Genomic DNA, 115,343 nt, shown 5'->3' on the forward strand with positions numbered 1-115,343 from the left:
GACCAAGAAATCATAGATGAGTTTTTGAGCACTTACTTGCCAAAAAAAGAGTAGGAATACTACTTGTTATTTTTACCTAACCAATCATCCCAAGATATCCAACCTTTGTTTTTATAATGTCGACAGGGCTTAAAAGGTATATTATCGGGTTTATATCCTGATTTACAATACTGTAGCCATTGAGTTTTAGTTTGCAAACCCAAAGCTCTAACGAATTTACGAGCTTCTTCAAATGATAAATATACCTTCAAAAATGAAGCTACAGTATATGTTCCGAGCCAGTCCCCCCAGTTAACCCAACCTTTATTGCGATAAACATGATCTGGTTTTCTTGGTATATTAGGCGGCACTTGATTAGATTTACAAAACAATCTCCATTCTTGAATTGATTTCAATTTTAAACTTTGAGCAAAGTCTCGAGCTTCTTCAAATGACAAATAAATAATGTTAAAATTAGCTTCTCTGAATGTACCGAGCCAATCTCCCCAAGATATCCACCCTTTATTTTTATAACTATCTTGAGGTTGAGCTGGTATATCATGTGGCTTTAATCCGGATTTACAATAATCTTTCCATTCTTGAACCGTTCTCAGTTTAAGAGAACGTACATAATCTCTAGCATCTTCAAATTTTTGCATTTTTCTTAGCTGATCTGCTATTCTACCAGTACCTAACCAATCACCAGAAGATACCCAGCCTACGCCTTTGTAAGTTCTAGATGGTTTCGCAGGGATATTATTAGGTTTTTTACCACTTTTACAATATAATAACCATTCTTTATGGCTTTTTAAATTTAATGCATGAACTATCTTTCTAGCTTCATTAAAAGGTAAATATTCCATATAAATAGTTGCAATAGAATTAGTACCAAGCCAGTCGCCAGTAGATATCCATCCTACATTTTTATATGCTAAATTCGGATTTTTAGGAATGTTATTAGGCATCAAATCCGTATTAGTAAATCTTTTCCATTCATGCCATGAATTTAATTTCAATCTTCTCGCAAACTCTCGTGCTTGTTCAAAAGGAAGCCATGGGGTTCTTACCCTACTTATGATTTGGTCAAAGAGTGTTTCTTTTAATTTATCTTCATAACCTTCAATAGTTATAAGGTTTTGGATATTTAATATAGGTGATATATTGCTAATTAATCTTTCGCCTTTCCCCACCTTGATTTTTGTTATTTCGTCAAATATACGTTCGTCATGCGAAGCAAGCGCTCTGATTATACTGATTAAGTTTGAAAACTGGTTAGACTCAAGAATATCCTCTAAATTATCTTCCTTTTTATGAAAAATAGGAACTACAATATAACCTATCTTTTTATCTTTATGGTTACTTCGTCTCAGTGCTCTACCTGTTGCCTGAACTATATCTATTCTCGAGTTTTTAGGATCACAAAAATACACAATATCAATAGCAGGCACATCTATACCTTCAGTTAAGCACCTTGCATTTGTTATAATTGAGCGATCGTGACTTATAAACTCCTTAAGTAAAATATTACGCTCATTCGTACTCATTGAGCCGTTTATGTGGTATGAGTGTATACTATTATCCATATTTTGATGTCTTGTTACAAAACTTTTGGCTTTTTTTACAGATGAGTGGAATGTTATCGCATGATTTGCGTTATACTTATCCATAAATTTCTTTAATGCATAATTATTGGCAATTTCATCAATCGTATCATCTTCTGTTGTAAAATACCTTTTTTGTATGGCGTCAGATATTTCTTCATCATCTACCCCAATTGCCACAATTTGGTAATCGACCAGTATGTTCTTATCGATAGCTTCCTTAAAGCTCATGCGGTAAAACTCTTTTCCGAATATATCAAGATTACTCATATCGTATAAATAGTTTACAGCATCTGGAGACTTTTCTTTTAAACTAGCGCCCAAAACCCTTGGGGTTGCTGTCATATAAAGACGTTTACTTACTTTTATATTATCATCTGAATGTATCAAGGTATGTTTGGATAACTTACTACCTGATGTTTTGTGTGCTTCATCGCATATTGCTAAATCAAAGTTAAAGTCTAACAATTTGGCGGCTATACATATAGCTTCCAGGCTTTGATATGTAGAGTATATAATAAGGTGACTTTGATTTTTATTTAAGAAGCTTTCAATTTCTTTGGAATCAGTAGTAACTTTACCGCCGATTTCATATATATTCGTGATTAAGGTATCGCTTGATTTATCAATATCTTTCTCGGAGCATACACATAAATATGGTATGTATTCATTTTGATTAGAAGAATATTCATGCTTAACCTGTCTTAGTAAAGCAAGGGATGGCACAAGTACTATTGTTCTTTTTGCACTTAACCTTTCTTTTATCCATAATGATATGAGAGTTTTACCAGTACCGCACGGAAGTATTAACTGACCTCTGTTTGCCGATTCAAACTCACTTGCTACTTTATCAATAATCTCAAGCTGATAATCCCTTGGCTTTTTGACCTCTTGCTGTACCTTCTGACCTTTTAATAATAAACTCATATTATCAAAAGTATGCTCTGATATGTCTAGTAAATCACTAAGCCCAATAAACCTAAGCTTATTTGCTTTCTTACTCAGTGAATGGCTATCAATACCAGATACATTTGAAAAGATAATAAACTTGTCGGCTTTATCACCATCTGCAAATAAATTGGCAAGTTTATCTCTTGTCCATGATATTTTTGAGTCTTGATCTGCTCTAAACTTACACTGAACAACGGTAAGCTCCCCAAGAGAATCTTCTAATATTAAATCTATGCCATGGTCTTTTTTACCTAAGCTTAGTTTAGTTATTATATGCGTGGGAACTTCATTAAAAAGCCATACGCTTTTGTATTCATTTTTGTAGCTTGGGGAAGTTAGAAAATATAGTTTAGCAAACTGTTCAAATAACTTACCTTTATCTTGGTTGTTTTTGTTAAACCATAAGTAAGTATCATTCCAAGATTTAACGTTTTGAATTATGGGGTAAAAATCTCCACCCAGGGTATTATCTGGCATTTTAAGCAACTCCTTGAATTTTAAGAATAAACTATAGAAATCACCATATTGCAAAATATGGCGATCGGGGAGTTCGAAAAACCGCTACTACACGGCCGCGACCTTTTTAGTCGTGAGACCTGGACATAAGGTCGCCTCCCCGACCATAATTCAAGGAAGCGACATCTTTGACGGCAGATGACCACCGGTAGTAGATATAAGGGTTTTCGAAGCCCTAGGATAGCTTACCTATCCATTAAGCGAAAGATAGTCTATGTGTTTTTAATACTCAAGAAGAAATTGGTGACTTTAACATTTACGAAGCAAAATTTATCTCATTTTACTAAAGTTTGGTTAACAAGGTATTAATGACATGCGAATACGTTAATAAATCGTTGGTAAAAAATATTTTCTATATAAATCAATAACTTAATAGCATTTTTTCACTAAGTAGCAAATTAATAATGCAATTATGAGTTGACTGTAATTTTAAACTCATTTATCAATCATAATCTAAACAAAATCATAATAGGATAAATTTAATTTACATTTAATTAAAAAAGGTAAGAAAAATGTCAAGAGACTCATCACTGAACAATAATACAGCTTCACAAACCTCTGAAATAATAAGACGTTGGGCCCCACAAATTGAAGCAGAAATAAATAATAATAACCAACCAGTAAACCAGGGACAAGTTCCAACTAATAATAATTTACAAGCTATACAAAATGCCCAAAGAAACGCTTCACTTGAATTAGATAGAATTAACAGATTATACGAAATGAACAATAAAATTAAAAAACTTCCTCATTTAATACATTTAATTTTAAAACAAAACGTTACAGATTTAGAGATAAAAGAATATGTACAAAGCAATGACTTGATAGAATTTCTACAAAAACCATTTATAAGTTTAAAGATTATTGCAGAAATAATGTATAAAAATAATCCAATTCTAAAGCAAAAATATGAAGAATTTATAAAGAGATCTAACGAGGAAGCGCATAATGATGACTCATTAAGTGCTTCAGATTTACGCTATTTTCATGAACATACTACAATAAATCTGTATTTTGCTTTACTGTTTCTTAAGAACTGTATTTTGCTTTACTGTTTCTTAAGAAAAGTAATATTGCCAATAGCGTATATAATGAACTTTTGCCAAATCAAAATAAAAGTAGCTTAATTTTTGCTGCTAACTTATCTTATCAAAAATATCTATATGATAAATTTTTTAAACCTAATAAGATAGAATTGTTACAAGAAGTAACAGCTGAAATAAAACCTGTTACTTTTAGTAACACAATTTTTTCTCAGCCCTTTGAAGATAATCTTTTGATTGGTGTTTTAAGTGATATTAGCAATATAGTGGAATATAGAGGGGTTTCTGAATCTTTAGAGGCTCAAGGTTACAAACTAGAAAAACTAAAAGAATTACATGATGGTGCTAATAAGACGCATGTAAAGAGAGTGTCTGCTTTACCAGGTTTATTATATCTTGCATTAAGAAATCATAGTCTGCCAGAAATTAAAGAATATATTATTGAAAATAAATTAGAAAAATTTTTACAAATTCCTTTTGTAAATTTACATATGTTAATTGATATGGCATCAGATTTATATGCAAAACCTGATATTAAGAAAAAATTCCAAGAGTTTATCAACCTTTCCAATGCAAATTTATTGAGTAAAGATCAAATTATCACCAACAGTGATAATAAAATACATTATTTTCATAAATATACCTCTGTAAATTTATATATTGCTTTATCTATTTTAAATAAAGAACAACTAGCACATAATTTATATAGCGAATTATTGCCTCAAAAAGATAACAATAATGGTACAATAAGTTTTTCATGTAATTTAGTATACCAAAAATATTTGTATGAAAATTTTCTAATTAAGGAAACAGGCTTTTTTGGCCTTAGACATCATAGTCAAGTAAAGTTTAACGGATCAGAACTGGCATATCCATGTAATGAGCTGCTTATAGTATGTGCATTTGAAAAATTTAAAACTATGAATCTAGAAAAAATCAATTTTATTGAGGCAAGCGGATATAATATTGAAAAATTAAACAGCCTAGTTGTTGAGGATTTTTTTATTAAAATACAGGATCATAGTCTTATTTCAAAAATGATAGAATTATTTGAATTTTCAAAAGATGAAAAAGCAAAAATTACTCAGCTACTACTTAAAGCCTTGAACTTACAATATGATACATTTTGGAAAGAAATTTTAGAAAGGAATAATTTAATTCATGATATTTTATCTCAAAGACTTATAAATGCTAATGATGATGAGCAAAAATATAAGAAGTTAAAGGATAAATATGCAGATAAATTTTATAATTTACCGAAAGAAACAAGTAAGGTCAAATTAGAGATAGGTCAGGATGTATGGTGTGAATTTAAAGCCGGTATGAGTAGTATTCACTCTACAGAATCAATTAAGGAGTTAAAGGCAGTTAAAAATGCAGGGTCATACATTAATGAAGTTAAGTTCAAACTAATATTTACTTCTGATTCAGTTGAATTATATAATATTGCATTAAACTATCATCTTTCTTTGAGAAATTGTAGAGTTATACTTAAAACATTATATCAAATTAATCAAATTTTGCCATCGCCTAACCTAAAGGAAATGATGAGAGCTGTTTATAATCATGTGGATAGATTAAACACTGAAAGAAAGCAAGTCATTGGTCATTTTTCTAAAATGAAAGCTCATAAATTTATTGAAGATATTAAATATAATAAATTGAAACAAGCTAAGAAAACTTCAAAATCTCAAATTGAAAAAACCTGTGCATCTTTACACAATTTAAGTAACTTTCTTGTTAAAGATAATGCTGCAAAAATTATAAGTGCATTCAATCGAAAAGCCAAAAATGATGTTGAGGCGGAAGAATTTTTACCTATTACATTTGATAAAGATATGCTTGAGAACGTTTATGCTGCCGATAATACATGTATCAATGGAACTCAAAATTCCAGTCCAATTAATGCTCAGGAAACTAATTATAATTCAGGTACAAATAACAATAACAAATCAACCGATAATAAAGCAGATAATAACTCTGATAATTTAGCCTCATCTAAAAAGTTTTCAAATAAATTTAAACAATTTTTAATTTTTGAGTTATTAAGCTCTAACTATTCAAATATTAACGAATTCAAGATAAGCGTAGAACATTTGGATTTCTTAAATTATATAGAGAGAAACGGACAAATTCAACGTTATAATTATGATATTAAATCTAGGCAGATAGCGTTAGATTCCACTGAAATTACAGATAAATTGAACAAAAGTCAAATTATGCAAATTGGCTACGTAGATCAAGCTCTAAATCCTCTCAATACTGTGGGCTTTCATAATACTATTATACGTTTAGAAGAAGTGAAAAGCATTATAAAAGTTATTAAGGATTTTTCTATTAAAGCAGAAGGTAGTGCTAGTACTGCCTATACCCAGGGATGGATATGGAATGAAGAAAATATTAAGTATTCGGATGTCGTTAACGTAGCCAAAGGACTAAATAATCATTATTCAAACGTTGCAGAAAAACTATGGAATAAACATGAATTGTATAGTTATGTAGTTCGTTGCGATGAAAATGGCGATAAAATAGATGAAAAAGAAAAAGCTAAAGCTAAATATTCAATTAATCTTGTTGCCATAGCTGCTATTTTCCATAACTATACATTTTTAAATGATTATAGAAGAAAATGTGACTTTAGTAATAGTGCGTATGTACAGTTTGATCAACCTTTAAATGATCTTGAAATGAATATCATGCATTATGCAGCATATTGTGGAAATTTAGACTTAATTAAATCTGTAATTACACCTACTAATATTAATTCAAAAGATATATTTGGTTGGACTCCAATATTTTATGTTTTAGCAAGCGCAAGATCTTCTCAGGAAAAATTAGAAATTTTAAAATATTTGCTTAATGAGAAAAAGTTTAAAATTGCATTTCCTGCAAATAACGAACAGAATGCTGAGCTAAAAAATCCTGAAGGTTTACCATTAAAAGCTAATGTTGACGTTTTTGATATTTTTGGTATATGCCCCCTTGCCATAGCTTCTGCAACTTTAGAGCATAATCAAGCTAGTTCTGAAATTTATGATTTAATTAATAATGCTGTTGAAAATCAACAGGCGTATATGCTCAAACACAAAATTGAAGCTTTTGATACGCTGAGAAATATTGGAACTAATTTACACGCAAATCATTCTGATGTATCAGCAGAAAAAACGAATTTGGGCAAAACAAAGGCATTATTTAAAAATTTTGGTGTATATACTGCCAGAATAGCAGTCTTTACAGCGAGACAAGTTACTAAAACTGCAGCTTATGTTACTGAGAGTGTTACAGATCAATTTACTAGTAATGTTCAGGCAGATCTTTCACATTTTTTAAAAAGCTACGACCATATTTATACTATGTATCATGATAAAGACGCAAAAGAGGTAGACAAATTAAACGCTCTAAAAAATTTAAAAAATAATATGGAAAAGATTCAGAATGCAACACCTTCTGAATTAAGAAAAAGTCGTAAATTTGGTTATATATCTCAAAATTATGCTATAGGTTTTAGACCAATTGCAATAGCTACGAGTATGGGTAATATTGATATTATTAAAAAGCTTGTTTCTGATATAGTAGAAAAAGATGCAAATGGTACAATTATTCAGACAAATCGCAATAAAGGAACGGATCTGTATAATATATTAAAAAGAAATATACATTCGAGTTCTTCTGCTGGTAATGTCTTCGGCGATATGATTTCTCCTCTATATATATCATTTTATAAAAACTTTGTGCAGAGTGTCTTATTTAAGCATAAGGTTCAAATTATGGAGAGTCTTGAAAATGAAAAGAAAAAAGTTGAAGACGACAATATTTTGACTCCGCTACAAAAAACTAATAAGAAAGGCAAGATAGATGTTATAATCGGATTTTTAATGAATATTGCTGAGCAAAATATTTATTCTGAAATCAATACCCACATTTTAAATAGAATTTCAGAAACAAATATGACGCTATCTGACAGAATGTCCTTAATGAATGACATTAACTTAGGTGGTACATCAGCAAGTTCAGCTATTGAAAATGGTGAATTTGGTTGCTCTCTGCTTATGATGGCTTTGTTAAGTGGTAATTTAAACGGGTATACTAATCAGCATAAAAACTTTATCAAAAAATTGCTGGATAATGGCGCAAATATGTTTACACTCTGCCATTTGCCAGAGATTATGGAAGTTTATCTACAGATTATTTATCCTGAAATATATGCAAATTTATTGGAATATAATAAATTTTATAAAGAACTTAATAGAACTAAAGATAATGAAAGAATTAAGATATCTCCATTTATGTTTGCTTCACTATGTCCAAATGCTCAGGTAATTGATATATTGTTAAACCATTTGAAATCTACTCAAGTTAGAGAAAATGATCAGTTTATAGGTCATTGTGTTAGAGATATAAGTATAGGTAGAGGCGATTTTAATAAAATGTTCTTGCCTAAGTTAATTGCTAATACTCAAAGAAGCACGTATCCAAATCTTACTACAGAGCTTCCTCTTCCTATGGAAAATCATAAAGACTGGTTATTTACTCCTAACAATTTGGATATATCAATGAACATAAACCATATGTCATTGATAGCATTATTACAGCCTGAAAATGCTAAAAAAGTTATGTATTCGTTCAGAGAGTTAGTATTTAGCTATATTAATGATCTAAAGGTTAATATTCAATCACGAGATCCTAGAAACAATAAAAATGAGCAGAAGAGAAATAAAGAGGCTCGAAGACATATATTGAAAGCTTTCTTAGTTGATCCAGCTATTATTGCACGTGACTTTGAAACTTTAAAATTTGTATCTTCAAAATATATAGCTAATGGTTTTGTACTTAATTTGAGCAAAATATGCCAAAGAGCCAATGAAATTAAAGGTCTTGCAAGAAATTATGACGGTTTTAAAGGTGAGTTCATTAACAGTGTAATTGTTCCTAATAAGGAAATTATGAATTGTTTTTATTTGAGTTCTGTTGATGCTATCGATGATGAAAAATTACATGAACTCAAAATTAGTTTTGGAAGAGGTGATACTGTAGAACCCACAACTACAATGTTAAACTCTATAAAATATCTAGCTCTAATAGAACCCAATGAACTTGAAGTAAAGGCACTTGAAAATCTTTTAAGAATTAATTCTCAACAATGTATTAATTTACTTGTAGTTCACAGTCAATTTATAGATATTAGTCTTTACGAAAAAATGGCTGAAAGACTTTTAGAAATTGTTTCTAATATTAATCAGCCGGGTGTAAACGATTTTAAAAATATTTTATATATTTTAATGGGCAACATAGAAAGAATTGATGAACAAATCCGAGAAGGAATTATAACTTATAGTGAAATTCATAGTGATATTTTAGACTGTAAAAACGTTATGGATACTAAAGTATACAAAGCATGGTATGAATATATATATTCTAACTTCATCCCTAATACTGCTCAAGAAGCATTAATAATAAATATTAAGGATGAGGAAATATTAGTAACGATTAAAGATAAGCTTGTTGCCAAACATGTTAATCCGCTTCAATACTTGCTTTTAAGAAATAAAGCAGTAAAGGTTAAAAACCTTTTAAGTCAGTTGCAGGTGGATAACCCAGAAAATCAGGCTTCAATTGATAATCAAAGATTAGTTATTAAGGCATTAGCTGAAAGTCAAACAGATGAGCATTATAGTTACAATCCACTTTATATTGCAGCTAGAATAGCTGATGCTGATTTATTTAACTTACTAAGTAAAGATATACCTACTAGTAATTATATGTATCATGAAAATTTATATACAACTATTAAAAGAATAGATGCAAATATGGATATTAAGGAAGACGTTAAAAAACAGTGGACTATTATTCGTAATAAGATGATAGATGCAGTTGTTGAACATAACCAAGATGGCCAAATTAGCACAATCGATAGTAAGATAAAGCGTTTATATAAATATTTATGTAGTCATGCTTCAGTTCATGAAAATACTAATGAAAGAATAAAAAGCTTAGTAAATGCAATACTAATGGTAATATACCAAGGTAATTTTAGCAAAGATGATATTAAGAATATTGTAATGTTTAATATTAGAGATTTTGAATTCTCATTAAATGGCAATAAACGAAGCGATATTAATACAGATGTACTAACTTTATTAAATCAAATGCCTAAGATAGACATACTTTGTGATGGTAGATATATATTCCATGGAGATATTCAGGAAATTAAGCTTATCGATCTTATGATGTTAGTTTGTGACAGTAATATAATTAGACAATATCTTGGTCTAATAAGGCATAACAATACACAAATATTAGATTCAGAAATATTTTCAGGTTATAGTAGTTTAATTAAATTTTTAAGAGACTATGCAACAAAAAGCAATCTTTGTCAAATACCTGAGCATATGCACGAGCTTGATATTAAAATAATAGGAGACGATTTTTCTGAACACAATATTTCATATAGTAAACTTATGATGCTTATTTCGGATCCTACTTTACATAACTTTGATGATAATAAATATTATGCTTTTCATTTAATAAAAGATTTGGCAAAGCGTTTTTCAACTCTTGCTGCTGATAAATTGGCTCCTAATCAAGAAGGCGAAGAACTAGATACTAACGGATTTGTAGGTTTTTGTATGGGTACACATTCATCTTTATCATCGCTTTATAAGAAACCTAAATTTTCTCAATCTAATTTATATAATGCTTCTATTAATAAAAGTTTGCAAAATTATTTCTGCAATGATGTAATGCCGTATATTACTATATTATGGAAAAGTTTTATAAGTAACTATAATGCGAAGTTTAACACTTCTTACTCTGTTGAACTTCCTGAAAAAATTCATGAACAGCTTAAAATGATAAATAGCGAAATGGATAAAGTCAGTAAGAAATATCCATTAGATAAGCTTAAAAATGGTTTTAGATCTCAGGAAGATGGTAAAAATAATAATAATATAAATAAAGGTAAAAAATAATGATGTGGTATGTGTGGATGGTAGTTAAGGTATGTGGTGCGGTAATATGTGCATATTTTGCGTATAAGATATTAGCTGCTGCATATCGCAAGGCGTCACCACGCATCAAGAGATTATTTAACCGAATTAAGCAAAAACTAAAGGGGGATGATAGATCCCCCATCAAACCCAAATATAAAGAAGTAGAGGAAGAAATGAGAGACGTAACAGTAAACCCGGATGAGTTTTACGTATCAACACCTGCAGCTGTTAAAAGTAAGGTAAAGCTCAAGGACAAGAACGAAATATCAGATGAAGAGTTTGCAAGGCAATTAAATGAAAAATATGAAAATGCCCGAATTGATTTTGAAAATACTAAAAGAGAATATGAGGCAATTAATCAAGAACACTTACGCTTAAATGAAAGGCTCAGAAGCAGGATAGCAGAGTTATTGCCACTATACAGGTTAGATGTAGGACAAAGAGAGTGCAAATACTTTGGACAAAAAGAAGAGTATGGACTTGAGGGCGGCATAAGAGGCGTAATGATGAAAAAGGCTGTTGCAAATTTGATCAACCACAATTTATACTATTTAGACCTGAAGAGAGAAGTAAAATTATATTTAAAGGAAGTGCAGATTGCTTTAAGATCTGAAAACATCGAGATTACTAAAGAGCAGCTTAAAGCAATTAAAGATAAGGTATACGCAGCTAAAAATCAGCATTCAATTACCAAAGGCTTTTGGTTTGTGGATATGATGGCAGAGGAAGTTAAAAAAATCCCTGAATGCAGCCAGCATGAAGCAAAAATTGCTCAAATTACAAAATATTACATGCATAATCCATCTGAAGAAGTATTTGAGGGCAGATTAATTGATACTATGGCATTAATCATGTGTGCACCAAGCAAAAGAAAATTATCTCTGTATGATAAGTATGGATTTATACGAATTTTTAATAACTTCAATACTTATGATCCTAAGTATTTCAGGTTATTTGTTGAATGGAGTGCGTTGATGAGTTATCAGCTAGACGAATTTAGGAAGATAGCTGCGGATGCTGAAGCTAGAGGTGAAGAACCTGACTTTGGACCTACGGTAACCAGCTTTCCAGAAGGCGTAACAATTGACTACACCAAAACTTTAGGAGATTTTTATAAAGGTAATCCAATTATTGTAGGTATGCCAGATGTAGATAATTATGATCCAAACGATATTGGTTACCAGTATGCGAAATATAATTTGTTCGCCTTAATGGATATATACGGTAAAGATTTTATTGAGGATACAATTAAACGAAAAATAAGGAATTATGGAGAAAATCTTGATATAGATACTAATCAATATTATTACTACGAAAGACAGGTATTTACCCTTGATGAGTTAAACCCACGGACTCGGATGACAGATCAGTGGAAGTATGAACAGGCTATTGAGCTTGCAGACACTGAGAATATGGCAGATGAGATTAGAGGTCATGAGAAGTTTTTGATTGGCGTGACCACAATATATTACCCAATGCAGAAAAACCGTTTAGAGACTGCGCAGTATATACCTTCCTGGAAAATGCTTAACGACCCTTCAGCAAACGTTCCTTCAAAGTTCCAGTATAAGCTTACCAAGCCTATGAGAGAGTTTTATAAAAAGCTTCCTTTAGATCCTATACGCCGTATGAAAGTGTTAAAGCACGCTGCAATTAAATGGGCAGCTGAGGAATCATTCCCGATACTAATTCAAAAAGGCACGGATTACATCAAAGATATAACCATACTCAATACGGTGTTTGACTGTATGGTACATACAATTAAACTTGCTAAACAAAATAACGCATCTGAAGAAGTACTTCAGGAAATGAGAGATTTATACGCAGAATCTGTACGTGAGTCATTTAGGGTAAGGTTTTTAGTATCATCCACAGTATGTAATATGTACCTAGAGAGACTGGTCGAGATTCCAGGAATCACACCTGATCTTACGCATTTATTATTCGATATAAGCCTTGAGACTAAAGAAGCAGATATGCCATATCCAATCAGTTCTTTAGGGCAGATTGTTGGAACAAATCCGCATGGTATTAAACTGATCTATGACTTTATAACCCAGAGGGGTCATTTTACTGAAGCGCAGATCAACAAGTTTAAAAACAGTAAGTTTTTAGACAAAGCTACCTTCCAGCTTGATAGGTTTGCAGATCTTGGAAGTATTTTTTATAGTCAGGATTTCTTTGGTGTCAATATAGGGCTGCTTGATCCTGACAAAGATACTGACGCAATTTTTGAATATACTCCAAACGGTTATGGTGAAGGTTTAGATATTATCCTGAATAATAAGTTTTTCCCAACGCCTAATATGGATAAAAAACTTTTAAATACTACAATAGGATGGCAGGTATCGTACTTAAAAGATAATTTCCGCATAGGTATGAATGAGGATGTACTAAGGCGAAGTCCATTATATTCACTTACTGAAAGAGATAACTCCTATTTCAACAGTATGGTTTATGGTGGCTTTGCTGCATATTCAAGGCTTAACCTTATGGTATGTTCAGCGATTGCAACTGGTAAACACGAACTGGTTAATAAGCTACTTACGTACGCTGAAGACAAAGATAAGGTAATGGGTCATTTATTCAACCTTGATGCAGTGCTGCTCAGGATTATCCGCCACAAAGACTATTCTATGTATTATAAGTTTATAGGTCATATTCTTACCAATGCTGAAAAAGGCAGATCTACTGTTACTTCTAGCTATATTATGGCAACCATCAGAGAAGGCTTAAACCATGCGATACATTTTGATAATGCAGAAGCAGTGTCGTTTATCCTAAAGTTCATGCATCAGGACAGAGTTAAAAACCTTGCCCTTCAAAGTCTTGTTGCTCATTGTTTTGCAAATACAGTGAGTGAAGGTGGAGAAGTTAGTTTTGCAAGGTTTATAGAGCTTGTCGCAGATGATATAATAAAACGCAACAAGCCTAAAGCTTTATATATGTTACTTGCGGAATATCCTGAATACCACATTAACATTTTACCAAAGCTTAGAGGCAGAATAAGCCCTGAGAACGTGGATCTTCTTAATGCTGTTGCTAAAGCTGAGTCATTATTTGGTTTAAATCAAAAGCAAAGACTTGAGCTACTCCTTAAAGAGCAGTACAAGGATGAAGCAAAAATGCTATTACTATCAAGCAGACTTAATAACGCTGAAGTATTTGACAATTGCTACAGAGTGTTCATGAGCGCTTTAAAAGGCTTTATAGCTGACAGAACAATAGTTGAGACAGCAACTGTGGCTTTACTTAACCGTATGGAAAGTCTGGATCTTACTAAAAATGATGACAAAGTACAGTATAAATATATTGTATCGCTTATCCTTAATTTAAAAGGCACATTCCAGCATATGCCTCTTGCTGTAACAAGTATAAATGCATTACTTGAAACAATGGATAAGAAAATGAAGTCTATGTTTACACGAGAGAAAGTACAGGAAGAAAAGAATGTAGTTACTCAGGCAGCTTCTGCTATATATTCATTTTACGCTACTTTCGCGAAAATTCAGCCTAAAGCAGAGCCTTATGAGGTGCTACTTTCTAAAAACATCACTGATCTTGTGTTAAATGAAGTTGAAGAGTTTGATCTAACCCTATCATTTAACCCACCATCCCAACCCTCCCTCAGAGAAAGAGAGGAACTAAGACGCAACGCCTTGACACATGAAATGGCAGAGGATGTAAATAATCAAATTGCCGCTGTAAATGAACCTTCTAATCTGGAAGTCAGTACACAACAAGTAAATATTCAAAGCCAAACCTCTCTTAGAGAAACCGAAGAGCTAAGACCCTTAACACGTGAAATGGCTCAAAACGTAAACTAACCATTTGTAAGGATCTATTTCATTAAAATAATAATGGAATAGATCCTATTGTGCTGATCTGGGGGCATAATTGGGGGCATCTGCAATACATCTCAAAACAAAACATCATATACTTCAAGGCTACATCAATACAATATGGACGCCTTTCTCGCCAGATTTTTCCTCCCTTTTCAATAAATCCCTGATTTTTATACAAATTCAATTCTAAGATTATTTTTTGCTGCTTTTTATTCAAAAATTTATACATAAATTTAATTAACCTGTATATAATCCACCAAAAATTAGGATTCGTCCTTTTTATTTCTTCAACTTTATAGAGAAAAATAATGATGTGGTATGTGTGGATGGGAGTTAAGGTATGTGGTGCGGTGGTGTGTGCGTATTTTGCGTATAAGATATTGGCGGCTGCATATCGTAAATTATCACCACGCATTAAAAGATTATTTAACCGCATTAAGCAAAAACTAAAGGGGGATGACAGATCCCCCATCAAAGCAAAATATAAAGAAGTAGAGGAAGAAATGAAAGACGTAACAGTAAATCCGGATGAATTTTACGTATCAACACCAGCAGCAAGTATAAACAAGATAAAACTTAGCGAACCTATTACAATTAGAATAGAAGACGTAATTGCAGAAGGTAAACGTAACTACAATCACATGATAACTAATGTTTTACCAAGCTTAAGAATAAGACAAGCTAAATATTATGAATATTATTTACAAAGATTAGCTGCAATTAAACAACAATATAGATTAGATGTGGGAGATGAAAAACCTTTAGCTAATCAAGGTTTTTTTCTTAAAAAAAATAAATTAAAAGCCCCTGTCACAATGGACCCTGGTCTCCCCTTAAGAAAAGGATATGGACTTGAGCCTGGTATAGATAATTTTTCTGAAGGCAGTGCTGTTAGTTCATTATATTCGCACAACTTATACTTTTTAGACCTTAACAGAGAAATACATTATTACACAAAATGTGTAACAAAGTTTTTCTATACACATTTTGGTAAACATATTGGTCAAACTATAATAGACAAAATAAAACAAAAAGCATTTGATGCTGCTGATGCCAATAAAGATACCAAAGGCTTTTGGTTCATAGATATTATGTATAATGAACTGACAAAATATGTAGGCGAGGTAGAGGGCAGAAAAGAAAAGTTTAAACTTTTTACCGAAATGTTTAAATACTTACAGATTATTAATGATGAGCAAAATACATCTTTAATGAAAAATTTTATTCCTGTTGAAAAACTTCGTCATTTAAGAACCATAGACATTATGGCATTAGTTCTAAGCTCACCTGATAAAGCTATGGCTATGGCAGATGAATATGATGGCTTTAATGATATTTTTGAAGAACATACTAAATATGATGAGGCGTTTTTCAAAACTTATTACGAATGGTGCGTAGTAATGAATTATAAGGTTGAAAGGCGCAATAAGATTATAGAAGAAGCAAGAACCAGAAACGAAGAACCGAACTTAGAAAGCACTATAACAGAACTTCCTGCTGATTATGTATATCCATATGAGTATGAACCAGGTAAATTTGCCCAGATTAATCCTCGTGATCCAGTTATGCTAGGAAGCATTTCATATAGCAAAGTATATTTACTTGCAGAAATATTTGATACCAATTTTGAAGATATACTATTAGCAAGCTTTAAAAACAATTCATGTCGCATAGAAGATCATAACAAATGCAATGGATATTTTTTAGATAAAATGACACCGCGTGAACTGCAAAGAACTCATTTATACCGCTTGGGTGAAATGGCTATTGGTAATTACCGCTATCAAGACAAATTAAACAACTGTAAATTTGACGAAGTGGCAAAATATGAAATGCAGTTTGTAGTAGATGAAAGTCAGCTTCACAGAATTTGCATGAATTTTGCTATACTTGACGACATATATAAACATGGGCGTTATGGTGGGGCTGCTACTGGAAGAATCGACTGGAACATTAAGGTAGGATTTTTAGAGAGCTCTTTATATGCACCAACTCTAAACACAGTACATGAAGGCGATGAGGTTCTGCCAAACAGATATCAATATGAGCTTGAAAAAGGATATATTGGCTTTTTCAAAATCCTCCCAAGACAAAATCTTGTTAGCCGCATAGAGATCCTTAAAGAAGTTGCAATCAACTGGACAAAAAATGAGTGGACAGACGAAAGACCTCACAGAGGTACCATGTACATGAAAGACATAACCTTTCTTACAACCGTATTCGACTGCGCAGTACATGCAATAAGACTTGCAAAACAGCAAGGTTATTCTGAAGAAGATCTCAATAAAATGAGAGAATTCTACAAAGAGATGTTATTTAAGTCATTTAAACCAAGATTCGCCTCTTCTTCTACAGTATGTAATATGTACTTAGAAAGACTCATTAAAAAAGACGGTATCAATGAAGATCTCACTAATGTTGTTTTCGACGTAGAGTTTAATGCTGCAGAAAAAGATTTAAAGCATAACATACAAATGCTTTCAAGGGTAATGTCACTTAACCCACATGGTGTGAAGTTAATATATGACTTTGTTACCCAGCGCGGACATTTTACAGAAAAAGAAATTTCTAAAATTAAAAGGAGCAAGCTATTTAGGACTATAGAGGTAGACTCATTATTCGATTATGAGCCTGATATAGTGATACCTGACATATTTGGGGTTAACCTTGCAAGACTTGAGGCTGAAAAAGAAAACTCACCTGCATTTAAATATACTCCAAGTGGGTATGCTGAAAGCCTTCACATATTATTTAATGAAAAGTTCTTACCAAGTTTGCATCTTGATAAGGAAAAATTAAATGAGATTATCGGCTATGGTGTGTCATATAGTAAAGATGCTGTATTTAGGGGCGCATCAAATGAAACATTAGACCGAATAGGCTTTACTGGAATTACCAATATGACAGGATCCTATTTTAATTCTGCTCAGCTTGGAAGGTTCGGAAAATATTCATTACTTAACCTTATGATATCAAGTAGCATAGCAAGTAATAATCAGGAGCTTCTTGATAAGTTGCTTACATATTCTACTAATAAAAACCGCGATTTAGCCCATATTTTTAATTTTGACGCATTACTGATAAGAGCGATTAAGCACAAAGATTATGCTGGCTTTTGGAAGATGGGCGCTAAAATTATTGAAGTTCATGGTGGTCAAGACTCCAACCCTACCTGTGGTGCCTATATTTTAGCAACTATCAGAGAAGGGTTAGATTACGCGATTGCATCGGATGATGTTGAAAGTTTCTCGTTCCTAATGGATCTTATGCATAAAGGTTCATACCATCAAATTATGAGAAGGGCACCAATGAGTATATGCTTCATGGATTCTCGAGAAGAAGTTCAAAACGCAGACTTAACTAAATTTGCTGAAATTATTGCTGATGATATTGTAACACATAACAAGCCTAAAGCATTATATATGTTACTTACGGAATATCCTGAGTATATAGATGCTGTTAAAGCCAGAATTAAAAGTAAATTGACACCAGAGCATGTTGAGTTACTAAATGTTATTGCCAGAGCTGAGTCTATAGCCGATCTGGAGCCAAAGCATGCGCTTGAGATGCTGATCAAAGAAGGTTACAGACCAGAAGTTTCAATGCTACTACTTTCACACAGGCTTGATCATACTCAGTTTTTCCACAACTGTTACAGAATTTTCGATGGAGTTTTAAGTGGAAAGATTGCTACCATAAGCTTTGCTGAAACTGCTGCAAGTACAATGCTGCACAGAATGGACAATCTTGACCTTTCAAGTAGTGATGGTAAAGAACAGTACAAACATGCTGTATCCCTTATTAAAAATCTTAAACTGATGTACAGACAAAATATACAGGCAACAAGGTTGTTTGATAATGTACTTGCTACTATGGATGAGAAAGTAAAGACTAAGCTTAAAAAAGAAGAAATTGCAGAAGAAAAATCTAAGCTTGGTGATTTCTTTGCGCCATTATTACATAAATTTGGTATACAACAACCAAAAAAAGCAACCCTTGTTCAGCCTGAAGTTTATGAAGAGTTTTTATCTGCAAGGATTACAAATCAGCTAGCTATTGTAATCGAACCGTTTGATCTTAGAGTTGACATTCAGTTCAACACACAAGGTCAAACCTCACTCAGAGAAAGAGAAGAAGCAAGAAGAAAAGCCTTAATTGCTCAAAATGTGAACTAAGAACTTAAACAATCCAGCATAGAATACTACTGGATTGTTTAAGCTGATAAATCCATTTTTTCCAAATTATCATTGTTTTCAAAGTTTTTAAAATATTCTTGAAAATATGATATTAAAGCATCTTGGTTATTTGAAAATTGGAACATAAGAACAATATCTGGATTTAGGGCAAAATTAACCCCTATTTTATTATAAAGTTCCCTAATCTTGTCTTCTATCATACCAGATATAAAATCATCCCATCCAGCTTTTGGAAGTTTCATAGCCCTTTCATAAGCGCCAGACATATAGTGCTTTGTTGCCTCTTTTATAGATTCTTCCACTGTATAATGTTCTATTGGCTTTCTTTCAGGGCTAAAAATGCTTAAGTCTGTGCTAGTATCGATCCCTAATATTCTATTTGCAACTTCTTCTGATATAATTGGGGATTGATGAAAACCGTCTCTATATGTACCTGAAATAACCCATAAGCCCTTAACTGATGTTTCACCGATTAGTGGCAGACCGTCTAAAGACGCAGGTCTGTTTCCAACCATAATTTTTTGCATTTTAGCTTTATAAAAATCCTGATGAAGCTGCTCTACCGTACATTCTAGTAAGAAATGAATTATGCCGACTTCAGATAAGTCACTAGGATTTACGTATACGTTATTAGAAGCACCAACATATAAAGAATTGTCATTATAGGGTAAAATATGTAGCCCACATGCCCCTGAGCGATTTGGCGTTCTTATAAGGTGAGGCACATTTATTACTTTTTCAATCAGAACCGCCTGCCCTAACCCCGCAAAAATCGGTACTGTATTGATACCAAAATCAGAGTTTTCTATGATAGACTGCGTATAGCTTCCAGCACATAACAGAAGCTGGTCGGCAGTAATACTGGCATTCGATTTCAGCTCAATACTGAAACCACTAGCATTTTTATCAGATTTTATAACCGCATCATCAATAATATCAACATTATCATTAGCCGATAAAATATCGAGCAATCTGTCTAAAATTAAAGTAGGGTTGATAAATCCTTCGTTAGGCAAATAATATGCTTCAATGGCTCTAGCATCCTCTACTGGTTTAAAGCCTGGTATTGTAAAAGGATCTATTCTACTATAATCTTCGTTAAAATCGTTTAAAGCGGCAATCATTGCATAAATATTTTCGTGATCAACTATACCACTTTTGGAATTATTAATAACGTAAGTGCCTTTATTAATCTCAAGTTTATCAGAAAAACCTCTATTTAGCTCATTTATATGATCATCCCATTTTCTTAAAGCTTTATAGCATGTATCAAACTTTTTATTACCAAGTTCAGTTTTTAATGAAGAGTGTGTAAGCTCGCCGAAACAGCTTATCATACCACCAGCTGCATTTGTAGCACCGCTTAGTCTTGACTTAGGAGCAACTACGGCTATCCTAATATTATTATGCTTTTTGGTTAAATTATAAGCGATTGATAGCCCTATTATACCATTACCAACAATTGCAACATCGTATTTCATTAAAAAAACCCAAAATTATTTTGTATTGATTTACCAATAAGAATAAATGCACTATAATGAATTAATAATAAAAATCAATTTAAATAAAAATGAACCTACTGAAAAATATATATAAAACAATCAAAGATAGCTTCTCTGAGCAGATGGCAACCCTATTTGCTATTTTCGGAGTTTTAAACTTTTTAATGTTCGATTTTTTATGGAATCTTCTTCATAACATTGAAAATGTTAATTCTAACCTACGCCTCATTGCAGCTGGACTTTGTTTATTGTTATCAGTTAATAAATGGTGGCCATCAAAGCTAAAACCTATATTACCATTTTTTTGGATTATAACCGTCATATATTGTCTTCCATTTTTTGGAACTTATATGTTTCTCGTTAATTATACTTCGTATGCATGGCAGTCAAATGTCATTCTTGGTTTATTCTGGTTAATTCTTATTACCGATTGGTTATCTTTTTCTGTTATTTTATCGAGTGGTACATTACTAGGGCTTTTGTTTTATAAATACCGTCACGGAGACCTTCCTGATGATATGCTTTATTATAAAGATACCTTTATCAACCTTGCGTGGGCAGTAGTAATTGCAATATTGTTCTCTCGGAAAAGGGAATTACTTGAAAAAATCAAGGAGCTTAAAAAGATTAATAAACTAAACAAAAAGATTAACAAAAAAAATAAACAACTTAAGAAAGCTTTAGCTTCTAAAACTGAATTCTTAAATAATGTTAGCCATGAAATTAGAACGCCAATTCAGGGAATTACCACTATTTCTGAACATTTAGCGCAGGATTGGCAAAAATTAGATGATAACACAAGACAGTTTTTAGCAAAAAAAGTTGCAGCCAACGCTACAAGGCTATTCTCGTTTATTAGAACAATATTAGATTTGTCGCGCATGAATAAGGGCAAACTTGATATGCGGTTTGCCCCAATGAGCCTTCTAAAATCTATTATAGAAATTAAAGAAGAATGTGAGGATTTATACTTAGATAGCCGAAATGTAGAAATTCAATTTGATAATACTTTAGAAGATGCCTGGATTAACGGCGACCATGAACGTGTTATGCAAGTTATAAGAAACTTACTAACAAATTCTATTAAATTTACTAAAAGTGTTATAAAACTCTCTCTGCAATATAATCATGATGAACAAATATATGTTTTTACCATTACAGACGATGGCATGGGTATTCCTAAAAAAGAACTTGAAGAGATATTTAAGCCATTTGTCCAAAGTACCTTAACTAAAACAGGCGCAGGTGGTACTGGGCTTGGGCTTACTATCTCTAGGGATATTATTAAAGCTCACAGAGGTAAGATTTGGGCTGAAAATGTTGAACCATCAGGAGCTAAGTTTACTTTTACTATTCCAGCTTTAACTGAATTTGAAAATATATCGGATTTTACAAAAAATACTTTAAAGGCACCTGATATAAAAAATATTATTATCATCGATGATGAAACAAGTGTTTTAATGAGCATAGAAATGATGCTACACAAGATCGGTTATCATGACCTAAAAATGTTCTCAGATGCTAAAAGCGCTATTTTGTTTTTAGAATCCAATGAGTTCATCCCCGATTTAATTATTGTTGACCTTATGATGCCGAAAATGAATGGAATAGATTTTTTAAGTGAAATTAGTAACATTTCACAACTAAAATCTGTGCCTAAACTTTTACAAACAGGATCACATGATCATAATTTACTTTCTAAACTGGGTAGTTTTGAAAATTTAAAAATCCTGCATAAACCATTTAATACCGAAGATTTATTAGAAAATATTATTAAGCTTACTACTAAAAATTAATAAAACCTTTTGCAATAATTTAATAAAACCATTAAGATTTTAATATTAGTGTATTGTAAAAGTTTATTTATATGAAAACAACTAAAGATGAAGCAAAGATAATTAATAAAGCTTTGGACTATTGGAACAAGAATGGACTTATTAATGACCAAACCAAGCAAAAGTTAGGTCATACAATAATAGCGGAAAATTTTGCATGGAAAAGCTTTTCAAAATATTCCTCTATCATAGCAGTTGTATGCTTTGTTATTGTAGTTATGTCAATAGGATCTACGGAAACTGTTATTAATGCTTTATTATTTCCACCACATAATATAAAGGCTATTATATTAACAATACTTTCTTTAGCTATTTTAAGTAAAAACTATTTTTCTAAATCTAGCTCTTATACAAATGTAATTATAAATTTTCTTGGACTTGTAACATCATTACTTGGTTTTTACCACATATTTAAAACTGCAATATTTGACCAAACTACTATATTTTTATTATGTGGGATATATTATTTAGCCATAGCGCATTTTATAAACTCTATGCTAATAGGGTATGTTGGATGGAGCTTTTTAGCATGTTACCCAATAATCTTACTCCAAATACCCACAAACTTCATTCCTGAGTTTTCTTTAATAATTAATGTATTATTTTTCGGTATAGGTGTTTTATCAACTAATATCAATTATATACTTAGCAGATCAGCAATTATATGCAGTGCTATAGGCATATTCATTGCTACTATATTCTTAGCAATATTTCCTAATAATACTCATTTATTGTCTGTATTTGGCAGTAATACAAAGTATTTTTGGGCTATAATTAATTTGGGAACAAGTATACTTTCCTTGATAGTAGGGGCTAAACTAAACAATACATTAATTAGAAGATTAGGATTTGTATTTACAGTTCTCTCTGCTTTTATGCTTTATTTCTTCGTATTTTGGACAATCCTACCTCAAATGCTCTTTTTCTTATTTATAGGACTTATATTTTGGATTGTAGCAACATATAGCGAGCAGTATATTGGCAAGTTTTAACTGCATATGTTCTTATAAGTCATTTTATGTTGCATTATTGTCATAGTTTGCTATCATATATTTCTAACAGTTAACTAACTAACTGCAAAGTTATTACAAAATTAATAATCTAGCAGAAGGTTTGGGACAAATGTTGCGAATTCTTCCTAGATTATTATTAGGCTTTGCCGCTTAGTAAGTCAGGAGGTATATTATGGAATTAAATAACGTTGCAATGCGATACTTTGAAAGGTATATGTCGGCAATTGGAATTATCGGACACTCAATTTTTATTTTTCAAACTTATAAAGTACTACAAACACATAGCTCCGAAGATATATCGCTATTAGGCTTTACTATGGCTTTTATATCAATTTGTAGCTGGCTTTTCTATGGTCTAGTTACACACGATAAGGTGTTGGTTAGGGTAAACATATTCGGCTTTGCCGTAGCCCTTGTTTGCATATTGTCGATTATATTTGTAAGATTGTACTAATTATTAAGCTATTGAAATGGATAGCTTTGTAATTGGTATATTCTATAAAATACTGCACTTACCAATATAGGCATGTTTAAGTTTTATATTTTTAGGGTATGATCCATATTTGATACTGCCAATGCCAACATAATCACGATATATTTTTTCGGTAATTTCAGGCGGTAGGGCAATTACCCTATCCCTTACTTTATCAATGGCTGAAAATGTAACGTTATTATCTTTTCTTAATGAGTGAAATTTGACGATACTTATGAATGATTCCCAACCTATATAATAGGGTTCATCATTTTTCTTAAAATTAAGAAAAACAGGGCTGTATTTTTCTAAAATATACCCACAAAGTTCTAAGCCAAATTTAAAATTTGCATGTTTCAAAGGGTCATTTTCATTTTTAGGGCTATATTTTCTATAAAATCCATCAACAATATCTATAATATCAAGCCCATATTTATGATTTAACGCTTTGGCAAGTTTAACATATTTAACCACCCAAAGATTGGGATTGAATATATTTTTTGGATCATCTATTGCTAAATTATTCTCACAAATATGCCATAAAATATATAAACGCCTGAAACTAAATGAATTTTTACTACTGTTATGAAATATCAGAATTTCTTTCATCAATTGCTTGTTTGACATATGCGTCATCAATGAACATAAAATATCGGATTTATATTCTTTTTCAAAATAACTGTCGATTAAGTTAAAATTTGCACGTATTAGGTAATCCTCAGATTTATTACATATATGTTTTGCTAAAAGAACTATTAACTTGCATTTAAGATTATGCTCTTTATCCTGCATTTGAATTAACCCCTAAAATATAAAAACGCCGCTTTTGAGGGCGACGTTTTTATTAATGTATAATATAGTAAAATACTAACGTTTAGAGAACTGGAAGCTTCTTCTCGCTTTCTTCTTACCATAGTGCTTACGTTCAACAACTCTTGAATCTCTTGTTAAGAGTCCAGCAGCTCTTAATAAAGCTCTGTAAGCTGTAGGATTGTATGATGCAAGCGCACGAGAAAGACCATGTCTTACCGCACCAGCCTGACCTGAAAGACCACCACCAGAAACAGTACACATAACATCAAATTCTCTGTGTGTATTTGTTGCATCAAAAGCTTGATTAATAATATCTCTTGATACTGGTCTTGCAAAATATTGCTCAACAACTTTACCGTTTACAATAAACGCACCTTTACCTGGTTTAATCCAAACTCTGGCTTTAGCGTTTTTACGTCTACCTGTACCGTAAGCTCTACCAAATTTGTCGAGCTGAGGTTTCATATCTTTTACATCTTGTACTTGAGTCATAATAATATCCGAAATTAGTTATGTTGTGAATTTTTAGGATTTTTTGATCTTATGTCAAGTGTAGCAGGTTGCTGAGCTGTATGTGGATGCTCTTCACCAGCGTAAATAAATAGGTGAGACATTTGTTTTCTACCCATTGTACCTCTTGAGATCATTCTTTTTACTGCAAATTCAATAACTCTTTCTGGGTATTTACCTTCAAGGAGTTTACCAGCAGTAATTTCTTTAATACCACCAGGGTGACCTGTATGACGGTAGTAAAATTTACCATCTTTTCTATCGGCTTTTCTGCCTGTAAGTCTTACTTTTTCAGCATTAGTAATAACTACGTAATCACCACAGTCCATGTGAGGAGTAAATGTAGCTTTATGCTTTCCACGGAGGATCTTTGCAACTTCAGCTGCAAGCCTACCTAATACTAAACCAGATGCATCAATATGCACCCAATTTTTTTGTACATCTTTTTCTTTTAATACAAAAGTACTCATAGTTTAACCTTAAAATTTAAGTTATTTACTCGGCAACCGAATGTTTTTCTTTCATTTCTGTAATACGTGCAGATTTACCACGGAGTTTTCTCATGTAGTATAATTTCGCTCTACGTACTCTACCGCGTTTAACAACAACGATTTTATCAATTCTTGGCGAATATAATGGGAAAATTCTTTCTACGCCTATGTTATGGGAAAGCTTTCTAACAACAAATGATGAAGCATATCCTTTATTTCTTACTGCGATGCAAAGTCCTTCGAAAACCTGAATCCTTTCATTGTTTCCTTCAACGATTTTTGCATGCACGCTAATTGTATCACCCGCTTTAAATTCTGGGTGTGACTTATTTTCTGTCAATTTTTGAATTTGAGCATTATTGAAAAGCTCTAACTTATTCATATTTTGCCTCGTTACAACCTATAATTTTAGATTCTTTAAAATTTTTCCAAAGATCTGGACGGCGCTTCTGAGTAATTTTTTTTGCCTCATCGAGCCTCCATTCCCTGATTTTTCTATGGTCACCGGAAGTAAGAACTTCTGGAACCACAAGACCATTCCATGAAGAGGGTCTAGTGTATAACGGATATTCTAATAAACCAAAAAACTCATTTTGGCTACAAAAACTTTCTTCCATTAATGCATTACCGTTATTTATTACACCAGGAATGAGTCTAATGCAAGCATCAATTAGTGTCATTGCAGGAATTTCTCCACCGGACATGATAAAATCGCCCAAAGAGACCTCCTCAAATTCATAAAAATCAATGACTCGCTGGTCAATTCCTTCATATCTGCCACACAGCATTAATATGTCGGAACAACTTTTTAAATTTTCAATATATTCGTAATTTATTTTTTTTCCTCTTGGGGAAAAATATATAAATTTCTGAACATTATGTTTAGCTTTGATATTATCAATAGCTTTACCTAAAATATCAGGGCGCATAACCTGCCCGATTCCACCGCCAAATGGCTCGTCATCAACAGATTTGTAATTACGCTCCACAAAATCCCTAGGATTTGTCACAGTGTAATTCCAGTGCTTTCCAAGCGCTTTCCCAGCTAATGACATTCCCAAAATCCCTGGGAATGCATCTGGTAACATTGAAATTATATGAAAATTCTGCATTTTACACCTCATCAGGTATATTGCAGTAAATTACCTTATTTTCTACATCTACTTCAGGAAAAGTATCGTTATTAAAAGGAAGCAATAATTTATTGCTGCGAATTTCTACTTCACAAATATCGCCTGCTCCATAATTATGAACCGCAATAATTTTCCCTATTTTTTCTTTAGAATCAGGATCTTTTATATCCATATCTATGAGATCGCTAATATAGAACTCGCCATCTTCTTCAATTTCAGGGAAATCTGATCTCATTGCAAATATTTGCATGCCTTTAAGCCTGTCAGATATGTTTTTATCATTTACACCATCTATAGAGCAAATTGATACATCCTGATTAGATGATCTGACTTTAAATTTAATTTTTTCATTATTTTCCTTATAAAGTGCTGGAAAACCAAAAAAATTAGGGGTCAAAGCTTTCACTTTGACCTCCCCTTTTACTCCATGCGAGCCAATAATATAGCCAACTAAGACTAATTTAGACATTAGATAACTAAGCCTGCTCTTTCATCTCTTTTTTAGATAATTTTTTAGGATTGTTTCTTAAACGCTCAAGTCTTTTAGAAACATTACCCGGAACTTCGTAATTATAAGCATCCATAAGTTTTGCAACTCTATCAGTCATTTGTGCGCCTTTAGCAATCCAATCTTTAACTAAATCAATTTTAATACCAAATCTTTCTGCAGAATCTTTAGCTTTTGCAGGATTGAAGAAACCGAGTTCAGCAATAAAGTCACCATCTCTCGGTGCTGTTGCATTAGCTACTACAACTTTGTAGTATGGTCTCTTTTTTGAACCACGTCTTGTAAGTCTTATTTTAACTGTCATGTCTTTACCATATAAAAAGATCGAATTTTGGCATTTATATTATATTTTGAAGTAAATGTAAAGAGTGTTTTGATGATAAAGTTTTATTAATTAATTAATATATTTCATTTAGTCCTTATTACTTATCAAACATCATACGTCCAAATATGATAACTGTAGCTACAGTACATACAAAATATGATATTACCATGGCTATTTTAAGCCCATAATTATAGCCCAAATCAAAGATTTTCCTATTATTACTGGCATTCATAATATAAGTTTCTAACTCCAGGAACTTTTTTTGAGCTTCCTGAAACTGATCATTATCTTTTTTTATCATACTTACATCGCAGCAAACATTTAATAACTCTTCTAAAATACCGCCAAGCTCAACTACCTTATCAAGTCTTTTAGCAACTTCCTCTCTTGTGGTTTTACTTTTAATGAAAGTTAGTATTCCTCTAAGAGATGCAGCGTATTTTTTTGTAAGATTAGGTAAATTAGGAACTTTTGCTTCTCTTTGAGCAATTGATAACAAAGCAACAGATCTTAATAGCCTGTTACTTTCAATTTCTGGATAGTTAGATACAGTACTAATTCTTACCTCTTTTCTGAAATTTAATTTAGCAGCTATAAAGGCTGAAATGTGCCTGTCTAAAATCTGAATATCTTTAACTTCACATATATCATTTAAAACAGTAAGTAACCTGGCAACACTAAAACAATAATAATTGATTACAAGGGGACTCTGACAAACAAGCGTTGTATTAAACTCATATAAAAGTCTTTCCATCCCAAAGCCAAACTCATGTTTTTTTGCATACAGCTTAAATCTTTCGAGATTCATGATCATATAGGAAGCAAAGATTTTATTTCCTAATGTTCTGTTTTCCATAGCCATGTTTATTAAACTACTATCAAGTACCTGATAGATATGATTAATATTATCCTGAATGTTTTTTGAAAGCGCATGACATAATAAACTACCAAAACCCTCAATATGCAATGCAATGGATTTGTACCTGATACCATTTTCAGGATCTATAATCATAATACATCTGCATAGTATCTCGTCTTCACTAATATTAATAAAACTAGCACTTGATCCCATTTTAACAGTATATGAAAGCCTTTCTGCCATTTCTGGGTTAGCAATTCCACCTTCAACCCATTTCACAAACTTTGAGTCTTTTATAACCTTTTTCCCCAAATCCCAGTCATTATAAAGAGCTTGCGCAACACTTCCTGTAGTGTAATATTTAGTCTCTCCTATGTTAAATATCCTTGTGGCTTTTTTATAAAGCCTTAGTACTGCAAAATTAAACCTTCTACCCTTTAGCCACTCAATAACCTTGGTCGTACCCCACCTTTCAGTTCTTCTATCACAAAGTAAGCCTTTTACCATGTTTTTAAATGCAGCAGAACCATTAAAATCAGGACAGTAAACCTCGTATGCACTTTCCTCTATTCGTCTGTAAACAAGTTCTTCCAGTGATAGTAATTCAGCAGGCAAATTACCTTTGGTTAAATAAACTACTGTAATACCTAGCGAAAAATAATCATTAAGTACATCGGAAACGCCCTTAGCTATAGGCATGACCTGCATTCTTTCTATTACTTCATAAGCAGCTGGCTGCGAAAAGCCACAAGGCTCTCTGATAGCATCCCCAACAGTTACATCTAAAATATTATTTACGTTGTTAATATAAATATTATCAGGATTTATTCCACCGTGTGACTGTCCAAGCTCCTCAAAACCCATTAAAACCTTAGTTACAATAGGAATAACATAATCCATAATCTGCTGCTCAGACATTGGACCAAACTGCTTTACATATGATCTTAATGTAATTCCTGCAGGCTTTTTAAATACTGCGCAAAGTCTGTAATGATTTACCTCTCCTACTGGCAAAATTTCACAATGAATTGGCTTTACAATATTGGTAAATGTGTTTTCCATCATCTCTGAAATAATATCCATACGATATCCATAGGATGGGTCAAACACATATACGAACTTATCTTGTACACCGGGATTTCCCAAGTCATTTACATCAAATGCCTGACCAAAAATACTGGAAAATTCTCTAATAGGGGAAGATGCAAGAATAGTATATTTTTCAGAAATAGTATTAAGCTTATGCGTTATATGAAAAGCTTTGGTTTTTTCTGGTTTCTGATTACTATCACGCATTATGTTTTTCTAAAAAAATTAACTGATTTAATGCTATTGCATTAATAAAATTCTGTCAACTTTTAGGATGATTTATAAGCTAAAATACAATCTTCGTAAAATTTATTGTAAATTCTTTTTGTTATATTGTGCCTGTTAAAAATAATCTTATTGATTGAACTTACAGGCATGATATCTAAGGTTGTTGATGTAACAAAGCAGTCCTCAAATTCATAAATATTATTTGGATTAATTTTTGTTTCAATCACATTAATTTCAAGTTGTTTAGCTATAAATATTATTTTCTGACGCGTAAGACCATTTAAAAAACAATCAGCGAGTGGCGTATATAGTTTATTATCTTTGACAAAGAAAATGTTGGAACTTGTAGTTTCAGCAACATTACCTTCAAAATCTAATAATAGTGAATCATCAAACCCTTTTGCTAAAGCTTTATGTTTTTCAAGTGTTGCTATCGCATAAGATGCAGCACATTTGCTTTGAACAGGTAAACATTCTTTTGAAGGTCTTTTATAATCACCAATGTTAAGTTTATAACCTTTGCTAAGATCTTTAGGCACTTCAATTGTATTAGTATTCCATACTGCGATTGCCACATGAACAGTTGTATTAGGAGCTGCAATTTTAATCTCTTCACTTCCCCTAAATACTACAGGTCTTATGTACCCAAAATAAATATCATTTTTTGCGACAACTTCTAAAGTAGCATTTTTAATTTGATCCTTAGAAAAAGGTATTGTCATGCCAATTAGATTAGCAGACAGAAACAGTCTGTCGATATGCTCATCAAGCATAAATATTTTGTTGTAATATACTCTAATTCCTTCAAATACAGAACTAGCATAATGAAGACCATGAGTCATTATTGGTATATTAGCATCATTACTATCCGTAATAGCACCATCAACCCACATTTTGCCATATTTAGAAGTCATATTTTACCCCTTTTTCAAAAAGGAATATCATAAAAATACATCTAATACAATTATTTTCTGAAAGATTGTTCAGCTGATTTTTCTTTATCTTTAGATACTTTATCTGCGAACCTGCCAGGAGATTCTATATTTTGCATAGTAATTTCTGGATTAAATTCTTCTTCTATATCTTTATCTTTCATTTTCGCTTTACGCATAGTAAAGGCAGCAGATGCAGCTTTTGCTTTTAAAGACAATTTAATAGAGCTGAATAATTTCTTAAGCTTTTTAATGGTTGGATTCTGTGGATTTTCAATCTCATGTAACGCCTTTTTAATATCGGCAATTATTGAATTATCAGAAAATATTGCTTCCTCAAAATTAAGAGACTGAGCTAGCTGGTCAGCTTCAAAAAAAGCCCCATCAAAATTTGCACCCTGTATGTCTGAACCGTTGAAAGATGCACCAATTAAATTACTGTTTTTAAGTATAACACCCTTTAGCGATGCTTTATCAAAATTAGCATTAGTAAGATCAGCACCTGCAAAATTAGATTTATCAAGAATTTGCCCTTCAAAATTATAAGGAATATCAAGGGTTACACCAATAGCACGTTCATAAATCACCTGACTTGATAGATCAGCCTGACGTAAATCAAGACCTTTTAGTGATATTTTATCAGAATTTGCCTTAGAAAGTATGGTTTTTAAAGACTCACCATCAAAACGACTTTTTCTAAAATTACAGTTTTTTAAGATAAAATTGGCAAAATTAAAGCCTCTAAGGTCTTGTTCACTCATATCGAAATATGATAAATCAAGCTTTGATCCATCGGCAATTAATACATTAATTACTGGATCACCTTCCGCATATAATTCCTCAAGCATATTAAGCTGCTCACGCGTTAGAATGGTTTTTTTACGCTCTTCTAAAGTTTTCGCAGCTAAATTGTTGATAAAATCTTGTCTTTCTGCACTATTCATCTATAGTTCACTATTATATTTAATTAATATTATAACATTTAAATTATTAAAAAACTAGTATTTGTACTAACGGCTTAACATATGATACTGGCTTATTCAGCAAACATAATCCTATTTTTTACAATATTTACATCCCTTTTATCTATCACACTACAAAAGAAAAATAAATCATTAAATAACTCTCATTATATTATATCTTTATTAAATATTTCGCTATTTATTCAATTAATTTATGCTTTTATAACTTCTAATTATCATATTGAAAATGTTGTTTTAAATTCACATCATTTAAAACCTTTAATTTTTAAAATAGCTGGCAGTTGGGGAAGTCATGAAGGATCTCTGATACTAATTTACATGCTAACATCTGTAATGTTTAGTATTTTTGCATATAAAAATAAGCCTAATAATACGCAAAAAACTATATATTTCAGCAGCATAGGCTTCTTAGGTACGTATATTCTATTTTCCTCTAACCCGTTTAGGATAGTTACAGAAGAGGTAACAAATGGAATGGGGTTAAATCCGCTATTACAGGATTATGCCTTGGCTATTCACCCGCCTATTCTGTATATTGGATACACATCATTGATAGTGCCATTTTTAATAGCGTTTTATGATAAAGAAACATTTTTAGAAAAGCATAAATATTTACACAAATGGGCTTTATTTTCATTTAGCTTTTTGACATTAGGTATAGGGCTTGGCTCATGGTGGGCATACCGCGAGCTTGGCTGGGGCGGTTTTTGGTTCTGGGATCCTGTTGAAAATATATCACTTTTGCCATGGTTTACAGCCGTAGGACTTGTTCATCTACTAATAAGTAAAAATTCCAGCTTTTATAAGTATCAAATTTTACTTTGCATTTTAGGGTTTTTCTACGCAAATTTTGCAACATTTATTGTAAGGTCAGGGCTTTTAACATCTGTTCATAGCTTTGCCCAGGATAATTCAAGAGGTATTTATTTATTATTATATATTATCGGCATAGGCTGCATTGGCATAATTCCAGTGATTAAAGCCTTTAAAGAAAACGTAATTATCAACAAAAACAGGTTTTTATTAGCAAATGCAATTTTCATGTTTTTAGGCAGTATCATCATATTTTTTGCACTAACAAGCCCCATCATATACTATATGCTTTATAAACAATTTATATCACTTGGCGCACCATATTATGAAAAAACATTATTACCAGTAATGTCACCTGTTTTATTTTTAGGAAGTGTTGCAGTTACTAAATATATTACGCAAAAACAATTATTTTTAAAAATGCTAAGCGTAGCGCTCTTAAGTGGCATTTTAACTTATTTATGCTCTAAGCATTACACAATACACAGCTTACTACCCGTATACGGTATATTAGGGGCATGGTTTTTAATTATTTTCAGCATACTTGATTTTTTACAAAACATGAGAAGAATAGCAGTTTTTTTAGGTCATATTGGCTTTGGGCTTCTTATACTTTCAGCGAATATTGCGTTTAATGGAAGCACATTTGAGGAAGCTACCCTTAAAATAGGTGAGAGCTTTGAGCATAACAATTATCAGATTACTTTAAAAGATGTAGAATATAGTTTAGTGAAAAACTATGCCAGCCGTAAAGCAATTGTAAAAATTACTAAAAATAATTATATATTTTATTTAAAGCCCGAAACAAGACTTTACCCAATAGAGCAAACAACTACCACAGACGTAGATATTAAAAGCTTTTTATTTAATGACATATACTTAGCCTTTGCTGATTATGATGAAGAAAAAGGAGCATATCTCAGAGTATACGACAGAAAAATGATCAATTTTATCTGGCTTAGTGTAGCTCTTATGTTTGCCTCAGGAATTTATAAAATTTTACGGAAGAAAAAATGACATCACAAAATATTGCCCCACTCAAAAAATTAGGACAAAACTTTTTAAAAAATCCTAACACCTGCCTTAGAATAGTTAATGAAAGTAATATTGCAGGTAAGAACGTTTTAGAAATTGGCCCTGGAACAGGAGCCTTAACCCGCCATATTGTTGAACAAAAACCGAGTAAGCTTATTTTAATTGAACCAGATGATAGATGTATTGAATTACTTACAAACTTATGCAGTAATACAAATGCTAAGATATTCCACGAAGATGCACTTAAACTTGATTTTGAAAATATAACCAAAGGTGAAGAATTTCATGTAATTTCAAATTTGCCTTATTATATATCTTCAGAAATTTTATTAAAATTACTCAAAAGTCAGCATATATTTCCTTCTTTAAACTTAATGTTCCAAAAGGAAGTTGCAGAAAGAATTTCAGCAGAACCTGATAATGGTGAGTATGGTAGGCTGTCAGTAATTTCGCAGGCAATATATGATTGCGAGATCTTTTTACATGTAGGCAGTCACCAATTTATACCCGCACCCAAAGTTGATTCCGCAGTAGTATATTTTACAAGAAAAACAAATGCTTTGAATTTTGATATTAAAAAATTAGAATACATTACACAGGAGTTTTTTATGCACCGTAGAAAGCAAATCGGTAAAACACTAAAAAAACTAAATTTATCTGAAGATAATTTAGCAAATATTGGTGTGCTACCTACTATGAGGGCAGAAAATATATCTGTAGAGCAATATATTAAACTCGCAAATTTGATTTAGGTAAAAACGTAAAATGCGCGGCAAAGTTAATTATAATAATACACTTCAAAAAATATTATATATAGATTTTCCTCTATATTTTTTAATGCTTGCGGTTTCTTCAATCGGCTTTGCCCTCATGTATTCTGCAGCGCAGGGGTCAGTATTTCCATGGATGTTTAAGCAAATTCTTCATTTTGCATCAGGAACTGTAGTAATGCTTGTTATCGCGGTAACTAGTATGCGTTTTTGGTATAATATGTCGTATAAATTTTATGCACTAAGCATAATTTTACTTATTGTAACTGAATTTGCAGGGCATACTGCGATGGGAGCAACACGCTGGCTAAATTTAGGTATTATAAAACTTCAGCCATCTGATCTTGTAAAAACTACAGTAATTATGGCTCTAGCTAGATATTTTCACAATTTGCCATTTAATAATATTCGTAAAATTCGTTACGTCATTCCTCCTATATTAATGGTTTTAGTACCTGTTGCATTAGTTTTAAAACAACCAGATCTTGGTACTGCGTCCATTATCCTTGGTATTGGCGGAATGATGTTTTTAATTGCCGGCATTGCATTATGGAAATTTGGTTTTGTGATTCTAGCGGCTGTTATAAGCGCCCCAATTGCATGGAATTTTTTACATGATTATCAGAAAAAACGTATTATGGTATTTCTTGACCCAGGATCCGATAGATTAGCGACTGGATATAACATAATACAGTCTAAAATTTCTATTGGATCAGGTGGAATATTTGGGAAAGGTTTACTAAAAGGCACACAAACGCAGCTTAGCTTTTTACCAGAACATCAAACAGATTTTATTTTTGCCATGCTTTCAGAAGAATTAGGTTTAATGGGAGGTCTTACAATATTAGTTATCTATGGGCTTATGCTATATAGATCTTATAAAGTTGCTCTTAACTGTAAAAACCATTTTGGCGCTATGATGGCTATGGGTGTTGCATGTATGTTCTTTATTCATTTGTTTATTAATATGGCTATGGTCATGGAACTTGTACCAGTTGTAGGGGTGCCTCTTCCGTTTTTATCATATGGGGGAACTATCATGATGTCTATGATGGTAGGATTTGGATTTGTCATGTGTGCAAGTGTACACAATAGAGATTTAGATAGGTAAAAACTCTATGTAACTTCAATGTTACTAGCTAAAGTATTTTTATCATGGAACAGAAATAACGAACGAAGTTTAGTAAAACCTAAACGAGTGAGGAAATGACGCATTCCATGATAAAAAGACACAAGCTAAAATTTAGCCGAAGCGTCCGGTTATATAATCCTGCGTCTGTTTTTCTCTTGGATTTGTGAACATGATTTCTGTTGTATTAAATTCCACTAATTTACCCATATTGAAAAAGCCTGTATAGTCCGAAACCCTTGCTGCTTGCTGCATTGAGTGAGTGACTATTACTATGGTAAACTTCTCTTTTAGTGTATCAATAAGACCCTCTATTTTAGCGGTAGCTATTGGATCCAATGCTGAACATGGCTCATCCATTAAAATAACATCTGGTTTTATTGCCATAGTCCTTGCTATACATACGCGTTGCTGCTGACCACCAGAAAGCGAAAGTGCTGGCATATTGATCCTATCTTTAACATCTTCAAAAAGCCCAACATCGATAAGAGCTTGCTCTACCATCTCTTTTTCTTCTTTGCTGTTTTTATTTACTAAGCCATGCATACGCGGAGCAAAGGCAATATTTTCATATATAGTTTTCGGAAATGGATTAGGCTTTTGAAATACCATCCCAACTTTAGTTCTTAGCCTTACAACGTCTATATCAGGAGCATAAATATGCTTTTTACCAAGTAATATATCACCTTCTACCCTGCACCCTGTAATTTGATCATTCATGCGGTTTAATATTCGTAAAAAAGAAGATTTACCGCATCCTGAAGGACCAATAAGGGCAGTCACCCTATTGCGGCAAATATTTAAACTAACATCATCTAAAACCTGTTTATCACCATAGAAAAGGTTTACATTTTTAGCCGACATTTTAATTCTTTCATGGCTTAAATCTATTTCAAACATTTATAAGCCCTCACTTTTATTTGTTAAACGCTGCGAAACAATACTGACCATTAAATTTATAAATAATAATATTATTATTGCCCCAAAAGATTTTTCAATAAAAGCAGTATCTATATTTTGCGTCCATAAATATATTTGCGTTGGCATAAGCGGTATAGGGTCTAAAATTTTACTAGGAGCATTTGCAATAAAAGCAACCGAACCAACCAATATAAGGGGCGCTGCTTCACCAAATATTCTTGCAATTGCCATAATAACACCTGTAGTAATTTTCGGAAGCGCGATAGGTAGTAAAATTTTTGTAACCACCTGAGTGTGTGACAATCCAAGCCCAAGTCCTGCGTTTTTGATGGATAAAGGAATTGATGCTAATGCCTGACGAGTTGACACATAAATTAAAGGTACAGCCATTAAAGTTAGTGTAAATGCCGCAACAATAAAAGAAGATCTTGGTAATGAAAAAGTTCCAATGAGTACATAAAGCGCAACAACACCATAAATAACCGAAGGAATTGATGACAGATTATTAATTGCCATATCTATTGAAGAAGCTACAAACCTATTCTTTACAAACTCTTCAATGTACACGCCCGCTGCAATTCCAAGAGGCATTGCAATAAATATTGCTGTAATTACTGTAATAAGTGATCCAAGCAATGACCATTTAACCCCTGCATTTTCTGCAAAAGTAGAATCTCCATTAGTTATAATTGAAAAATCAGGTCTGATTTCTATTTTATCCTGACTAATTAATTCATCAATTTTTTCACGATCTTTAAGTGATATTTCGGCAGCATTATTATATTTGTAATAAATATCTGCTTTTGAATCGAGTTTTACAACCCTATTTTCTTCAATAACAAATGAATGATAAAATGTTCCTATTCCTTTATGAACGACTATTATCATAATTACAGCAAATGCCAGTAAAATAAAGCCAAGCGCTGCATTCATGGCAATTTCCTGGATTTTATCTTTTCTAATTCGATCTTTATAACGCATATTTATGACCAAACTTACGAACAATTAGTATAGATATATAGTTTAGTATAGATGTAAAACAAATAAGTACTATAGAAATAGCAAAAGCAGATAAAAATACAGGGCTTGCAAAATCATTATCGCCAGTAACAGCCGCAACTATCTGCACGGTAAATGTTGTCACCGATTTAAGTGGGTTTGCGCTGAATGCTGCGTTCATACCAAGTGACATTGTTACAATCATTGTCTCGCCTATTATTCTGGTAATTGCAATTATGTATATTGCTAGCAAGTTCGGCATTACAGCTGGTACTACAATTGTTCTTACGGTCTCTTGTTTTGAAAGCCCTAGACCTAAGGATGCATCTATGAATGTCTTAGGAAAGTTTTTAAATACCTCGATAGACATTGAAATTAAAAAGGGAAGAATCATAAGAGTTATCGCTATTACTGCCGAAATTGTATTTTCACTTTCTGCATCAATTTCAAAAAATTTTGCAATATCAGTTACAAAAGGCGAAATTATTACAATTGCGATAAAGCCATATACAATTGAAGGTACTGATGACATTGTATCGAAAATAGATTTTATAATTTTAGGATGCCGTGAAAAAAAGTATATTCTAGCGCTACTAAGTACAGATAACGGAACTGCAAATAACATGGTCAACAATACCATATACATAGTTCCCTGAAATAGCTTTAATATGCCAAAAGAATCTTCTGTTGCGTCTTCTGGAAACCATTCGTATCCCATTAAAAATTTGTGCATTGGAATTAATTTAAAAAACTGCACTGATTTGATAAGCACAATAGCTATAATTCCAAGTGTTGCTATTACAGCAAAACTTGCGATTAACAGAAAGCAGCTTCTAACTATAAAGTCATGAATAAGCCTTGCATTGAGCGCCCTGGTTATATAACGCAAACATAAAAAACTTATAAGAGTTATAACGCTGGTATCAAGTGCTATAGCTGTTACTATCTCAATGTTACAAATATACAGAGTACTACAAAATACGAATGTAAAAGCAAGTATTGAATATAGCGGTATATAGCCGTAAAATCTGGCTGGTGACAAAATGATTTTACTTGAAACCTGCGCATCATTATTAATATTTTTTTCTACCAAAAATTTCAGCAGAAAGCCAAATAAAATATTAACTAAAGCTATATCAGCTATGTTCACTAGGCAAAACCTCTGATTTTTAATAATATAAGTATGTAGTCATTATACCCTGAACTAATTCAATACCAAGAAAAACCACAATGGGTGATAAGTCTATTGGCAAATTTTGTGGCAAATACTTTCTAATTTTAAAAAGTACAGGCTCATAAAGTCTCATAAGAGAAATATAAATTTTTAGAACAATCTGATTTGATTTGTTCAAAATTCCAAAATACGTAAGCAAATTCATTGTGATATAAATCACTAAGCCCCAACTTAAAAAATCGAGCAAATTATACATAACATCAAGAAATGGGTTTATATTCATATTAATTCTCTAATTAGCATTAGGTTGTTTTTGTTTACCGAAAATACGCGGATTTTTAACAACAAATAATTCATCATCAATTTTGTGGTTATATTTGGCATTATGAAATGATACAGATGTCATTTGTCCGTTTGCATCATAAAATTCCATTTTTTTAAGCTCAAGCGGATTATCCTTAAATATCATCACCATTTTTTCATCAGTTTTAGTCTTATGAATTAAAGTAACTCTAATAATATTATTTTTAGCAATAACTTCAGATTTAACCATTTTGTCAGAAAAATCTATTCTTTCAGCAGTTAGAAATGAACCTAAAACATCATGAGTATTGGTATAACTAATTTCATTTAACTCATAATCATAATATATGAGTTTTTTGCCATTAATAACAATTAAAATAGGTGTTGGCGGATTATACTGCCACCTTAATTTTCCAGGACGTGATAGGAAAAACATACCGTCGCTATTTGTACCGTCGGCTGCTACCTGAATAAACTCAGCTGCAATAGATTTAAGGCTGTTTAAATAAGCTGAGATTCTTTGCACAGTTTTATCATTATTTTGAGTATGAGCAGATAATATAGACTCCTGATCTATATAGTTCATTTGCTCAATTATTGTATGAACATTTGGCTTATTTGCTGATGCATAATTTGACATCAGTACAATGCTAAATACAGCTAACAATTTTATAAAATTAAACTTTCTCATTCTGCTGCTAAGATCTCCCTTTTACCAACGTGATTTGCTGCACTTACAATGCCTTCTTTTTCCATTCTTTCAATAATGGTTGCAGCTCTGTTATATCCTATTTTGAGACATCTCTGAATATAGCTTGTTGAAGCCTTTTTATCACGAAGCACAATTTGAACAGCCTGATCATATAAATCATCACCAGATCCGCCCATCATGTTGCTTATCATACCTTCTTCATCCTCTGATTTTGTAACATCTTCTATATATTCAGGTGAACCTTGCTCTTTTAGCATGTTTACCACTTTTTCAACTTCACTATCGCTTACAAACGCACCATGAACACGAGTTATTTTCCCGCCAGACGCCATATAAAGCATGTCGCCCATACCTAAAAGCTGCTCTGCCCCCTGGTCACCAAGAATTGTGCGGCTATCGATTTTAGAAGTAACCTGAAATGAGATACGTGACGGGAAGTTTGCTTTAATAATGCCCGTAATAACATCAACAGATGGTCTTTGTGTTGCCATGATAATGTGAATACCAGCGGCACGTGCCATTTGCGCAAGTCTTTGAATTGATGTTTCAATTTCTTTACCTGCAACAAGCATAAGATCAGCCATTTCGTCTACGATTACAACGATATAAGGAACTGTCTTATTTTCAATTTCCATTGTTTCGTATATAGGCTTACCTGTTACAGGATCAAATCCTGTTTGAATTCTGCGGGATAAGATTTTACCTTCACTCATCGCTTCTTTAACTTTGTCATTAAATCCTGCAACGTTTCTAACGCCAAGGCTGGACATAAGCCTATAGCGGTTTTCCATTTCTTTAACCACCCATTTAAGTGCAACCACAGCTTTTTGAGGCTCAGTAACAACGGGAGTAAGCAAATGTGGTATACCATCATAAACTGAAAGCTCTAGCATTTTAGGGTCAATCATAATGAACTTACATTCATCGGGCGTAAGCTTATAAAGCAGTGATAAAATCATGGCATTAATACCAACTGATTTACCAGAACCTGTTGTACCTGCAACAAGTAAATGCGGCATTTTTGCAAGATCCACAACCGAAGTTTCACCACCAATATCTTTACCTAATGCAAGTGGTAATTTAAGCTCAACTTCCTTAAATATACTTGATTCCAAAAGCTCTTTGAAATATACAGTTTCGCGCTGTTTATTTGGGAGTTCAATACCTATTATATTTTTACCTGGCACTACAGCAATCCTTGCAGAAAGCGCGCTCATTGAACGAGCAATGTCATCAGCAAGACCAATAATTCTTGCAGACTTTGTACCAGCCGCAGGCTCAAGCTCAAATAAAGTAACAACAGGTCCTGGCTTTACCTGAATAATCTGACCTTTAATACCAAAGTCAACTAATACCTGCTCTAATAAAGTAACCTGCTGCCTTAAAGCTTCTGATGTTACTTTAAATGTAGCATTTTTAGGTTTTTCAGTAAGTAAGTTTAGCGGAGGCAACACAAACTCTGCATCTGGTGAATATTTAAGTGATTTATCAGATTTTTTAATGGTTCTTGTATTAGATATTTTGCTAGTTTTTTTGATACTGGTTCTTGCAGTTAATTCTTCTTCAATATCATCAAACTTTATTTCAACATCTTCTGAACTATATTCTTCTGCATTATTTTTACTGAAAGATTTAGCTATAAAGCCAAAAAATCTGTAGGTTAAATGCATTAAAAATAGCGTGCGGCGCCAGAATTCTTTAAAACTAACATTGGCTGCAACGCAAAATATTATAAAAGACGTTATAGAAAACACAGCATAATGGACCCAAGGGTCTACAAACTGCGTTACATAGTTGTATAATAAAACACCTATATATCCGCCCCCAGATACAGCAATGTATTTTTCAGGAACACTTATAAACTGCATAAGAGCTGGCAAAGTAAGAACCAACACGGTCGCCGCTGATGCTCTTAATAACCAATATTTTATGCGTTTATTAACTAAAAGATTCAGCGCCCATGATAAAAATACCAGCCCCATCGGTATTGTAGCAAATCCAAAAAATTGTATAAGCGAGTCAATAAAATATGCGCCATATGTGCCAGACAAATTATGTACTCTGTCTGCACTTACTGCATTATTAAGTGATGGGTCAAATGGATTAAATGTAATAGTGCCAACAACTAAGATGAATGACAAATATAGCAAACACAAGCCAAAACCTATTATTCCAAGCCTTTTGATTGTATTTGCTGTTATGTACATTTTATTCCTCTTTTACGCCATCTTTAAATCTGTGTTTAATACGACCTTTTGTTAAATCGTATGGTGTCATTTCAACGGTAACTCTATCACCTGCTAAAATACGGATTCTGTTTTTACGCATCTTACCAGATGTATGTGCAATAATGATGTGACCATTATCAAGTTTAACTCTGAATGCGTTTGGAAGCAATTCAACAACTACTCCATCAAACTCTAGTAATTCTTCTTTCGACATTAATTATTAATCTCCTAAAATTAAAAATATTTTATATATGAGTGAATTCATTAGTTTTATTACAATATTGACATTTAACAATTAATTTACCATCAACTTTTAAAGTTTCAAGTTCTTCCTTATCAAGTGTTTGTAATAATTTTAAAGCTTTTAGATGCGAACATCTGCATTTTGCTTCAACTACTCTTTGATCAAATGCAATAACATCATGCATTCCGAACAATCTTTTAAGCAGACTTAGGTCATCTATTTCATTTGATAATAGCTCTTCATCTTTTACGCTATTTGCAAATACTTCTGCATCTTCCCACAATTTTAGATCCTCCTCTTCATTGCTAGGAAGTTTTTGCAAAATAAGACCGCCACCTACCCATTTTCCATCTATCTTATTTACTGCAACTTTGATAACAGTTTCAATCTGCTCTGAAGTTACAATATAATTAGTTAGCATTTCGCTTATTGTATCACCTTTTATTTCTACAATCCCCTGATATCTTTGATTAGAATCTGCAGGATCAATTGTTACGACTAAATAACCTTTATCAAAAAGATCTTTAGCATTGTTTTTATTGGTAAAATCAATATTATCATTATATTCTACATACCCTCTGATATGCAGATCTCCTGTAACATCCGCTACGAAAATTCTGATATCACCTTCTGACTGAAACTGAAGTGTTAAAATTCCACCGCTTTTCATGTCTGAGCCAATTAATGAAATAGCAAGTAGTGCTTCACCAAGAATTTTGCTTATCGCATCATTATAATCATGGCTTGTCAAAACCTGATCTAAAGCCTGATCGAGCTTTACAATTTTTCCTCTAATGTTTTTTGACCCTATAATAAAAGGTCTAAGTATATTATTTGTCATACTGTTCGCCTTATATTCACGCCAACGCATTGTAATTTTTCTTCAATTCTTTCATATCCTCTGTCGATATGATATACACGGTTAATTGTTGTCTCTCCTTCTGCTGCAAGTGCTGCAATTATAAGCGACATTGAAGCGCGAAGGTCAGTTGCCATTACTTCTGCTGCCTGCAACATATCTTTACCTTGAACGACTGCAATATTACCGTTTAAAGTTATATTTGCACTCATTCTCATCAGCTCAGGTACATGCATATAACGGTTTTCAAACACGTTTTCTGCAATAGTCGATGTCCCATCAGCCAGGCATAACATAGCCATAAACTGCGCCTGCATATCTGTTGGAAATCCTGGATGCGGCTGAGTATTAATATTAAGCGGCTTTAGTTTTTCATGCATTTTACTTATATGCAAACCTTCTGGCACTTCAGCGATTTTCATACCAGTTTCATGAAATTTATCAAGCACACTACTAATTAAGCTAATATCAATATTCTTAAGTAAAAGCTCACCACCTGCAACGCCGAGCATCGCTATATATGATCCAGCTTCAATTCTATCAGATATAATATGATGAGTCGCGCCCCCTAATTTTTCAACGCCTTCAATAGCAATAACATCCGTACCTAAACCAGATATTTTTGCGCCCATTTGAATTAAGCACTTACCAAGGTCTACAACCTCAGGCTCACGTGCTGCATTTCGTAAAATAGTTTTTCCTTCAGCAAGGCAAGCCGCCATCATAATATTCTCAGTTGCACCAACAGATACTTTATCAAATGTAAAATCCGCGCCTTTCAGTCTGCCGTTTGATTTAGCATGCATGTAGCCTTCTTCTAAGGTAATTGTAGCACCAAGTGCCTCAAGCCCTTTAATATGTAAGTCTACAGGACGCGCACCAATTGCACATCCACCAGGAAGAGATACTATAGCCTCACCAAATCTTGCAAGCAGTGGACCTAGTACAATAACCGACGCACGCATTTTTCTTACAATATCATAAGGAGCGGTAAGGTTATGAATATGCGCTGCGCTGAAAAGCATTGTTTTGCCTTTTTGCTTTGTATTATCAGTGCCATCAAGCGATATATCTACCCCATGCTGCCCTAAAAGCTTTGACATTGTAATAATATCAGCAAGATAAGGAATATTTGAAAGCACCAAGCTATCTTCAGTAAGTAAACACGCAGCCATAATTGGTAAAGCAGCATTTTTAGAGCCGCTAACTACAATTTCTCCCTTAAGGGAATTGCCGCCTTTAACAATAAACTTATCCATTAAATTCTCCGTTAAATCCTAACCATCGGGATTTAAACATCTCTATTTTTCTATACTTTTGGAAGGGTAACGCCTGTTTGTCCCATGTATTTGCCGCTTTTATCAGCATATGAAGTTTCACAAACCTGATCTCCTTTTAAGAAGATAAACTGGCATGCACCTTCATTAGGATAAATTACAGCAGGAAGCGGAGTCGTATTTGAAAATTCAAGTGTAACATGCCCTTCCCATTCTGGCTCAAGTGGCGTTACATTTACAATAATACCGCAGCGTGCATATGTAGATTTACCAACGCAAATAACTAAAACATCACGAGGAATACGGAAATATTCAACTGTTCTGGCTAAAGCAAAACTATTTGGTGGAATAATACAAACATCACTGGATTTTTTATCAACAAAACTTTGGTCGTTGAACTCTTTTGGATCAACTGTTGCGGAGTTAACATTTGTAAAAATTTTAAACTCATCAGCAACTCTTGCATCATAACCATAAGAAGACAGACCATATGATATAAGCCCGCCTTTTTTTTGGTCAAATTTTTGTTGTGTATCAACAAACGGCTCTATCATACCATGTTTTAAAGCCATTTCCCTAATCCATTTGTCGCTCATTACAGCCATAAATACGTATACCCTTATTTATTTTTAAGGTAGAATACACGATTATGTATTTAAATGCAATTTTCTAATGATTTCATTTATCAAATCTTGCATAAAATCTTTTGTATTTACAGACGACCTGTCGCTACCGATATAACTTACAACTTTTTGATTTATTAATTCTTTAATAAACTCTTTGTGTTTATTACCTGATAAATCCTCATGATCATAAATATAAACCTGCTTTTGCGTAGCTACAGCCTCAGATATCATGGAAATAGAATCACTTGTTACCAAAATACTATCAGCGTAATATAGCATCGCTTTATATGGATTTAGCCCTTTTAAGTCATATAAATACTTAGGATCAGCAATTTTTTCCTTTAAAGTATTTGCCTGCGCCTCGCCAGTTCTTCTGCTTAATGTAACTAATGGATAAACATTGTTTTTGTATACAAAACTATTAATTTTATCAGCTAAATCTTCTGCCATTTCATTTGTAAACTTACCGCTTTTATGACTTCCGCCAATAAGGCAGGCAAGCTTTGGTTTATCAATACTTGAAAATTCAATAAAATCTTTAGCCTCTTCTTCAAGCTTTGATATATCAAGATTATTTGGCGCCCCTAAAAACCTTATAATATTTGGAAGTTTGCGTGTTTTATCATGAAATGGAAGCACTAATATATCTGCATGTTTTGCAATGAATCCTGGCCACATGTTATGTATCCATTTAGATCCGAAATTTTTCTTATGTAAATATCCAACGAAAGCCGCTCTTCTGCCTGCCGTTATAACAATATCAGCCTTTACATCAAATTCCTTAGGATTGGATAGGTGATATGCATGATTGATGAATTTTAAAAATGGAAGTTTAGCAAAAGCATTATATATAGCTCTTTTTTTGATAACTTCAGATTTTCGGATTTCCTTAGAAAGCCTATTTGCAATGCCTTCTACCTGCGTATTATTGCCTGGTCTGTCATCTAATATAGCTAATATTTTTATCATAAAACCCCTTTTCAATAAAAACCTGTGTTACCAGATATTTACTGAAAAAGAATTTAGCAAACAAAATATTATAACGCTACTTTTTTAATACACGGCTTTTAGTGTCTTTGTTCGTAGGCGTAGCATCAGGAGAAACATTAACGCTTGAAATTTTATTCTTATGACCCGGTTTAAATGTTCTTTTCAACCACGCACCAAAAGATTTGAGTTTACTTGGCTTACTTGGTTTATTTTGCCTTTCAGCTTTCTTTTGTGCCTTAAGTGCTTCCTTTTCTTTTAAGTAATCATTACGATCTGTATGCTTAGCAGTATTTTGAAGCATACTTGGTGTATCAGTTTTATTATAATCTGGCTTAGGATTGGCTTTTGAATTTATTTCACTAAGCTTATCATTTAGTGGAATTTTTGCAGGAATATTCTGAACTTGTTTAGCATTAGCATTTAATAAATCTTTAGCGCCTTCTTCACCCCTGAGGATATCATATACATATTGCATACGAAATTCTTCACCCTTACCTTTCAGGTCATGAGGTTCCAAATTAACTTTATCTGAAGTCAGCACTGCCGAACAAAATGGACCGCAGCTGTACGTATCGTTTTGAAATCCTTTGATTGTTTTTAAACCATTTTCAAAACCTTTAGACTTATATTCTTTCAGTAATTTATTTAAACGAGGATAATTACGACCAAGACCATCATATAATTCAAATTTGTGTTCTTTTGGTTTAACTACTAAGGTAATCCAGTGATTTTTATAATTTATAGGAATTCTTACTGAATCAGCTTGTTTAAGAAGTGGGTCTTGAGTAATTTTATCTAACATACCCTTAAGCTGATAAGTTTCCTGCCCGTATACAGACTCCCTTACTGAAAGATCAATGCAATTTGGTGAAACCAAATGAACTCCAATCTCACTTTGATTAGTATACTTACTAGTTAATTGCTTTTTAACATCAGTATTTATTTGTTTCTTTTCCTGATTTCTATTTTGATCTGGGTCATCTAGACTCATGTACTGAGCCATATCTAAATATACATTTTTATTATCAGGATCAGCATTTTTATATGCCAGTTTAATTTGTGTAATATTTGCAATTTCTTGATCTGTATACCACTCTAATCTTCCAAAAGATTTTTTCTTAAGGGAGTTGTTTACAAAGCTTTTTCTCTCTTGATCGCTCTTTACAAATCTATTTAAACTATCATTTGCCCCTTCAAAGAACATAATTGAGTTTACTTTTGATGCAACTTTGTCATTATTATCTAACATTTCATCCCTCAAATATTTGTATAACTGATAATATCAAGTATACACCAAAAATGAGGGGGGGGGTAAAGTTAAAATTTTAACTTTATTTAAATATTATTATCCGTTAAATCCTTTAGCAATTAAATACATTTCAGCTGAATCCTGCCTGCTGGATTGTGGCTTAAAGTGCTTAACTTCTTTAAAATTTCTTTTAAAATCAGCGAGTAATTTGTGTTCAGTGCCGCCCCTTAAAACTTTTACAACAACTGATCCGCCAACTTTTAAGTTCTCAATTGCAAACTCATACACAAGCTCGCAAAGCATAACAATTCTGTCATGATCAACATCTGAAAACCCAGTCGATGATGCAGCCATGTCGCTAAGTACTACATCTAGTTTTTTACCTGCTAAAATAGTATTAAGCTCATCTACTGTTTTTTGTTCTGTAAAGTCACCATGAATTAATTCTACTCCTTCAATTGGTTCAATCTCTTGAAGATCAAGACCAATGACAGTAGATTGTTTTTTTGCAGAATTGCATTTTTCTAAAATCACCTGAAGCCAGCTACCAGGAGCCGCACCTATATCAATAATACTGATACCTGGCTTTAATATTTTATATTTCTCATCAATCTCTAAAAGTTTAAAAGCCGCACGTGAACGATAACCCTTTTCTTTAGATAACTTCACAAACGGGTCATTAAGCTGACGCTCTAACCATAGCTTAGATGAAAGCTTTCTGCCTTTTGCTGTTTTTACTTTAATTCTTTCGGTTCTTTTAAACTGTTTCATTTTCTATAATCTTATTTGTAATTTTTTCTAAAATACTATTTTGTTTAAGCCTTGAACTTAGGAAATCAAAATTTACCAAATCAGCATCCTGATCCTGATATCTACAGCTATAAATATAAGTCTTTTCTAAAGTTTCAGGGTCAATATGCTCCTGAATACACTGCGCGCAAATTTCCTTCATCATGCACTGCATTGGCGAGTTTATACTTGCCGTAACTTTAGCTTTTGGCATATATTTTCTTATATTTTTACTTACCGCTGCCATCATTCTGTCTGAGCCGATAGTAACCACATGCTCTATGCCAGTTATATCATTTTCTCTAGAGAAAGCATCAATTGCCTGCAATATGTTTCCTTTATAAGCTTTATCACCTTCCCTGTGAATTTTAGGTGTCCCTTCATCACAGCACCAAATCGTTACATCAGATGACGCTTCAATTTCTTCCGGCTTAAATATATCCCTAAGGCTTCTGTACCCTGCTGCATATATTACCTTACAGCCATTTGCTTTTAAGCTTCTGCCAATTGAGAATAATACCGCATTACCAAGACCGCCGCCAATCAGCATAACTTTCTGATTTTTATAAATTTCGGTTGGCATCCCACTAGGACCCATAAGGCATACTTCAGTACCAATTTGTAAATGCCTGCAAAGCTTACTCGAAGCCCCCATCTCTAAAACTATCAGAGAAACAAGCCATTTTTCTTTATCTACCCATGCACCTGTTAAGGCCATGCCTTCCATTTTTCCGCTAAAGTCCTGAAATTTATAAAACTGGCCAGGCTCAAAATTTTGGGCGGCAAGCTTACTTTCTAATACCACTTCAACAATAGTAGGCGTAAGTAAATTTATACCATGAACACGAGTTATAAGCGATTCTTTAACTTTTGGGAAGATGTTTCCGGAAATATTTTCACTTTTGTTTAAAATTCTTTGAATTACAGGGTAAGCCTTTTTCGCGCTTGCCATGGCTTTTACTACATTTCCTTGATATGACGGATGCATATCCCCTAAAATACTAACGCTTAAGCCTTCATTTACCGCCAAAAATACATCTGACGTGGGCTTTGCAATTTTCTCGGGAATTACAGGTACTCCTACTTCATCCAAAAGCTGTATATAACTATTATCAACTTTTAGATTTATATCTTCAGCTACCATATTATTAGGGTTAGTGCCAGCTGCAATAAATGCCGATTTTGCTGGAATACCAATCATTTTACCATTAACATCAACTTTTAAAGCAGATAGCCAGCCGCTTTCATCTTGAGCAAACTCAATCGGAGTTGCATTTTCAACAATTTCAATACCTTGCTTAAGCGCAAGTTCAATTTCCTCATGGTTAAGTCTATAAGCAGGTGATGCTTCTATTTCCTTACGGTAAACAAGTTTAACACCGCCAAGGCTTCTTAGAAATGCCAGTTTTTCTATATTATTTAGCTGCTTAAGCGCTTTATAATGAGCTTCATATTCCTCAAATATAGTTAGTTCTTCGTTATTAAGAGAAGCTTTAAAATCCTCAATATCCTTCAGATTTGCAAACAAATTATCAAGCATTCTTGGGTAATATGCCAGCATCTCGGTTGCAGTATCAATAGCAGTAAGACCACCGCCTATAACAACTGCTGGAAATCTTACCTGAAGATTCACAAGGCTTTTAGGATTAAATGCACCGCCCGACTGCATATTCATTAAAAAATCAGATGCGGTTCTTACACCTTTAATAAGCATGTTTTTTATTTCAGGCAGGTTCGGTTTTCCTGCACCACATGCGAGCGCTATATGGTCAAATCCAAGTTCTTTTGCTTGGTTATAAGTAATATTAGATCCAAACCTAATTCCGCCCATCAGCATGAAATTTTGACGTCGCTCTAATATAATTCTAACTAAAGTCAGAAAGTTTTTATTCCATCTATTAGTAATTCCGTATTCTGCAACACCACCAAATCCATATGGCACGCGGTCATCTAAGTTTTCAAATACATCAGCAATATTTTCAATTAAATCAGTCTTATAGTTATTTGGAAGTGGCATAATTCTAAGCCCATCTATCATGGTCACAAAATTGCCTTCCATTAGCAAATGGTATGCAGCATTAATTCCTGCGGGACCACTACCTACAACCATTACATTTTTCTGGGTCAGGTTTTTAACGATAGGTCTTTCTATATTTAGCGGATTCCAGTAAGTAAGCAGGTTATAAATCTCAAGACCATAGCTTAAATTTAGCACGTCCATTAATACCTGACTTTCAATATGCGGAATATCAACAGGCTCTTGCTTTTGGTAAATACAAGACTTCATGCAGTCATTACATATTCTATGACCAGTAAGCGCAAGCATTGGGTTATCTATCATCGCCATGGCAAGCGGTGCAAATAGCAGCCCTTCTGACTTAAGATAGTTCATCTCTGAAATTTTTTCTTCTAACGGGCAGCCTGTTAAGGTAACCTGAAGCTCATTCTTTTTAAACTCATTTGATGCTTTCTCTTTAAGACCTTTACTGCATGAGTCTTTACCTTGATTATGGCAAAAAATACAGTAATGAGTTTGGTCATAAGAATATTCTTTCCCCAGGAATTCACTATTTAAGCTAAAACCATCTCTTAATTCTGCATCTTCCTCATATTTTTTATGAAGTAAGTTGTGAAAATCTAGTTTTTTAGGAAGGTAATATAAAATATTCGTTTTGTCAGAATTATGCACCAAGTTATAAGCCGTATATGTACGCATAGACTCTAGCATTTCATCTGATGGATTATTTGCATAAAGTGTAGCAATATCCTCATCTAATAAAGCAAGCTTTGCTTTTAAATATGCTTCTTCTGATATATCAATATTTGCTATATTTTTAGCAACTTCTCTTTGTACAAAATGTTTTTTAAAGCTTGCATGAAGTGCCATCTTTTTAGCATATTCTTTGCTAGAATCTGTCTCTAGAATTTTATCAAATTTCACAGCTAAAAAAGCTTCTAAATAAAAACTTATATCTATCAGGAACTTACTTAAATTATCATAGTCAGCTTGATTATTTCTAAGCTGAATCAAGTTATTGTAGCTTTCAAAATTTTCGCTTTGCAGAAAGCTTAAAAACTCTCTGTCAATTGCTTCTAAATCTGTATGCGAATATGTTGTTTTTAGCATAATATTAAAATGTATAAATTTCTATTCCAAGCTGCTCGGCTTTATCTCTAAAAAGCGCTTTATACTCACCTTGTAAATCACTCGTCATTTTGGTAAAACCTGATTTATAAGCATCTTCCATTAAATGGATATTATCACCTATATCAAAAATCCATTTATCCTTAGCAATTCCTAAGGTTTCTGAGTGCTTTACAATAGCTTCTACAAACTTAAACCCTTGTTTCGCAAGAAAGTCTCTATTGTTAACGAGAAGGCAATCAGCTTCTATGTTAGCTAAGTCAGCTATATTAGTAATAACCACTACTTTAGGGCTTTGATTCCCGGTAATTCCTTTCCTTCCAGCCATTCTAAAAATGCTCCGCCAGCTGTTGAAATATAGGTAAAATCTTCATCACAATTCGCAATGTTAATTGCAGCGTTTACATCCCCACCACCTGCAACAGATATAAGCTTTCCTTGCTTTGTAAGCTCGGCTGCCTTTTTAGCAATAGCGATTGAACCATTTGCAAACGGCTTAAATTCATATGCGCCAACTGGTCCATTCCAAATGAGTGACGCTGACTTTTCAAGAATTTCTGATATTTGAGTAACCGACTTTGACCCAATATCTAAAATCATTTCATCACTTTGAACCAAATCAAAATTTTCTTCCCTAGCTTCTGCATCATCACTAAGTTTCTTTGCAATTATTCCGTCTACAGGAAGGATAATTTTGCATCCTGATTTTTCGCAATCTAAAGCAATTTGTCTTGCACTCTCAATATAATCTTCTTCATAAAGGGATGCGCCAATATTTACACTATTGAGTTTAAGGAAAGTATTAGCCATAGCTCCGCCAATAACCAAATAATCAACTTTGTTAATCAAATTTTTTAAAATATCAATTTTAGTCGAAACTTTACTTCCGCCAACAATAGCTGTAACTGGCTTCTTAGGATTTAATACAATGTTTTCTAAATTTGTAATTTCGTTGTTAAGCAGTAATCCAGGATATGATGGAAGGAACTGATTTACAAATGAAATTGACGTATGACTTCTATGACAGCATGAAAATGCATCATTTATAAATACGTCCATGTTACCTGCAAGTTCTCTAGCAAACTCTATGCTTCCCTCTTCTTCACGCTTGTCAAACCTGATATTTTCAAATAGTACAACTTGATTGCTATTTAAAAGCTCTTTTGCCTTATTAATATCAGATTCAAACTGAATTGATACGCTTGGTATAAGTTCTTTTAACGCTTCAAATACAGGCTTTACAGAAAAGTTTGGATCAATACCTTTTGGTCTGCCTAAATGCGTTAACACCAAAACTTTGGCATTTTGCTTTATTAAAGCCTCAAGTGTTGGAAGTGACTTTTTCACCCTTGTTAAATCTTTAATAACGCCATTTGTAATAGGCACGTTAAGATCAAGTCTAAGCAATACTTTTTTATTATTTAAATCAGCTTTAGTAAAATCTTTCATTCTTATAAATCCTTAGCAACTAACCTTGCAACATCTAACATTCTCACTGAGAAACCCCATTCATTATCGTACCAGCTCATAACTCTTGCAAACCTATTACCAACTACTGCTGTTTCTAATAAATCAACTGTAGAGCTGTTTGGATTGTGGTTAAAGTCAATTGATACTAATGGCTCATTTGAAACCCCAAGCGCACCTTTCATATATGAATTTGCAGCATCAGATAAAATCTCATTGATTTCAGCTTTCGATGTATCTCTATTTGCTACAAAGCTAAGGTCAACAAGTGATACGTTTGGTGTTGGAACCCTGATAGCAGAACCAAGTAATTTACCTTCAAGTTCAGGTATAACAAGCCCAATTGCCTTAGCAGCGCCTGTTGTTGTTGGAACCATTGAAGTACCCGCAGATCTTGCGCGTCTTAAATCTTTGTGACTACCGTCTAATATATTTTGGTCATTTGTGTATGCATGAACAGTTGTCATAAAACCGCTTTCAATACCGATTTTATCGTTTAAAACTTTCGCAACTGGCGCTAAACAGTTTGTAGTACATGATCCAATTGATATTACTTTATGCTCGTTAGATAAAATATCATCGTTAACTTTGTATACAATTGTTGCATCTGCTTCATCACAAGGTGCTGATACTAATACTTTTTTTGCACCTCTTTCTAAGTGCTTAGCTGCATCCGATCTTTTGTTAAATTTACCAGAGCATTCTAGAACAATATCAATACCGCTCCAGTCAAGTTCATTAATATCTCTGCATCTTGTAAGCTTCATTCTATGACGACCAGCAACTATATAGTCACCGTCAGCATAAAGTTCGCCCCTGAATGCGCCATGAACTGAGTCATATTTAAGTAAGTGAATATGCGAGTTAATCTCAGCAGGACCATTAACAGCAACAAGGTCAATATCATCAAACGGATACTCTACAAGCGCTCTGATTACACATCTACCAATTCTACCAAGACCGTTTATCGCTATTTTCACCATATTATTTCCCCATTTTTGCTAAAACTTTGTTTACAACATTTTCTTTAGTAAATCCAAAATGCTCAAAAAGTACATTTCCTGGCGCTGATTTACCAAAATCACTCATTCCTATGAAAATCCCGTTATCACCTATGAATCTTTCCCATCCTAAGCTAATTCCAGCTTCAATAGCTACTTTTTGGCTATTAGGATTAAGCACTGATTTTCTATATTCTTCAGACTGTTTGACAAAAAGCTCCATAGAAGGCATGGATATAACATTTACCTTGTGTCCTTTTGCTTCAAGCTCTATTGCGCTATCTACTGCAACGCCTACTTCTGAACCTGTTGCTAAAATTTGAATGTCAGCATTATCAGATCCGTAAACTTTATAAGCACCTTTTTGTACTTGATTATTGTCTAAATCTGTTTTTAATCTTCTTAAGTTTTGCCTTGTGAGAATAAGTGCGCTAGGACCATTATGTTTTAAAGCAAATTCCCATGCTTCCATTGTCTCTACAGCATCACAAGGTCTTAGAACTGTCATATGCGGTATTGACCTAAGCATTGCTAAATGCTCAATCGGTTGATGAGTAGGTCCATCTTCCCCAACGCCTATTGAATCATGCGTAAGTACATATATTACATGCTGATTCATAAGAGCAGAAAGCCTTATTGCTGGCTTCATATAGTCTGCAAAAACTAGGAATGTACCAGAATATGGTATTACATTTCCATAAACTGCCATACCGTTCATCATTGCAGCCATTCCATGCTCTCTTACGCCGTAATGAACATATGCACCGCTAAAATCATTAGCGCCTATTATTTTATGTGTTTTAGTTTTAGTATTATTTGACCCTGTAAGATCAGCAGATCCACCAAGTAAAGTATCAAGATACTTTCCTAAATACTCAATTGTATTACCAGATGACTGTCTGCTTGCTTCAGGTGCTGTGTTTGTTTTTAAATGTTCTTTAAGCTCTGCAATTGCTTTATTAAGATTAGCTTCAAAATCTTTAGGCTTTGCTGTAAAATCATTTTCGCTTAAGTTTTTGTTTTTTATAGCATTTTGCCACGCTTCATATTCGCTGCTGCCGTTTTCAGCTGCTTCCTGCCAAAGTTTATATACATCTTCAGGAATTTCAAACGGAGTATGTGACCAGCCTAATTTATCTCTAAGACCCTGAATCTCACTTTCACCAAGTGGCGCACCATGTGATTTTTCAGATGCTTCTTTAGTAGGAGCTCCAAAACCAATTTTAGTTTTAGCAGCTATAAAATATGGCTTTTTAGAATTTCTGGCATTTTCAAGAGCTTTTTTGATTTGCGAGTGGTTATGACCATCAATAATCTCAACTTCAAATCCATAAGCTTTATAACGGTTTATAATATCTTCAGATACTGTAAGAGAAGTTGCACCATCAATAGATATGCTATTATCATCAAATATAAACACAAGGTTATCAAGATTTAAGTGTCCTGCGAGCGATGAAGCTTCGTGTGAGATACCTTCCATAAGGCAACCATCACCAAGTGTCACAAAAATCTTATGGTTTATAACATCACTGCCAACTTTGCTTGCAAGCTTCTTAGCTGCAATTGCCATACCTACTGCGTTTGCCATACCTTGACCCAGTGGCCCAGTTGTGGTTTCAACTCCAATGGTATGACCATATTCCGGATGACCAGGCGTACGAGAATCAAGTTGTCTAAATTGCTTTATATCATCTATTGTAAGGCCATAACCCAAGAAATGAAGTAGCGCATATTGTAGCATTGAACCATGACCATTTGATAGAATAAACCTGTCACGGTTAGGCCATTTCGGATCTTTTGGGTTAAATTTAAGTACGGATGAGAAAAGAACTGCTGCGATGTCTGCCATCCCCATTGGCATTCCAGGGTGCCCTGATTTAGCTTTTTCAACTGCGTCAGCAGCTAAAATTCTTATACTATTTGCCATGTGGAGGTGTTGTTCAGACTTATGATTATGTTTCACTACTGCCTCTAGGATCAAAAAAATTTGTTGAATTGCAGCATGTATACTATATTTATAGTAATATTACAAGTTTAGAGTAACGGAATTTATTAACATGAAAATGATTATTGCGCTTAAAAGTTTGAAAAACATAGTAATTCAAAGTTTCTATAAAAAAGATTTATACAGAAATGTTGTATATAACTGGAAAGGATACGGTCAAAAATATTTGCTTATCTTATGCCTAATTGCATCAATCCCTACAATACTGTTTTCAGGCGCATTGCTTGACGATATATATGATATTTTAGGTGACGTTTTGCAGCTTCATGATAAAGCTATTAGCAATACCGATAAGCAGGAAGCTGAATCTGCAAAATTTATTAATGATTTACTTACTCAAGTACCTGAATTTATTGTAAAAAATGATAGAATATCAGCTAATAATGATGCTCCTTTTATTATCAAGTCTAATGTATTAGATAAAAATATTGTATTAATTGACACCAAACCTGGCAGCACCCCTAAAAATGAATACATGGTAAATGTAAATGACACTAGTATTAGTTTTGGCGAAATTACCCTAGATTTAACTCCACATGTACAAGGCATACAAAAGATTGTTAATTCTGATACAATTTATGAATACATTCGCAGCTTTTATAAGGCTAGCGTATCGTCATTTATGACAATTATTTTTGCAAGTGTGGGTTATTTTATAGCTGCCATTTATTTTAAACTTATTGTTAATTTAATTGGTATGTTTTTACTCAATAAATTTAGCAAGCTTGGCTTTAATAAGGAACAGGTTTTTAGAATTGTTTCTATCTCAGCCTCTCCTGCTATTGTTATACTCAGCGGTTTCAATTTAGTTGTATTTTTATCTTATTTCTTATTTAAAAATAATATGATGGGTGCTAACTATATTTCAACACAAAGCCAGATATTTTCATTAGTATCACTAGGTTATTTATTTTATGGATTTATTAGCATAAAACACCAACATTTGACTAAAAATTAATAATTAAAATTTACACTTGAACTTAAATAATAATTATAATATACAACACTTATTAATCTAACATTAATTCAAGGGTAAAATTATGCTAAATAAAGGTAATGTTATAAAATATGATGAAACTTTCCTAAAACCTACATTTCGCAGCGAAGTTGAAGAAAAATACCCTTTAACTCCTTCACAACAATCATTGCTTTCAGGCTTTGTAGGATTTAGCACAATAACAAAGGTTAAAGATGAAAAGTATCAAGTTCCAAAGATAACTTTTGAACAAGCAAATATGTTTCGTGTAACATTTGACAATAATTATTCAGAAGTACTTGTAAAAGCTCTGATTAATTGTTATCATGGTATTAGTCATAATTAGTAAATAAGTGTATTTAAAATGTTAAAATTATTGTCTATTGTGTTAGCTTGCTTTGTTTTAACCTCATGCCTAGAGAAAAAACTACGTGACTTAGAAAGCCCTTGCGTTGCTAACGAATATAATGCTTCTTCTGACAATGAACCTTGCGTAAGAAGACCAGCAAATGCATGGATTAGCAAAGTATAATACAATTTTAGCTATGCACATAAATTACGAGCGACATGTAGTAAAATCTACACAAGCTATGAAATGAGGTGTGCAAATTTTAACGTAAAAACTATAGATTGACAAATCTAATACAAAAAGTAAATTGGGCGTAAAAAATTAATACAAATTAAAAAGTTATGTCCAAATATCATATCACACATCAAAACAGCACTTACTATATTGATTTCTCTATTCCTGTTAATCTCTATCATTCGCTTTTTGTGACAAGTAAGAAATTTCCAGGTACTCAGTACAAAGTCTTAGAAAATTACCTAAAAGAACATATTTCCGATTATCATAATGAAAATGAACTTAAAGAAGATATTTACAACAAAATCAATGAAATAGAACCCCTTGGTATATTAGATACATGGTTTGGTCTTTCCAACAAAAACAATTACCTATTTAATTTTTCACTTATTTATACGCCAAAAAACTATTTTAAAATAAGCGATACAGCCAATAATAGCATAACCATTACCTCAAAAATGGTAAATCTTGATGACATATCATTTGCAGGTGCTGTATTTGTACCATCTTACGGAAATCATGATATTTTACATACTGCATTTCAATATAACTCTAATTTTTCAAAACCATCGGGTGATTTATATAGTATATTATATAATGGTTATTACGCGCATATTCATTATGAAATTGAAGGTAATTTTGACTTCAATAATATCAGCTCAATTTACCAGAGAGCTTTAGCTTCTGAAAAAATGCATCAGTCTGAAGATAACGAATTTTTATATATAATAGATTGCGATTACGTTCTTAATTGATAAAATACTTGCAAAATAAGTACGCATTATTAAATTTCAAAGATTCCAGAACACTTTTTGCATAAATTATGCAATACCAGAAATGATGAGAGACGCGTACAAAATAGTACGCGAGCGAGAAATGACGCAGTATTCCTATAAATAGCTAAAAACAGGAACTAAAAGCGATGTGTAGCAAACTACACGAGCTTTGTAGTGACGCATTATTAAATTTCAAAGACTCCAGAACACTTTTTGCATAAATTATGCAATACCAGAAATGACGAGAGACGCGTACAAAATAGTACGCGAGCGAGAAATGACTCAGTAGTGCTTAATTTATGCAAAAAGAAATTTTATTCTTCTTTGAAAGAATGCCTTAAACTATAAACAATAGGACTTAGGAAATATTCCAGGAAGGTACGTTCACCTGTTACTATGAAGACTTCTGCTGGCATACCAGCGAGTAGCGTTTTCTTTTGTGCTTTTACTGAATCCATATCTATTGTGACGCGTGCTAAATAATATGGCTGACCACTTTTTTCATCTACTACTTTATCTGAAGATATATATTTAATTTTGCCATCAAAACGTGGAGTAAATCTTGCTTTAAAAGCTGTTACCATTATTTTTGTAGGCTGACCTTCTTTTACAACATCAATATCTTTGGTAAAAACCTTTGCCTCAACTATAAGCTCAGCATTTGAAGGAGTAACTTCCATTATAGGCTGGCTTGGTGGAATAACCCCACCTTCAGTATGGAATCTTAAGTTTGTTACTATACCATCTTCTGGCGCTGTAATAACTGTTCTATTCTCAATATCCTGCGCGGCATCAACCTCTTGTTTAAGCGATGCTAGTTGCTGATCAAGCTCTTTTAATTCCTGTGAAAGCTCACGCTTGCGGTTTTGCTTCATTTGCTCAACTTTAAGCCTTACTTCATTTATTGATTCTTTAGTTTTGTTAATATTTGAATGATACTCACTAATTCTAATATCAAGTTCCGCTATATTTTTTTCAAGTGATAAAAGCCTTGTTTTTTGAACCAATTGCTTTTCATATAGTGTACGTACATTATTTAACTCTTCCTGAACAAGCTCTTTTTCTTTATTAGTTGCTGCAAGCTGATTTTCAAGATTATGCACCTGATCATTAGCAATGTTAATTTGCTGTTCATGAATACCGATTTGTCCTTTTAAAGTATTCAAATTCTCAGATAACACTTTTTTCTCTGTTTCCCAGATTTTAACAAGCTCAGGATTCTCTGCGATCTCTACGCCAGCTGGCAGCATAAAACTGTCTTGCTCTTCTAATTCAGAATTAATTCTTGCTTCAGATATTTTCTTAGCGTTTGTTTGATTTATAAGAACCTGAAGTCTGGATTTAGCCTGAGTCTTTGAAAGCTGCATAAGAGGCTGACCGCGTTTTACAATATCCCCTTCTTTGATTAAAATCTTTTCAACAATCCCACCCTGAAAATGCTGTACGATTTTTGTATTTCCAGTTGGTACAATTGTACCATGAGCAATAACAGCACTATCAAGCGGTGCAAAACCACCCCAAACTATAAAAAACAGAAAGAAGAATACAACAATATACATACCTCTTTCCAAGCCATGCCTGATATGATCAACCAGATTTAGCATTTGAGGATCATTGCTATATTTTTCCCTCATTTTACCAATGGTAAGTGGCGGCATGTTCTTAGGAAACCAGTTACGTAGTTTCATTATAAGTGTTAATATGCTTCTATTCATGCGCCGCTCTTATTTGTAATTTTAGTCATAATTATTTCTTTTGTATCATAATCTAAGATAGTACCGTCACGTAAAATCATCACTTTATCTACTGCATTTAATATAGAAAATCTATGTGAAATAATAACTGTAGTAATACCTTTTTCTTTAACTTTCTGTATCGCTCTAAATAAAGCTGCCTCGCCGTTTTGATCAAGGTTTGCATTTGGTTCATCAAGAACTAAGAATTTTGGATTACCATAAAATGCTCTAGCTAGAGCAATTCTTTGCTTTTGACCACCCGAAAGCGCAGCCCCCTCTACACCAATTCTGGTGTTATATCCCTCAGGAAGCTTTAAAATTAAGTCATGAACTTCTGCCATTTTAGCAGCTTCTATTACACTTTCATCATCAATATCTTCCTGCATTCTGGCAATATTTGCTTTTACCGTACCATTGAAAAGCTCAATATCTTGCGGTAAATAGCCTATATATTTACTACAGCTAAACTCTTCTTTTGCCCTATTCCATTTAAAGAGATCAGCTCCGTCTAATGTTACCTCACCCTGTGATGGTGGAAGTATGCCTACCATAAGTCTTGCTAAAGTTGACTTACCCGCTGCACTATCACCAATAACAGCTACTACATCGCCATTATTAATTTCAAATGACATACCTTTAATAATAGGTCTATGTTGCTGAGGAGTCTTACCTTGTATAACGTATACCAGGTTACTAACTTTTATATTACCGCTAGGTTCAGGCAGTTGAATATCCTGCGTAGTAATTGCTTTGGTATCTAAAAAGTTTTTAAGCTTCTCAAAGCCCTTACGAGCAATAATAACATGCTTCCATGAAGCAACAATTGCCTCAAAAGGACCAAGAGCGCGCCCAACTAAGATAGAACCGGCAATCATTCCGCCGCTTGTAAGTTCACCCTTAAGAACTAGCATTGCACCTGCACCAGTAATTGCGATTTGAATAGTAAACCTAAAAAATTTAGTAATATTTGACAGCGCAGATGATATTTTCATTGCTTCTTCACGGTAATAATTACCGCTTTTATTTCTCTCATCCCAGAATTTAAAAATATTATTTACCATACCCATAGCTGCTACAACTTCAGAGTTTCTTGATACAATATCCATCTGCATCATACTACGGTTAAAGCTTTCATTAGCTGTATCATACATTTTTTTAGTAGATCTCTCAGAAAGTAAAGCCAAAGTAATTAGTATTACAGCGCCACTTACCGTAATAATTCCATGAACTGGGTGAAGGAAAAACAAAGTAATTAAAAATACTATTGCCCATGGAGCATCTATAAATGTCGTAAGACCTGTACCGCTGATGAAATTCTTAACATTCTCAAGTTCACGAAAGAAAATAGATGTAGAAGCACCTCTATTGTGAAGAGTATAATAAATTGATCTTGTAAAAATTTCTTTTGAAAGCTCACGATCCAGCCATAAAGCATAGCCACGTAACATTTCGGTTCTAGCGCCGTTAATCATCACCATTGCTACAATTGATGTCATAACTATGATAGTAAGCATAAGTAATGTATGCAAACTTCCGCTTGAAATAACCCTATCTAAAACCTGAAGGGAATAAATAGACATAGCAAGCATAAGAAGATTATACACGAGACCGAAAACTATAGAAAAATGAAGAACGTATCGAGATTTGTATATAAGCTTCAGCAATACATTTTCACTATCTTCATCAATTTCTAATAACTTAAATAAAATACGCATTACTAACTACTTAAACTGTTTAACTCATTTTTTTAAGTATAGTAGTATTTCTTATACCATTCAACAAATAACTCTGTTCCTTTTTCTAAAGCAACTGTTGGCTGAAAGCCTAATTCTTTTTGAGATAGCGAAATATCAGCATATGTTTCTCTCATATCACCTTTACTCATGGGCAAATCTTTAATTATTGCTTTTTTACCTAAAAATTTCTCAATATAACTTACTAAATCTGTAACTTTTTCGGGGTTATTATTCCCCAGGTTGTAAATTTTGTATGGATCGCTAGCATTATGGTTAACTTTACAAGATGCAATAATACCTGCAACAATATCATCCACATAGGTAAAATCACGTTTTAGCTGCCCTTTTTCAAAAAGCGTTATTTCTTTTTCATGATCTATATTTTGGGTAAATGAGAAAACTGCCATATCAGGTCTGCCAAAAGGACCATAAACTGTAAAAAACCTAAGTCCAACTGTTGGAATTTTATATAAGTGCGCATAGCTATAAGCCATTGCCTCATCTGCAATTTTTGTTGCGGCATAAAGTGACATAGGAGATAGTATTTTACTATCCACTGAAAAAGGAACAGTATTTTCAAGACCATATACAGAGCTTGAACTTGCAAATACAAATTGTTTTATTTCCGCCTGCCTAAGCCTTGCAAATTCCATAATAGATAGCATGGCAGATAAATTGTGTTTGCCATATTCAAATGGATGATCAATAGAGTATCTTACCCCAGGCTGGGCAGCCAAATGAATAATATAATCAATAGATACATTACCCAGCAAATCTTTCAACTTGTCAAAATTTCCTACATCAAACTCATGATATTCAAAACAAGCATGCTGAATGTCACTTAAACGCGCTTTTTTAAGGCTTAAATCATAATATGGCACCATAGCATCTATACCAATAACATTATGCCCCGCCAGTAATAAAGTCTTTGCCGTATGATATCCAATGAATCCAGCAACACCTGTAATTAAGTACGTACTCAACTGTTTTTCCTCAAATTTTCAATTATTCTTGAATTAATACCTGATTTTATAGGGTTGACAACTAATTTATTAAAAGGCTAAGATAAGAACCCCTTAATAAATTAACGGAGGTCAAAATGCCAGACATTAAATTTGAACCCAGCCAAAGCCTTACATTAGGCGTAGAAATTGAACTACAATTATTAGACCAAGAAACATATGACCTCAGACCATCTGCACTAGAGCTGATAGATATAGTTGGAGATAAACATCCCAAAATCAAACCTGAAATTTTCCAAAGTATGTTAGAAGTTAATACAGAAGTATGCAGTGATGTTCATCATGTCAAAAACTGTATAAGCCAGACATTTTCTGAATTAAACACAGCGTGCAATCAAATTGGTATTAAGTATGCTACTACTGGCACTCATCCATTTGCACGTTATAGTGAGAGAATTTTATACCCTCTTCCTAGATACAACGAACTTATAGATAGAAACCAGTGGATTGCACGCCGCCTTAGTATATTTGGGCTGCATGTTCATATTGGTATTGAATCACAGGAAGAATGTATAGGTCTTATGAATTTTATGCAGCACTTTTTGCCACAGCTTGCAGCACTTTCATGTAGTTCACCATTTTGGCAGTCAAAAGATACAGGGCTTTATTCATCTAGACTTTCAGTATTTGAGGCATCGCCTACCAGCGGTCACTGCGATTATATTAAAGACTGGCAGACTTTTAGCAATATTGTGCATACTTTAAAAGAGTGTAAGGCTATAAAATCTACTAAAGATTTATGGTGGGATATAAGACCTGCACCCCACTATGGTTCGCTTGAAATCAGAATATGCGATGGCACTGCAACATTTCACGAGCTTTTAGGAATTGTGGCGTACATTCATGTTCTTGCGCACTATTATCACAGGTATAAAAACTATCCGGTAGAATTGTTTAGGCTTATCAATAACCATGAAACTTTCATACCACTTTGGATAATTAGAGAAAACAAATGGCGAGCAATGCGCCATGGTATTAATATGGAAACTATTAAACACGATGGTACAACATTATTACTTAAAGATGACACTTTTAAAAACTTAGAGATTTTAAAGGATATTATATCTGAACTGAATTATGGAGAATATATTGGTTATATTATAAATATATTTCAGTACGGTAATAGCGCTAACAGACAACTGAAAAAGTACAAAAAAGCTAAAAGCTTAAGACAAGTTGCCAAAATGAATGCAAGCGAATGTTATGAAAGTTTTTTAAATAACAAAAATTGCATTATTTAGATTTAGACTTAGATTTTGGCTTTGTCTTTTTCTCTTTTTGTTCAATTATATCTATTATAAATTTTGGTGATTTTTTCATAGCTGACTTAGCTGGTTTCATAATATTTGTGTTACTTTCCTTATTGTCAGAAGTTAACAAATTATTATTTGCACCAGGCATTAAAGCGCTTGTGCGTTTTAATGTTTTTTCTTCTGGCTGAAGTGACTTTGCTTTGTTACCATATATAACTTTATCATTGGCCAAGGTAATATCATTTGCTTTGAGAAAATCTTCGTATTTTGTACCATCTGGCATCTCTAACTGATTTGTAATAGCAAATTTGATAAATTCCACTTCAATATCAGATAAAGGTTTTTGACTACTAAGTTTCTGCGATAATATTATTTTTAAAGGGCTAAAAGATATTTCTTGTATTGTTTTATTACGGTACGTAGATATATTGGCTGAATAATTATTTTCCCACGCCCAAATCAGTGGATTATGAAGTACTCCAAAATCATCTCTAATTAGAATATTGTTATTTGCTGCATACACAATTGGATCAAGAGTTTTACTACTATACATAACTTCAATCCATCCACCATTTTTAAATAATGGATCATTAATATGCATTCTGCTAATGACATCTAACTGCTTCATTATATTTTCAATTTTATCCAAGCTTTCATCTAAAATAAACTTAAAAATATTTGCAAATTCATTTCTGATACGATTAAAGAGTTCCTGTTTAGAATTTATTTCATGAGGATTTAGTTTTTCTGGATAGATATCTTTCCATCTTTTAATGACTTTTTTTACATCTTGCCCCATATTTGCATATTCATTTGCAATATTAACGGTTTCGTGCTGATATAAATGCTTCCATTCCTCTATAGCATTTTGAAGATTCATATGCGCATATTTAAACTGCGGATTCTTTTCCAAATCAAAAGAAAAATGTTTTGTGTAATCTTCTAATGCTACACCAATATTAAATAAATCAGCAGATCTTTTATCTATAATATGATAAGCATAATCTAAACTTAGCTGATCAACTATTCTTTTTAAACTTTCATTAAATTCAGCAATATTAAATTTTAAATGCCCACTATTTATATAATTTAAAAATCCATAATGCTTTAGATGAATATGCAAGTTTTTGATTAAATCAGGAAATGTTCTGTGAAAAACCATAAATGATTTTCCGTGGTCAATTTTATTTACTTTGTAAGTATCATCTTCTTGATCATGAGTAACCATTAAGTTCTCTGCATGATAATCAACATCGCCTAATACACTGCAAGTAGCGATAACACTTTCAAAGCCTTTTAATTGACTAAGCTTAGTTGCATTTATATTGGCCAATAACGTTTTTGGACTCTCTACAAAATCTTTTAGACTAATTGCATTTTTTATAAATTTAGATGCATAATAAACTTTATTGTAATCATCAATTCCTGGCTTAACTACTTTCTCTTTAGGCGCTTTTCCTGTAAGAGCAAATTCAAATAAATCTGCTGCCATAATTTCATTAATGCCGTCATGTCTATCGTTTTTAGCTTCTTGCGTAATACAATCTGAACGTTCTTTGTAAAAACTTTTTAACATATGACGTTCATTATTTGTAACTAGATTAGCTTGATATCCAGATGCTTTACCAGCACCTTTTTCTGCTACTTTTTCAAATTGCCATCTGTCACCTGTTTGCCTTTCTATTTGTAAATTTTTTACTCTTTTAGCGTACCTGTTAAATCTGCCCTTTTCATCGCCAGCCTTGTATTTACTTTTTAAATTTATAAGCTCTTTCTGTGTTTGAGCTTGTACTCGGTTACCAATCTTCACAAAATCTGCATTTTCTTTTTCAATGTTTTTTAATATTTTTAATATACGTTTATTATCTTTATAATAGTCTTTGAGACCATCCAGAATACCTTGTAACGTATTATTTTTAAGATTTTTACTATCAGAAACACTTAAAACATTAAATATATTTGTTGCTATAATGTCTGAATTTATCAATTCTTGTGGCAATGAATTAGTAGTTAAAACAACTATTTCGCAAGCCCGTTTTATTATTTGGTTATCATTTAATTTTTGCGCCAAAATATCTCCAGATAATTTTAGCATCATCAAATATTCATTTTGTATAGTTTTAAAAGTGCCTATAAAATTATCATTTTTAAAACGTTTTCTTAAAGTATTATAGGTAATATCTAATACTTCAGATGTCACTTTATTTACAAAATTTTGTCTATCTTGACCTTTTAACTTACTTTTATCAGCTTCAAGCTCTGCTATAAGCACAGAAATATCAAGAACTAATGATTTAAAATCTAAAATATTTTCAACTTCATTATTTGATATCTGATCTGCAGCAATTACCATTCTGGTAAGTAGCTCTAAAAAATCTATATCTATTTTGTAATGTTTCTGTAGTGCTTTAAATAAACTTTCAGAAGATTTTTTTATATGATCAAGATTATCTGAAGATTTTGTCATGATAATTACCGGCATTTAATAATATATTATTAATATTCTAACATATACCATGTTTAAGTTCAATAGGATCTACTAAGTACTTCATAAATAAGGAAAACCTGATGCTTTTATTTGACAACCTGGGGTTATACAAATATAAGTAACAACCATTTATACAATTAATCAGGAAAATCAGATGTTTATTACCATTTTCATAGACATAGCAATACTTACTACAATGGGTATAATTTTATACCGCTTTTATAAAAATTTTGATAGTTTTGCATCAAGCTATGGTGCAGAAATTTTAACAACCCTTGGAATTTTTGGCTGTTTTTTAGGTACTTTAATATCACTATTTAGCCTTGACCCCAATGACGTTACTGGCACTATGCCATCATTTCTAAGCAGCATAAAAACAGCATTCATTTGCTCAGCTTTTGGTGTACTTGGAGCATTGCTGATACGGGCAAGACATAAATTTAAAGAGCCAAAGGGAGAAACAGTATTATCAACAATAAAATCTATGCATAAGGATCAGAATAGAAATTTTAGAATTGCTTTAAGATTTGCTCGTAAAGGTTCTAATAAATTAGTTGAAATGAATCAACAAGCCTTAATCATAGCTTTAAACAATATTGTTTCTGATTTTAATAATCATTTTACCACTCAATTTGGGGAAAATTTTAAGCATTTAAATAGTGCTGTAGAGAAGCTTGTCGTATGGCAAACTGAATATAAGAATGATCTTGATAAAATTATAGTACATCAAAAAAATCTGAATCATTCTCTTGATATAATAAAGGACACTTCACCAATTTTTGATAAAAAAATTATTGAAGTTCTAGAGGCAATGAAATATGTTCACGACTCATTTTTAAAGGATGTTGAAAAATATCAACATGATATAAACAGTCAAATTACCACAAATGTCACAAATATTAATGCTTCATTAAAAACAGTAGAGAAATCATTAGAATACTCATTAATTTCTCTAGATGATAACCTTTCCGCTTTAAGCAACAAATTTCTTGAGGACTATACCCCTCTTACCGAAGCACTGCAAAAAGTTGTGAATATTGCTAAAGATATTAAACTTCCTGAAGAGGCTTAATTTATGAATGCTGATTCTGAAGGTCAGGGTTATTGGGCGCCGCTTGCTGATCTTATGACCGGGCTTATGATGCTGTTTATGCTAATTGCCGTATCATATATGTGTATGGTAGAAGAAAAAGCCATAAGCAATGCCAAAAATAATAGCTCAGGCTCAGCTATTCAAACTGATATACAAAATGACCTTCACTTAGAGTTTAATCATAAGCTTAAAAACTGGAATGCAAAATTTGTGGAAGGCACTGGCATTCAATTTTTAAACGCTGATGCATTATTTGACACTGGCAGGGCTAATATTAAACCGAAATTCAGAGCAATTTTAAATGAGTTTATCCCTAAATATATCAAAATTCTCTCCCAGCCAAAATATAGAAAATACATAAAAGAAATTCGTATAGAAGGTCATACCTCACCTGGGTGGGACAATGTAAGCTTAGATCAGGCTTATTATAATAATATGCGTCTATCGCAAGAACGCACCGCCTCAACTTTATATTATTTACTCAATCACAGATCCGTTGACAGAGAAGCCGATTGGCTACGTACGGTTCTTACCGCAAATGGTTTATCGTCATCAAATCCAATATATTTAAAAGGCACAAAAATAATAGATAGCCTCGCCTCTCAAAGGGTGGAATTTAAGATTATTACCATATCCAATAACGCATCAAAAGAAATTTCAAATGCAGTACGGAAGGATGGCAAATGAGCGAGATATTTCAGTTACCAAAATTTGAAAAACTAAGTCAGCTTAAAGTAAAGATGGGTATTGCGGATAAAGCAGAAAAGACATGGACTATAAAGGATAATAAAAAATATGATATAAAAGTGCTTTATCTTAGAGATAGAGATGTAAAAGATTATAAGGAAATAGACCTACCAAAATTTCATGTTACACAGTGCAAAACTGTTAAAGACCATAATCATCCCATTAAAATATTTGAAGAAGAAGAAGAAGAAAATCCTAAACACTTGCATTCATCTTTCAAAATAGGCTCCCCCGATAATAGAGGTAAATTTTTACTATATTATATATGTGAGTGCGGCTATATATCAATTGCTATAAAAAAATTGGATGTATGTCAATTTTGTTTAGAAGTAATAATGGGCAATGAATTTAAATACAAAACTTCAAAAGAAAGAGAAATTATAGTTAAAAATTTTAATCTTGAAGATTTTTGCGAAAAATATTCTAATAAATTTGATAACTTCGAACATTTCGAGTCTGCACTTACCTCAAAAATAAATCATTATGCCCCAAACCATTCAAATATTCGCGCAAGGCTTATTCAAAAAAGAGGTAATAAGTGCCAAAGATGCCTCATTAAACCTGCAAATGATTGTGATTTACATATGCACCATAAAAACCGCATTAAATATGACAACCACGATGAAAATCTGGAACTGCTTTGTGTAGCATGCCACATAGAGGAGCATGATCATTAAAATTCCCATGATGTATCTGCGATGGTTGAGTGAATCACACCCTCTTCTAACACGTGGTGCTTTTCGCCTGATACTGCGTTACCACCAAAAAAGCTCAGAAAACCGTTCTTAAAGTTATTAAATGACAATGCTGTATTGAAATTACCACCTACATCAATACCATACCCGTGACGCTTCTCCTCATGCTTTAAGCACCGTTAAACTTTATGGCTCAATATCATATCCCTTAAGCGCCCATTTGTCTTCTTCCTTTAGATGAACAATTGAGCCAGTGAATAAATGGGACTCTTCTTCAGAGGTAATAAGCCCACGCTCTCTAAGCTTACGAGCATAAATTTTCGCTATGTCGCAAACCCATTCGTATGCTTCTTCTTCTGTATCAGACCACCTATCAACTTCATCATATAAAAACTTATGCCAACTTCCCTGTGATGGAGGATTTTGCAAATTATAATTTCTAAGAAACTTTTGAAAAATATAATATATTTCTTTAAGAGATTTGATCGAGTTAGGATTAGTTGAATTAAAATCTATTTCTATAATATTTTCAACCATAGCATCGCTAGAAGCACCTATCTCAGGACTTATCATTTGTAAAATCCAAAAATGATCTTTAAAAAATTTAAATTCGAAATCGCTTATACTATACATTTATTATTCCTTATTTCATAGATGGAAATGCAGTTATAATTTTATAAGATTCCCCAACTCTTTTAATAATTACACTTATTTTTTGTGAAGTTTTTGGTTGTGCATTTTTTATAAATTCTTCAATACCCATATCTATAACTTGTTTTCTATCATAACCATATCCAACGTTAAACCCAACATTATAATCTGTTAATTTAAAGTCATCAAGCTCAGTATTCTTCAGCCAATGATCGAAGTCGCTATTATGTAATGCTTTTTCGATTGCCATTTCAGCTGTTTTTTTGTCATAGAACCTCGATGATCCTGTAATAGTTTTATAATTATCCGCTATCCTCTGCTTTAAATTAGTATCAGTAATTTCAATATGTCTCTCGAGAGCATGACCCTTGTTTGCACCACCTTCATGGTGTTTAAGATCAACCGTATGCTTTGTTGCAGAGCCTCCGCCATTCCCATGTTGCTTATTATAGAACGTACTAACGCCACCAGTTACACCATTAACCTTACCAGTACTACCTTTTACAGCCTGCATCACAAGCTTGGTATCAGCTGTTACACCCGTACTAATTATAGATCCTGCAATTGCTACTGCCGCTATATTCCTTGCTGTATAATCTGATAAATATGGATCATAATACTTAAGCTTGTCTGCAAATACTCCAATAGCATAATCAGCGCCTCTAGCAATATATTCCCCAAATGCCTCAGCTCCAACAAAATTCTTCAATCCCGTGCTTAATGCAACAGCAGTACCTTTAGCCATACCTAAAGCAGCATACATCGCAACTTCATATGCAGTTCCATATTTGTCTGTCAGCTTATCAACAACATTTATTATATTATCAGCACTATATCCAAACTTAGATATTAACTCATGTCCTTTTGGAATCTCACTATCAGAAGAATTTCTTAAATTACCTTCCTCATTAATGTAAAAAATTCTTTTATCGTTTAATATATGCTCGGGTATTTCACTATATCCCCCAAAATATTCAGCAAGCACGTTAAGACTTTCTGAACCTACGTAATTAGGCTCATTGATGTCTACTCTGTTTATATTACCTTGATTATCCTGAGATAAATCACTTTCATTACCTAAAATACTCCTTGCATATTCATCTGCCTCTTTATTTAGCCCATATGTATGATAATCGTCTTGGATATCACTTTTGATCACAGACTCTTCTTTAGCTATACTAAATAACTTACCGACTGTCTCGATCTTATCCTTGATCTCTTCGTACTGAGCCTGTGTTGGCACTGGCGCATATATAGAATAATGATCGTCTTTTACTGATTCCCACTCCTCTATCTTGTTTACGTCATGATTGATGCCATCGACGGATGTATCTGCGATGGTTGAGTGAATCACACCTTCTTCTAACACGTGGTGCTTTTCGCCTGATACAGCATTCCCAGCAAAAAGACTCAGAAAACCACTTATTGTATTATGAATCGACCATGGTTCTTTGAAATTACCACCTACATCAATACCATATCCATGACGCTTCTCCTCATGCTTTAAGTCAACGTCCTCATGCGTAAGGTTTGCTATATTCGCAGTTGTTGAGTTACTTCCCGCAATCACCCCACCTACTAAATACGCATTATCAGAATTTACAACAACGTTTACACCCCTAATACCAGCAATATCTGATACACTCTCGTCTAGGATCTTGCCCTTACTCTGGTTAAACTGTGCCGAAAACTCACCTGTCTTAAGACCAATACTGCCAGATACAAACTGCGATGCATCCTTATGCGAATATGTGTTCTTGAGAGTCTTGATAAACAGATTATCCGCATCAACATTGTTATTCGGCGCATATATCCCACCACCCTCAATCACCAAATTCACAACGTCTATATGCGTATCATTACCGCTTCTTATATACGAATATACCTTAGACTCAATCTCATCATACGCATATGACTTTGTATAACTGCTACTGCCTCCATCAAGTGTGGTGTTCACCAGCACTTTTTTCTTCTCAAATTGTTCTTCTTTAGTTGATCTTTGCGTTCCCGCCTCAATTATAAGCGTGTCAGCATCGATTATCACATCATCCTGACCATACACCTCACTTCCGCCTGATACTACTAACGTATCCGCATTAATATCAACCACCTTCCCATTTACCATTGTGTGGTATAAATAATCATTGGTCTCAACTAACTTGTAATTTGACGTAAATACACCAACGCCTTTTGGAACAATGTATAAACCGTTCTCCGACCACTTAAAACCAAGCTGATCAAGGACAACGTTCCCCGCTGCTGATACTGCATTGCCGTTATTATTTTTGTATTTTTCTGCAAAATCATTTGATAATTTAAATGCCGACATAACCCCTTTTATCAAAGGCGCAAGGTCTGTTATCGATTGACCAGAAGCCATATCCATTATAGCACCAACATCTGGCAAAACCTGATGTATCCTGATAGACGACCGGCTCGATACATTAGGCTTATCCTTACCTTCAAAGAGGGTTCCAAAAATTCCTGAAATAGAAAACCCCTTTTTATTCACTTCAGTTGATGACGTTACAGTTCCTATCAAGGTCTTGAATATTACATCTCCTCCTGGAACATCTATATTTACCGTACCGTCAGGTGCTAATATATCCGCGCCAATTGCTAAAAGTTTTTTCGCAATGATATTAACGCCTTTATTCCCAAGAAGCTGAGCTTTATAGATATCAACATCTTCCCACTTGTGAACGGTAGTTTTGCTACCAAGCAAGCCCTTCTTTGTTGATCTTTGTTCATGCTGAGTGGTAACAACTTCACTGATAATATCCACCTCACCATTAGGTGCCTCAAGAGTTACTTCTCCCTCACTTGCGACAACCGACCCTCGGATGAGAATGTTACCTAAATCACTAACAATCTGAATATCTTTATCAGAAATTATTTTTCCTGGGTTTACTACAGATTGGATGAATGGTCCACTATCTTTTTTACTCCGATTGGGACCCCAATAAAAACTATCAAAAGAATCTATGGATATATCTATTTTTATATCATTGCTTCTCGCCCTTATAATCAGAGGATTAATGCTGTTAAGATTATCAACATATACTCCTTGAAAATCAATTCCGGCATTACTGTTAAATTTAACTTCAGGTGATATTATTGTGTTTCCAATTAAATCAAATGACCATCTACTAGGCCAAAGTTGATAATTATTCCACTGAATAGAATGAAATTTCGGAGTTAAATTTGATGCCACCTCAAATTTATTTGAGTCGTAATATACCCCATATGAATTAACAGATTGATCTGTTGATGCTAGGTAAATAGAACCATTATCAGCTTTAAATGATGTTATATCTTGCACTACACTTGGATAGCCTTTTGGATAATTTATACCTGATATTTTTTCAAAACCATCTGTTAGCCAATAACTATTTCGATCACCCGTATCGCCATTATTGAGATCATTTAGAGGGTCTTGATTTGGGTTTGTATAAAACTTTGAAAATGATTCTATGTTTATATCACCAAAGGCGTTTATATTAACATCGCCAAGCAAGCTTTGTACATATTCAGCGATAATACTAATGCCGCCGCTTGCTGCAAACATGTTGATACTACCATCTGCAACCATATAAATTTTAGCCTTGCTTGAAGCTGGAGCGCCATAATGCCTATTTTCATTAAAATATAATCTTGCATCTATTCCATCTGGTGCGATAATATCAAGACTACCTTCGGATTTTATAGCAGCTCCCGTAAAATTAGCCGAAGTGTTTGATGCAAACACCATATTACCGCTGGATCCACTGCCTGCTATGGTTCTAAGGTCATAAAACCACGGATTTAACGACAAATCATCACCTAGTCCATAATAATGATCAAAATCAACGCTACTGGCAGGATTAAACCTTTCGCTTATAATGGCATTTGCGTTTATTATCATGTCGCCATTTTCTACAAGGATTTTACCATAGTTTATAAAGCTTCCAGGGTCATTGATAAGAAAATCACCCATGACATGCATAAGGTTAGTATTGGTAAAGGTATTGCCAGACAAGTTAAGCATGATACCGTGGTTTATTTGCGACTGATAATTATTGCTGAAGCTTTTGGCATATATTGACATTATGCCATTACTGTCACTACCATTGTTGCCTGGAATATAATTATAGTGAAAGTTAGAATTTTCTTTTACCTGATATTTACATATACCTTCATCGCTGCATACTTCCTCAAAATCACCAACTACATAAAAATTACTGCCCTTAATTTCACCAGTACTTTTAATATCTGTTGTGTTTATAGTAAGGCTTGGCGCTTTAATTGTGCCTTTATTTTCAACTTTTGCTGAATTAATATCCAGTAGCTTACCTGCTGCTATAATTCCATCATTTTCGGTGTATTCTGAATTAATTTTGATAACATTTGCTTTAATCTCACCTAAATATCCTTTTTTATAGTCGGAGTAATTGAACAAATTGCTAACATTAATGTTTAATCTTTCTACATAGATAGTACCGCCGATGTTGTTAAGATAGCTACCTGGTTCTCCAACATAATACATCTCTCTAGTAGTAATGGCTCCGAAATCATTCTTTAGCTCATTATCAACGTCAAAGTATGCTGTATCTGCGTTAATTATACTAAAGCCATTGCTTAAATATTTACTCTTAAAACTGAGCTTATTTAAGATATCAAGTTTGCTAAAATCACTAATAAATAAATCTGTTTTTATATTGGCATTATATGCATTAATTTCAGACTCAACGGATCTAAAATTTGCAGCTCCTATATTAAGCTCATCCGCTTTAATAATAGAGTTATCAACATTTACATTTTTACCCGCAACAATAACACTTTGCCCTTTAATTTTTGCATTATAAGTGGCTATATTTTCCGAAGCACCAATTTTGACTTTTTCAGCCTTAATTTTGGAGTTGCTCATATCTATATCATTATGGCTAAAGATTTCGGCTTCATCAGTTGTAATAATAGATTTAGCCAAGCTCAAATAATCTTTAGCATGAATATTTACATTTGATTTTGCTTTAATGTCACCGCTAATTTCTGCACTTTTATCAGACAGAATGATTATCTTGTCTACATGCATTGACTTTAGTTTACTACCATCTACTATATTCATAGCATCAAGCGACAGTTTATCTTTTATACCAAGCTCGCCCAGCAACTCAATATCATACCCTCTTGCATTTACAGATCCATCTGCCTGCATTTTATCCAGGATAATCTTACTGTGCTTTCCCTCAGACTTAAGCGCAACATTGCGACTATTGATAAACCCACAGCCATTACAGTGTATACCGTTTGGGTTGTTTATAATAAATTCCGCATTTTTACCAACAATGACAGTATCACCCTTAAGGCTTGATGGCTCTTCGCTATAAACATTAAATAATATTCTGTCAGCTTCCTGATATAAATTTCTGTTATGGGTTACTTTATTATCACCTACCCAAAGATCGTATTGATTATTCGATATTATAGTCCCGTGATCTAGTGTATTATATTTATCAAAACCGTTAACAGATGTACCATCATCACCTGGGTTATTTATTCTTACCACATCCGCACCATTATCAAGACGGTCTATACGCAAGCTTTTTTCGTCTGCAGCAGGTACTATGTTATCAGCATCTGCATAGCATGGCGTTACACTACCAATTAATAAACCAAAAATTGAAATTAGTGATACGATTTTTCTTATAATTAACATCTTATTTTTCCTAAATTAAATTGAATCTAAAATTAATAAATAAACTTGGTTTTGAGCGTTTTGACTCTTCATAAGTACGCTTTAAATTGTTTCTAAATGGCACTGCAAATGTTGCATTAAGCACTGCACGATCTTTGCTGACAGCAGCCCCTATACCAAAGCTTGATAAATAATAATGATTACTTGATTTTGACCTTTTGCCAGCACCTGCGTCTAAAAAAACATATGGGCGAGCTGCGAAGCCATTATATTTATGAGTGCTGATTGTATAATCTTGCTTTACTAGTATCCCATTTTCTGCGTTTGCTGATTCATAATAATAACCTCTGACATTTCCGAAACTTGCTAAAGCCATTTTTTCTTCATCATATAAATTATGATAAGCTTTTTGAATGGATGTACTTACAGAATATCCACGCCCTAAAAATGTAGTTGTATAGATATTATCTAAATTATATTTTATAAACTGCGCCCTGGGATTATATTTATAACCAGATTGAAGTTTATCATTTGCTACTCCACCCAGTTTCAATCCTTTAGAGATAGAGAAAGTAAGGCTATTGTCGTATTTTTCACGATTTAAACTATGAATAATATCGAATTTGGCAACTGTCAGAGGTAATGATTCAAGTCTCAAATTATTTTGGAATCTTGAGGGCTTTCTACGTTCCAAATCAAAGCCGAATTTAAGAACCTGAGCTTTATCTCTAAAGAGAGTTTTATCAAACCCTATACCCTTGTTATTTTGGTATTGCCAGTTATTTATAGTTGAATATATAGATCTGTCTAAAATATCAGGCTTTTTAAGAAATAGCTCATCGTTATATCTGTAAATTTCTGACTGTAAATTTTCATCCGTATTTAATAATAAGTTATCCCTACCAATTCTGCTGGTTTTATTGGTAGAATGACTATAGCGTGCTTTGAGCATAAAAGTTTGCGCTGGTACAGAAAAATTTGTTGCAAATAATTTACCGCCTTTGGTTTTATTGAAACTTAAATTAAGTGCTTCGTAATATCCCAAATAATGTTCCAGATCAACGCTAAATGTATGTTTTGCACCATGGTCATAAGATTCATTAGAAAAATTATAATTTACATTAACCGGCTTCAAACGCTTACTTACTAGGGCAAGTTGTAATTTATTATCATTCTCCTTAATAACGCCTTTTGTCTCTACAGTTTTTAGGCGTCCTGCATTTTCCAAAGCCTCATCAACTTTAAATGCATTAAATGTTTTTATACTTGAAAACAAAAATCCGTTATTACCGATAAGTTCAAATGGCAAATTTTCAACTTCAAATATTAACTTATCATTTTGCTTTTCTTTTAAATTTATTTTTGAATATGCATAACCCTCAAGGTCAAGTTTCGCTTGTTTATCTTCTAGTAACTTTGCTAATTCCTGTGGCTTTAAACATTCAGGAAAATTATAGGCAATACCATCAACATCAGCTGCTTTAAAACATTCTGCATAAGCAAACGGTATACTTAAAAATATTAAAGCCAAAATTTTGGCAGCAAAAGTGGTTAACCATAAATTTGGTTTTAAGATTATATTCGACACAATGTGATATTATAAGTTGAATTTTTCTACTTTTGGGCGTTCTACACGACATTCTTTCAGCTGTCAAGTATATCTTATATAAATGCTTTAAAAAAAGCCCCTGGTGGAACCGGCGCGATTCGAACGCGCGACCCTCAGATTAGGAATCCCAAAAATTCTATAATCCACAATAAACTACAAACACTAATAGCAAAGATTTACAAGGGTTTCAAGAGATTTTCGTGTTGTAGAGTTTTGCTAATTTTTATAGAGATTTATGGATTAGTGTCCCACCAGTGTCCCATGGAAATATAATCATGTTATTGAGCATAAGTAAAATTAATAAAGAATTAAGATATGATAAGTAATTGATATTTCGTAACTTATAAACATGCTCTTAAATTGTATTTCTAAATATTAATTTATTAATATATAATTAATTTAATACTTTGATATGGAGGGTATTATTATGAAAATTATCTATTTGACTATATTGTCAATAATCCTGTCTTCTTGTGCCTTCAAAAACACATCACCCGTAGCAGTAATAGGTCAAGATGGTAGAGTATTAGTAGGATCATCTACTGCGAGTCTTTACAGTTCACATTTTCAGGTTTCCGATGGAAAGCTTACATGCTCAGGAAATTATGATGGACTAAATACCTCTCTAACATTGACTTTAAATGTTATTTGCAGTGATGGAAGAAAAGGGTTTGCAAATGTTCATAGAGATCCAAATGGTTTAAGCGGACATGGTAACGTGGTATTAAAAGATGGGTATAGAGCTGATTTTGTTTTTGGTGAGGCTGCAAAAGCATTTCAATAAATGCCCCTACCTACACAATTTCTCACACGGAATACCGTCTTTGTCTCTATCTAGGCTGCTCACGCCGCAGTTATTGAGGTAGTGCATGGCCTCTTTGCAGGAAGACATCTGTGAGCATTTGGTTTTAGAGCCACAATTAGGCTTAGAACTAACTTTAGGCTGTTTTTGAGCCTCTCTAAACTCCCATGGTGCTTGTGGGTTTTGGTTAGCCCACAAACCAAGCTTAGTCGCTTTGGCCTTATTTTGGGCAGCTATAAATGATTCATCATTAGTATATTTCTCATAGACCCAGGCCATACCAAGTTTTACTTGCTCTAGGTTTGCATACGCACCATTACAATAAACATGTCCTAAGATTCTGTTATACTTATCCTTGTCTTCATAGGTTATTTTAGCTTCTTTGTGAATGCAAATAGACTCAAGAGACTTGGTGGATTCCACCCCATAATCTTGGTTCTTTTCAGGTGCATCGATATTAACTAGCCTTACTTTATGAGGTTTATTACTAGCATCGGTTATAGTAAGGCTATCCCCATCTGTAACCTTAGTAACAACGCCAATTATTTCAGCAGCGAATGTGGTATGACTTAAGAACAATATAAGTAAAAAAATCCTCATAAAATCTCCTGATGTTTGATTAAGTATTTGCAGTAATCGCAGTTATCGCTATATGCAGGAATATAATCATAATCTAGGCAGGCTTTAGCATTTACAAGGGCTTCTTCCACCCATGATGCATCCCATTTATATGGGACTAGGGTTACATCAAAATCTAGTTTGCCCTCAAAATTGTCTAGTTCCTTCTTGCCGTTACAGTACACAAAATATGCCGTATCATGCACCTTATAACCGTTTTGCTGGAAGATGTACGAGTATACCTCTAACTGCTTTTTCCATGAGTCTTTCCATTCATCATCAAGTGACACTTCCTTTTCAGCCTTAGAGGTTGATTTGTAGTCGACTATTATGATTTCGCCATCATTCGTGATCCATACATCATCTATTGCGCCGTACAGGTAAAGGCCGGTAGAGTCGTGCAAACAGCCAATACCCTTAAAATTATTCCGCCAGTCATCAAGGCTACTATGCGCAAACGGAATAGCGTTTATACCATATTCAGCCATAATCGGGTGGGGTTTTTGTAATGCACGGTAGTAATCAAACTCCTTTTTCAGCAGCTCATCAACAGCACTATTAAGGCTATAGCCAGGTATAGCGGGTCTTGCAATTCCAAGCTTTCTATGAGTATAAAAACACCTAGGGCATTTAATGAAGTCATAAAGGGCAGTACGGCTAAGCTTGAAGGGTTCTTGAGAGGATGGATTGTATGAGTTACGTCGCGGGGTCATTTTTTCAATTCTTCCTCTACAATCCTAATTTCTTCATCTGTAAGGCCGTAGAGTTTGTAGACTAGGAAATCTATCTCTTTGTCGGTTGCTTCAATCTGCCTTTGGATTTTGGTTTTATCATTAGGGTTATTGGTTGCTACAAGCTTCTTATTCATCTCAAGCATATTTTCAGCAAGTGAGGACAGATTATCATGGATGACTTTGTCAGATTTTTTGGAAAAGTCAAGCTTTGGGATTGGAAATGACTTTAGTTCATATACTTTAAATTGAGGGAAAGTTTTTCTGTCTAATTTGGCAAAAGTTTTAATGAACCAAAAACTTATGAGCTTTGAAGTTAAAATGCTCAGTATATAAAGAAGGGTATATAGGCTTGAATTATTGATTATCATGCTATTTATATCATTAAGATAAACGTCTTTGATATATGTAGCATTAATACAATAAGGAGGTTTAGAAGGAATTTGTCTTATTAAAATTCTTTCATTTTCAAATAAATTTTTATCCCTCGGCGAAGCAAGCCATTTACCATAACTTAAATATTCTCCAGACCAGTTTATAAAAAACCTTTGTACATCTGCTCCTTTTAAATATTTTAGATAAGTTTCATTCTGCTTGTGCTGAGAGTGAAATATTCTATTCTCCATAGAATTTTTTGTCTGTAGCGGAGTACCTTTGCCAATTTCGTAAGCTTTCAGACCTGACTTTACATTAGCTATTTTATCTACGGTTAAAGAACATTTGTTTATTTTATTTAATATTTCTTCATGGTTTTCTGCTACACTGAAGTTTAGTGCTAATTGCTTGATAACTTCTGCAGCTTTGATTTTTTTACTTACTTGTAATTTATTTGGAGATTCGGCAGTTATTATTTCTACAGTTGAAGGCTTAATTTTACTAAAAATGAGAGTACATGTATCAACGCTTGCTCCTTTAAAAACTTTATATTGATGATTAATAATTTTTATGTCACCAGAAGTTTTTAATATGAATTCTCTAAAGGGTTTACAAGTACCTATAGATAGCCAATTATTGGGTATGATATAACCAAGTTTACCTTTTGTATTAAGCAAATTCCACGCATGCTCTATAAACATGGTATAAGTATTAAGCTGATAATTTTGATGTTTGAATGCCTTATAATAGTATTCTTTATCAATTTTTGAAATCCCTTGGTCTCTGGTAAATATATACGGTGGGTTCCCCACCACTGCATCAAATCCTCCGTCCTTAAAAACTACTGTAAACTCGCTTTGCCAGTCGAAGGGGTTAACTTTAGCTTTTTCTTCCTCTGTAAGTTTAGGATATTTCGTATAAAAATCCGTCCCTACTAAGGAATTACCGCACTTTATATTATCCCCTAAGTCAGGTAATGCTCTCTCTTTGAATAGCTTTAGTTGCTCGCCTACTGTTTCTTGGGTTTCATTTTCTAACACCTTAATTAGTAGCGATAATTTACTTACCTCTACAGCTTGAGAGTCAATATCCACCCCATAAATATTATTTGTAAGGATGCGTTTTCTTTCCGATATCGTAAGCTTATAGTTATTCTCACCTGCTTTGTAAAACCGCTTCTTATATTTTGTAGGGTTTGCTACATAATAATCTAAATGCCAGTCGAGCAAAAATTGGTAAGCACCAAGTAAGAATGACCCTGAACCACAAGCAGGGTCGAGGACTCTTACCTTATCAACCTGCTCAGGTGCTTTGTCTTTTAAAAGCTCACCAACTGTGTTTTTTATGATGTAGTCGACGATATAATTTGGAGTATAATATACCCCACCAGCTTTCTTAACCTCAGGCTTTGGCTCAATTTTAACGCTTCTGCCAGTAGATGACAGGGTAATCACTTGCCCTAAAAATTTCTCATAAATATTCCCCAAAATCTCAGGTGGCATTGCTGAAAATTCATAAGGGCATGGGTAGTACATAGAGCTTATAATATCCTTAAGCGGGCTGTCATCTATGTTAAGCTTGGTGCTTATATTATCTTGATAATTTGGCCTATTGCGCTCTTCCTTAAAATGAAAAAGCCCTGAGTTGTATTTATCATCAGCCTCTCTGAATACGTCTTTGACTAACTTGTTATAAATGCCTTTAGTTTTGGTGAGGTTAAGTAGGCGGTTTTCATCCTCTATTTTCCTATCCTCACAAATACGTAAGAATATCAGGCGGTCAATGGTCATTTGCACCGCATAATTAAGGTCTTTTTCGGATAGGTGGTTATTGGCTATGATATTTTTTGCAAGCTTCTCACGCCACTTTTCGATATCTTTTAGGAATTCTTCATCTACCGGAACAATGCCTTTTTTAGGCTTTGCTACTTCAATAAAATGATCGAATGATCCTTTCAGTATAGCATCTTTAGAGAATATGGATGATATCTCATCCCATTTATCGATATAGTCTTCATAGGTATAAAGCTTTATTATGCCAGTATTTGCTTTGTCCTCAAGATTGGGCTTTAAGCGTGTATCATATACAGCAAGCTCTCTAAAGTTTGTTATGATGCTTACAGGAAGCTTGGCATTCCAGCCATATTTTCTAACCTGCACAATGGACTTATCATCTTTGCTAATGTTTATCGATGGCTTTTTAGCCTCGACTAAAAACTTTCTGTCATTACCTATTCTGAAGGTATAATCAGGCCTTTTGAAGGAATTACCGCTAGACTTTATGCTATCCTCGGTAATAACCTCTCTATAGCTTGGAGCGTAGCCATTTTTGTTCCTAATATCCCAGTTTAGAGCCTCAAAAAATGTATCAATATAGTCTAGCCTAGTCTGCGCTTCATTATACTGCTTTATCTTACCAGTTTGAACAACACGATCAAAATTTTCCACTAACCTTTTTATGTTTTGAGGTGCAGCCATATATAACCTTAAGAAATTAATCTTAGTCTATAATATCATATAATAATTAATAAGTTTATAATTTTGTTATATATTTCAGTTGGTTAAATCAAAGTAAATAAAATATTGACATTTTATAGATAAATTAATATAATGTTAAGAAATTAAATATTTAGATGTAAGTCATATTAAGTGTAAATTGAGGCGTGACTATGAATAGTAAAATGGAAGACTTATTTCTTCAAACGGTAAGAAATAACGATGTAAACTCACTTAAACTTTGTTTGCCATATATTGAAAATATTAATGTGTTAGGTCATGAAGGCTGGAATGCATTATTTAATGCGTTAACTAATCGTAACTATGAAATTATGAAAATATTAATTGATGCTGGTGCAGATGTAAACTGTAGGTGGAGCAATTCTGGTGGAACAGTGTTACATAGTGCAATTGGGCAGTATAAAGTTGATATTAATATAATTAAATTACTGATTGATGCAGGGGCTGATGTAAATCACCAGTATAACGGCTTTAATGTACTTGACCAATTTTTAGATAATATTTTGGGTTGTAAGATCGATGCAACAAATTATAATGAATTGGTAAATCTATTATGTGATAATGGTGCAGACATAAATCATTTAGATAATAATGGATATTCTTTATTTGATAGAGTATTTAAACAAAAATATTATAATACAGATCTTACAGAATTATTATATAATAGAGGTGCAGATATAGATCATGCAGATCCAAATACTGGTCAAACATTATTATTTTATGCAATAAGCAATCGTAATATAAAAATAGCAGAGTTCTTATTGCTTCACGGTGCAAATGTAAACCATCATGATAATAGTGATATTACACCATTATACCATGCAATGTACTTGGGAAATCAAGACATGATAAAATTGATACAAAACTATGGTGGTACTTTTGATATTTATGACTCAATTCATAATGACTACGTATAGTCTATAAAATTCCATATTTTTATCATAAGTTGGCTTCAATACAAACAACTCCAAGATTGCTTAATCTAAAAAAATCCCCTTGCTTTTGAAATAGTTCTTAACTATTATCCCCCACATGGATAGATCAGTTTTGTCCTAGGGCGTCGAAAACCCTTACCCAACAGCGGTTAGATATTACCGTATAAAATGTCGCTTCCTTGAATTATGGTCGGGGAGGCGACCTTATGTTCAGGTCTCACGACTAAAAGGGTCGCGGCTGTCTGTTGGCGGTTTTTCGAACTCCCCGATCGCCAGTTTTCTCATTCTGGTGATCGTATATTATATGATTCTCGGGAGGAAGAAATGCGCAATAAATATAATTTAAAACTAAATAATCCAAAGAAGCTTCTTGTTTATTCCAAAGAGCCTCAAAATATTTTAATGACTCTACAAAAAAGTCAGGCAACCAAAGTTTTGTCTTTTCAGTGCTCTTTATTATCTAACGATAATGATATTACTAGCTCAGATAAGGTAATTACGATTAATGATGCGTTTAGGAAGCTTGATAGCTTAATTTCTCAAAACTCACCTGATTACAATGCTATAATACTTTATCCTCTGAACGAAATTCAGATAGCTATTTTTGATGAAATTATGATTAGAGAATTCAGTATTTATGATTATGACAATGGCATAAAAGTTTTGCTAGAAGAATTGCTTCAAAAATTACAATCTATTATTCATAAAGGTATAAGTGTTATTATGCTTCATAAAATAGAGCAGGGTCATCATAACTCGCTATTTGACGAAGACTATATACATATACCTCAGCAATATAGTCAAATGAGTAATATCAATAGCCAGATTAGAGAGACGCTTCTTGTATGGTTTAAAAATATCGTCATTGAGTAAATCTACTTTAAATTTCAGATACTAATAAAATAATCATAGGTTAAATATGACAAAATCAATACCAATACAAATTGGTCAACAACTTTTTACAAGCAAAAAGTCTGCAATTACTTATGTACAAAGCGTACTTAAGAAATATATAGATGGAGATATTCTAGAGGAGTCAGATAAGTTATTTATCATAGATTTACTTGCTCTACATCCTCAGAAGGATGAAAAAATAGGTTGTGGAGTAGCTAACATATTATACGACTACAGCCCAGATTTTAGAAGCAGATGCCTTTATATCATAAGGACGGATGGATCAAAAATTCAATTCAGCTGGAGAACTTGCATTGAAGGTGAGAAGCTAAAAATCGATATTTACGAAGCCTTTAGAGAGGCGGTTATAAGCCAAATAAAAGAATACATAAAAGATAACTTTGTTGAAAAAATGAGGTGTCCTATCTTTCCAGACATTGAATTGACTAATATCCGTAGTAAAAAGAACATTCATGTAGATCATGAATCACCAAAGACTTTTAAAAACCTAGTTGATGCATTTTTGAGGTCAGAGAGTTTAGATATATTAGATGTCAAAATTTCAGATCCTAAATTACACCTTAATACAGCCCAATTAGCGGATGAAGGATTTAAGTCAAGATGGCAATACTTTCACCAAAAAGAAGCTAATCTTCGTGTTATAAGTCAAGAAGCTAATCTTAAATTATCAGGCAATGGGAGTTTAGTTACATGCTAATAGCAATAATGATAATATGGTTATTAATAACGTTTCCATTTTCTTATAGTTTAAGTGGGTTGCTTTTTGACATTACCTACAAGACTAAATATTACCAATGGAAAGGTGTAGTTCATTACTCTATAATATCTACCTTACAGTTAATTTTATTGATTATATGTTGCTATGTAGATGAGCAAAGAAAGATCATTTACTTCCCCCTGGCAATGTTTTGCTTGAATTTTTCATTACTTTTATCAGAACCTATATCTGTTCTAAAAAATAGGGTAAAAGATAAGCTAGAAAAAGCTGAGGCAAGTAAACTTAGGATAGCACTAAATGACATGGGCTTTACATCTGCAAGCTGCTTATGTATTGCTGGGTTTTTAATATGCATGGTATATTTTGTATCTCACCATATTTATGGTAAAGTCGATAGCCTCGCAGGCTTTTTAAAACTTTTAACTAAGATGTAGAACTGCCATAAAAATCAGCCACCATGACGAAGTGTTTTGCGTCTTTGTCATGGTGGTGGTTTCTCTGCTAAATAAGGTTTTCAAAATCTTATAAATAAAACGTATTTATTTCCGATAGATCGATTAAATGTTGATGACCTATATTTACTAGTAACTCAAATGTTTCAATATATTTAGGAGTTATAGTATTATACATATTAATCTCATTTTGGGCTATTGTACTTAGTTGAGCATAATTGTTATCATATTTTTCTAAAACCTTGCATTCTAAAGTATATTCACTTTCAAAATATTCTTGATTATTTGTATATATTTGATAATAGCGACTATAATCTTGATTTTTGAGAGCTTCCAAAAGATCTGATGCTAATTTGTAAGACTTTTCTGCATTTTGTTTTGTAATAATAATTTGTGTCATATCGTATGTAATAATTTTATAATGTTAAAAGAACTAAAGGAATATTAATTAATTTTTTAGTTATTGTCAAATAATTAATTTTTTAATGCTGTCAACTAACTGTTTATATTAGAAAAATCAGCTACCATGACGAAGTGTTTTGTGTCTTTGTCATGGGGGTTGGTCTTTAGGTAATTCTCTTTAGCCTTGTTGGGGTCTGAGCCGTATGGATAGGTTATAACAACAAATTTGTTACTCTTTACAGATTTTAAAGTCTTCTCAACTTGTTTAACTCTGTTTTTAATTGCGCTCATACACTTCTTCAAGGTTAGATATGCGTTTTTCAAGTTCTGACACTTCTAGGGTTTTTGCAAACTTTTCTAATAATCCCATCATCAATAAACCATCTTGAGGTGTTAAGTTACCTTGCGATACTTCTGTGATAACTTTAGAGGTTGCTAGCAAAGTATCCTGGACTGATGACATCTCGGGCAAATCTATAGTAATTGGCCTAGACTTTGCAGGTGGTATGATTCTTTCTAATACACATTTAATTGCAGTAATATCACCACTAAGAGCAAGCTCTATAGCTTTACGAGCAATGCCTTCACCTTCATCATCTAGTAACTGCTGTACAGCCATGATGGCTTTATTCTGTGACCCCTTTGGCCTACCAGAAGGGTTAGGACTAGGCCCACCCTTCTGCCATACACTCTGTTTCTGCTCTGTTTTATCAGGAAATGTGGTATTCATAATTCTAGAAATTTTATAATTTATATTATTAATATTATAATCAAAAGTACTTGAAAAATAAAGCATTTAGTATATTTCTGAATTGAGTATAATAAATTTAGAAATTGCTCAATTTACTCAAATTCTTACATTTAATAGATAAAAAACTCAACTTTTCTTAATGAGGTAAAAATGCACTCAAAAGCAGAAATTATTTTTAATGAAGCAAAAGCAAAGCTATTATCGTCAAGAAAGAGCCTTGATGATCAAGACAAAAAGTATGAAAGTGCTAAAAAATTTTATGTTACTATAATTGCTATACTATTTGCATCTTTAAACTATTTAAGAGATGAAGCTTTTCAAATACCAATTTTTCTTCTTATTTGTTGCTTCTATCATGCAATATATAAAATGCTAAGAATAGAAAAATCAATAGGTGTAGCATCTGATGGAATAGAAGCTAGTGCTATAGTTTATAATGAGGAATGCTTAGAAAATGACGTTCAATATTTATATAATTCACTTGCTTTAACTTTTGATGAAAAAAGTAAGTATAATAATGACCAAGCAGTAAAAAGAGCACTACATTTTGATACTATAACAGATAACATAAGAAGATGGTTTTTACTGATATTTATAATCACAATAATACTAGTAATTATATATTGGTTTTTACCTCATCTGCCTGCCATTTTAAAGGCTTCCCAACAGGTTGCTTTATTTTTTCAGGCACCTTAGTATCTTTATCGGGTTTTATTGAAATAGGTTTATCTTTAGAGTCATTCATAAATTAATCCCCTATACTTGAAGAAATATTTGAATGTATATATCTTGAATTTTTCAACATGTAAACCGATATAAGTTTTATCCAATTATAATTATAGAAGAAAAAGAGGAAAATGAGGAATTTGTAGTAGTGAGTAGTAGTATACTCTCATTTTCCGAATTAATATATCAGCAACAGGTTACAGATATATTTTTGGGTTTACCACATACATATCTGTTGGTTTTTTAGTTGTTGGATCTTTATAATGTTTCAAATAACCTTGCTCAATTAAAATACTGAGTATTTTATCGATCTTTTTACCTTTAAAAGCCTTTCTGTTTTTGAACTTGGTAGTTACAGATGATTTATCAAAACATTTGATTTTCTGATTATTAATCCACTCAAGCACTGAATTAGCATCAATAATATTTTGATCAATACCCATTAAACCATAAGCTATTTGAGCATGTGAGATAAGAATCTTTGCAATCTCAATAGCATTCATCATTACATCATAGTCAATTATTGTAGATCGTGATTGTAAATACTCAGCCATGTGTAATTGTCCAGCTATACGTAAGCTATACCCACAAATTTTACCCCCCCATTCACGATAATCATATAAACTTCCATCAGGACGTAATTCCCGCTCAATATAATGACGGAAACTATCAAACTCACATTGAGCTTCTGCGGATAAATATAATTTTATCGGTTCATCATTTACCTCAAGATTTAATAAGTCGAATATAAATTGATTATACTAATCAATTAATTCTTTAGGTGTAGCTTGGGTATTTAACGATCTATACCCTAGGTTGCTTTTAGGGATTAAGTATAGAAAACGCTCAAGAAACCCGTTGCCCTTGAAAGAATCCTTATCCTGCATGTTCATAAGTATTTGAGGTTGTACTATCATCAGTATAGTAATATAAGGGTTAAGATCGTAATTTCTATCCTTACGCCTTACTCTTACATCTCCACCATCGATTCCTTTCAAGATAATATCTACATTTGATCTATTACCAGAATACAACCCTGATAGACTCTCCATTACTCCACCTTCATCAGATATTATAGCTCCTTTATTACCCTGTTGGTGAATAGTATTAGATAAAGCTTCTGGAGTTGTATCATTGATAAAAATTTGCGGAATAATATCAGGTTCAATCAAACTTTTCTCTAACTCCGTAAGCCTTTGTTGAAGCGAAAATTCATTCAGAATATTTTCTGCTTCAGCAATTTTCTTCCTTATAGATTTGATTTTCTCTTCTACAAGCTTATTAGAAGCAAATTGCTTTCTTATTTTTGGCTCTAATATTTCCCTTTGCTGCTTTTCCCATAAAATAATAGGCTTCATAACATTTCGTAGTATAGCGCTCTTATTATTGGCTGGTGGTAGAGCAATAAATGCATAGGTATTTATTGGCTCATTCCAAGCTTCTCGTGGAACTATATCAAATTTTTTATTAATTGCAGATGAAATTATCCCTAATATCGCCAATACCACAACTCCCTCTGCTATTTCAAACTGATTAGCAAGAGCTTTAACAAATCTATTAAGTGTCTCTGGCAATAGGATTGCTGGAATATCAGGTCCAGTAGTCTCTTCCATATTTTTTATTGAATCCCATAATTCAGATATAGGTTGACGATTCTCTTCAATAACCTTGAGCAGCTTATTTCTGATATCTTCCACTTTATCAGAAGGAATTGGTCTATATTCATCCCATTCAGGAATTTCTTTCTTTATCCAATCTACAACATCTTCGGACTCAGATAAATCAGGAAGATCAACAAAATAAATTGCTTTTGGTTTAGCCTTTAAACTTAAAAGTTTTAATGCAACGTCATTTACATATTTTTTGCCTGCTTCATCGTTATCTGATATAATATAAACAGTCTCAAATTCAGATAAACAAGACCAGTCGCTTTTTAAAGCGCCATTAGCTCCACCTAAAGAGGTAGTTGCTAATAATCCTAGAGATCTCAAAGCTGCTGCTTTTTTCTCTCCTTCACATACAAATGCTGACTGATCCTTGGGTTCATCCTTTATTTCTTGTTGATTATATAAAGGACAAGGCACCTCAGGTGCCTTGTTTTGCCATTGCCCATCCGCTAGGATATACGGAGTAATTGCTTTATCTTTACCATCCTCTGAGTTATATCTAACTGTTAGAAAATTATCACAATAAAACCAATGATACCGGTATTTAAAAGTCCTATATTCTTTAGGGATATCTTTTAATAAACTTATCATTTTACCCTCCATTCTTCAGCAATATTTGATAGTGCTTGTTGAAATTTACAGCTGTTTAGCTGCATTTCAAAGGCAATGATATCACCACCTTTATTACCACATGAAAAACAATTAAAGGCACCACTGGAAGTATTAATCCAGAAACTTCCTGGCCTAGAATCACTATGGAAAGGGCATAAGCCACCTTCTTGCCAATCACCTCTTTTTCTGTAGCGTCTATTGCTATACAATTTACTTGAGTAATAATCTTCTGGATTTAAGTTTTTTACTTCTTCAAATAATTTATTTAACTTAGTCATTCTAAGCCTCCATCTTGTAGTTACGATTGTTAATTTTGTTGATCCATTCAAAAAATCTTTCCTCTTCTATTAAGATTTTTCTTCCGATACGAATAATAGCCTGTGAATCATCAAGGCCGTTGAATTTACTATTGAATAAATAATAACGCATCCCGCCTTTAGTAAAGCATGGATGTTTTTCAATTAATTGTTGAATTGTTAGATATGAAGACATAGCTACTCCTGAATAAAATTTCCCAGCCCAGAATCTACTTTATGCCCTAGGCTTTTACAGCTTCCTATCGCTGGTTAAGGAGTATTATTACATGCATTAATATTGAGCAAAAGCCATAAAAACACTAACGTTTGTAGATGCAAAAAATTTTGATAAATGTAAAATAAATGTAAAATAAATGCTCTATAGTTGTATAATAAATGAGATTTATTATTAGCGAATTATTTACTCAAGGCTTTTTGGTATCCAAATATGTTTAATGTTTTATAAATCAAAAAAACTAGATTTATTATATTTACGTCTTAAATCTCTAACAAACCTATCAAAGTTTTCTCTACTTAGCTCTTTTTCAGAACCGCTAATAGTTGTGGCTGCTTTTAATGTCCAAATAATTTTTTTATTTTCAAATATTCTGAAGAAGCTTTCTTTTCCGGTTGAAAGTTTAACCAGATGTTCCCATATTTCATCTTCATCAAACGTACCCAATTTACATATAGTTCTTTCAATCAATTGATGCATTTTATTCCTTGCAAATCCTTGAAAATGGATAACTTTCTTTGTTAAGATATTATTGTTTTGAAAATTATATAATTCTGTTAAATCCCCTAAAAATTTATCAATAGCTAATTTTTCTACCACTAAACTACCCGTAATAATTTCTGGCAAAAACATAGTTCTTTCATCTTGATAAGTTATATAATTATATGGAGAAAGAAGAAAATCATAACCTGATCTTAACCAATATACTGAAGGTATATCAATTTTGTTACTCCCGGTTCTATCTATAAACTGCACTATTATTTTACCACTCTCTAATATAGATAATATAGATTTAGCTATAGCTGTACACATCACTATATCACTAAAGTAACTATGGTTTAAATTAGATAAATTGCTCCATTCTTTAGAGCCAAACAATTTTTTTATTTCATAAATAGTCATTATTTTCTCATGTATAGGGTGCACATAACGATCTAATAAATGAATATCATTAATTGTATTTACTGATAAGTTTATAAATTTAAGGTTATATTTATTTATAAAATGCTCTTTTATAGAATTAAATAGGCTTATTATAGAACAGTATCCAAATGGCATTCTTATAGTGATTTTATCTAAATGCCCATAGCTCTCAGTAACCAATTCTTTATTTTCCATGCGGTACCACCTTACCCAAATATTTTATTGTTCATTTTCGCTACTATTTCTGCTGTATGTGAGTCTGAAAGATGGCTGTAGCGTTTGACCATCGACAAAGTTTTATGTCCTAGCACTTCGGCTATTTCATGTGTGGATGCGCCATTCATGGTTAAATAAGAAGCAGCGCAGTGTCTTAAGTCATGAAACCTAAAATCTTCAAGTTCTGCATTCCTAAGTACAGTTTCCCATGGCGTTCTAATATCCATAGGCAATAATCCGTTTTTACTTGGAAAGACATAATCATTTTTATTTATCTGGTATTTTTCAGAATGCTGCTTTAAAAGCTCTAGTGCATACCCCACCAAGGGAAGAGACCTACGTTCATCATTTTTGGTCTCGTGAAGTACAATTATCTGCCTTTTAAAGTCTACGTCCTTCCATTTAAGCCTGAGTAATTCCATCTTTCTTGCACCTGTACTTATGGCCATAACAACAATACAGTAAAGATACGGATTGGCACTGTCTCTGCAAGCTTGCAATAACCTATCTCTTTCTTCGTCAGCCAGATATCTTACCCTACCTCTAGGTTCTTTAAATTTAGCAATCTTAGTCATAGGTGAATCATCTAACCATCCCCATTCCTTAACAGCTACACTAATTGCATGGCTCAAAGCAGCCATGTATCTATTTACTGTACTACTAGAAAGTTGTTTGTTACGCGATGTGGTTGACTTAGCTAGCTTATCTCTTGTTTGAACTATGATGGACGGGGTAAGGTCACAAAGCAAATAACTACCCAGCTCTTGCTTCCACCATATTAACTGGGGCTTTTGTGTGGCTATAGATTTTGGCTTCCTTACCAAAACATCGCTTATATACCTATCTAATAAATCAGCAACTGTATATTTTTTAGCGGCTGACGTTTTAAAGTACCTACCCTCTCTAATTGCTGCCTCTGTTTGCTGCGCCCATCTTTTCGCATCCGTGAGCCTATCGAAAGAAGCTGTTTGAACTGGAAATCCTTTAAGCCTGACTTTAGCTCTGTAGGTTACCTTATTATCTTGAGTTATGCGCTTTTCTATAGTTGCCATATATACCTACCAAAAGTATTTGATACACTATAAAAACCAGCAGTAAATTGCAACATCTGATTGTTAATCATATTCAAAATCCCATTAAATTATTGAAAAAACTAGATTTTTTGGCTGTCAAATTTCCCTATGGGACATTAGCGGGACAATTGTCCTAAAAACATTGTTTCAGCCTAAAACCTAATTTAGTCTAATTGTGTATAGAAATTTGAAATGTAATGAATGGTAGGAATTGTTGTTAATAGTTATTAGTTAGTGTCCCGCCAGTGTCCCACAACTATACTACTAAACTCCAAGTCCCTGGTGGAACCGGCGCGATTCGAACGCGCGACCCTCAGATTAGGAATCTGATGCTCTATCCTGCTGAGCTACGGCTCCGTTTATAATGATTTAGCCAAGTTAAGTATATGGTTCTTATAAATAATTGGTATCTGACTAAATGATTTTGCTAAATATTCAGCTTCATTAAGTCTTGCTATAAACTTTTTGAGCTGCGACAAATTAAAGTTTGAAGAATACTTAACGTACACTGGCACTAGCTTAAAGAAAATTGGTGGTCTCTGATTTTTAACAGCATCATTTACTGATAAATTATTCTTTTCAGCCTGAATTTTTATATCCATAATACGGTTAATATAGTTCATCATATACCTTGTAAGACCAACTTCACTTATCTCATCGATAACATTGTCATAATGCTTTATTGCATCTGCTATTCTGTTATCAAATATTGCAAAAATAAGCTCATCGATTTTACTGTCTAAACTATTACCTACCAATTCTTCCACTAAATCTAAAGTTAGTGGCTGAGATTTTGCAGCTATAGCAATCTTTTCAAGTTCGGACTCCATTATCATCGAATCTGCAGAAAACACTGTTTCTAAGTAGTTTAGAATCTCTGCTAAATTACCTTCTACACTAATTTGGTTGTTCCTAATAAAAGCCTGAATCTTGGCTTTAATTCCCACAGCTTCCTGTTTATAACATGGAATTGAAATAAAATTCGGATTATCCTCAGCGTATTTTCTAAGTGAACTTGATGCAGGCAAATCATCAGCAAGCATTATCACAAATTCGCCTTTACTCACTTCATCGAGAGCAGCCTTAATGTTCTTAGGAAGGCTTGCCGTCATCCCTTTAATTCTAATGCATTTTCTGCCTTTAATAAAAGAAATAGACTTAATACTACTTATCAATCTTTCTTCGTCTTCTTTAATTTCCTCAAACTGATAATCAAAATAGCGGAAATTATCTATTTTTTCAGGGAAGAACTGGTTAAGCACCTTTTCTGCTCTGAGCTGTACCATCCCATAATCCTGACCATATATTAGAATACCATTATATTCTAACGCTTTACCAAGTGTAAATTCAATTTGATTAGGAGCAACTTTAACCATACTATTTTATACTATATCTATTGAGCTTAATTATAATTTGATTGGCAAGACCATTGGCAGCATTTCCCAAAGAATTTTGGCTTGCTACATACTCACTGAAAGGCGAATTAATACTATTATAAGAGTCATAGTTGTCTACACTTATGGTGTGTACTTGACTCATATTTTCATCAAACAATTGTACATCGGCATGAAGTTTTATCATCTTCCTAGTAGCTTCACCAGTCTTTAAGTATAAAGCACCTATTTCCTGAGAAGTAGCCGATATTAACATTCTTGAAATAGGTGATTTTTCTGTAATATTTTTTTCGCATGCAGATATATAGTTTTCAATGTGACGTCTGATAGCAATTGATGCTGCATCATTGGAACTATCAAGAATAATATTCTTAAACTTACATATTCCCGATGCCTCATGTTTAGAATACAAAGGCTTAAAACCGCATCCTGATAGCACTAAAACTAATGCAACTAATGCATAAATTTTATTATATAACCACATTCACAATCTTCCCTGGAACTACAATAATTTTTTTAGGCTCAGCGCCGTTTAAAAACTTTACTATATGTTCGTCATTTAGTGCAATCTTTTCTATCTCTTCTTTGCTTAAATTTTGTGCTATTTCTATGGTTGACCGTAGCTTACCATTTACTTGCACCGCAATTCTTACTGTATCTTCAACAGTTAAACTATCCTCATACTTTGGCCAGCTAGCATCAATAGTAAATCCTTTATTTCCAGAATATTCCCATAGCTCATCAGATATATGAGGAACAAGAGGCGAAAGAAGTAACACTAAGGTTTTATACGACTTATACACTGCACCCTTTTGAGAATCATTTAAGTTATCACCTAAATCGTATAGAAAGTTAGTAAACTCACGAATTCTTGCAATTGCGGCATTAAATCCAAAACCTGAATATGATTCTGTAACTAACTTAATAGTTTTATGCATATTGATAGTGATTTTCTTAGTTAAACTATCCGATAAATCTGCATTTAAATTTTTATAGCTATCAAAAGCTTTTACAGCATTTGTAAAAAACTTACGCAAGAATCTGGTTGATCCTTCAACACCGCTATCACTCCAGATTAAATCTTTTTCAGGCGGACTATCAGACATTACAAACATTCTGGCAGTATCAGCGCCGTGTGATTTTATAATTCCTTCAGGATCAACTACGTTTTTCTTAGACTTACTCATTTTCTCAATGCGTCCTACCGTAATTAAATCACCGCTATCTTTATGATAATATTTTCCGTCTTTGCTGATTAATTCATCTGGCGTTACCCAGTTACCTTTTGAATCTTTATATGTTTCATGGCATACCATTCCCTGGGTTAAAAGCGCTTTAAACGGCTCATCTACATCCCAGTAACCGCATTTTTTCATAGCTTTGGTAAAGAACCTTGCATATAAAAGGTGAAGGATTGCATGCTCAACACCACCAATATACTGATCAACCTGCATCCAGTATTTGCAAGCATCTTTATTAATAGGATCTGCTACTTTATTATCGCAGAACCTTGCAAAATACCATGAAGATTCAAAAAATGTATCAAATGTGTCTGTTTCTCTCTGCGCATCTTTTCCACAAGATGGACACTTAGTTTTAGACCACGAAGCATGGTTTTTAATCGGATTTCCAGGTTTGCTAAAATCAACATCTTCAGGCAGCACAACTGGAAGGTTTTCTTCTTTTTCTGGTAAAATTCCGCATGAATCACAATGAATCATAGGAATCGGACAACCCCAGTAACGCTGACGAGAAACGCCCCAGTCTCTAAGCCTGTATGTAGTTTTCTTAGTACCTAATTTATTTTTATCTAAATACTCACTCATTTTTTTATGAGCTTCTTCAACTTCAAGCCCATTTAAAAAATCAGAGTTGATTAATGTTCTATCTTCTTCAGATTTAAATACGTCTATAATATTAATGCCATATTTTTTAGCAAACTCATTATCACGCGCATCCCATCCTGGGCAGCCGTATAAAGCCCCGCTTCCGAAATCCTGTAGTACATAGTTTGCAATATAAATTGGCACTCTAACATTATTTATAGGGCTAATTGCTGTAACATTTGTTAAATAACCTTTCTTTTCAGCAAGCTCCTGAGCCGCTTCTGTTGTTGGAATAGACTTACATTCTTTGATAAAGCTTGCTAGTTTTTCATCCTTTTCAGCTAAAATGCTAGCAATTTCATGGTCAACACTAAGTGCAACAAATGTGCAGCCAAATAAAGCTTCAGGTGTGGTTGTCTGAATTTCAATATCTTTATCAAGCTCTGGGCAATTAAAATGAATAGAAGTCATTTCTGCTTTTCCAATCCACTTTTCCTGCATAAGTTTTACGTGTTCTGGCCAGCCTGTTAGAGTATCTAGCGACTTAAGCAAATCTTCGGCAAAATCCGTAATCTTTAGGAACCATTGTGACAGCTTTTTACGCTCTACAACTGCGCCTGATCTCCAGCCTCTGCCGTCAATTACTTGCTCATTTGCAAGAACTGTATTATCCACAGGATCCCAGTTAACTTCAGCTTCTTTACGGTATACTAGTCCTGCTTTATAAAAATCCAGGAACATTTTTTGCTCATGCATGTAATATTCTTTAGAGCAAGTAGCAACTTCTTTAGACCAGTCATAAGCAAACCCAACCTTTTTAAGCTGAGCTTTCATTGTTTCAATATTTTCATATGTCCACTTGCCTGGGTGTGTTTTGCGCTCAATCGCCGCATTTTCAGCAGGAAGACCAAAGGCATCCCAACCCATAGGGTGAAGCACGTTAAAGCCCTGCATTCTTTTCATTCTGGCAATAACGTCACCAATTGTATAATTACGAAGGTGACCCATATGAATCCTGCCAGATGGATACGGGAACATTTCAAGTACATAATATTTAGGCTTTGTATTATCAACACTTGCCTCAAATATATTAGATTTTTCCCATTTTTCTTGCCATTTGTTTTCTATGTCCTGGTGCAAATACTCCACGGCTTACCTCTTGTGTATTTATTATCTTGTAAGTTATTGATATTTATAGAAATTCTAGTTATCTGCTATTTTAAGCTGTCTTGCTCTTGTAAAGATTCTGTCTTCAATTTCTGTAGCTAGTTGTTTAGAATTTGCGCTATCTACCCAGGTATTTCCTTTTCTAACCTGCTTAAATGCGGTAACTCTTAAGGCATCTGCTCTTAGAACATCGCTTGCTATAATAATATTAAGTTTATATCTTTCATGCGCATCATGTGATGTTTGGTGCCATTCTGTAGCAATTACCCCTGAAAACGGGTCAACTAAATGTATAGGAAGCTCACTTACCGCTTCTAGTGATGCTCTCCAAAGGTAGCTGTTTACTGTAATACCTACGCCATCAGATTTTTTACGTTTACCACCAAGCACAATACCTTCATCACCGGTAAGTCTACCCATTTCTTCATATCTTCTATCTTCGGCAGTTTTTGGATAATTTTGTTTAACATCAGCATTTTGGCATGAGGTTGCAACTAAATTCATTAAAACTAATAAAATAACTTTGCGCATAAAAACAAACCGTAATCAAAATTTTATAGTATTTTCAATGAAATATATTATAGTTATCCATATTTGCCAACTAAAACTTAAAACTGGTCAATAATGCGTTATTTATATATCATTATAAGTATAATAATATTAAGCTCTTGCGGAGTTAAAGGAGACCTTTACTTGCCTGAAAAACAAGAGAAATCACAGACTAACAATTAGCAAAAATTAATCAAGTTGTTGTAAATTAAACTTAAATTTGCTTTTTTAGTATAATTTTTATTTTTCCTATACTTGTAATTTTAAAAATGTGGTATTATATAATTAGCGTAGCATTAATTTGAATTTTTTAGTGCTTAATTCCAATTGTAACATAGGAGAAAACAGTCCATTTATGGATAGTTACCCCAGTACCGAACGACATTTAGATGTTGAACATATCAAAGGCCATTCTAAAGCAAAAAAGTTTAAACTCTTTTCATGGCTATTTAAATCCAAAGAACCTAATAAAAATGAAAAAGACAATGATTTTGAAGAAAAAATCATTGATTTAGTCAAAAATCACGACGCTACAAATAAAATATCAGGAATTGAAGGTAGGTTTTTACTTCATAACATGCTTGAATTTGGATCATTAACTGCATCAGACGTTATGATACCACGTTCAGACATTGTTGCGGTATCTTCATCTATTAACAGTGATGAGCTTATGGAGATTTTTCTTAAAGAAGAACATACCAGACTTCCAGTATATCAGGATAGCCTTGATAACATGCTTGGCTTTATTCATATTAAAGATTTATTGCCTTATCTTAGGGGTGAAAATAAAAATAAGTTCACTATAGATGCTATTATCAGACCGCTTATTTTAGCCGTACCTACAATGAATATCATTGATTTACTTGTAAAAATGCGTAGTGCCAGGGTTCACATGGCAGTTGTTGTAGATGAATATGGCGGAATTGATGGAATCCTTACAATTGAAGACTTACTTGAGCAAATTGTAGGTAGCATTGAAGATGAACACGACGAGGGCGATAGCCTTGAAATCTTTAAAATAAATGACAAACTATACGAAGCAAATGCAAGAGTTTCTATTGAAAAAATAGAAGAAGAACTTGGCATGAACATTTTTGATGGTGAAGAAGAAGACTGCGAAACACTTGCTGGTCTTATTTTCTTACTTGCAGGTGAAGTACCTACAAAAGGTGAAATAGTTCATCACCCACTTGGTATTGAGTTCCATATCCTCGAAGCCGATCCTCGTAATGTTAAGAAAGTCAGAATAAAACTTCCATCAAACGAAGAACAAGAGACTGAATAAAAGACAGGGAGCAATAACTCCCTGTTTCTTTAGACAATTTTATTGCAATAAAATCATTTCCATGCTTAGTATTATGTGCATATAAAATATATTAGGAGCATATATGATAGGTAACTTCCGCAAAACGTTTGGATCAATGCTTATTAAAGCCTTTTTAATACTTATAGTACTGAGCTTTGTATTATGGGGTATCGGTGATATTGTCAAAAATCTTGGTAATAATTATGCAGCTAAAGTTGCAGGAAAAACTATTCCTATAGAACTTTTAGAAATGCATGTTGAAAAGGAAAAAAGACGCATAGAGATGCAATCAGGCGAACCATTTCAGGATGCAATGAAAGGTCAGCTTACATATTATGTTTTAGACCGCCTGATGAATAATGAAGTTATCGATAAATACCTAAATAAAGAGCATTTATTAATAAGCGATAAAGCTGCACTTGAATCTATAAAAAAAGAAGAAATTTTCAAAGATAAAGAGGGCAAATTTGACCCTGCAAAACTCAGAGAATTTGTGCTTAGCAATAAAATTAACGAAAGAAAATTTGTAGATGATATTCAAAAAGAAATATCACGCAAAATGCTTTTAGAAGTTATAACTTCAAGAGTACCAAGTAATGATATTGCCAAAATTATCAAGCAATATTTAAATTTAGAATATACTATTACAGTTTACAAACTTGATACTACAAAACAAAGCTCAAGCTATATACCAACTAAAGAAGAAAAACAAAAATTCTATGAAACAAATAAATCGCTATTTTTGTCTCAGGAAACAAGAGATGCAAACTATTTCAAAATCCCTGTAGCAGACCTTAGAAAATCTATTACAATATCGCAGGAAGAACTTGAAAATGAATATAAACTACGTGATTACCGCGATGCCAAATTCTCATTAGAAAATATTAAAAGCAAGTTAGAGGCTGATATTACAGCAAAGAAACTTGAGCAAAAATTACAGGACATATCAAATAATATAGATGATGATATTGCATCAGGCATGAATATTGATGAAATTGCAAAAAAGTTTAATGCTAAAAATATGGTTATAAACAATCTTTCTATATCTTCTGAAAATCCTGCTATACCTGGTATTTTACGAGATAAAATTGTAAGTGACAATAACATGGAAGAGGCAAAGCTTGTTTACAATTTAAACGACGCAATTTATGTATATAAAATCAGCAGAATAACCGAGCCTTATCCACTAGCTTATGAGAAAGTAGAAGATTTAATTACTAATAGCCTTAAAACGGAACATTACCTTAAGTTTATGAGAGACTTAGCTCAAAAACCAGAAAATGCTAAACAACTTAATTTAGAAACTCATCAGTACAAATTCAAAGTTGCAGAAGTACAGCAAAAGTTACCAGTAACCATCCCAGGCAATCTTATAAACGATAGCTTAAATAATGATATCGGTTCGTTTACCAATGTTTATAAAGGCATGGAAAACATGTTTTATATGGCTAAGATAGATGACATAAATGAGATTCAGGATAAAATTGAAAATGAGGCTCAAGTAGATCAGGCTATAAAAGGTCATGTTCAGAATGAAATTCTTTGGGCATTTTTTACTAACCTAAAAGATGAATATGGCGCAAAGATAAACAGAAATGTTTTACAACCGCATAAAGATAGCGAGTGATAGTATTAATAGACAATTTTGATTCTTTTACCTATAACCTTGTAAGTTTTTTAAAAATTTTAAATTTAGATTACAAGGTTATCAGGTATCAATCTGAGTTAGATCACGCTATATCTCTGGGCATTATTGATAAAATTATTATATCTCCAGGACCATCACACCCAAAAAACTCCTTAATTTCCTTAAATGCCATTAGATATGCAGAAGATAACAACATTCCTTTGCTTGGTGTTTGTTTAGGACATCAGGCTATAGGACTATATTTTGGGTGTGATATTTCCAAAAACCCCTACCCTATACATGGTAAAGTCCATCAAATTAAAGTTACAAAACCTGATAGTATATTATTTCAGAATGTACCTAAATTATTTAATGCCACCCGATACCACTCGCTGTGTATAAATTCTATAAATAACAATAACTTAGAAATAACTTCAACCACGAACGATGGCATTATTATGGCTATAGAGCATAAGCATCTTCCTATATATGGCGTTCAATTTCATCCTGAAAGCATTACAAGTGAGTTTGGATTTGAAATAGTTAAAAATTTCATATATAATTAAATAATACATTTAATTAATTTGTGATTTTTATGCATCAAATAGCTGATTTTCTTAAAAAAATAGCTCCGTACCTGAAGAATATGTCTTCAGAACCTGTAGTACTTACAGAATGCATAGGACGCATAATATCAGCAAATGTTACTTCAAGATTTAGCGTTCCAAATAAAAACGTATCTAACGTCAATGGTTATGCTATTAAGTCTGCGGATATTACAATGCTACCTACAAAACTTCGTGTTATAGGAAAGTCGCATAACCAAAATCCTTTTCAGGGAATGATAAAAGATGGTCAGGCTGTTGAAATTTCTGCAGGAGTTCCGATTCCTGAAGGAGCAGATGCAATTGTTCCGTTAGATGAAGTAAGCATAGACCCAAAAAATGTTATAATTAAGGAATTCTGCCCTAAAGGTCAAAATATTATTGAAAAAGGAATAGATATTGAAAACGGCGAAACACTCATTCAAGCTGGATCATTAGTTAGCTTCCGTGATATTGCAAAAGCTGCTGCTGTAAAGCTTTCATGGCTTCCGGTTGTTAGGCAGCCAAGAATCGGCGTTATTGTAGCGCCTGAAGAGAACCAGCAAGATAGCCAGAGTTTATATTTAAATCACGCTAAACTTCAAACACTTCTATCTTTCATAAAACTTCTTGGCGGCATACCTATTGATTTAGGCATTGCCATTGATATGACAGCTCCGATTGAGGATGTACTTACCTATAAAAATGAGGTTAAGTTTGCAGTTCAGGATATGGACATGATAATAATTTGTGGCGGTACTGCTATGCCGCAAGAAAGCCTTATCTGGAATAGTTTAGGTCAGTTTGGCGCTAAAATAGAATCATTTTCAGTTAAATATACTAATGATGAAGCCTTGCTTATGGGCGCTTTAAAAAACATTCCGCTTATTGGTATGCCTTCATCCTTTGTATCTATGCTAATGTCGTCTATTTTATTCTTAGGACCTGCATTACTCAAAATGATGGGAAAAACCGATGAAAATTTTGGCTTTACAAAAAGGTTAGCATTACTTTCGCGTAACCTTGACGTAATAGATAAAAAATCAGACTTTTTATATGGTTATACTAAAGAGAAAGAAAACGGGGAAATGATAGTTACCCCGTCTTCTGGTCAGGATTTTTTAATGCTATCTGCACTTGCGAAATCTGACTGTATAATATACGTGGATCACTCCAGACCACTAACGCAAGGAACAACCGTAGAAGTCATCGAATGCGCGTGGTCTAGGTTTAGAACCTAAAAGTGGTCTAGGTTTAAAGCTTATATAGCTAAAGTATTTTTAATAATGGCACAGGAATGACGCATACCATTATTATAAAGACTAAGCTATACAAGTTTTGAAACTGCTTTTTCAATTCTGTTGCAAGCTTCTTCAAGGTTTTTCTCATTTGTTGCATAAGATATCCTGAAATACCCTTCCATTCCAAAAGCAACCCCAGGAACTGTAGCAACCAGCGCTTCTTCAAGTAGATATGTTGAAAAATCGTTAGAGTCATTTATTACCTTCCCGCCTTCTGTTTTCTTGCCCATTAGTTGCTTGCAAGATGGGAATACATAAAAAGCCCCTTCTGGCTTTAAACATGTTATACCAGTCATTTTATTAAGCCTTTCAACCATGTAATCTCTGCGCTTCTCAAAAATTGCTTTCCACTCCTTCAGGAAATCCTGCGGGCCTGTAAGCGCACCATGAGCTGCGGCTTGCGATATTGAACTTGGGTTAGAAGTTGATTGTGACTGAAGAGCGCCCATAGCTTTAATTAAATCTTCAGGACCTCCAGCATAACCAATTCTCCAGCCAGTCATAGAGTATGACTTAGAAACCCCGTTTAATGTAAGAGTACGGCTTTTAAGTTGTGGCTCAATTTCTGCAATTGTGTAAAATTTTAAGCCATCATAAATTAAATGCTCATAAATATCATCACTTAAAATATGAACATGCGGATGTTTTAAAAGTACGTCAGCAATTGCTCTCAATTCTTCCTTAGAGTAAGCAGCCCCACTTGGATTACTAGGAGAACCTAAAATAAGCCACTTTGTTTTAGGAGTAATATATTTCTCTAAGTGTTCAGCCTTCAAACGAAATTTATCTTCTTCTGGGCATACTGCAATAACTGGCACGCCTTCTGCAAGTGCTACAATATCAATATAGGAAACCCAATATGGCGCAGGAATAATTACTTCATCACCAGGGTTTACACTAGCTAAAATTGCATTATATAAAACTTGCTTTCCACCAGTGCCAACAATAATTTCCGATAATTTATAGTCTAAGTTATTCTCTTTCTTAAATTTCTCCTGAATCGCTTTTTTAAGATTTGGGGTTCCATCTACGTTTGTATACTTAGTTTGACCTTTTTCCATAGCCTCGATCGCGGCTTTTTTAATAAACTCTGGTGTATCAAAGTCAGGCTCACCCACGCTTAAAGCGATAATATCCTTACCTTCAGCCTTAAGTTCGGCTGCTTTTTTAGTCATAGCAAGGGTTGGAGATGGTTTAATGGTTTTGAGTCTTTCTGCTACTAAGCCCATGATTTACCTACATTTTTTGAATTGTTTGACGAATTTAACTGAAGTTTATAGTACATAGAGCGTAATTTTTCCAGAAAAATATTAAAAAACAAAGGAAAATATTTATTAATTTTTTAATATTTATGCTATTATTGATATAAGATATTAATAATATTATATAGTATAGCTTATGAATTATAATGATGCAGGCAAACTTGCCCATGCTACAGCTTTCAAAATTTTAAGAGAGAAAGGGCAGCTTAATACAGAAATAAACTTTGCTGGACTTAAAGAAGTTAGGGCTATTCAAAAAAATGTAGGTGAAAAAAACTTAACAGATTTTGCAGTAGATCGTAAAGGTACTGCAACATTAGGTCGTTCATTCTCAGAAAAAAACTTTAAGGAAACAGGTCTTAACTACACCCCTGAACTTGCAGAAAAATTTGGCGCTCTGTATGCTGCTATTTTAGCTTCAAGAGTTAATGATACTGATTTCAAGGCTCAAGATAGCAATTATAAAAATGTAAATGTACTTGCGGAAGATAAATTTGCGCGTGAGACTACAGCAAAGCTTTTAAAAACATATAAATCTAAATTTCAGAATATGAATTTAGATGAGATATACGATTTTGGTCAGAACTTAGCTAAGCATCCAAATATACCATTTTTTAGACAGCCAGCTGAAGGTATAACCGCTCAACAAATTGATGAATCTATTAAAAAAGCTAATAAAGAAGCTATAGATAATGCTGGCAAAGCATTTGATAAATTAAGCCACTCAAAATCAACCGTAGAAAAACCTTCAAAATCATCAGGTGTTAAAGAACTATTTGGCGTTATTCGCAATTTCTTTAAGCAAGATCCTATGAAGAAGGCTGAAAAAGCTGAACGCAATATTCTTAAAAAGCTACAAAAAAATATGAAGCTTGCTGAAGAAAACGGTACTACAAACGTTTCCTTAGATGAAGTTTCTTCTAAAGTTAAAGAAAGCGGTGTAACAATTGGCAGCCACAGATTTGACTCAAACACCGCAAGAAGCGAGGACAATCTTAATCAGAATAAGGATAGGTCTTTGAAATAAATTTATTTCTGCCAATATTATCCAGTTCTAATGCATAAAGTCTTTAATTTCAGGGATTTCTGATTTAAAGAACTCTTCCTTACCTAAATCCACTACAGGTTTACCATTTTTCAGCATAATTACTCTGTTTGTAACGTTCTTTAAAAAGTACATTTCATGGGTTACAACTAAGGCAATTTTATCTTTAGAAATCACATTTGCGATTAAATCAATGATTTCCCTAACATTCTTAGGGTCAAGCGCACTTGTCGGTTCATCAAACAGAATCACTTCAGGATCCATAGCCAAAGTTCTTGCGATAGCGACCCTTTGTTTTTCACCGCCTGAAAGGTTTTTAGGCATAGAATCAGCCTTATGTGAAAGTCCAACTAACTTTAAGCTTTCTTCTGCCTTTATTTTAGCCTCATTTTTCGGCATTTTTTTGACGTTAATAAGGGCAGTCATAACGTTCTCTAAAACGTTCATATTCTGAAACAGGTTAAATGACTGAAATACAAAGCCAATTTTCTTGCGCATTTCTAGAACATTTTTAGAAGTTATAGCCGCACCATCGAGTAACACACTACCGCTATCTAAACTTTCCAGCATATTTATAACTCTGAGTAAGGTAGACTTACCGCAGCCAGATGGACCAATAATTCCAACAATTTCACCTTTGTTAAAAGTGAGATTTAAGTCATCTATAACCTGTTTACCATCAAAGGCTTTCTTCAAATTCTTAAGCTCTAGCATTTTATTACCTTGCTACTTTTTTATTTATAATAACTAATATAATGTTCATAACGTTAATGATTATGTAGTAATAAATACCTGCAATTATCAGTGGTGTTAAATAATCATATGTCTCAGACGAAATAAGCTGCGCTTTACGCATAATATCCTGCGCACCAAGCACCGATATAATGGATGACTCTTTCACCATATTTATCGCTTCATTTATAAGCGAAGGTACAATATTACGTAATGCTTGCGGAATTACTATAAGCTTCATTGTTTGGTATTTTGTCATACCAATTGCATTTGCAGCTTCAATTTGACCTTTATCAACACCATTGATTCCTGCTTTTAAATGCTCAAACATATATGCAGCTGAGTTTATAGAAAATGCCACAATACCTGCAGTAAACACTGATATTTTCACCTCTAAAATCATAGGAAGTGCAAAGTAAATTATACTAAGCTGTAGTATTAGCGGCGTACCTCTTAGAATCGATACATATAAATTACTTACATATTTAAACAGCTTTGACGTTCCCGAAAGAACCGTAAGAATAGTCGCAATTAAGAAACCACAAATAGTTGATATTAAAGAAAATTCCAGCGTTAAACTAATCCCTTTTGCTATAACTTTAAAGTATCTAACCTCAACACCCATTATTTTTTCACCAGCAACAGCTGACTCAAAATCTACTAACCATTTTTGATTTATTGCCTCTAATGACCCGTCCTTCAAAGTTTCAGTAATAATTACGTCTACTTTTTCAGTAAGATTTGATCCTTTTTTCAGAGCAACAGATATACCGCCATCTTTAATTTCAGTAGCAGGAATAAATGTAAAGTCAGGGTAATTATCAATAATAGACTCAACTTGCGGGCCATCAATTAAAATTGCATCAACATTACCTGTTTTTAAGTCTTCCACCATCATTGCAAGTCTTGCTAAAGGTTTTGTCTGGTAGCCAAGCTCTGTAAGCTGAGTTTCAAAAATTGACCCTGCCTGCGCTCCAATTTTTGCCATTCTAAAGTCTTTGAGCCTTTTTTTGTCTTTATACTTAGTAATCAAAAACGCTTCTGTTTTATAGTAAGGTATTGAAAAATCGTAATTTTTCGCTCTTTCTTCTGTTCTTGATACATTTGATATAACTAAATCGATTGCACCACTATCAAGCGCTGGCATTAGTGAATTAAAATCAATTTCTTTAATCACCAGTTCTTTATTCATTTTCTCAGCGATAATCTTAGCAAGGTCTGCGTCAAACCCTACTACTTCTCCATCAATCATCATATCAAACGGTGGATAATCTGCTGATATCCCCACCCTTAACTCTTCTTTTTTCTGTATACTGTCACATGATGTAAGCATAGCAACAGCTAGAATTAATATACTTATTATTTTCATGGTTTATGTCCTATTCTAAAATTGTGCCTGTTAAATCTTCTCTAATGCCGTTTAAAAAGTCCTTTCGTGAGACTGCTCCTTTCCCAGGTTTCTGTAATATATTAGGCTGAATAAAGCCATCTAAAGTCTTTATAATCAAATCTTTTGATGCAATTACTTTAGGCTCAAAATCACCTTCAAACTCCACAATTTCCGCATCTAATATTTTAACATTCTCACCTTTAAGCGTAATATAACTTCCAAGCTCTGATAACGCATTAATTTTGCGGATAATATCTTTTGCACTCTGGTTAAAATCAAGCTTGAGCTGGTCTTTGCTAATCTTATGAGCGTAAGTTGCTAAACTATCATCTTGCTTTTCAAACGCTTGCGCTTTACCAGTTCTAATAATATCCTCAATGACTTCTACCATAAGCTTGCTTCCGATTTCCGCTAAACTATCATGCAGATCTTTAAGTTTTGTTTTATCAGTAATAGGTACATGCTCACTTATTTTAATCATTCCGCCAGTATCTAAACCTTCGTCCATTTGCATAATGGTAACGCCGCTATATTCATCGCCAGCGAGTATTGCATGATGGATGGGAGCAGCACCCCTCCATCTTGGCAAAATTGACGCATGAATGTTAATTACGCCATATTTTGGAATGTCTAAAACTGTTTTAGGTAGTATAAGTCCATAAGCCGCAACAATTATAAGATCAGGCTCAAATGATTTTATAATCTCAACTTGTTCTTCGTTCCTTAGTGTTTTTGGTGTAAAAACTTCTATATTTTTACTTTTAGCAAAACTTGTAACAGGCGTATCAATAAGCTGCATACCCCTACCCTTTGGTTTAGCAGGCTGGCTAAATACAGCGGGAATAGTTACACCTTTGATACTTATAATTTTTTCTAGCGCCTTTACTGCAAATTCAGGCGATCCCATAAATATTATTCTCATTTCTTATACTTCTTTTTTATTCTTTCTAAAATTATCCTGCGTTTCATAGGCGATATTTGATCTATAAATAAAATACCGTCATGATGGTCAATTTCGTGCTGCAAACATGTTGCTAAGAGTCCATCTGCCGTAATCTCACATTCCTGCCAGTCTAAATCCCTATATTTTACCGTAATTTCTTTAGGTCTTGTAACATCGGCATACTCACCTGGGAATGAAATACTACCTTCTTTATAAGTATTTGCCTCATCTGACTTTTTTATAATAACAGGGTTTATAAAAGCCTGAGGGTTGCTATAATCATCACTAATATCAACAACTACAATCCTTTTATGAACGCCAACATGGCTTGCAGCCATGCCGCAGCCTTTATTATGACGCATGGTTTCAAACATATCGTTTATAAATGCTTTAGTTTGATCATCTAAGCTTTCCACTTCAGAACATTTTGTTCTAAAACTTTGATCATAGCCTATGATTATAGGTAACACTGCCATATTAATTATACTTTTATATGTTTGTTAAATACTTATTAGGAAGTAACGCATAGTACAATTCAACTATAATTACTATAGTCTTATTTATACTTTTTTCGGAGTTTTTCCAGAATTATTCGTCGTTTCATATCAGAAATATGATCTACAAATACAATACCGTTAGTATGGTCAATTTCATGCTGAAGACATACGGCAAGAAGCCCTGCTGCTTCAAGCTCGCACTCTTCCCATGCTTCGTTACGATAGCGTACTGTAATTGTGTCAGGTCTGATAACATCAGAGTACTGACCAGGGAATGACAAGCAACCTTCTTTGTAAGACTTTGTTTCTTCTGATTTTTTCACAAGTTCTGCGTTAATAAAAACCTGCGGGCTATCACCATTATCACTTACATCCAGAGTAATAATTTTTTTATGAACACCAACTTGCACGGCAGCAAGCCCAACACCTTCCGCATGATACATGGTTTCGATCATATCAGCTATGAACTTTTTTGTCTCGTCATCCATTTTCTCCACATTCTCCGAAGGTTTTTTAAGCCTTGGATCAGGAGCAACTACTATTGGTAATACAGCCATAAGTTTTAATTAGGTTATGATTTTTACTATTGTATACATTAAATTATAACAAATTTCAAGATTTAACATACTCTTGGGTTTACAGCAGAACATAAAATCTATAAAAATGAGGCAATTATACAGTATTTATAAAGGAATATATCATGAATCATTTAGTAGTTATTGACGGATACGGCTTTGTTTTTAGAGCATTTCACTCTATGCCACCCCTTACCCGTAAAGACGGAGTAGTTGTGGGCGCTGTATTTGGCTTTTGCTCAATGATAATGCGCCTTCTTACAGAGATTCATGCAACACATATTTGTATAGTATTTGATAGCGGTAAACAAAACTTTAGACACAGGTTATATGCAGATTATAAGGCAAACCGCCCAGAAGCGCCTCAGGAACTTCGTGATCAGTTTCCTATAATCAGGCAGGCTGCCAAAGCATTTAATATAATATCTTTAGAAAAAGAAGGATTTGAGGCAGATGATTTAATAGCAACGCTTGCTCAAAAAGCATCTCATAACGACTATAAAGTAACAATAGTATCATCCGATAAGGATCTTATGCAGCTAGTTGGTGATAATGTTATGATGTTTGATCCGATGAAATTTAAGGTAATCGACCGCGAAGCCGTTTTAGAAAAATTCGGTGTATACCCTGAAAGAGTAAGAGACCTTTTATCGTTACTTGGTGATGCATCAGATAACATTCCTGGCGTAAAAGGTATAGGCGGTAAAGGCGCATCTGATCTTATCAATGAATTTGGGTCATTAGAAGAGCTTATTCAAAATGCAGATAATATTAAGCAAAACCGCTATAAAAATGCATTTGCAAGTAATATAGATAATGCCAAACTTTCATATGAGCTTGTAGGGCTTGATTATAACGTTGACCTACCAGCAACTCTTGATGAACTCAAAATAAATGATATTGACCCAACCGAGCTAAATTACTTTTTTGAGAAAAACCAGTTTAGACAACTTCAAAGAAAAATGGAGTCAATGTTTGATAGTATAAAAAAATGCGACGCCACAAACTCTATAATCAGCACCAAACATTTTGATGATAAAGCATCATTTAAAAAGCTTGAGCCACAAGCATTTTTTGCTGAACTTTCAAATAATAACATGGTGAGTGTTTTTAAAATAGAATCAAAGCTGTTTATGTCACTCGAGAATGGTCATTATACTATTTTAGACTCTACCATTGAATATAATAATGAAATTAAAGAAATTTTCGCAAGCACTGCTATTATAAAGCTATTTTATGGTGCTAGGCCATTTTTCAAGATGTATGACATTAACCATTTTGAAGATATCCAACTTATGGCTTACACACTTGATAGTAGCCAAAATTTTGAGAATATTTCAGCAGCACTTACCAATTTTTTAGAAGAAGTAGATACCGACCCTCAGCAATATGCGCTTAAGTTATTCAAACTTCATAATTTTTTAAAACCAAAAATTATAGAAAATCAGGTATTTAAAATATATGAAGCTTTTGAGAAACCGCTTATAAAAATACTCGCTAACATGGAACTAGCAGGAATACTACTTTCAAAAGAAACCATTGAAAATCTAAAAGTAGAATTTCAGCTGAATTTAAATATGTTAGAAAAAGATATATTTGCCTTAGCAGGGGTAAGCTTTAACATTGGCTCACCTAAGCAGCTTGGCGAAGTACTATTTGAAAGACTTTCAATGCCAGCCTCTAAAAAAGGTAAAAGCGGAACATATTCTACTGATATTGATGTTTTAGAAGAGCTTTCACTTTCAGGGCATACTATTGCAGATAAGCTTATTGAATGGAGGCATTTGTCAAAGCTGATTTCGACTTATACAGATCCTCTTATTAACGCTGCAAGTTTAGACGGCAGGATTCATACTACATATTCGCAAACTACTACTATTACAGGCAGACTCAGTTCAAGCGCCCCTAACTTACAAAATATTCCAATCAGAACCGCACATGGATCGCGTATTAGAGACGCATTCATTAGCAAACCGGGATATAAATTACTGTCTTTTGACTACTCGCAAATTGAGCTTAGAATACTCGCCCACATGGCAGATGTAAAAGAGCTTATTGATGCTTTCCACCATGATAAAGACATTCATAAGATTACAGCATCACAAGTATTTGGTATTCCCGAAGAAGAAGTTGATGATTCTTTAAGACGTAAAGCAAAAGCTATTAACTTTGGTATTATTTACGGCATTAGCGCGTTTGGTCTTGCTAAACAAATTAACGTATCAAGATCGGAAGCGAAATCGATTATAGATAAATATTTAAGTACTTATCACGGTATTAAAAAGTTTATGGACGGAATGCAGGAGCAAGCCCGTCAGCATGGTTTTGTAGAGACTTTATTTGGACGCAAATGTTATATTAAAGATATTATGAGCAGTAATTTTGCTGTCCGCGGCTTTGCAGAGCGCTTAGCTATTAACGCGCCGATTCAGGGAACCGCAGCAGATATTATAAAAATGGCAATGATCAATGTAAATAAAGCCCTGCCAAAAGATACTACAATGCTGCTACAAATACATGACGAACTAATCTTTGAAGTCCCTGAGAATGATTATGAAGATAAGATAAAAAAGCTTCAAAATATCATGCAAGACGTTGTAAAACTTAAAGTTCCACTAACCGTAAACTGGGGAATAGGCAATAATTGGGGTGAGATTTAGTATTTAATAAGCGAAGAAAGACTTTTACTGTATTTGTCATTTAAATTATATCATTTGGTATATCTCTAAGAAGTTAAGAGTTGACAGGAATAACGAACGAAGTGTACAAAATGGTACATGAGTGAGGAAATGACGTATCAAATCTTAATTTATTAGGGGTATAAATGTATCACGTTTGTGAAGTGCATGTAGATTTAGATGCTATTGCTTCTAACTATAAATATATGTCAAATATCTCTAGTAAAGTTTGTCCTGTTGTAAAAGCTGATAGCTATGGTATTGGCGCTTATAAAATCGTTGAGCGCCTTGTAAAAGAAGGCTCAGATACTTTTTTTGTAGCCACCTTAGAAGAAGCATTAGAACTTCGCGAGTCTTTTAAAAATACTGTTTTTTATACGTTACTTGGTCTTCATGATGACCCCGAAGTATTTTACAGAAATAATATTTACCCTGTTATAAACTCACTAAACCAATTAGAAAAAGCAGCTAAATTTGGCAAATCTGATTTTAAAGCAGCAATTCAGTTTGATACGGGTATGAGCCGTAATGGCATGACGCCATCTGAGATGCATGAAATGCTTGATAAAAATTTACATAAGCAAATTGATCTTAAACTAGTAATGTCGCATTTAGCATCAAGCGAAGAAAAGGATAATCTGTTTAACCAAATGCAGCTTGAGCGTTTTAAACATATCGCATCCTACTTCCCGCATGTTCCAAAAAGCCTTGCAAATTCTGGCGGAATTTTACTTGGAAAAGACTATCACTTTGACATAGTAAGACCTGGTATCGCAACATATGGGTACGTACCGGATAAAGAATTTTTACCAGCTGTAAAAATGTATGCGAAAATTTTAGAGATTCATACTTATAAAGCAGGATCAACAGTAGGCTATAATCAAACTCATTTACTTGTAAGCGACAGAATTTTGGCAACCATTGGCGTAGGTTATGCCGATGGTTTATCAAGAGCAATCAGCAACCTTGGCGAAGTATATTATAAAAATTATAGATTACCAATTCTTGGTAGAGTTTCTATGGATACTATAATTGTAGATATTACCGATTATGTAAATGAAATCACAGGCGACTTTTTAACTGTGTTTGAAACTAAAGAACAAATGTTTAATATAGCAGTAAGCTCACAAACTATACCTTATGAGATTCTTACCTCTATAGGCAAAAGATTCAGATTCCATTATCATGGGTAAACAATATCCATGCCTATTATTTAATAATAGATTGCCACAAAATGCCTTGCATTTTTCGCAATGACATAGCATCTTGAGGGTGTCATTCCGAGAGGTGCGTAGCATCTCGTGGGAATCCATATATAAATTTAGTCTATTGTTAACAGTGAATTAATTGCTGCATAAGAATGAGGAATAAAGTGCAGTAAAAACTATAGCATTTTAGGTTAGATTAGATACAGGAATAACGAGTGAAACCTAGCAATGCTTCGGTGAACGAGGAAATGGTGCATACAAAACTAAATACTAAAACATAACTATAGTTAAATAAGTTAAGTTTTGCACAGGAATAACAAACGAAGTGTAGTAAACCTACATGAGTGAGGAAATGACACATGCAAAACTAACTTAGTTAACTATAGTCGACTTTACATAAAAAAAGCCCATCAGCTGGTGCTGTCATTTCTGCGGCTGCTCTATTTTTAGCGTCTAAAATGTTTTGCACGTCTTTGGGTGTTAATTCCCCTTCTCCAACTTTGCGTAAGGTTCCAACGATATTTCTTACCATATGATGCAAAAATGAGCGTGCGGATACTTCTATGATAATTTCAGGATAATTCTCGGATATTATCCTAATATTATCCACTGTTATGATAGGTGACTTTGCCTGACACATTGTTGCTCTGAAACTGGTAAAATCATGATGTCCTATTAGCACATTTGCACCTTCCTGCATTTTTTCGGGATCTAAAGGAAGATGACGTACCCAGGACAGGTTTTTATAAATAGCACTTGGGCTACTGCGATTGATAATTCTATATTGGTAAGTTCTTCTAATTGCTGAATATCTTGCATGAAAATCTGACTCTACTTTTTCACAATCAAGCACAACAATATCTTCTTCTTGCAAAAAATGGTTAATGGATCTAACCAGTTTATGAGTATCATACTCTTTTGGAAGGTCAAAATGGGCAACCTGCCCTGTTGCATGCACCCCTTTATCAGTTCTGCCTGACCCATAAACCTCTGCTTTATAATGAGAAAAGGCAAAAATAGCTTTTTCTATTTCCTCCTGAACAGTAGGAAGTCCTGGCTGAATTTGCCAGCCATAATAGCGAGTACCTTTATATTCTATGGTGATTTTATAGCGGATCATGTTAATTACTATTTTTTAAAGAACCGAAGGTTCATGACCCTGTGCCTAGCACCTTTGGTGCTTGCCCCCCTGGCACAGGGTCATACACATATTAGTCGTTCTTAGGTTTTAGGGTTGGAAATGCTATAACTTCACGAATTGAGTGAGAGTTAGTAAGAATCATAACTAACCTGTCAAGACCAATACCTAAGCCACCTGTAGGCGGAAGAGCGTATTCAAGCGATGTAATAAAGTCATGATCCATCTCATGGGCTTCGTCATCACCTGCATCTTTTGCCTCAACCTGCTGCATAAAGCGGTCTTTTTGATCCATTGGGTCATTAAGCTCAGAGAACCCGTTAGAGATTTCCCAGCCGTTCATATATGTCTCAAAACGCTCTGTAAGCCTTGGATCATCGATTTTGCATTTAGCAAGTGGTGAAATATCTCTAGGTAAATCAGTAACATGCGTAGGCTGGATAAGCTCATGCTCTACTTTTTCACCAAATATTGTCTCTAAAACCTTACCCCATGGCTCATTACCTTTAAGGTGCACGCCAAGTCTTTTAGCAACTTCATGAGCTTCAGTTTGCGAGTTAATGGTAAGGAAATCCACACCTGTTTTTTCTCTTACAAGTTCTGCCATTGATTTTCTTGGCCATGGCCCTGATAAATCAATTACCTTATCACCAAAGTTAATCTGCATTGAGCTATTTGTAAGCTCACATACTCTCTGAATAATACCCTCAGAAATACTGATCATATCATGATAATCCGCGTAAGCCTGATATAGCTCAAGTGATGTAAATTCGGGGTTATGTCTTGTAGAAATTCCTTCATTTCTAAAGCAACGGTTAATTTCAAATACTCTTTCAGAAAGACCACCAACTATAAGCCTTTTAAGGTATAATTCAGGCGCAATTCTAAGGTATAAATCGATACCTAATGTATTATGGTGCGTAACGAAAGGTTTAGCAATTGCCCCACCTGCAATCGGGTGTAGCATTGGTGTTTCTACTTCTAAAAACCCATGCTCCAATAAGTAATTACGAACGCCAGAAATTATAACTGATCTTGCCCTTAACACGTTACGTGAATTTTCGTTAATTATCAGGTCAATATATCTTTGTCTGTAACGTGTTTCTACGTCCTGCAGCCCATAATATGAATCAGGAAGCGGAAGTAACGCTTTTGAAAGTAAGTTCACTTCTAAAGTATTTACAGTAAGCTCACCTCTTGGGGTACGGCGTACAATACCTCTTGCGCCAATAAAATCACCTAAATCAAGGTTTCTTAAAACCTGAAGTACATGTTCAGGAGCGTTTTTTACATCAGTATATACCTGAAGTTTGCCCGAATCATCGTGAAGGTCAATGAACATACCGCTATTACGAATTGACATAACACGACCTGCAACCATAACCTCGTCTTCTGTATATACGCCGTTTTCTAAGGATGCATATACTTCATGAAGTTCCACTGTTTTGTGGGTTCTGGCAAATTTTGAAGGGTATACATTAATACCAAGTGATTTTAATTCCTCAAGTTTAGCAAGGCGAACTTGATGCTGACTCTGTTCTTCTGAATGAGAATTGCTCACAGTAAAATTACTCCTGTTAATTATTTTTAAATTTCAATAACTTATGAAATTTATTACGTTCTTATTTTAATGAATTTTTGGCTATTTTCCAGTATTTCAGGATTTCATCCATTGATAAGCCTTTAAAACTTGTAATACCGTCATTTTCTGCAAATTCCAGTGCTTTATCAAGCCTTGTTTCAAACTTATCGAGCGCTAATTCCATACATTCCTTGATATCACAATTTAAATAATATGCAAGTGCCATTGCGGCTATTATAACATCCCCGAGTTCTTCTTTTAGGGCATCTCGGTCGTTTTTTTCTACTTCTACAGCAACTTCATCGCACTCGCTTTTAATTTGGTCGATAATCTGCTGGTAGTTTTCATAAACAAAGTCATGCTTTTTAGCCTTTGTTTCAATTTTTATAAGTTTTTCAATAAGATCCATGGTGTGTATATGTATATGTTTTTATGAGTTGTGTTATAGCATAAAACGTTGGAAAGGGGTAGCTGAATGTGGGGGGGGGGGTATGGCGTCTAACAGAAATTATTAAGGAATTTAAATAATTATTAAATTAAAATAAAATATTACTAACTAATTAATAATATTTGACTAATTAACAATCAGATATTATGGTTTTGGCATTAAATTATCTTGCGAGTAGCAAATGAAACTAGAAAACGAACATCAAAATAAGGATTATCAAATATCAACAGAAAAACTATTTTCCAGACTAAATGATCAAGATTCTTGGCATGAAGATTTTCCTGAACTAGAAATCACGGTAAAAAATCTAATGCCTGAACAACTAACCATAGTATCTAATGACGATGAAAATAATAACTTACTACATTTTGCATCAGCTATAGGAAATTTAGAAACAGTGATATATCTTATTAATAATGGAATTAAAGCAGATATAAAAAATAGATGGAAATCTACTCCAGCATATTACGCTGTAGAATATGGCAAACTTGAAGTAGTTAAATATTTGATCAACGAAACAAATGTTAACATAAACATTA

Annotated in this window: 93 protein-coding genes and 1 tRNA gene (1 of these 94 running past the window's edge); 31 read left to right on the top strand and 63 right to left on the bottom strand. The window is 33.4% G+C overall.

Going from position 1 to position 115,343, the window contains the following annotated elements:
- Positions 1 to 59: 59 nt before the first annotated feature.
- On the bottom strand, positions 60 to 3,008 hold the full coding sequence (locus BGO27_02020; protein ID OJV15266.1) for a hypothetical protein: 2,949 nt from the start codon (positions 3,006 to 3,008) through the stop codon (positions 60 to 62).
- Between the two features lie 551 nt (positions 3,009 to 3,559).
- On the opposite strand from BGO27_02020, the gene BGO27_02025 reads away from it, so the two are divergent.
- The 4 genes from BGO27_02025 (at position 3,560) to BGO27_02040 (ending at position 19,099) form a co-directional block, all read left to right on the top strand.
- Positions 3,560 to 4,174, top strand: coding sequence for a hypothetical protein (locus tag BGO27_02025; GenBank protein ID OJV15267.1), 615 nt, complete (start codon positions 3,560 to 3,562; stop codon positions 4,172 to 4,174).
- Complete coding sequence (locus BGO27_02030; protein ID OJV15268.1) at positions 4,147 to 11,058, top strand: hypothetical protein; 6,912 nt, start codon at positions 4,147 to 4,149, stop codon at positions 11,056 to 11,058. The genes BGO27_02025 and BGO27_02030 overlap by 28 nt, the downstream gene beginning before the upstream one ends.
- Positions 11,058 to 14,906 (top strand): hypothetical protein, encoded by a 3,849-nt coding sequence (locus BGO27_02035; protein ID OJV15269.1) that lies wholly within the window; start codon positions 11,058 to 11,060, stop codon positions 14,904 to 14,906. The genes BGO27_02030 and BGO27_02035 overlap by 1 nt, the downstream gene beginning before the upstream one ends.
- A gap of 344 nt (positions 14,907 to 15,250) precedes the next feature.
- Positions 15,251 to 19,099 (top strand): hypothetical protein, encoded by a 3,849-nt coding sequence (locus BGO27_02040; protein OJV15270.1) that lies wholly within the window; start codon positions 15,251 to 15,253, stop codon positions 19,097 to 19,099.
- 38 nt (positions 19,100 to 19,137) lie between these two features.
- Here BGO27_02040 and BGO27_02045 read toward each other — a convergent pair whose 3' ends face one another.
- A complete protein-coding gene (locus tag BGO27_02045) occupies positions 19,138 to 20,601 on the bottom strand; it encodes a hypothetical protein (GenBank protein ID OJV15271.1) in 1,464 nt (487 codons plus the stop codon).
- Between the two features lie 371 nt (positions 20,602 to 20,972).
- Between BGO27_02045 and BGO27_02050 the strand changes: the two genes are divergently transcribed.
- The 3 genes from BGO27_02050 to BGO27_02060 all read left to right on the top strand — a co-directional run bounded on the left by BGO27_02050 (position 20,973) and on the right by BGO27_02060 (position 23,924).
- Positions 20,973 to 22,418, top strand: a complete 1,446-nt coding sequence (locus BGO27_02050) for a hypothetical protein (protein ID OJV15272.1) — start codon at positions 20,973 to 20,975, stop codon at positions 22,416 to 22,418.
- Between the two features lie 71 nt (positions 22,419 to 22,489).
- A complete protein-coding gene (locus BGO27_02055; protein ID OJV15273.1) occupies positions 22,490 to 23,449 on the top strand; it encodes a hypothetical protein in 960 nt (319 codons plus the stop codon).
- 193 nt (positions 23,450 to 23,642) lie between these two features.
- Positions 23,643 to 23,924, top strand: coding sequence for a hypothetical protein (locus BGO27_02060; protein ID OJV15274.1), 282 nt, complete (start codon positions 23,643 to 23,645; stop codon positions 23,922 to 23,924).
- 42 nt (positions 23,925 to 23,966) lie between these two features.
- Here BGO27_02060 and BGO27_02065 read toward each other — a convergent pair whose 3' ends face one another.
- The 10 genes from BGO27_02065 to BGO27_02110 all read right to left on the bottom strand — a co-directional run bounded on the left by BGO27_02065 (position 23,967) and on the right by BGO27_02110 (position 31,774).
- The gene (locus BGO27_02065; protein OJV15275.1) at positions 23,967 to 24,734 is read right to left on the bottom strand and encodes a hypothetical protein; all 768 of its coding nucleotides are present in this window, start codon (positions 24,732 to 24,734) and stop codon (positions 23,967 to 23,969) included.
- 75 nt (positions 24,735 to 24,809) lie between these two features.
- Positions 24,810 to 25,247, bottom strand: a complete 438-nt coding sequence (locus BGO27_02070) for a 30S ribosomal protein S9 (GenBank protein ID OJV15276.1) — start codon at positions 25,245 to 25,247, stop codon at positions 24,810 to 24,812.
- Positions 25,248 to 25,261: 14 nt separating this feature from the next.
- Positions 25,262 to 25,735 carry a 50S ribosomal protein L13 gene (locus tag BGO27_02075; protein ID OJV15277.1) on the bottom strand — a complete coding sequence of 158 codons (474 nt, stop codon included), beginning with the start codon at positions 25,733 to 25,735 and terminating at the stop codon, positions 25,262 to 25,264.
- Between the two features lie 25 nt (positions 25,736 to 25,760).
- Entirely contained in the window at positions 25,761 to 26,138 is a 378-nt protein-coding gene (locus tag BGO27_02080; protein ID OJV15278.1) for a 50S ribosomal protein L19, read from the bottom strand.
- The gene (locus BGO27_02085) at positions 26,131 to 26,868 is read right to left on the bottom strand and encodes a tRNA (guanosine(37)-N1)-methyltransferase TrmD (protein ID OJV15279.1); all 738 of its coding nucleotides are present in this window, start codon (positions 26,866 to 26,868) and stop codon (positions 26,131 to 26,133) included. Before BGO27_02085 ends, BGO27_02080 begins: the two co-directional genes overlap by 8 nt.
- A 1-nt stretch (position 26,869) precedes the next feature.
- The gene (locus BGO27_02090; protein ID OJV15280.1) at positions 26,870 to 27,358 is read right to left on the bottom strand and encodes a 16S rRNA processing protein RimM; all 489 of its coding nucleotides are present in this window, start codon (positions 27,356 to 27,358) and stop codon (positions 26,870 to 26,872) included.
- Between the two features lie 7 nt (positions 27,359 to 27,365).
- On the bottom strand, positions 27,366 to 27,701 hold the full coding sequence (locus BGO27_02095; GenBank protein OJV15281.1) for a 30S ribosomal protein S16: 336 nt from the start codon (positions 27,699 to 27,701) through the stop codon (positions 27,366 to 27,368).
- 118 nt (positions 27,702 to 27,819) lie between these two features.
- Positions 27,820 to 29,877: a hypothetical protein gene (locus BGO27_02100; protein OJV15282.1), complete on the bottom strand. Its 2,058-nt coding sequence runs from the start codon at positions 29,875 to 29,877 to the stop codon at positions 27,820 to 27,822.
- A 62-nt stretch (positions 29,878 to 29,939) separates the two neighbouring features.
- Complete coding sequence (locus tag BGO27_02105) at positions 29,940 to 30,812, bottom strand: hypothetical protein (protein OJV15283.1); 873 nt, start codon at positions 30,810 to 30,812, stop codon at positions 29,940 to 29,942.
- A 50-nt stretch (positions 30,813 to 30,862) separates the two neighbouring features.
- The gene (locus BGO27_02110; GenBank protein OJV15284.1) at positions 30,863 to 31,774 is read right to left on the bottom strand and encodes a hypothetical protein; all 912 of its coding nucleotides are present in this window, start codon (positions 31,772 to 31,774) and stop codon (positions 30,863 to 30,865) included.
- A gap of 81 nt (positions 31,775 to 31,855) precedes the next feature.
- Here BGO27_02110 and BGO27_02115 point away from each other — a divergent pair, with 81 nt between their 5' ends.
- The 3 genes from BGO27_02115 to BGO27_02125 are packed head-to-tail and all read left to right on the top strand — an operon-like array spanning position 31,856 to position 35,542.
- Complete coding sequence (locus tag BGO27_02115; GenBank protein OJV15285.1) at positions 31,856 to 33,643, top strand: hypothetical protein; 1,788 nt, start codon at positions 31,856 to 31,858, stop codon at positions 33,641 to 33,643.
- Entirely contained in the window at positions 33,640 to 34,413 is a 774-nt protein-coding gene (locus BGO27_02120) for a ribosomal RNA small subunit methyltransferase A (GenBank protein ID OJV15286.1), read from the top strand. Before BGO27_02115 ends, BGO27_02120 begins: the two co-directional genes overlap by 4 nt.
- A 13-nt stretch (positions 34,414 to 34,426) precedes the next feature.
- Positions 34,427 to 35,542 (top strand): rod shape-determining protein RodA, encoded by a 1,116-nt coding sequence (locus BGO27_02125; GenBank protein OJV15287.1) that lies wholly within the window; start codon positions 34,427 to 34,429, stop codon positions 35,540 to 35,542.
- Positions 35,543 to 35,674: 132 nt separating this feature from the next.
- On the opposite strand, the gene BGO27_02130 is transcribed toward BGO27_02125, so the two are convergent.
- The 18 genes from BGO27_02130 to BGO27_02215 form a co-directional block, all read right to left on the bottom strand.
- Positions 35,675 to 36,460, bottom strand: a complete 786-nt coding sequence (locus tag BGO27_02130) for a phosphate ABC transporter ATP-binding protein (GenBank protein OJV15288.1) — start codon at positions 36,458 to 36,460, stop codon at positions 35,675 to 35,677.
- A complete protein-coding gene (locus BGO27_02135) occupies positions 36,461 to 37,462 on the bottom strand; it encodes a hypothetical protein (GenBank protein ID OJV15289.1) in 1,002 nt (333 codons plus the stop codon).
- The gene (locus BGO27_02140; protein ID OJV15290.1) at positions 37,452 to 38,630 is read right to left on the bottom strand and encodes a hypothetical protein; all 1,179 of its coding nucleotides are present in this window, start codon (positions 38,628 to 38,630) and stop codon (positions 37,452 to 37,454) included. Before BGO27_02140 ends, BGO27_02135 begins: the two co-directional genes overlap by 11 nt.
- A gap of 19 nt (positions 38,631 to 38,649) precedes the next feature.
- Positions 38,650 to 38,910: a hypothetical protein gene (locus BGO27_02145; GenBank protein ID OJV15374.1), complete on the bottom strand. Its 261-nt coding sequence runs from the start codon at positions 38,908 to 38,910 to the stop codon at positions 38,650 to 38,652.
- A 36-nt stretch (positions 38,911 to 38,946) separates the two neighbouring features.
- Entirely contained in the window at positions 38,947 to 39,648 is a 702-nt protein-coding gene (locus tag BGO27_02150; GenBank protein ID OJV15291.1) for a hypothetical protein, read from the bottom strand.
- Complete coding sequence (locus BGO27_02155; protein ID OJV15292.1) at positions 39,645 to 41,876, bottom strand: hypothetical protein; 2,232 nt, start codon at positions 41,874 to 41,876, stop codon at positions 39,645 to 39,647. The genes BGO27_02150 and BGO27_02155 overlap by 4 nt, the downstream gene beginning before the upstream one ends.
- A gap of 1 nt (position 41,877) precedes the next feature.
- Positions 41,878 to 42,111, bottom strand: coding sequence for a translation initiation factor IF-1 (locus BGO27_02160; protein OJV15293.1), 234 nt, complete (start codon positions 42,109 to 42,111; stop codon positions 41,878 to 41,880).
- A gap of 31 nt (positions 42,112 to 42,142) precedes the next feature.
- Positions 42,143 to 42,982, bottom strand: a complete 840-nt coding sequence (locus BGO27_02165) for a hypothetical protein (protein ID OJV15294.1) — start codon at positions 42,980 to 42,982, stop codon at positions 42,143 to 42,145.
- Complete coding sequence (locus BGO27_02170; protein OJV15295.1) at positions 42,979 to 44,259, bottom strand: UDP-N-acetylglucosamine 1-carboxyvinyltransferase; 1,281 nt, start codon at positions 44,257 to 44,259, stop codon at positions 42,979 to 42,981. Before BGO27_02170 ends, BGO27_02165 begins: the two co-directional genes overlap by 4 nt.
- A gap of 50 nt (positions 44,260 to 44,309) precedes the next feature.
- Entirely contained in the window at positions 44,310 to 44,882 is a 573-nt protein-coding gene (locus BGO27_02175; GenBank protein ID OJV15296.1) for a dCTP deaminase, read from the bottom strand.
- A 42-nt stretch (positions 44,883 to 44,924) separates the two neighbouring features.
- A complete protein-coding gene (locus BGO27_02180; protein ID OJV15297.1) occupies positions 44,925 to 45,872 on the bottom strand; it encodes a hypothetical protein in 948 nt (315 codons plus the stop codon).
- 76 nt (positions 45,873 to 45,948) lie between these two features.
- Positions 45,949 to 47,142 (bottom strand): hypothetical protein, encoded by a 1,194-nt coding sequence (locus BGO27_02185; GenBank protein OJV15298.1) that lies wholly within the window; start codon positions 47,140 to 47,142, stop codon positions 45,949 to 45,951.
- 96 nt (positions 47,143 to 47,238) lie between these two features.
- Positions 47,239 to 47,913: a hypothetical protein gene (locus BGO27_02190; GenBank protein OJV15299.1), complete on the bottom strand. Its 675-nt coding sequence runs from the start codon at positions 47,911 to 47,913 to the stop codon at positions 47,239 to 47,241.
- A complete protein-coding gene (locus tag BGO27_02195; protein ID OJV15300.1) occupies positions 47,900 to 51,058 on the bottom strand; it encodes a hypothetical protein in 3,159 nt (1,052 codons plus the stop codon). Before BGO27_02195 ends, BGO27_02190 begins: the two co-directional genes overlap by 14 nt.
- A 4-nt stretch (positions 51,059 to 51,062) precedes the next feature.
- Positions 51,063 to 51,359 carry a hypothetical protein gene (locus BGO27_02200; GenBank protein OJV15301.1) on the bottom strand — a complete coding sequence of 99 codons (297 nt, stop codon included), beginning with the start codon at positions 51,357 to 51,359 and terminating at the stop codon, positions 51,063 to 51,065.
- The gene (locus tag BGO27_02205) at positions 51,359 to 52,525 is read right to left on the bottom strand and encodes a phosphoglycerate kinase (protein ID OJV15302.1); all 1,167 of its coding nucleotides are present in this window, start codon (positions 52,523 to 52,525) and stop codon (positions 51,359 to 51,361) included. Before BGO27_02205 ends, BGO27_02200 begins: the two co-directional genes overlap by 1 nt.
- Before the next feature lie 2 nt (positions 52,526 to 52,527).
- On the bottom strand, positions 52,528 to 53,526 hold the full coding sequence (locus BGO27_02210; GenBank protein ID OJV15303.1) for a type I glyceraldehyde-3-phosphate dehydrogenase: 999 nt from the start codon (positions 53,524 to 53,526) through the stop codon (positions 52,528 to 52,530).
- 1 nt (position 53,527) lies between these two features.
- Complete coding sequence (locus tag BGO27_02215) at positions 53,528 to 55,471, bottom strand: transketolase (protein OJV15304.1); 1,944 nt, start codon at positions 55,469 to 55,471, stop codon at positions 53,528 to 53,530.
- A 130-nt stretch (positions 55,472 to 55,601) separates the two neighbouring features.
- Here BGO27_02215 and BGO27_02220 point away from each other — a divergent pair, with 130 nt between their 5' ends.
- The 3 genes from BGO27_02220 to BGO27_02230 all read left to right on the top strand — a co-directional run bounded on the left by BGO27_02220 (position 55,602) and on the right by BGO27_02230 (position 57,863).
- Positions 55,602 to 56,507: a hypothetical protein gene (locus tag BGO27_02220; protein OJV15305.1), complete on the top strand. Its 906-nt coding sequence runs from the start codon at positions 55,602 to 55,604 to the stop codon at positions 56,505 to 56,507.
- Between the two features lie 82 nt (positions 56,508 to 56,589).
- On the top strand, positions 56,590 to 56,871 hold the full coding sequence (locus BGO27_02225; protein ID OJV15306.1) for a hypothetical protein: 282 nt from the start codon (positions 56,590 to 56,592) through the stop codon (positions 56,869 to 56,871).
- 428 nt (positions 56,872 to 57,299) lie between these two features.
- Positions 57,300 to 57,863, top strand: a complete 564-nt coding sequence (locus tag BGO27_02230) for a hypothetical protein (GenBank protein OJV15307.1) — start codon at positions 57,300 to 57,302, stop codon at positions 57,861 to 57,863.
- 335 nt (positions 57,864 to 58,198) lie between these two features.
- Here the strand turns inward: BGO27_02230 and BGO27_02235 are convergent, their stop codons facing one another.
- Genes BGO27_02235 through BGO27_02245 form a run of 3 tightly spaced genes read right to left on the bottom strand, consistent with a single transcriptional unit; the run spans position 58,199 to position 62,339 of the window.
- Positions 58,199 to 59,599, bottom strand: coding sequence for a hypothetical protein (locus BGO27_02235; GenBank protein ID OJV15308.1), 1,401 nt, complete (start codon positions 59,597 to 59,599; stop codon positions 58,199 to 58,201).
- Positions 59,596 to 61,335, bottom strand: a complete 1,740-nt coding sequence (locus tag BGO27_02240) for a hypothetical protein (GenBank protein OJV15309.1) — start codon at positions 61,333 to 61,335, stop codon at positions 59,596 to 59,598. The genes BGO27_02235 and BGO27_02240 overlap by 4 nt, the downstream gene beginning before the upstream one ends.
- Before the next feature lie 32 nt (positions 61,336 to 61,367).
- Positions 61,368 to 62,339, bottom strand: a complete 972-nt coding sequence (locus tag BGO27_02245) for a hypothetical protein (protein ID OJV15310.1) — start codon at positions 62,337 to 62,339, stop codon at positions 61,368 to 61,370.
- A gap of 116 nt (positions 62,340 to 62,455) precedes the next feature.
- On the opposite strand from BGO27_02245, the gene BGO27_02250 reads away from it, so the two are divergent.
- Positions 62,456 to 63,619 (top strand): hypothetical protein, encoded by a 1,164-nt coding sequence (locus BGO27_02250; protein ID OJV15311.1) that lies wholly within the window; start codon positions 62,456 to 62,458, stop codon positions 63,617 to 63,619.
- Here the strand turns inward: BGO27_02250 and BGO27_02255 are convergent.
- The gene (locus BGO27_02255; protein OJV15312.1) at positions 63,612 to 66,098 is read right to left on the bottom strand and encodes a hypothetical protein; all 2,487 of its coding nucleotides are present in this window, start codon (positions 66,096 to 66,098) and stop codon (positions 63,612 to 63,614) included. The two genes, BGO27_02250 and BGO27_02255, sit on opposite strands and share 8 nt — an antisense overlap.
- A gap of 175 nt (positions 66,099 to 66,273) precedes the next feature.
- On the opposite strand from BGO27_02255, the gene BGO27_02260 reads away from it, so the two are divergent.
- Genes BGO27_02260 through BGO27_02270 form a run of 3 tightly spaced genes read left to right on the top strand, consistent with a single transcriptional unit; the run spans position 66,274 to position 68,636 of the window.
- Positions 66,274 to 67,191, top strand: a complete 918-nt coding sequence (locus BGO27_02260) for a hypothetical protein (GenBank protein ID OJV15313.1) — start codon at positions 66,274 to 66,276, stop codon at positions 67,189 to 67,191.
- A gap of 3 nt (positions 67,192 to 67,194) precedes the next feature.
- Complete coding sequence (locus BGO27_02265; protein OJV15314.1) at positions 67,195 to 67,899, top strand: hypothetical protein; 705 nt, start codon at positions 67,195 to 67,197, stop codon at positions 67,897 to 67,899.
- Positions 67,896 to 68,636, top strand: coding sequence for a hypothetical protein (locus tag BGO27_02270; protein OJV15315.1), 741 nt, complete (start codon positions 67,896 to 67,898; stop codon positions 68,634 to 68,636). Before BGO27_02265 ends, BGO27_02270 begins: the two co-directional genes overlap by 4 nt.
- A 204-nt stretch (positions 68,637 to 68,840) precedes the next feature.
- On the opposite strand, the gene BGO27_02275 is transcribed toward BGO27_02270, so the two are convergent.
- Genes BGO27_02275 through BGO27_02285 form a run of 3 tightly spaced genes read right to left on the bottom strand, consistent with a single transcriptional unit; the run spans position 68,841 to position 76,567 of the window.
- Positions 68,841 to 69,287 carry a hypothetical protein gene (locus tag BGO27_02275; GenBank protein OJV15316.1) on the bottom strand — a complete coding sequence of 149 codons (447 nt, stop codon included), beginning with the start codon at positions 69,285 to 69,287 and terminating at the stop codon, positions 68,841 to 68,843.
- A gap of 10 nt (positions 69,288 to 69,297) precedes the next feature.
- Entirely contained in the window at positions 69,298 to 75,000 is a 5,703-nt protein-coding gene (locus BGO27_02280; GenBank protein OJV15317.1) for a hypothetical protein, read from the bottom strand.
- Positions 75,001 to 75,010: 10 nt separating this feature from the next.
- Positions 75,011 to 76,567, bottom strand: a complete 1,557-nt coding sequence (locus BGO27_02285; protein ID OJV15318.1) for a hypothetical protein — start codon at positions 76,565 to 76,567, stop codon at positions 75,011 to 75,013.
- Positions 76,568 to 77,015: 448 nt separating this feature from the next.
- On the opposite strand from BGO27_02285, the gene BGO27_02290 reads away from it, so the two are divergent.
- On the top strand, positions 77,016 to 77,372 hold the full coding sequence (locus BGO27_02290) for a hypothetical protein (protein OJV15319.1): 357 nt from the start codon (positions 77,016 to 77,018) through the stop codon (positions 77,370 to 77,372).
- Positions 77,373 to 77,378: 6 nt separating this feature from the next.
- Here BGO27_02290 and BGO27_02295 read toward each other — a convergent pair whose 3' ends face one another.
- Genes BGO27_02295 through BGO27_02305 form a run of 3 tightly spaced genes read right to left on the bottom strand, consistent with a single transcriptional unit; the run spans position 77,379 to position 81,591 of the window.
- Positions 77,379 to 77,990: a hypothetical protein gene (locus BGO27_02295; GenBank protein ID OJV15320.1), complete on the bottom strand. Its 612-nt coding sequence runs from the start codon at positions 77,988 to 77,990 to the stop codon at positions 77,379 to 77,381.
- A complete protein-coding gene (locus tag BGO27_02300) occupies positions 77,987 to 78,721 on the bottom strand; it encodes a hypothetical protein (protein OJV15321.1) in 735 nt (244 codons plus the stop codon). Before BGO27_02300 ends, BGO27_02295 begins: the two co-directional genes overlap by 4 nt.
- Positions 78,718 to 81,591, bottom strand: coding sequence for a hypothetical protein (locus tag BGO27_02305; protein ID OJV15322.1), 2,874 nt, complete (start codon positions 81,589 to 81,591; stop codon positions 78,718 to 78,720). Before BGO27_02305 ends, BGO27_02300 begins: the two co-directional genes overlap by 4 nt.
- A 191-nt stretch (positions 81,592 to 81,782) precedes the next feature.
- Between BGO27_02305 and BGO27_02310 the strand changes: the two genes are divergently transcribed.
- The 4 genes from BGO27_02310 (at position 81,783) to BGO27_02325 (ending at position 84,632) form a co-directional block, all read left to right on the top strand.
- Positions 81,783 to 82,547 carry a hypothetical protein gene (locus BGO27_02310; GenBank protein ID OJV15323.1) on the top strand — a complete coding sequence of 255 codons (765 nt, stop codon included), beginning with the start codon at positions 81,783 to 81,785 and terminating at the stop codon, positions 82,545 to 82,547.
- Between the two features lie 342 nt (positions 82,548 to 82,889).
- Positions 82,890 to 83,438 carry a hypothetical protein gene (locus BGO27_02315; protein ID OJV15324.1) on the top strand — a complete coding sequence of 183 codons (549 nt, stop codon included), beginning with the start codon at positions 82,890 to 82,892 and terminating at the stop codon, positions 83,436 to 83,438.
- A 46-nt stretch (positions 83,439 to 83,484) separates the two neighbouring features.
- The gene (locus BGO27_02320; GenBank protein OJV15325.1) at positions 83,485 to 84,177 is read left to right on the top strand and encodes a hypothetical protein; all 693 of its coding nucleotides are present in this window, start codon (positions 83,485 to 83,487) and stop codon (positions 84,175 to 84,177) included.
- Positions 84,178 to 84,392: 215 nt separating this feature from the next.
- Positions 84,393 to 84,632 (top strand): hypothetical protein, encoded by a 240-nt coding sequence (locus BGO27_02325; protein OJV15326.1) that lies wholly within the window; start codon positions 84,393 to 84,395, stop codon positions 84,630 to 84,632.
- A gap of 88 nt (positions 84,633 to 84,720) precedes the next feature.
- Here BGO27_02325 and BGO27_02330 read toward each other — a convergent pair whose 3' ends face one another.
- From BGO27_02330 to BGO27_02340, 3 genes are all read right to left on the bottom strand, one after another.
- Complete coding sequence (locus BGO27_02330) at positions 84,721 to 85,050, bottom strand: hypothetical protein (protein ID OJV15327.1); 330 nt, start codon at positions 85,048 to 85,050, stop codon at positions 84,721 to 84,723.
- Positions 85,051 to 85,145: 95 nt separating this feature from the next.
- Positions 85,146 to 85,343 (bottom strand): hypothetical protein, encoded by a 198-nt coding sequence (locus BGO27_02335; protein ID OJV15328.1) that lies wholly within the window; start codon positions 85,341 to 85,343, stop codon positions 85,146 to 85,148.
- Positions 85,330 to 85,785, bottom strand: coding sequence for a hypothetical protein (locus BGO27_02340; protein ID OJV15375.1), 456 nt, complete (start codon positions 85,783 to 85,785; stop codon positions 85,330 to 85,332). The genes BGO27_02335 and BGO27_02340 overlap by 14 nt, the downstream gene beginning before the upstream one ends.
- A 168-nt stretch (positions 85,786 to 85,953) precedes the next feature.
- Between BGO27_02340 and BGO27_02345 the strand changes: the two genes are divergently transcribed.
- Positions 85,954 to 86,499 carry a hypothetical protein gene (locus tag BGO27_02345; protein OJV15329.1) on the top strand — a complete coding sequence of 182 codons (546 nt, stop codon included), beginning with the start codon at positions 85,954 to 85,956 and terminating at the stop codon, positions 86,497 to 86,499.
- Positions 86,500 to 86,726: 227 nt separating this feature from the next.
- On the opposite strand, the gene BGO27_02350 is transcribed toward BGO27_02345, so the two are convergent.
- From BGO27_02350 to BGO27_02400, 11 genes are all read right to left on the bottom strand, one after another.
- A complete protein-coding gene (locus BGO27_02350) occupies positions 86,727 to 87,083 on the bottom strand; it encodes a hypothetical protein (protein ID OJV15330.1) in 357 nt (118 codons plus the stop codon).
- Between the two features lie 207 nt (positions 87,084 to 87,290).
- Complete coding sequence (locus tag BGO27_02355; protein ID OJV15331.1) at positions 87,291 to 88,787, bottom strand: hypothetical protein; 1,497 nt, start codon at positions 88,785 to 88,787, stop codon at positions 87,291 to 87,293.
- On the bottom strand, positions 88,784 to 89,086 hold the full coding sequence (locus BGO27_02360; GenBank protein OJV15332.1) for a hypothetical protein: 303 nt from the start codon (positions 89,084 to 89,086) through the stop codon (positions 88,784 to 88,786). Before BGO27_02360 ends, BGO27_02355 begins: the two co-directional genes overlap by 4 nt.
- 1 nt (position 89,087) lies before the next feature.
- Positions 89,088 to 89,300 carry a hypothetical protein gene (locus BGO27_02365; GenBank protein ID OJV15333.1) on the bottom strand — a complete coding sequence of 71 codons (213 nt, stop codon included), beginning with the start codon at positions 89,298 to 89,300 and terminating at the stop codon, positions 89,088 to 89,090.
- A gap of 264 nt (positions 89,301 to 89,564) precedes the next feature.
- Positions 89,565 to 90,458: a hypothetical protein gene (locus BGO27_02370; protein OJV15334.1), complete on the bottom strand. Its 894-nt coding sequence runs from the start codon at positions 90,456 to 90,458 to the stop codon at positions 89,565 to 89,567.
- Positions 90,459 to 90,469: 11 nt separating this feature from the next.
- Positions 90,470 to 91,531 (bottom strand): integrase, encoded by a 1,062-nt coding sequence (locus BGO27_02375; GenBank protein ID OJV15335.1) that lies wholly within the window; start codon positions 91,529 to 91,531, stop codon positions 90,470 to 90,472.
- Positions 91,532 to 91,832: 301 nt separating this feature from the next.
- Positions 91,833 to 91,909: transfer RNA gene (locus BGO27_02380), tRNA-Arg, on the bottom strand.
- A gap of 2 nt (positions 91,910 to 91,911) precedes the next feature.
- The gene (locus BGO27_02385) at positions 91,912 to 92,928 is read right to left on the bottom strand and encodes a DNA polymerase III subunit delta (protein OJV15336.1); all 1,017 of its coding nucleotides are present in this window, start codon (positions 92,926 to 92,928) and stop codon (positions 91,912 to 91,914) included.
- 1 nt (position 92,929) lies between these two features.
- Positions 92,930 to 93,430, bottom strand: a complete 501-nt coding sequence (locus BGO27_02390; protein OJV15337.1) for a hypothetical protein — start codon at positions 93,428 to 93,430, stop codon at positions 92,930 to 92,932.
- Complete coding sequence (locus BGO27_02395) at positions 93,417 to 95,921, bottom strand: leucine--tRNA ligase (GenBank protein ID OJV15338.1); 2,505 nt, start codon at positions 95,919 to 95,921, stop codon at positions 93,417 to 93,419. Before BGO27_02395 ends, BGO27_02390 begins: the two co-directional genes overlap by 14 nt.
- 54 nt (positions 95,922 to 95,975) lie before the next feature.
- The gene (locus BGO27_02400; GenBank protein OJV15339.1) at positions 95,976 to 96,470 is read right to left on the bottom strand and encodes a hypothetical protein; all 495 of its coding nucleotides are present in this window, start codon (positions 96,468 to 96,470) and stop codon (positions 95,976 to 95,978) included.
- A 373-nt stretch (positions 96,471 to 96,843) separates the two neighbouring features.
- Here BGO27_02400 and BGO27_02405 point away from each other — a divergent pair, with 373 nt between their 5' ends.
- The 4 genes from BGO27_02405 (at position 96,844) to BGO27_02420 (ending at position 101,246) form a co-directional block, all read left to right on the top strand.
- Positions 96,844 to 97,773 carry a hypothetical protein gene (locus BGO27_02405; GenBank protein ID OJV15340.1) on the top strand — a complete coding sequence of 310 codons (930 nt, stop codon included), beginning with the start codon at positions 96,844 to 96,846 and terminating at the stop codon, positions 97,771 to 97,773.
- A 103-nt stretch (positions 97,774 to 97,876) separates the two neighbouring features.
- Positions 97,877 to 99,421 (top strand): hypothetical protein, encoded by a 1,545-nt coding sequence (locus BGO27_02410; protein OJV15341.1) that lies wholly within the window; start codon positions 97,877 to 97,879, stop codon positions 99,419 to 99,421.
- Positions 99,418 to 99,987 carry a hypothetical protein gene (locus tag BGO27_02415; GenBank protein ID OJV15342.1) on the top strand — a complete coding sequence of 190 codons (570 nt, stop codon included), beginning with the start codon at positions 99,418 to 99,420 and terminating at the stop codon, positions 99,985 to 99,987. The genes BGO27_02410 and BGO27_02415 overlap by 4 nt, the downstream gene beginning before the upstream one ends.
- An 80-nt stretch (positions 99,988 to 100,067) precedes the next feature.
- Positions 100,068 to 101,246 carry a hypothetical protein gene (locus BGO27_02420; protein ID OJV15343.1) on the top strand — a complete coding sequence of 393 codons (1,179 nt, stop codon included), beginning with the start codon at positions 100,068 to 100,070 and terminating at the stop codon, positions 101,244 to 101,246.
- Between the two features lie 86 nt (positions 101,247 to 101,332).
- Here BGO27_02420 and BGO27_02425 read toward each other — a convergent pair whose 3' ends face one another.
- A complete protein-coding gene (locus BGO27_02425; GenBank protein OJV15344.1) occupies positions 101,333 to 102,535 on the bottom strand; it encodes an aspartate aminotransferase in 1,203 nt (400 codons plus the stop codon).
- 169 nt (positions 102,536 to 102,704) lie between these two features.
- Between BGO27_02425 and BGO27_02430 the strand changes: the two genes are divergently transcribed.
- Positions 102,705 to 103,595 carry a hypothetical protein gene (locus tag BGO27_02430; GenBank protein ID OJV15345.1) on the top strand — a complete coding sequence of 297 codons (891 nt, stop codon included), beginning with the start codon at positions 102,705 to 102,707 and terminating at the stop codon, positions 103,593 to 103,595.
- 27 nt (positions 103,596 to 103,622) lie between these two features.
- On the opposite strand, the gene BGO27_02435 is transcribed toward BGO27_02430, so the two are convergent.
- The 5 genes from BGO27_02435 to BGO27_02455 all read right to left on the bottom strand — a co-directional run bounded on the left by BGO27_02435 (position 103,623) and on the right by BGO27_02455 (position 107,732).
- Positions 103,623 to 104,327 carry a hypothetical protein gene (locus tag BGO27_02435; protein OJV15346.1) on the bottom strand — a complete coding sequence of 235 codons (705 nt, stop codon included), beginning with the start codon at positions 104,325 to 104,327 and terminating at the stop codon, positions 103,623 to 103,625.
- Between the two features lie 4 nt (positions 104,328 to 104,331).
- Positions 104,332 to 105,714: a hypothetical protein gene (locus BGO27_02440; GenBank protein ID OJV15347.1), complete on the bottom strand. Its 1,383-nt coding sequence runs from the start codon at positions 105,712 to 105,714 to the stop codon at positions 104,332 to 104,334.
- A gap of 10 nt (positions 105,715 to 105,724) precedes the next feature.
- Entirely contained in the window at positions 105,725 to 106,657 is a 933-nt protein-coding gene (locus BGO27_02445; GenBank protein OJV15348.1) for a methionyl-tRNA formyltransferase, read from the bottom strand.
- The gene (locus tag BGO27_02450) at positions 106,654 to 107,154 is read right to left on the bottom strand and encodes a peptide deformylase (protein ID OJV15349.1); all 501 of its coding nucleotides are present in this window, start codon (positions 107,152 to 107,154) and stop codon (positions 106,654 to 106,656) included. The genes BGO27_02445 and BGO27_02450 overlap by 4 nt, the downstream gene beginning before the upstream one ends.
- Before the next feature lie 80 nt (positions 107,155 to 107,234).
- Entirely contained in the window at positions 107,235 to 107,732 is a 498-nt protein-coding gene (locus BGO27_02455) for a peptide deformylase (protein ID OJV15350.1), read from the bottom strand.
- Positions 107,733 to 107,875: 143 nt separating this feature from the next.
- Between BGO27_02455 and BGO27_02460 the strand changes: the two genes are divergently transcribed.
- Together BGO27_02460 and BGO27_02465 are read left to right on the top strand one after the other, a co-directional pair.
- Entirely contained in the window at positions 107,876 to 110,410 is a 2,535-nt protein-coding gene (locus BGO27_02460) for a DNA polymerase I (protein ID OJV15351.1), read from the top strand.
- Between the two features lie 164 nt (positions 110,411 to 110,574).
- Positions 110,575 to 111,621, top strand: a complete 1,047-nt coding sequence (locus BGO27_02465) for an alanine racemase (GenBank protein ID OJV15352.1) — start codon at positions 110,575 to 110,577, stop codon at positions 111,619 to 111,621.
- Positions 111,622 to 112,012: 391 nt separating this feature from the next.
- Here BGO27_02465 and BGO27_02470 read toward each other — a convergent pair whose 3' ends face one another.
- From BGO27_02470 to BGO27_02480, 3 genes are all read right to left on the bottom strand, one after another.
- Positions 112,013 to 112,756: a tRNA pseudouridine(38-40) synthase TruA gene (locus BGO27_02470; GenBank protein ID OJV15353.1), complete on the bottom strand. Its 744-nt coding sequence runs from the start codon at positions 112,754 to 112,756 to the stop codon at positions 112,013 to 112,015.
- A 91-nt stretch (positions 112,757 to 112,847) separates the two neighbouring features.
- Positions 112,848 to 114,356, bottom strand: coding sequence for a lysine--tRNA ligase (locus BGO27_02475; protein ID OJV15354.1), 1,509 nt, complete (start codon positions 114,354 to 114,356; stop codon positions 112,848 to 112,850).
- A gap of 40 nt (positions 114,357 to 114,396) precedes the next feature.
- Positions 114,397 to 114,765, bottom strand: a complete 369-nt coding sequence (locus BGO27_02480; protein OJV15355.1) for a hypothetical protein — start codon at positions 114,763 to 114,765, stop codon at positions 114,397 to 114,399.
- 220 nt (positions 114,766 to 114,985) lie between these two features.
- Here BGO27_02480 and BGO27_02485 point away from each other — a divergent pair, with 220 nt between their 5' ends.
- Positions 114,986 to 115,343 carry the beginning of a hypothetical protein gene (locus BGO27_02485; GenBank protein ID OJV15356.1) on the top strand. Its footprint extends 1,637 nt past the window's final position, so only the first 358 of its 1,995 coding nucleotides appear in the window; its start codon is at positions 114,986 to 114,988; its stop codon lies off the right edge, out of view.

This window comes from Alphaproteobacteria bacterium 33-17 (genome assembly GCA_001897445.1).
In the GTDB taxonomy this organism is placed as follows: domain Bacteria; phylum Pseudomonadota; class Alphaproteobacteria; order Rickettsiales; family 33-17; genus 33-17.

Excerpts from the sequence above, each read along its gene's own strand:
- BGO27_02020 (OJV15266.1), bottom strand. The coding sequence starts at position 3,008 with ATGCCAGATAATACCCTGGGTGGAGATTTTTACCCCATAATTCAAAAC.
- BGO27_02025 (OJV15267.1), top strand. The coding sequence starts at position 3,560 with ATGTCAAGAGACTCATCACTGAACAATAATACAGCTTCACAAACCTCT.
- BGO27_02035 (OJV15269.1), top strand. The coding sequence starts at position 11,058 with ATGATGTGGTATGTGTGGATGGTAGTTAAGGTATGTGGTGCGGTAATA.
- BGO27_02040 (OJV15270.1), top strand. The coding sequence starts at position 15,251 with ATGGGAGTTAAGGTATGTGGTGCGGTGGTGTGTGCGTATTTTGCGTAT.
- BGO27_02045 (OJV15271.1), bottom strand. The coding sequence starts at position 20,601 with ATGAAATACGATGTTGCAATTGTTGGTAATGGTATAATAGGGCTATCA.
- BGO27_02050 (OJV15272.1), top strand. The coding sequence starts at position 20,973 with ATGTTTCTCGTTAATTATACTTCGTATGCATGGCAGTCAAATGTCATT.
- BGO27_02055 (OJV15273.1), top strand. The coding sequence starts at position 22,490 with ATGAAAACAACTAAAGATGAAGCAAAGATAATTAATAAAGCTTTGGAC.
- BGO27_02060 (OJV15274.1), top strand. The coding sequence starts at position 23,643 with ATGGAATTAAATAACGTTGCAATGCGATACTTTGAAAGGTATATGTCG.
- BGO27_02065 (OJV15275.1), bottom strand. The coding sequence starts at position 24,734 with ATGCAGGATAAAGAGCATAATCTTAAATGCAAGTTAATAGTTCTTTTA.
- BGO27_02070 (OJV15276.1), bottom strand. The coding sequence starts at position 25,247 with ATGACTCAAGTACAAGATGTAAAAGATATGAAACCTCAGCTCGACAAA.
- BGO27_02075 (OJV15277.1), bottom strand. The coding sequence starts at position 25,735 with ATGAGTACTTTTGTATTAAAAGAAAAAGATGTACAAAAAAATTGGGTG.
- BGO27_02080 (OJV15278.1), bottom strand. The coding sequence starts at position 26,138 with ATGAATAAGTTAGAGCTTTTCAATAATGCTCAAATTCAAAAATTGACA.
- BGO27_02085 (OJV15279.1), bottom strand. The coding sequence starts at position 26,868 with ATGCAGAATTTTCATATAATTTCAATGTTACCAGATGCATTCCCAGGG.
- BGO27_02090 (OJV15280.1), bottom strand. The coding sequence starts at position 27,358 with ATGTCTAAATTAGTCTTAGTTGGCTATATTATTGGCTCGCATGGAGTA.
- BGO27_02095 (OJV15281.1), bottom strand. The coding sequence starts at position 27,701 with ATGACAGTTAAAATAAGACTTACAAGACGTGGTTCAAAAAAGAGACCA.
- BGO27_02100 (OJV15282.1), bottom strand. The coding sequence starts at position 29,877 with ATGCGTGATAGTAATCAGAAACCAGAAAAAACCAAAGCTTTTCATATA.
- BGO27_02105 (OJV15283.1), bottom strand. The coding sequence starts at position 30,812 with ATGACTTCTAAATATGGCAAAATGTGGGTTGATGGTGCTATTACGGAT.
- BGO27_02110 (OJV15284.1), bottom strand. The coding sequence starts at position 31,774 with ATGAATAGTGCAGAAAGACAAGATTTTATCAACAATTTAGCTGCGAAA.
- BGO27_02115 (OJV15285.1), top strand. The coding sequence starts at position 31,856 with ATGATACTGGCTTATTCAGCAAACATAATCCTATTTTTTACAATATTT.
- BGO27_02120 (OJV15286.1), top strand. The coding sequence starts at position 33,640 with ATGACATCACAAAATATTGCCCCACTCAAAAAATTAGGACAAAACTTT.
- BGO27_02125 (OJV15287.1), top strand. The coding sequence starts at position 34,427 with ATGCGCGGCAAAGTTAATTATAATAATACACTTCAAAAAATATTATAT.
- BGO27_02130 (OJV15288.1), bottom strand. The coding sequence starts at position 36,460 with ATGTTTGAAATAGATTTAAGCCATGAAAGAATTAAAATGTCGGCTAAA.
- BGO27_02135 (OJV15289.1), bottom strand. The coding sequence starts at position 37,462 with ATGCGTTATAAAGATCGAATTAGAAAAGATAAAATCCAGGAAATTGCC.
- BGO27_02145 (OJV15374.1), bottom strand. The coding sequence starts at position 38,910 with ATGTATAATTTGCTCGATTTTTTAAGTTGGGGCTTAGTGATTTATATC.
- BGO27_02150 (OJV15291.1), bottom strand. The coding sequence starts at position 39,648 with ATGAGAAAGTTTAATTTTATAAAATTGTTAGCTGTATTTAGCATTGTA.
- BGO27_02155 (OJV15292.1), bottom strand. The coding sequence starts at position 41,876 with ATGTACATAACAGCAAATACAATCAAAAGGCTTGGAATAATAGGTTTT.
- BGO27_02160 (OJV15293.1), bottom strand. The coding sequence starts at position 42,111 with ATGTCGAAAGAAGAATTACTAGAGTTTGATGGAGTAGTTGTTGAATTG.
- BGO27_02165 (OJV15294.1), bottom strand. The coding sequence starts at position 42,982 with ATGACAAATAATATACTTAGACCTTTTATTATAGGGTCAAAAAACATT.
- BGO27_02170 (OJV15295.1), bottom strand. The coding sequence starts at position 44,259 with ATGGATAAGTTTATTGTTAAAGGCGGCAATTCCCTTAAGGGAGAAATT.
- BGO27_02175 (OJV15296.1), bottom strand. The coding sequence starts at position 44,882 with ATGGCTGTAATGAGCGACAAATGGATTAGGGAAATGGCTTTAAAACAT.
- BGO27_02180 (OJV15297.1), bottom strand. The coding sequence starts at position 45,872 with ATGATAAAAATATTAGCTATATTAGATGACAGACCAGGCAATAATACG.
- BGO27_02185 (OJV15298.1), bottom strand. The coding sequence starts at position 47,142 with ATGTTAGATAATAATGACAAAGTTGCATCAAAAGTAAACTCAATTATG.
- BGO27_02190 (OJV15299.1), bottom strand. The coding sequence starts at position 47,913 with ATGAAACAGTTTAAAAGAACCGAAAGAATTAAAGTAAAAACAGCAAAA.
- BGO27_02195 (OJV15300.1), bottom strand. The coding sequence starts at position 51,058 with ATGCTAAAAACAACATATTCGCATACAGATTTAGAAGCAATTGACAGA.
- BGO27_02205 (OJV15302.1), bottom strand. The coding sequence starts at position 52,525 with ATGAAAGATTTTACTAAAGCTGATTTAAATAATAAAAAAGTATTGCTT.
- BGO27_02210 (OJV15303.1), bottom strand. The coding sequence starts at position 53,526 with ATGGTGAAAATAGCGATAAACGGTCTTGGTAGAATTGGTAGATGTGTA.
- BGO27_02215 (OJV15304.1), bottom strand. The coding sequence starts at position 55,471 with ATGGCAAATAGTATAAGAATTTTAGCTGCTGACGCAGTTGAAAAAGCT.
- BGO27_02220 (OJV15305.1), top strand. The coding sequence starts at position 55,602 with ATGAAAATGATTATTGCGCTTAAAAGTTTGAAAAACATAGTAATTCAA.
- BGO27_02225 (OJV15306.1), top strand. The coding sequence starts at position 56,590 with ATGCTAAATAAAGGTAATGTTATAAAATATGATGAAACTTTCCTAAAA.
- BGO27_02235 (OJV15308.1), bottom strand. The coding sequence starts at position 59,599 with ATGAATAGAAGCATATTAACACTTATAATGAAACTACGTAACTGGTTT.
- BGO27_02240 (OJV15309.1), bottom strand. The coding sequence starts at position 61,335 with ATGCGTATTTTATTTAAGTTATTAGAAATTGATGAAGATAGTGAAAAT.
- BGO27_02250 (OJV15311.1), top strand. The coding sequence starts at position 62,456 with ATGCCAGACATTAAATTTGAACCCAGCCAAAGCCTTACATTAGGCGTA.
- BGO27_02255 (OJV15312.1), bottom strand. The coding sequence starts at position 66,098 with ATGACAAAATCTTCAGATAATCTTGATCATATAAAAAAATCTTCTGAA.
- BGO27_02260 (OJV15313.1), top strand. The coding sequence starts at position 66,274 with ATGTTTATTACCATTTTCATAGACATAGCAATACTTACTACAATGGGT.
- BGO27_02265 (OJV15314.1), top strand. The coding sequence starts at position 67,195 with ATGAATGCTGATTCTGAAGGTCAGGGTTATTGGGCGCCGCTTGCTGAT.
- BGO27_02270 (OJV15315.1), top strand. The coding sequence starts at position 67,896 with ATGAGCGAGATATTTCAGTTACCAAAATTTGAAAAACTAAGTCAGCTT.
- BGO27_02275 (OJV15316.1), bottom strand. The coding sequence starts at position 69,287 with ATGTATAGTATAAGCGATTTCGAATTTAAATTTTTTAAAGATCATTTT.
- BGO27_02280 (OJV15317.1), bottom strand. The coding sequence starts at position 75,000 with ATGTTAATTATAAGAAAAATCGTATCACTAATTTCAATTTTTGGTTTA.
- BGO27_02290 (OJV15319.1), top strand. The coding sequence starts at position 77,016 with ATGAAAATTATCTATTTGACTATATTGTCAATAATCCTGTCTTCTTGT.
- BGO27_02295 (OJV15320.1), bottom strand. The coding sequence starts at position 77,990 with ATGAGGATTTTTTTACTTATATTGTTCTTAAGTCATACCACATTCGCT.
- BGO27_02300 (OJV15321.1), bottom strand. The coding sequence starts at position 78,721 with ATGACCCCGCGACGTAACTCATACAATCCATCCTCTCAAGAACCCTTC.
- BGO27_02305 (OJV15322.1), bottom strand. The coding sequence starts at position 81,591 with ATGGCTGCACCTCAAAACATAAAAAGGTTAGTGGAAAATTTTGATCGT.
- BGO27_02310 (OJV15323.1), top strand. The coding sequence starts at position 81,783 with ATGAATAGTAAAATGGAAGACTTATTTCTTCAAACGGTAAGAAATAAC.
- BGO27_02315 (OJV15324.1), top strand. The coding sequence starts at position 82,890 with ATGCGCAATAAATATAATTTAAAACTAAATAATCCAAAGAAGCTTCTT.
- BGO27_02320 (OJV15325.1), top strand. The coding sequence starts at position 83,485 with ATGACAAAATCAATACCAATACAAATTGGTCAACAACTTTTTACAAGC.
- BGO27_02330 (OJV15327.1), bottom strand. The coding sequence starts at position 85,050 with ATGACACAAATTATTATTACAAAACAAAATGCAGAAAAGTCTTACAAA.
- BGO27_02335 (OJV15328.1), bottom strand. The coding sequence starts at position 85,343 with ATGAGCGCAATTAAAAACAGAGTTAAACAAGTTGAGAAGACTTTAAAA.
- BGO27_02345 (OJV15329.1), top strand. The coding sequence starts at position 85,954 with ATGCACTCAAAAGCAGAAATTATTTTTAATGAAGCAAAAGCAAAGCTA.
- BGO27_02350 (OJV15330.1), bottom strand. The coding sequence starts at position 87,083 with ATGGCTGAGTATTTACAATCACGATCTACAATAATTGACTATGATGTA.
- BGO27_02355 (OJV15331.1), bottom strand. The coding sequence starts at position 88,787 with ATGATAAGTTTATTAAAAGATATCCCTAAAGAATATAGGACTTTTAAA.
- BGO27_02360 (OJV15332.1), bottom strand. The coding sequence starts at position 89,086 with ATGACTAAGTTAAATAAATTATTTGAAGAAGTAAAAAACTTAAATCCA.
- BGO27_02365 (OJV15333.1), bottom strand. The coding sequence starts at position 89,300 with ATGTCTTCATATCTAACAATTCAACAATTAATTGAAAAACATCCATGC.
- BGO27_02370 (OJV15334.1), bottom strand. The coding sequence starts at position 90,458 with ATGGAAAATAAAGAATTGGTTACTGAGAGCTATGGGCATTTAGATAAA.
- BGO27_02375 (OJV15335.1), bottom strand. The coding sequence starts at position 91,531 with ATGGCAACTATAGAAAAGCGCATAACTCAAGATAATAAGGTAACCTAC.
- BGO27_02385 (OJV15336.1), bottom strand. The coding sequence starts at position 92,928 with ATGGTTAAAGTTGCTCCTAATCAAATTGAATTTACACTTGGTAAAGCG.
- BGO27_02390 (OJV15337.1), bottom strand. The coding sequence starts at position 93,430 with ATGTGGTTATATAATAAAATTTATGCATTAGTTGCATTAGTTTTAGTG.
- BGO27_02400 (OJV15339.1), bottom strand. The coding sequence starts at position 96,470 with ATGCGCAAAGTTATTTTATTAGTTTTAATGAATTTAGTTGCAACCTCA.
- BGO27_02405 (OJV15340.1), top strand. The coding sequence starts at position 96,844 with ATGGATAGTTACCCCAGTACCGAACGACATTTAGATGTTGAACATATC.
- BGO27_02410 (OJV15341.1), top strand. The coding sequence starts at position 97,877 with ATGATAGGTAACTTCCGCAAAACGTTTGGATCAATGCTTATTAAAGCC.
- BGO27_02420 (OJV15343.1), top strand. The coding sequence starts at position 100,068 with ATGTCTTCAGAACCTGTAGTACTTACAGAATGCATAGGACGCATAATA.
- BGO27_02425 (OJV15344.1), bottom strand. The coding sequence starts at position 102,535 with ATGGGCTTAGTAGCAGAAAGACTCAAAACCATTAAACCATCTCCAACC.
- BGO27_02430 (OJV15345.1), top strand. The coding sequence starts at position 102,705 with ATGAATTATAATGATGCAGGCAAACTTGCCCATGCTACAGCTTTCAAA.
- BGO27_02435 (OJV15346.1), bottom strand. The coding sequence starts at position 104,327 with ATGCTAGAGCTTAAGAATTTGAAGAAAGCCTTTGATGGTAAACAGGTT.
- BGO27_02440 (OJV15347.1), bottom strand. The coding sequence starts at position 105,714 with ATGAAAATAATAAGTATATTAATTCTAGCTGTTGCTATGCTTACATCA.
- BGO27_02445 (OJV15348.1), bottom strand. The coding sequence starts at position 106,657 with ATGAGAATAATATTTATGGGATCGCCTGAATTTGCAGTAAAGGCGCTA.
- BGO27_02450 (OJV15349.1), bottom strand. The coding sequence starts at position 107,154 with ATGGCAGTGTTACCTATAATCATAGGCTATGATCAAAGTTTTAGAACA.
- BGO27_02455 (OJV15350.1), bottom strand. The coding sequence starts at position 107,732 with ATGGCTGTATTACCAATAGTAGTTGCTCCTGATCCAAGGCTTAAAAAA.
- BGO27_02460 (OJV15351.1), top strand. The coding sequence starts at position 107,876 with ATGAATCATTTAGTAGTTATTGACGGATACGGCTTTGTTTTTAGAGCA.
- BGO27_02465 (OJV15352.1), top strand. The coding sequence starts at position 110,575 with ATGTATCACGTTTGTGAAGTGCATGTAGATTTAGATGCTATTGCTTCT.
- BGO27_02470 (OJV15353.1), bottom strand. The coding sequence starts at position 112,756 with ATGATCCGCTATAAAATCACCATAGAATATAAAGGTACTCGCTATTAT.
- BGO27_02480 (OJV15355.1), bottom strand. The coding sequence starts at position 114,765 with ATGGATCTTATTGAAAAACTTATAAAAATTGAAACAAAGGCTAAAAAG.